The organism is Pseudomonas sp. ICMP 8385, from assembly GCF_002699915.1.
Lineage (GTDB): Bacteria > Pseudomonadota > Gammaproteobacteria > Pseudomonadales > Pseudomonadaceae > Aquipseudomonas > Aquipseudomonas gessardii.
Map to the genome: position 1 here is coordinate 1 of NZ_LKBY01000157.1, position 114,406 is coordinate 114,406.

Annotated in this window: 101 protein-coding genes, 1 tRNA gene, 1 other RNA gene and 2 pseudogenes (1 of these 105 cut by a window edge); 60 read left to right on the top strand and 45 right to left on the bottom strand. The window is 61.4% G+C overall.

Annotated features, from left to right (window positions below; genetic code table 11):
• From AO268_RS30015 to AO268_RS30075, 13 genes and pseudogenes are all read left to right on the top strand, one after another.
• Positions 1-131, top strand: a pseudogene (locus AO268_RS30015) (electron transfer flavoprotein subunit alpha/FixB family protein); the annotation flags it as partial.
• A gap of 82 nt (positions 132-213) precedes the next feature.
• On the top strand, positions 214-1,029 hold the full coding sequence (locus tag AO268_RS30020) for a substrate-binding periplasmic protein (RefSeq protein ID WP_076961151.1): 816 nt from the start codon (positions 214-216) through the stop codon (positions 1,027-1,029).
• 9 nt (positions 1,030-1,038) lie between these two features.
• Positions 1,039-1,395 carry a DUF4398 domain-containing protein gene (locus AO268_RS30025; protein WP_076961152.1) on the top strand — a complete coding sequence of 119 codons (357 nt, stop codon included), beginning with the start codon at positions 1,039-1,041 and terminating at the stop codon, positions 1,393-1,395.
• Positions 1,392-2,195 carry an OmpA family protein gene (locus AO268_RS30030; protein WP_076961153.1) on the top strand — a complete coding sequence of 268 codons (804 nt, stop codon included), beginning with the start codon at positions 1,392-1,394 and terminating at the stop codon, positions 2,193-2,195. The genes AO268_RS30025 and AO268_RS30030 overlap by 4 nt, the downstream gene beginning before the upstream one ends.
• A 238-nt stretch (positions 2,196-2,433) precedes the next feature.
• A complete protein-coding gene (locus AO268_RS30035; protein WP_076961154.1) occupies positions 2,434-3,873 on the top strand; it encodes an aminotransferase-like domain-containing protein in 1,440 nt (479 codons plus the stop codon).
• Positions 3,874-3,977: 104 nt separating this feature from the next.
• Positions 3,978-4,466, top strand: a complete 489-nt coding sequence (locus AO268_RS30040) for a translation initiation factor 2 (protein WP_076961155.1) — start codon at positions 3,978-3,980, stop codon at positions 4,464-4,466.
• Positions 4,467-4,627: 161 nt separating this feature from the next.
• On the top strand, positions 4,628-4,882 hold the full coding sequence (locus tag AO268_RS30045) for a YkgJ family cysteine cluster protein (protein ID WP_076961156.1): 255 nt from the start codon (positions 4,628-4,630) through the stop codon (positions 4,880-4,882).
• A gap of 41 nt (positions 4,883-4,923) precedes the next feature.
• Positions 4,924-5,529 carry an START domain-containing protein gene (locus AO268_RS30050; protein WP_099170724.1) on the top strand — a complete coding sequence of 202 codons (606 nt, stop codon included), beginning with the start codon at positions 4,924-4,926 and terminating at the stop codon, positions 5,527-5,529.
• 102 nt (positions 5,530-5,631) lie between these two features.
• Positions 5,632-5,868, top strand: a complete 237-nt coding sequence (locus tag AO268_RS30055; protein WP_232243836.1) for a hypothetical protein — start codon at positions 5,632-5,634, stop codon at positions 5,866-5,868.
• Between the two features lie 210 nt (positions 5,869-6,078).
• Positions 6,079-6,420, top strand: coding sequence for a ribonuclease E inhibitor RraB (locus tag AO268_RS30060; RefSeq protein ID WP_076961159.1), 342 nt, complete (start codon positions 6,079-6,081; stop codon positions 6,418-6,420).
• 463 nt (positions 6,421-6,883) lie between these two features.
• A complete protein-coding gene (locus AO268_RS30065) occupies positions 6,884-8,293 on the top strand; it encodes a circularly permuted type 2 ATP-grasp protein (RefSeq protein WP_076961160.1) in 1,410 nt (469 codons plus the stop codon).
• A 4-nt stretch (positions 8,294-8,297) separates the two neighbouring features.
• Positions 8,298-9,248: an alpha-E domain-containing protein gene (locus AO268_RS30070; RefSeq protein WP_076961161.1), complete on the top strand. Its 951-nt coding sequence runs from the start codon at positions 8,298-8,300 to the stop codon at positions 9,246-9,248.
• Entirely contained in the window at positions 9,245-10,048 is an 804-nt protein-coding gene (locus AO268_RS30075; RefSeq protein WP_076961162.1) for a transglutaminase family protein, read from the top strand. Before AO268_RS30070 ends, AO268_RS30075 begins: the two co-directional genes overlap by 4 nt.
• A 28-nt stretch (positions 10,049-10,076) precedes the next feature.
• Here the strand turns inward: AO268_RS30075 and AO268_RS30080 are convergent, their stop codons facing one another.
• Positions 10,077-10,901 carry a c-type cytochrome gene (locus tag AO268_RS30080; protein WP_373562161.1) on the bottom strand — a complete coding sequence of 275 codons (825 nt, stop codon included), beginning with the start codon at positions 10,899-10,901 and terminating at the stop codon, positions 10,077-10,079.
• A 674-nt stretch (positions 10,902-11,575) separates the two neighbouring features.
• Between AO268_RS30080 and AO268_RS30085 the strand changes: the two genes are divergently transcribed.
• From AO268_RS30085 to AO268_RS30095, 3 genes are all read left to right on the top strand, one after another.
• A complete protein-coding gene (locus AO268_RS30085; protein ID WP_076961163.1) occupies positions 11,576-12,781 on the top strand; it encodes an acetyl-CoA C-acetyltransferase in 1,206 nt (401 codons plus the stop codon).
• 16 nt (positions 12,782-12,797) lie between these two features.
• Entirely contained in the window at positions 12,798-14,942 is a 2,145-nt protein-coding gene (locus AO268_RS30090) for a 3-hydroxyacyl-CoA dehydrogenase NAD-binding domain-containing protein (protein WP_099170725.1), read from the top strand.
• 97 nt (positions 14,943-15,039) lie between these two features.
• The gene (locus tag AO268_RS30095; RefSeq protein ID WP_099170726.1) at positions 15,040-15,762 is read left to right on the top strand and encodes an amidotransferase; all 723 of its coding nucleotides are present in this window, start codon (positions 15,040-15,042) and stop codon (positions 15,760-15,762) included.
• 25 nt (positions 15,763-15,787) lie between these two features.
• Here AO268_RS30095 and AO268_RS30100 read toward each other — a convergent pair whose 3' ends face one another.
• The 3 genes from AO268_RS30100 to AO268_RS30110 form a co-directional block, all read right to left on the bottom strand.
• Complete coding sequence (locus AO268_RS30100; RefSeq protein ID WP_076961166.1) at positions 15,788-16,759, bottom strand: magnesium and cobalt transport protein CorA; 972 nt, start codon at positions 16,757-16,759, stop codon at positions 15,788-15,790.
• A 54-nt stretch (positions 16,760-16,813) separates the two neighbouring features.
• A complete protein-coding gene (locus tag AO268_RS30105; RefSeq protein WP_099170727.1) occupies positions 16,814-17,560 on the bottom strand; it encodes a lysophospholipid acyltransferase family protein in 747 nt (248 codons plus the stop codon).
• Positions 17,561-17,776: 216 nt separating this feature from the next.
• On the bottom strand, positions 17,777-18,466 hold the full coding sequence (locus tag AO268_RS30110) for a crotonase/enoyl-CoA hydratase family protein (protein WP_076961168.1): 690 nt from the start codon (positions 18,464-18,466) through the stop codon (positions 17,777-17,779).
• Between the two features lie 333 nt (positions 18,467-18,799).
• Between AO268_RS30110 and AO268_RS30115 the strand changes: the two genes are divergently transcribed.
• Positions 18,800-18,889: transfer RNA gene (locus AO268_RS30115), tRNA-Ser, on the top strand.
• A gap of 206 nt (positions 18,890-19,095) precedes the next feature.
• Positions 19,096-19,452 carry a chemotaxis protein CheY gene (locus tag AO268_RS30120; protein ID WP_099170728.1) on the top strand — a complete coding sequence of 119 codons (357 nt, stop codon included), beginning with the start codon at positions 19,096-19,098 and terminating at the stop codon, positions 19,450-19,452.
• 47 nt (positions 19,453-19,499) lie between these two features.
• On the opposite strand, the gene AO268_RS30125 is transcribed toward AO268_RS30120, so the two are convergent.
• Positions 19,500-19,856, bottom strand: a complete 357-nt coding sequence (locus tag AO268_RS30125; protein WP_099170729.1) for a DUF2784 domain-containing protein — start codon at positions 19,854-19,856, stop codon at positions 19,500-19,502.
• A gap of 144 nt (positions 19,857-20,000) precedes the next feature.
• Between AO268_RS30125 and AO268_RS30130 the strand changes: the two genes are divergently transcribed.
• Together AO268_RS30130 and AO268_RS30135 are read left to right on the top strand one after the other, a co-directional pair.
• Positions 20,001-20,690 carry an HAD-IA family hydrolase gene (locus AO268_RS30130; protein ID WP_099170730.1) on the top strand — a complete coding sequence of 230 codons (690 nt, stop codon included), beginning with the start codon at positions 20,001-20,003 and terminating at the stop codon, positions 20,688-20,690.
• A 113-nt stretch (positions 20,691-20,803) separates the two neighbouring features.
• A complete protein-coding gene (locus AO268_RS30135) occupies positions 20,804-21,259 on the top strand; it encodes an anti-virulence regulator CigR family protein (RefSeq protein WP_076961171.1) in 456 nt (151 codons plus the stop codon).
• Between the two features lie 14 nt (positions 21,260-21,273).
• On the opposite strand, the gene AO268_RS30140 is transcribed toward AO268_RS30135, so the two are convergent.
• The 3 genes from AO268_RS30140 to AO268_RS30150 all read right to left on the bottom strand — a co-directional run bounded on the left by AO268_RS30140 (position 21,274) and on the right by AO268_RS30150 (position 24,782).
• On the bottom strand, positions 21,274-22,002 hold the full coding sequence (locus tag AO268_RS30140; protein WP_099170731.1) for an aspartate/glutamate racemase family protein: 729 nt from the start codon (positions 22,000-22,002) through the stop codon (positions 21,274-21,276).
• 14 nt (positions 22,003-22,016) lie between these two features.
• Positions 22,017-23,546 (bottom strand): NCS1 family nucleobase:cation symporter-1, encoded by a 1,530-nt coding sequence (locus AO268_RS30145; RefSeq protein ID WP_099170732.1) that lies wholly within the window; start codon positions 23,544-23,546, stop codon positions 22,017-22,019.
• Positions 23,547-24,047: 501 nt separating this feature from the next.
• Positions 24,048-24,782, bottom strand: a complete 735-nt coding sequence (locus AO268_RS30150; RefSeq protein WP_099170733.1) for a phosphoadenylyl-sulfate reductase — start codon at positions 24,780-24,782, stop codon at positions 24,048-24,050.
• Between the two features lie 154 nt (positions 24,783-24,936).
• Between AO268_RS30150 and thrH the strand changes: the two genes are divergently transcribed.
• Complete coding sequence (thrH, locus tag AO268_RS30155) at positions 24,937-25,554, top strand: bifunctional phosphoserine phosphatase/homoserine phosphotransferase ThrH (protein ID WP_029298307.1); 618 nt, start codon at positions 24,937-24,939, stop codon at positions 25,552-25,554.
• A gap of 104 nt (positions 25,555-25,658) precedes the next feature.
• On the opposite strand, the gene AO268_RS30160 is transcribed toward thrH, so the two are convergent.
• The 6 genes from AO268_RS30160 to rloA form a co-directional block, all read right to left on the bottom strand.
• Positions 25,659-26,015 (bottom strand): helix-turn-helix domain-containing protein, encoded by a 357-nt coding sequence (locus AO268_RS30160; protein ID WP_076961174.1) that lies wholly within the window; start codon positions 26,013-26,015, stop codon positions 25,659-25,661.
• Positions 26,015-26,317 (bottom strand): type II toxin-antitoxin system HigB family toxin, encoded by a 303-nt coding sequence (locus tag AO268_RS30165; RefSeq protein WP_076961175.1) that lies wholly within the window; start codon positions 26,315-26,317, stop codon positions 26,015-26,017. Before AO268_RS30165 ends, AO268_RS30160 begins: the two co-directional genes overlap by 1 nt.
• Positions 26,318-26,568: 251 nt before the next feature.
• Positions 26,569-27,912, bottom strand: a complete 1,344-nt coding sequence (pabB, locus tag AO268_RS30170; RefSeq protein ID WP_099170734.1) for an aminodeoxychorismate synthase component I — start codon at positions 27,910-27,912, stop codon at positions 26,569-26,571.
• Positions 27,913-28,025: 113 nt separating this feature from the next.
• A complete protein-coding gene (locus AO268_RS30175) occupies positions 28,026-29,012 on the bottom strand; it encodes an alpha-L-glutamate ligase-like protein (RefSeq protein WP_076961177.1) in 987 nt (328 codons plus the stop codon).
• The gene (rloB, locus tag AO268_RS30180) at positions 29,012-30,544 is read right to left on the bottom strand and encodes an osmotic stress tolerance membrane protein RloB (RefSeq protein WP_076961178.1); all 1,533 of its coding nucleotides are present in this window, start codon (positions 30,542-30,544) and stop codon (positions 29,012-29,014) included. Before rloB ends, AO268_RS30175 begins: the two co-directional genes overlap by 1 nt.
• Positions 30,545-30,549: 5 nt before the next feature.
• A complete protein-coding gene (gene rloA / locus AO268_RS30185) occupies positions 30,550-31,086 on the bottom strand; it encodes a retropepsin-like aspartic peptidase RloA (RefSeq protein ID WP_076961179.1) in 537 nt (178 codons plus the stop codon).
• Between the two features lie 272 nt (positions 31,087-31,358).
• On the opposite strand from rloA, the gene AO268_RS30190 reads away from it, so the two are divergent.
• From AO268_RS30190 to AO268_RS30220, 7 genes are all read left to right on the top strand, one after another.
• Positions 31,359-32,069, top strand: a complete 711-nt coding sequence (locus AO268_RS30190) for a GntR family transcriptional regulator (protein ID WP_076961180.1) — start codon at positions 31,359-31,361, stop codon at positions 32,067-32,069.
• Positions 32,066-32,959: a methylisocitrate lyase gene (prpB, locus tag AO268_RS30195; RefSeq protein ID WP_029298299.1), complete on the top strand. Its 894-nt coding sequence runs from the start codon at positions 32,066-32,068 to the stop codon at positions 32,957-32,959. Before AO268_RS30190 ends, prpB begins: the two co-directional genes overlap by 4 nt.
• 41 nt (positions 32,960-33,000) lie before the next feature.
• The gene (prpC, locus tag AO268_RS30200; protein WP_076961181.1) at positions 33,001-34,128 is read left to right on the top strand and encodes a bifunctional 2-methylcitrate synthase/citrate synthase; all 1,128 of its coding nucleotides are present in this window, start codon (positions 33,001-33,003) and stop codon (positions 34,126-34,128) included.
• A gap of 187 nt (positions 34,129-34,315) precedes the next feature.
• Positions 34,316-36,910 (top strand): Fe/S-dependent 2-methylisocitrate dehydratase AcnD, encoded by a 2,595-nt coding sequence (acnD, locus tag AO268_RS30205; RefSeq protein WP_099170735.1) that lies wholly within the window; start codon positions 34,316-34,318, stop codon positions 36,908-36,910.
• Positions 36,911-36,921: 11 nt separating this feature from the next.
• On the top strand, positions 36,922-38,106 hold the full coding sequence (gene prpF / locus AO268_RS30210; protein WP_076961183.1) for a 2-methylaconitate cis-trans isomerase PrpF: 1,185 nt from the start codon (positions 36,922-36,924) through the stop codon (positions 38,104-38,106).
• Positions 38,107-38,295: 189 nt separating this feature from the next.
• Positions 38,296-39,780, top strand: a complete 1,485-nt coding sequence (gene prpD, locus AO268_RS30215; RefSeq protein ID WP_099170736.1) for a 2-methylcitrate dehydratase — start codon at positions 38,296-38,298, stop codon at positions 39,778-39,780.
• A 269-nt stretch (positions 39,781-40,049) separates the two neighbouring features.
• Positions 40,050-40,925 (top strand): hypothetical protein, encoded by an 876-nt coding sequence (locus AO268_RS30220; protein WP_130898190.1) that lies wholly within the window; start codon positions 40,050-40,052, stop codon positions 40,923-40,925.
• 36 nt (positions 40,926-40,961) lie between these two features.
• On the opposite strand, the gene AO268_RS30225 is transcribed toward AO268_RS30220, so the two are convergent.
• The 5 genes from AO268_RS30225 to AO268_RS30245 are packed head-to-tail and all read right to left on the bottom strand — an operon-like array spanning position 40,962 to position 46,433.
• Positions 40,962-41,690 carry an alanyl-tRNA editing protein gene (locus tag AO268_RS30225; RefSeq protein WP_076961186.1) on the bottom strand — a complete coding sequence of 243 codons (729 nt, stop codon included), beginning with the start codon at positions 41,688-41,690 and terminating at the stop codon, positions 40,962-40,964.
• Between the two features lie 2 nt (positions 41,691-41,692).
• Complete coding sequence (locus AO268_RS30230; RefSeq protein WP_076961187.1) at positions 41,693-42,685, bottom strand: serine O-acetyltransferase; 993 nt, start codon at positions 42,683-42,685, stop codon at positions 41,693-41,695.
• Between the two features lie 24 nt (positions 42,686-42,709).
• On the bottom strand, positions 42,710-43,624 hold the full coding sequence (locus AO268_RS30235) for a PLP-dependent cysteine synthase family protein (RefSeq protein ID WP_076961188.1): 915 nt from the start codon (positions 43,622-43,624) through the stop codon (positions 42,710-42,712).
• Positions 43,625-43,650: 26 nt separating this feature from the next.
• A complete protein-coding gene (gene moeB, locus AO268_RS30240) occupies positions 43,651-45,513 on the bottom strand; it encodes a molybdopterin-synthase adenylyltransferase MoeB (protein WP_076961189.1) in 1,863 nt (620 codons plus the stop codon).
• A gap of 26 nt (positions 45,514-45,539) precedes the next feature.
• A complete protein-coding gene (locus AO268_RS30245; RefSeq protein ID WP_162493915.1) occupies positions 45,540-46,433 on the bottom strand; it encodes a DMT family transporter in 894 nt (297 codons plus the stop codon).
• Between the two features lie 159 nt (positions 46,434-46,592).
• Between AO268_RS30245 and AO268_RS30250 the strand changes: the two genes are divergently transcribed.
• The gene (locus tag AO268_RS30250; protein WP_099170797.1) at positions 46,593-48,017 is read left to right on the top strand and encodes an aminotransferase-like domain-containing protein; all 1,425 of its coding nucleotides are present in this window, start codon (positions 46,593-46,595) and stop codon (positions 48,015-48,017) included.
• Between the two features lie 185 nt (positions 48,018-48,202).
• On the opposite strand, the gene ppsR is transcribed toward AO268_RS30250, so the two are convergent.
• Positions 48,203-49,021 carry a posphoenolpyruvate synthetase regulatory kinase/phosphorylase PpsR gene (gene ppsR, locus AO268_RS30255; RefSeq protein ID WP_076961191.1) on the bottom strand — a complete coding sequence of 273 codons (819 nt, stop codon included), beginning with the start codon at positions 49,019-49,021 and terminating at the stop codon, positions 48,203-48,205.
• 178 nt (positions 49,022-49,199) lie between these two features.
• Here ppsR and ppsA point away from each other — a divergent pair, with 178 nt between their 5' ends.
• From ppsA to AO268_RS30295, 8 genes are all read left to right on the top strand, one after another.
• Positions 49,200-51,575 carry a phosphoenolpyruvate synthase gene (ppsA, locus tag AO268_RS30260; protein WP_029298284.1) on the top strand — a complete coding sequence of 792 codons (2,376 nt, stop codon included), beginning with the start codon at positions 49,200-49,202 and terminating at the stop codon, positions 51,573-51,575.
• A 99-nt stretch (positions 51,576-51,674) separates the two neighbouring features.
• Positions 51,675-52,664, top strand: a complete 990-nt coding sequence (locus tag AO268_RS30265; protein ID WP_099170737.1) for an alpha/beta fold hydrolase — start codon at positions 51,675-51,677, stop codon at positions 52,662-52,664.
• Between the two features lie 229 nt (positions 52,665-52,893).
• Positions 52,894-53,385: a ribonuclease E activity regulator RraA gene (gene rraA / locus AO268_RS30270; protein ID WP_076961193.1), complete on the top strand. Its 492-nt coding sequence runs from the start codon at positions 52,894-52,896 to the stop codon at positions 53,383-53,385.
• Between the two features lie 24 nt (positions 53,386-53,409).
• On the top strand, positions 53,410-54,405 hold the full coding sequence (locus AO268_RS30275) for a zinc transporter ZntB (protein ID WP_076961194.1): 996 nt from the start codon (positions 53,410-53,412) through the stop codon (positions 54,403-54,405).
• A gap of 85 nt (positions 54,406-54,490) precedes the next feature.
• Positions 54,491-54,736 carry a hypothetical protein gene (locus tag AO268_RS30280; protein ID WP_038442312.1) on the top strand — a complete coding sequence of 82 codons (246 nt, stop codon included), beginning with the start codon at positions 54,491-54,493 and terminating at the stop codon, positions 54,734-54,736.
• Positions 54,737-54,738: 2 nt separating this feature from the next.
• Positions 54,739-55,563: a mechanosensitive ion channel family protein gene (locus AO268_RS30285; RefSeq protein ID WP_076961195.1), complete on the top strand. Its 825-nt coding sequence runs from the start codon at positions 54,739-54,741 to the stop codon at positions 55,561-55,563.
• Between the two features lie 87 nt (positions 55,564-55,650).
• Positions 55,651-56,241, top strand: a complete 591-nt coding sequence (gene sigX, locus AO268_RS30290) for an RNA polymerase sigma factor SigX (RefSeq protein WP_038442311.1) — start codon at positions 55,651-55,653, stop codon at positions 56,239-56,241.
• Positions 56,242-56,348: 107 nt separating this feature from the next.
• Complete coding sequence (locus AO268_RS30295) at positions 56,349-57,329, top strand: OmpA family protein (RefSeq protein WP_076961196.1); 981 nt, start codon at positions 56,349-56,351, stop codon at positions 57,327-57,329.
• Between the two features lie 60 nt (positions 57,330-57,389).
• On the opposite strand, the gene cobA is transcribed toward AO268_RS30295, so the two are convergent.
• The 9 genes from cobA to AO268_RS32555 all read right to left on the bottom strand — a co-directional run bounded on the left by cobA (position 57,390) and on the right by AO268_RS32555 (position 69,075).
• Positions 57,390-58,127: a uroporphyrinogen-III C-methyltransferase gene (cobA, locus tag AO268_RS30300; protein WP_099170738.1), complete on the bottom strand. Its 738-nt coding sequence runs from the start codon at positions 58,125-58,127 to the stop codon at positions 57,390-57,392.
• Complete coding sequence (locus AO268_RS30305) at positions 58,124-60,847, bottom strand: nitrate reductase (protein ID WP_099170739.1); 2,724 nt, start codon at positions 60,845-60,847, stop codon at positions 58,124-58,126. The genes cobA and AO268_RS30305 overlap by 4 nt, the downstream gene beginning before the upstream one ends.
• Positions 60,847-61,164, bottom strand: a complete 318-nt coding sequence (nirD, locus tag AO268_RS30310) for a nitrite reductase small subunit NirD (protein WP_076961199.1) — start codon at positions 61,162-61,164, stop codon at positions 60,847-60,849. The genes AO268_RS30305 and nirD overlap by 1 nt, the downstream gene beginning before the upstream one ends.
• The gene (gene nirB / locus AO268_RS30315; protein WP_099170740.1) at positions 61,161-63,614 is read right to left on the bottom strand and encodes a nitrite reductase large subunit NirB; all 2,454 of its coding nucleotides are present in this window, start codon (positions 63,612-63,614) and stop codon (positions 61,161-61,163) included. The genes nirD and nirB overlap by 4 nt, the downstream gene beginning before the upstream one ends.
• 269 nt (positions 63,615-63,883) lie before the next feature.
• Positions 63,884-65,551: a bifunctional protein-serine/threonine kinase/phosphatase gene (locus AO268_RS30320; protein ID WP_099170741.1), complete on the bottom strand. Its 1,668-nt coding sequence runs from the start codon at positions 65,549-65,551 to the stop codon at positions 63,884-63,886.
• Positions 65,551-66,762, bottom strand: coding sequence for a nitrate/nitrite transporter (locus AO268_RS30325; RefSeq protein ID WP_099170742.1), 1,212 nt, complete (start codon positions 66,760-66,762; stop codon positions 65,551-65,553). The genes AO268_RS30320 and AO268_RS30325 overlap by 1 nt, the downstream gene beginning before the upstream one ends.
• A gap of 289 nt (positions 66,763-67,051) precedes the next feature.
• Positions 67,052-67,627 carry an ANTAR domain-containing response regulator gene (locus tag AO268_RS30330; protein WP_076961203.1) on the bottom strand — a complete coding sequence of 192 codons (576 nt, stop codon included), beginning with the start codon at positions 67,625-67,627 and terminating at the stop codon, positions 67,052-67,054.
• Positions 67,628-67,640: 13 nt separating this feature from the next.
• Positions 67,641-68,867 carry a CmpA/NrtA family ABC transporter substrate-binding protein gene (locus AO268_RS30335; RefSeq protein WP_076961204.1) on the bottom strand — a complete coding sequence of 409 codons (1,227 nt, stop codon included), beginning with the start codon at positions 68,865-68,867 and terminating at the stop codon, positions 67,641-67,643.
• Positions 68,860-69,075 (bottom strand): hypothetical protein, encoded by a 216-nt coding sequence (locus tag AO268_RS32555; RefSeq protein WP_141562860.1) that lies wholly within the window; start codon positions 69,073-69,075, stop codon positions 68,860-68,862. Before AO268_RS32555 ends, AO268_RS30335 begins: the two co-directional genes overlap by 8 nt.
• Positions 69,076-69,099: 24 nt before the next feature.
• Between AO268_RS32555 and AO268_RS30340 the strand changes: the two genes are divergently transcribed.
• The 4 genes from AO268_RS30340 (at position 69,100) to AO268_RS30355 (ending at position 72,225) form a co-directional block, all read left to right on the top strand.
• Entirely contained in the window at positions 69,100-70,029 is a 930-nt protein-coding gene (locus AO268_RS30340) for a secretin N-terminal domain-containing protein (RefSeq protein ID WP_257154486.1), read from the top strand.
• Positions 70,030-70,224: 195 nt separating this feature from the next.
• Complete coding sequence (locus tag AO268_RS30345) at positions 70,225-70,647, top strand: winged helix-turn-helix domain-containing protein (RefSeq protein ID WP_257154487.1); 423 nt, start codon at positions 70,225-70,227, stop codon at positions 70,645-70,647.
• Positions 70,644-71,108, top strand: a complete 465-nt coding sequence (locus AO268_RS30350) for a transglycosylase SLT domain-containing protein (protein WP_076961208.1) — start codon at positions 70,644-70,646, stop codon at positions 71,106-71,108. Before AO268_RS30345 ends, AO268_RS30350 begins: the two co-directional genes overlap by 4 nt.
• A 91-nt stretch (positions 71,109-71,199) precedes the next feature.
• A complete protein-coding gene (locus AO268_RS30355; RefSeq protein ID WP_076961209.1) occupies positions 71,200-72,225 on the top strand; it encodes a quinone-dependent dihydroorotate dehydrogenase in 1,026 nt (341 codons plus the stop codon).
• Between the two features lie 118 nt (positions 72,226-72,343).
• Here AO268_RS30355 and rmf read toward each other — a convergent pair whose 3' ends face one another.
• Positions 72,344-72,559 carry a ribosome modulation factor gene (rmf, locus tag AO268_RS30360; RefSeq protein ID WP_002553055.1) on the bottom strand — a complete coding sequence of 72 codons (216 nt, stop codon included), beginning with the start codon at positions 72,557-72,559 and terminating at the stop codon, positions 72,344-72,346.
• 534 nt (positions 72,560-73,093) lie between these two features.
• Between rmf and rlmKL the strand changes: the two genes are divergently transcribed.
• Together rlmKL and AO268_RS30375 are read left to right on the top strand one after the other, a co-directional pair.
• Positions 73,094-75,364, top strand: a complete 2,271-nt coding sequence (gene rlmKL / locus AO268_RS30370) for a bifunctional 23S rRNA (guanine(2069)-N(7))-methyltransferase RlmK/23S rRNA (guanine(2445)-N(2))-methyltransferase RlmL (protein ID WP_076961210.1) — start codon at positions 73,094-73,096, stop codon at positions 75,362-75,364.
• 135 nt (positions 75,365-75,499) lie between these two features.
• Positions 75,500-77,899 (top strand): sensor domain-containing diguanylate cyclase, encoded by a 2,400-nt coding sequence (locus tag AO268_RS30375; RefSeq protein WP_099170743.1) that lies wholly within the window; start codon positions 75,500-75,502, stop codon positions 77,897-77,899.
• Positions 77,900-78,048: 149 nt separating this feature from the next.
• Here AO268_RS30375 and dacB read toward each other — a convergent pair whose 3' ends face one another.
• A complete protein-coding gene (gene dacB, locus AO268_RS30380) occupies positions 78,049-79,509 on the bottom strand; it encodes a D-alanyl-D-alanine carboxypeptidase/D-alanyl-D-alanine endopeptidase (protein ID WP_076961212.1) in 1,461 nt (486 codons plus the stop codon).
• 236 nt (positions 79,510-79,745) lie between these two features.
• Here dacB and AO268_RS30385 point away from each other — a divergent pair, with 236 nt between their 5' ends.
• Positions 79,746-80,090, top strand: coding sequence for a YggL family protein (locus AO268_RS30385; RefSeq protein ID WP_032863368.1), 345 nt, complete (start codon positions 79,746-79,748; stop codon positions 80,088-80,090).
• A 51-nt stretch (positions 80,091-80,141) separates the two neighbouring features.
• On the opposite strand, the gene AO268_RS30390 is transcribed toward AO268_RS30385, so the two are convergent.
• Entirely contained in the window at positions 80,142-81,332 is a 1,191-nt protein-coding gene (locus AO268_RS30390) for a benzoate/H(+) symporter BenE family transporter (protein ID WP_076961213.1), read from the bottom strand.
• Between the two features lie 220 nt (positions 81,333-81,552).
• On the opposite strand from AO268_RS30390, the gene AO268_RS30395 reads away from it, so the two are divergent.
• Positions 81,553-82,317, top strand: coding sequence for a GntR family transcriptional regulator (locus AO268_RS30395; protein WP_099170744.1), 765 nt, complete (start codon positions 81,553-81,555; stop codon positions 82,315-82,317).
• A gap of 64 nt (positions 82,318-82,381) precedes the next feature.
• On the opposite strand, the gene guaD is transcribed toward AO268_RS30395, so the two are convergent.
• The 4 genes from guaD to xdhA form a co-directional block, all read right to left on the bottom strand.
• Positions 82,382-83,686, bottom strand: coding sequence for a guanine deaminase (gene guaD / locus AO268_RS30400; RefSeq protein WP_099170745.1), 1,305 nt, complete (start codon positions 83,684-83,686; stop codon positions 82,382-82,384).
• A 7-nt stretch (positions 83,687-83,693) separates the two neighbouring features.
• Positions 83,694-84,536, bottom strand: a complete 843-nt coding sequence (xdhC, locus tag AO268_RS30405) for a xanthine dehydrogenase accessory protein XdhC (RefSeq protein WP_099170746.1) — start codon at positions 84,534-84,536, stop codon at positions 83,694-83,696.
• Between the two features lie 115 nt (positions 84,537-84,651).
• Positions 84,652-87,051 carry a xanthine dehydrogenase molybdopterin binding subunit gene (xdhB, locus tag AO268_RS30410; RefSeq protein WP_099170747.1) on the bottom strand — a complete coding sequence of 800 codons (2,400 nt, stop codon included), beginning with the start codon at positions 87,049-87,051 and terminating at the stop codon, positions 84,652-84,654.
• On the bottom strand, positions 87,044-88,492 hold the full coding sequence (gene xdhA / locus AO268_RS30415) for a xanthine dehydrogenase small subunit (RefSeq protein WP_076961217.1): 1,449 nt from the start codon (positions 88,490-88,492) through the stop codon (positions 87,044-87,046). Before xdhA ends, xdhB begins: the two co-directional genes overlap by 8 nt.
• Positions 88,493-88,759: 267 nt before the next feature.
• Here xdhA and AO268_RS30420 point away from each other — a divergent pair, with 267 nt between their 5' ends.
• The 6 genes from AO268_RS30420 to ffs all read left to right on the top strand — a co-directional run bounded on the left by AO268_RS30420 (position 88,760) and on the right by ffs (position 98,057).
• The gene (locus AO268_RS30420) at positions 88,760-89,419 is read left to right on the top strand and encodes a GntR family transcriptional regulator (protein ID WP_076961218.1); all 660 of its coding nucleotides are present in this window, start codon (positions 88,760-88,762) and stop codon (positions 89,417-89,419) included.
• A 2-nt stretch (positions 89,420-89,421) separates the two neighbouring features.
• Positions 89,422-92,910: a chromosome segregation protein SMC gene (smc, locus tag AO268_RS30425; protein WP_099170748.1), complete on the top strand. Its 3,489-nt coding sequence runs from the start codon at positions 89,422-89,424 to the stop codon at positions 92,908-92,910.
• A gap of 253 nt (positions 92,911-93,163) precedes the next feature.
• A complete protein-coding gene (zipA, locus tag AO268_RS30430) occupies positions 93,164-94,027 on the top strand; it encodes a cell division protein ZipA (protein WP_076961220.1) in 864 nt (287 codons plus the stop codon).
• 86 nt (positions 94,028-94,113) lie between these two features.
• Positions 94,114-96,471: an NAD-dependent DNA ligase LigA gene (gene ligA, locus AO268_RS30435; protein WP_099170749.1), complete on the top strand. Its 2,358-nt coding sequence runs from the start codon at positions 94,114-94,116 to the stop codon at positions 96,469-96,471.
• A 176-nt stretch (positions 96,472-96,647) separates the two neighbouring features.
• A complete protein-coding gene (locus tag AO268_RS30440; RefSeq protein WP_099170750.1) occupies positions 96,648-97,814 on the top strand; it encodes a zinc-binding metallopeptidase family protein in 1,167 nt (388 codons plus the stop codon).
• Positions 97,815-97,960: 146 nt separating this feature from the next.
• Positions 97,961-98,057, top strand: an RNA gene (gene ffs, locus AO268_RS30445) — signal recognition particle sRNA small type.
• A gap of 130 nt (positions 98,058-98,187) precedes the next feature.
• On the opposite strand, the gene AO268_RS30450 is transcribed toward ffs, so the two are convergent.
• Positions 98,188-99,090 (bottom strand): DUF2167 domain-containing protein, encoded by a 903-nt coding sequence (locus AO268_RS30450; protein ID WP_076961223.1) that lies wholly within the window; start codon positions 99,088-99,090, stop codon positions 98,188-98,190.
• Between the two features lie 182 nt (positions 99,091-99,272).
• Entirely contained in the window at positions 99,273-99,587 is a 315-nt protein-coding gene (locus tag AO268_RS30455; protein ID WP_029298195.1) for a helix-turn-helix domain-containing protein, read from the bottom strand.
• Between the two features lie 457 nt (positions 99,588-100,044).
• Here AO268_RS30455 and AO268_RS33930 point away from each other — a divergent pair.
• The 3 genes and pseudogenes from AO268_RS33930 to AO268_RS30465 form a co-directional block, all read left to right on the top strand.
• Positions 100,045-100,326, top strand: a pseudogene (locus AO268_RS33930) (PAS domain-containing protein); the annotation flags it as partial.
• Positions 100,327-100,542: 216 nt separating this feature from the next.
• Complete coding sequence (locus AO268_RS30460) at positions 100,543-101,610, top strand: methyl-accepting chemotaxis protein (RefSeq protein ID WP_373562162.1); 1,068 nt, start codon at positions 100,543-100,545, stop codon at positions 101,608-101,610.
• Positions 101,611-101,628: 18 nt separating this feature from the next.
• Positions 101,629-103,320 (top strand): putative bifunctional diguanylate cyclase/phosphodiesterase, encoded by a 1,692-nt coding sequence (locus AO268_RS30465; RefSeq protein WP_099170752.1) that lies wholly within the window; start codon positions 101,629-101,631, stop codon positions 103,318-103,320.
• On the opposite strand, the gene AO268_RS30470 is transcribed toward AO268_RS30465, so the two are convergent.
• Positions 103,299-104,066 (bottom strand): substrate-binding periplasmic protein, encoded by a 768-nt coding sequence (locus AO268_RS30470; RefSeq protein ID WP_099170753.1) that lies wholly within the window; start codon positions 104,064-104,066, stop codon positions 103,299-103,301. The two genes, AO268_RS30465 and AO268_RS30470, sit on opposite strands and share 22 nt — an antisense overlap.
• Positions 104,067-104,199: 133 nt before the next feature.
• Between AO268_RS30470 and dnaX the strand changes: the two genes are divergently transcribed.
• From dnaX to AO268_RS30500, 5 genes are all read left to right on the top strand, one after another.
• A complete protein-coding gene (gene dnaX / locus AO268_RS30475; protein ID WP_099170754.1) occupies positions 104,200-106,266 on the top strand; it encodes a DNA polymerase III subunit gamma/tau in 2,067 nt (688 codons plus the stop codon).
• 66 nt (positions 106,267-106,332) lie between these two features.
• Positions 106,333-106,671 (top strand): YbaB/EbfC family nucleoid-associated protein, encoded by a 339-nt coding sequence (locus AO268_RS30480; RefSeq protein ID WP_003193199.1) that lies wholly within the window; start codon positions 106,333-106,335, stop codon positions 106,669-106,671.
• A gap of 141 nt (positions 106,672-106,812) precedes the next feature.
• Positions 106,813-107,838, top strand: a complete 1,026-nt coding sequence (locus AO268_RS30485; RefSeq protein WP_099170755.1) for an NADP-dependent oxidoreductase — start codon at positions 106,813-106,815, stop codon at positions 107,836-107,838.
• A 58-nt stretch (positions 107,839-107,896) separates the two neighbouring features.
• On the top strand, positions 107,897-108,499 hold the full coding sequence (gene recR, locus AO268_RS30490) for a recombination mediator RecR (protein WP_076961229.1): 603 nt from the start codon (positions 107,897-107,899) through the stop codon (positions 108,497-108,499).
• Positions 108,500-108,700: 201 nt separating this feature from the next.
• The gene (locus AO268_RS30500; RefSeq protein ID WP_076961231.1) at positions 108,701-109,849 is read left to right on the top strand and encodes an acyl-CoA dehydrogenase family protein; all 1,149 of its coding nucleotides are present in this window, start codon (positions 108,701-108,703) and stop codon (positions 109,847-109,849) included.
• 118 nt (positions 109,850-109,967) lie between these two features.
• On the opposite strand, the gene AO268_RS30505 is transcribed toward AO268_RS30500, so the two are convergent.
• Both AO268_RS30505 and fnr read right to left on the bottom strand, forming a co-directional pair.
• Positions 109,968-110,516: an adenine phosphoribosyltransferase gene (locus AO268_RS30505; RefSeq protein ID WP_099170757.1), complete on the bottom strand. Its 549-nt coding sequence runs from the start codon at positions 110,514-110,516 to the stop codon at positions 109,968-109,970.
• A gap of 90 nt (positions 110,517-110,606) precedes the next feature.
• The gene (gene fnr, locus AO268_RS30510) at positions 110,607-111,341 is read right to left on the bottom strand and encodes a fumarate/nitrate reduction transcriptional regulator Fnr (RefSeq protein WP_076961233.1); all 735 of its coding nucleotides are present in this window, start codon (positions 111,339-111,341) and stop codon (positions 110,607-110,609) included.
• A gap of 154 nt (positions 111,342-111,495) precedes the next feature.
• Here fnr and AO268_RS30515 point away from each other — a divergent pair, with 154 nt between their 5' ends.
• Positions 111,496-111,966 (top strand): hypothetical protein, encoded by a 471-nt coding sequence (locus AO268_RS30515; RefSeq protein ID WP_076961234.1) that lies wholly within the window; start codon positions 111,496-111,498, stop codon positions 111,964-111,966.
• A 6-nt stretch (positions 111,967-111,972) separates the two neighbouring features.
• Here AO268_RS30515 and hemN read toward each other — a convergent pair whose 3' ends face one another.
• From hemN to AO268_RS30535, 4 genes are all read right to left on the bottom strand, one after another.
• Positions 111,973-113,355: an oxygen-independent coproporphyrinogen III oxidase gene (hemN, locus tag AO268_RS30520; protein WP_076961235.1), complete on the bottom strand. Its 1,383-nt coding sequence runs from the start codon at positions 113,353-113,355 to the stop codon at positions 111,973-111,975.
• A gap of 102 nt (positions 113,356-113,457) precedes the next feature.
• The gene (locus tag AO268_RS30525) at positions 113,458-114,141 is read right to left on the bottom strand and encodes a sulfite exporter TauE/SafE family protein (protein WP_099170758.1); all 684 of its coding nucleotides are present in this window, start codon (positions 114,139-114,141) and stop codon (positions 113,458-113,460) included.
• Positions 114,134-114,361 carry a cbb3-type cytochrome oxidase assembly protein CcoS gene (gene ccoS, locus AO268_RS30530; protein WP_057960320.1) on the bottom strand — a complete coding sequence of 76 codons (228 nt, stop codon included), beginning with the start codon at positions 114,359-114,361 and terminating at the stop codon, positions 114,134-114,136. The genes AO268_RS30525 and ccoS overlap by 8 nt, the downstream gene beginning before the upstream one ends.
• Positions 114,362-114,383: 22 nt before the next feature.
• Positions 114,384-114,406, bottom strand: the 3' end of a protein-coding gene (locus AO268_RS30535) for a heavy metal translocating P-type ATPase (RefSeq protein WP_099170759.1). The gene runs 2,428 nt beyond the window's last position; only the last 23 of its 2,451 coding nucleotides appear in the window; its start codon lies beyond the right edge, outside the window; it ends in the stop codon at positions 114,384-114,386.

The following is a 114,406-nucleotide window of genomic DNA, read 5'->3' on the forward strand; positions in this document are numbered from 1 at the left end:
CCGGTATGAAAGACTCCAAGGTGATCGTTGCGATCAACAAGGACGAAGAAGCGCCGATCTTCCAGGTGGCTGATTACGGCCTGGTGGCGGACTTGTTTGAAGCCGTACCGGAGCTTTCGAAGCTGGTCTAAACCAGCGGCTTCACTTATAAAGAGCCCGGTCTTATGACCGGGCTTTTTTTTGCACGCAACTATTTGATCGGGAAACCACGCCATGGAACTGCGCCGCTGGACTGTACTGCTGGGCCTGTCACTGCTGCCGACCATGTCTGTCGCGGCTGGCAAATGCGAGCGCCTGGTGGTGACCGGCAGCCCGGATGCGCCGCCCTACCTGTGGCGTGACCCCCAAGCCCCCACGCACCTGATCGGCGCCAATGCCGATGTGTTGCAACAAGTGGCCAAGGAGCTGGGGCTGAAAATCGACCTGCTGTACGGCGGCAAGCGTTCCCTGGCTCTGGAGGAAGTGCGCAGCGGGCGCATGGATATGTTGCTCGACGCGCCGTTGACTGTCAGCGAACTGGAGACCCTGGACTACATCCACCCGGCACTGATGCAGGCCGATTACCGAGTATGGACCCGCGTTGACTCGCCCCTGGTCTATGCCAGCGCAGCTGACCTGTATGGCCACAAGGGCGCGGTTTCGGAGCGGGCGCGCCTGTCCCCTGAATTTGCCGCCTTTGCCGCCGAACACCTGACCCTGGAACGTGTGCCAACCTTGACCCCGGCCTTGCAGAAACTGCTGCTGGGTGAAGTGGACTACGTGCTGGCCGGACATTACTCCGGCATGGCCATGGCCCAGACCCTGGGCATGAGCAAAGACCTGCAGGCCCGTGAACGGCCGATTGATCAGCCGGGGCTGTTCCTGGCTATTTCCCACAACTCGGCCTGCAATGATCCGTGGTTGCGCGGACAGCTTGCCAAAAAGATGACAGAATTGGCCGCGTCCGGTCTGACGGAAGCCGCGTTGCAGCGCAATATCGAACGCTGGAAGACGCAGTTACAGCAACCCGTCGGCACCCCAACAAAGTAGGGATTTTTAGTGACTATTCGACCTCTTTTCGCCGCCCTCGCCGTTGTAACGCTGGCGGGCTGTGCCGCAGATCCTGCGCCGAATGAACAGATGCGCCTGACCCAGCAAGCCCTGGAACAAGCCGCCGCCGTAGGGGCCGTCGCTGACGACGTGCCCGAGTTGAAGCTTGCCGAGACAAAGCTGGCCCAGGCCAAGGCCGATATGGCGGATGAGTCCTACAAGGATGCCCGCATGCAGGCTGAACAGGCCGAACTGGATGCCCGCCTGGCAGAGGCGCGGGTGCTGACGCAAAAAAGCCAGGAACAGTTGAATGTCCTCGACACCCGCATCACCCGCCTGCGCAAGCAACTGGGAGATGCCCAATGAACCGCCTGACCTGTGGGCTGCTGTTAAGCAGCCTGATGCTCGCCGGCTGTGCCAGTCATCCCAATAGCGATACCGCGTTGCAGCAGGCCGGCAGCGATTTCCAGAAGGTCAAGGAAGACTCCAATGTGTTGCGCATCGCGCCCAAGGACGTGATCCGCGCCGGTGAGTCCCTGGCCCGTGCCGACCGTCTGTCCACCTATTGGGGCAGCGGTGGCGATGTGGTGCATTACGCCTACCTGAGTCAGCGCTACAGCGCGATTGCCCGGGAACATACGCAACTGGTGCTTAACGAGGAGCGTGCGGCCAAGCTCGAACTGGAGCGCCAGCGCCTGCAACTGGCACTGCGCGAGGCCAAGTTGTTGAGCGTGCAGCAACAGGGCAAGTGGCTGGAAGAGCAGATCGCCAGCCTGACCACCACCCAGACCGACCGTGGCCTGGTGATGACCCTGGGCGACGTGCTGTTCGACACCGGCCAGGCCGAGCTGAAGAACTCCGCCAACCGGACAGTGCTGAAGATCGTGCAATTCCTGCAACTAAACCCCAAGCGGGTAGTGCGGATCGAGGGCTATACCGACAGTACCGGCGGCGAGCAGGAAAACCTCAAACTGTCCCGGGACCGGGCACAGGCCGTGGCGGATGTCCTGATCGACCTGGGCATTGATGACAAGCGCATCCAGGTGGAAGGCTATGGCGATCAGTACCCGGTGGAGGTGAATGCTTCCGAGCGGGGGCGTGCGCAGAACCGGCGTGTGGAAATCGTTTTCTCCGACGACAAGGGCCAGCTCGGCGCTGCGCGCTGAATTTCAGTTCTTGTGGGAGCTGGCAAGCCAGCTCCCCCAGGGAATATGCTGTGTGTCTCGCCCCGTAACCCGATCCTTGATCGGGTTTTTTATGTCCGCGATTGCGTTCAACCCATACAGTTTTTTCTATCACTGCCGCCGATCCTCGACTATTGTGGCAACTGTCCCCGTACACTTCTAAACTGTGCCGGTATGTTTCACACAAAAATAAAATACCCGTGAAATCGAGTGCTGCGTCATGACCAATCTCTTGCTTTACCAACGTATCGCCCAGCAATTGGCTGAGGATATTCGACGCGGCGTCTATCAACCGGGTGAGCGCGTACCTTCGGTGCGCAAGATGAGCTCCCAGCTCAATGTCAGTCATGCCACCGTGTTGCAGGCCTACGCCAATCTCGAAGACCAGGGGTTGATCCGTGCGCGGCCGCAATCCGGGTATTACGTGCACCAGACCCCGGCCCTGACCGCACCCACGCCGGATATCGCCCGGGTCGAGCGCCCGGGCCTGGTCACCCGCAGCAGCATTATCCAGCAGGTCCTGGTCGAATCCCGGCGCGAAGGGGTGTTCCCCCTGGGTGCCGCCGTGCCCAGTGTCGACTACCTGCCGGTACGGGCGCTGCACCAGCAACTGGCCAAGGTCACACGCTTCCAGAGCCCGCGGGCGTTCAGCTATATGTTCAGCCCGGGCTTTGAGCCGCTGCGCCGCCAGGTTGCGATTCGCATGCGCGATGCCGGGGTGGTGGTCGATCCGTCCGAAGTGGTGATCACCCACGGGTGTGTCGATGCATTGCAGATGTCCCTGCGGGTGCTGACCCGTCCCGGCGACCTGATCGCCGCCGAATCCCCCACCTATTACGGCCTGCTGCAACTGGCGGACCTGCTCGGCCTCAAGGTCATCGAAATCCCCAGCGACCCGGCCACCGGCATGAGCCTGGAAGCCCTGCAACTGGCAGCCAACCAATGGTCGATCAAGGCCCTGGTGCTGACCACGCGCCTGAGCAATCCCCTGGGTGGCACCATGCCAGAAGAGCGGCAGAAACAGCTGCTGCGCCTGGCCTCGGATTTCGATATCCAGATCGTCGAAGACGATATCTACGGCGAATTGATGTTTGAACTGGGCCGCACCAAGGCCCTGAAGGCCTATGACCGCCTGGACCGGGTGATCTACTGCTCCAGCTTCTCCAAGACCCTGTCGCCCGGGGTGCGCATCGGCTGGATGATCGCCGGCAAATACCAGCAAGAGCTCCAGCGTCTGCAGATGTTCAGCACGCACTCGGCGTGCAGCGTCACGCAGATGGGCGTGGCGGCGTACCTGGAGAACGGCGGTTACGACCGGCACTTGCGTTATATCCGCCAGGAGTACCGCAAGAATCTCAGTGCCTTTCAGTTGGCGGTGCAGCAGTACTTCCCGGAGGGCACGCAGATGAGCCGGCCGACCGGCGGCTTTATCCTGTGGGTCAGCCTGCCGGGCCGGGTCAACACCCAGGAACTGCACGTGCGCGCCTTGCAGCAGGGCATCAGCATTGCGCCGGGACTGATCTTCAGCAATACGGAACAGTTCAACCACTGTATTCGGCTCAATTGCGGCACCCCATGGAACCGTGAGGCCGAGCGCGCCCTGATGACCCTGGGCATGCTGGCCAACCAGTTGTGCCAGGAGGCCGCGAGCGGTTTTTGACGCGCCAAAACGGGGCATGAACGGTAGCCGGCTAATCACCGCGCTTGTCATACCGGCCTCAACAAGCGAGCATATGGCCTTCTGCCGTTAATGCTGTTGGCGATATGACCTCTATTTTCCCTGCTGCGCTGTTGATCTGCCTGGCGAGCCTGTGCAACGCCACTTCAGTACTGGCAGCGCCTGCCAGTGCGCCAGTCGTGCTGGCAGCTGCTGAACAAAAGCCGGCGCCGGCGAAAAAAACAGTCCAGGCGAAAAAAACCGCCCCGGTTAAAAAGGCTACTAAGGAAAAAAAGCGCGCGCCTATCGCCAGCAAGTCCAAATCGGCCCATGAAGTGGCCCGGACCAGGCTGCCACCGGCGAAACTGGACCTCAGCCTGCCCCAGGAAATGGTCCGGCACCTGCAGCCCCTCGGCACTATGCCCAAGCCCAAGAATGTGCCGTTGTTGCCGCCGATGTTTGGTGAGAAGCCGGTCGATAACAGTGCATTCCAGATCAACGGGCGCTTGCTGAGCAACGAAATGCAGCTGCAAATGCGCAATGAAGAGCGGCGTGACGTGGAAGGTGCGGCCCTGGATTTTGAGTTCAAGAATTAATGTTGCCCACCCAAGTGACCTGATCCACAGACCTTCTGTCGCAGACTGGTCGGTCACTTTTGTTTTCTGCGAAAAACCCCTGTTAGACCATTTTAAAACGCATGTTTTAGGGCGTACTCTAGCCCGGCCATCAACACTTTGTCGTCGAGGACCTGCTGGTCATGAAATGCCGTGAAGGCTGTGGCGCCTGCTGTATCGCGCCTTCCATCAGTTCGCCGTTGCCCGGTATGCCCAATGGCAAGCCTGCGGGCGAACGCTGCCTGCATCTGTCGGTCGAACAGCTGTGCCAATTGTTTGGCCAGCCTGAGCGGCCTGCGGTGTGCGGTGCCTTTGCGGCGGATCTTGAAGTCTGTGGTAGTAGCCAGGAAGAAGCGATCAGGTTGATCGGCTGGTGGGAGCAGATGACGGCGGCTTAGTGGGCTTTAATGTCAGAACTTCAACAATAAGGAATACAACAATGGGTTCGCTGAAACGAATGGCTGTGTTGTGCGGTTTTACGGTGTTGTTTGCAGCTACTGCGCAGGCAGACTGGAAAGTAGAAAAGGATGAAGACGGCATCAAGGTGTCGTTGAATGAGGTGGCTGGCTCGAAATACAAGGCTTACCAGGGCACCACCCTGATCAATGCGCCGCTGACCAAGGTGCGGGCTTTGCAGGAGGACGTGGCGGGTGCCTGTGCCTGGATCCACGAGTGCAAATCCCAGAAGCTGGTGGACCAAAAGGGTGACGAGAGTTGGACCTATACCCAATTCAACGCACCCTTCCCGGTAACGGATCGTGACTCCTACATCCATGTCACTACCACCGTGGGCGGCGATGGCAGTGTGACCCGCAAACTGCAAGGTGTGCCCACCTACAAGCCAGAAGAGAAAGGTTATGTGCGCGTAGCCAAGGTCGATGGCTTCTGGAAACTGGTGCCCAAAGGCCCTAACCAGACCGAAGTGACCTACCAGGTCCATACCGAGCCAGGTGGCAGCGTGCCCTCCGTCTTGGCCAACAAGTTTGTGGTCGATGCGCCCTTCAAGACTTTGAAGGCCCTCAAGGCACTTGCCGAGAAACCGTAAGCGCAACCGAGCTGTGCCTCCTGCCTTGAGTGGAACGATCACCGTGCCCTCAAGGTCCAGATATGTGTAAGCCCATCCATGGGCTTTATCGAGGAGGCACTGATGCAAAACTGGCAAGTTACCTTCGTTGACGATCACGGCGTGCAATCGGTAGAGCAGTTTGCCTGTGAGCAAAAGCCTAGCCTCGAAGATGCAGCGCAGATGATTCGCGCCAAATTGCTGCCCATTCCCGCCAAGCTGGACCTCAATGACCTGGACGGCCGGATCGCCGAACCGACGGTCAAAAGCCTCAAGGATCAGAACAGTATCCAGATCCTCGATATTTCTCCCGCCGCCTGAATATTCCCTGACGGTCGTTAAAGCGCTGCTGGTGGAGGTGATAGCTTCGCGCTACTCTGCAAGAGAGATCAGCGAATGAATCGCTAAGGTCTGGTCTTGTCAGCTACATGCTTGTTTTCCTGCGGCGATGTCATTGCCGTCTACCTGCGCCGTTCACGCGCAGGCCTGGGAAGCACGGAAAGTCTATCCATTGGTTGAGGAGGACGTTTCATGAGCACAGCCTATCAAGAAGACATCAGCACCCACGTGTTACGCCGCATGAAAGAGGGCGGCTTCGACTTCTCACGTTTCCACCCCATCGAGTTCTACGCCATTTTCCCGGATGAGGAGCATGCGCGTCGGGCGGCGGGTCGGTTTCGTGGGGAGTCGATCAATGCCCAGGTCAGTGCACGGGATGACGGTGCCTGGTTCCTGGAGTTGAGCAAGGTCATGTTCGCCACCTATGACGGTATCGGTGATTTCGAGCAGGACTTCGAGGCGGTAGTCGAGCCCTTGGGCGGGATTATCGAGGGATGGGGCGTAAAGCACGAGGTTCGTGGGTTACCCATGTAGACACATGATCAATAAAGCAGCGTATCGGCTGACCCTCGGGTCGGCCGATTTTGTTTGTGGCGGCGCAAAGTACTTGGAACTTATTGCGAAAAATCCTCCACCAAAAAAAAGCCACCCGAGCAGGGTGGCCAAAAGGGAAGACCGGAAAGAAGGGGGAACCGGTCGGTACTTGCACTTACAAATTACCGACCGGGATAGGTTGATGCTGTAGGACGAATCCTGTTCAGCGCATGGGAGTGATTATCCGCAGGGTTTATCGGGCAGTGAAATCAACTCTGACTATGCTGGTGATAGGCAACGCCTGCGTCTGTTTGAAGCGAGCATGGCGAAGCGGGGATGGTGGCTGCACCAGGACGGTGCGGCGCTGTCTTGGGTTATATCCAACTGATTGATACTTAAGTGTTTATGCCGCTGGCACGGGCCTTGCGACAGTCCGTTGCGTCCGGGTGACAAGGAGTTCGGCATGATCCGCACTTATTACGATGAAATGTACGATGAGGCCGGCCAGGTCCGGCCGCACTATCGCGAGTTTGCCCGCTGGCTGGAGCAAACCCCGCCGGAACTGCTGGCCCAGCGTCGGCGTGAAGCCGATTTGCTGTTTCACCGCGCCGGTATCACCTTCACCCTGTACGGCGACGAACAGGGCACCGAGCGCCTGATTCCCTTCGATACCATCCCGCGCAGCATTCCCGCCAGTGAATGGCGAGTGGTCGAACGTGGCTGCATCCAGCGGGTCAAGGCATTGAACCTGTTCCTCGCCGACCTGTACCACGACCAGCGGATTATCAAGGCCGGGATCATTCCTGCCGAGCAAGTGCTGGCCAACGAGCAATACCAGTTGGCGATGCAGGGTCTGGACCTGCACCGAGATATCTATTCCCACGTCTCGGGTGTCGACCTCGTACGGGATGGCGACGGCACGTACTACGTGCTGGAAGACAACCTGCGCACCCCCAGCGGTGTGAGCTACATGCTCGAAGACCGCAAGATGATGATGCGCCTGTTCCCCGAGCTGTTCGCCGCCCAGCGCATCGCGCCGATCGATCATTACCCCAACCTGTTGCTCGACACCCTGAAAAGCGCCAGCCCGCTGGACAACCCCAGCGTGGTGGTGCTGACGCCCGGGCGCTTCAACAGCGCGTTCTTTGAACATGCCTTCCTCGCCCGGGAAATGGGGGTAGAGCTGGTGGAAGGCGCCGACCTGTTCGTGCGTGACGACCGCGTATTCATGCGCACCACCGACGGGCCGAAGGCGGTGGATGTGATCTACCGCCGCCTCGACGATGCCTACCTCGACCCGCTGGCCTTCAACCCGGCGTCGATGCTCGGCGTGCCGGGCCTGCTGGCCGCCTACCGCTCGGGCAACGTGGTGCTGGCCAATGCCATTGGCACCGGGGTGGCGGATGACAAGTCGGTGTATCCCTTCGTTACCGACATGATCCGTTTTTACCTGGATGAAGAGCCGATCCTCAAGAATGTTCCGACGTTCCAGTGTCGCAAGCCTGACGAGCTGTCCCATGTGTTGGCGAACCTGCCCGAGCTGGTGGTCAAGGAAACCCAGGGTTCCGGTGGCTACGGCATGCTGGTTGGCCCGGCCGCCAGCGCTGCCGAGATCGAAGCCTTTCGGGCGCGGATCAAGGCCAAGCCCCATGCCTACATCGCCCAGCCGACCCTGTGCCTGTCGACGTGCCCGACCTTTGTCGAAAACGGCATCGCCCCCCGGCATATCGACCTGCGGCCGTTCGTCCTGTCCGGCAAGGAAACCCGTGTGGTGCCCGGCGGGCTGACCCGCGTGGCGCTGCGTGAAGGCTCGCTGGTGGTCAACTCGTCCCAAGGCGGCGGCACCAAAGACACCTGGGTGGTCGAGGAATGAAACCATGTTGAGCAGAACTGCCTCGGATTTATATTGGATGTCGCGCTATCTGGAGCGCGCGGAAAACCTCGCACGCATGCTGGATGTCAGCTATTCACTGTCGCTGATGCCCCAGGATGGACGCGGCGATGGCTTGCACGAACTGGCCATGCCCCTGCTGATCACCGGCACCCTGGATGACTACCATGAACGCCACGGCGAGCTGCATGCCGAGCGCCTGTTGCACTTCTTCGCCCTGGACGCGGCCAACCCGGCGAGCATCTACAGTTGCTTGGGCGCCGCCCGCGCCAGTGCCCATGCCGTACGTGGGCGGATTACCGCCGACATGTGGGAAAACATCAACGCCACCTGGTTGGATATTCGCGATATCGCCCAGGAGGGGCTGAGCCGCTATGGCATGAGCCGGTTCTGCGAGTGGGTCAAGGAACGTTCCCACCTGTTTCGCGGCGCCACCTACGGCACCATCATGCGCAATGACGCCTTTCGCTTTATTCGCCTGGGCACCTTTATCGAAAGGGCCGACAACACGTTGCGCCTGCTGGATGCGCGCTACGAGATGGCCGGCGACCAGGCCGCCGTGGTGATTGATGGCACCGCCCACGCCTATTACCAGTGGAGCGCGCTGCTGCGGGCCTTGTCGTCCTTCGAGGCCTACACCGAGGTCTATCGTGACGCTCCCGGTGCCCGCCAGGTGGCCGAGCTGTTGCTGCTGCGCGCCGATGTACCGCGCTCCTTGCGCGCGTGCAGCGAAGAGATTGACCAGATCCTCGCCAGCCTGCCCGGCATCAACGGCCGCCCGGCCCAGCGCCTGGCCGCCGAGATGGACGCGCGCCTGCGCTTTACCGCGATTGACGAAATCCTTGAGGAAGGCCTGCACGCCTGGCTGACCGACTTCATCCCCCTGGTGCGCCAGTTGGGCAACGCCATTCACCATTCCTACCTGGAGGCGGCATGAGACTTTCCATCAGCCACGAAACCACCTACCGCTATGAAGACCAGGTGCGTGCCAGCATCCAGTACCTGCGCCTGACCCCCCACGACAGCGAGCGCCAGCATGTGCTCAGTTGGCAACTGGATCTACCGCGTCCGGTGCGGGCCCAGTTGGACCCGTTCGGCAATATCCTGCATGTGCTGACCCTGGACGAACCCCATGAGTCGATCATCATCGGCGCTCGTGGCCAGGTGGACATCGACGAGTGGCGCGAGGCCGAGCACGACAGCCAATCGCCCTTTCCCTTCCAGCGCTGCACGCGCCTGACCGAGCCGGACGAGGCCCTGCGCGCCTTTGCCCAGCAGCACTGCGGCAAGCGTCGGGATCGCAATGCCCTGATCGACCTGATGCACGCCCTCAACCAGCACATCGCCTACGTGCCGGGTGCCACGCAAGTGGAGACCAGTGCGGCCGAGGCGTTCGCCGGGCGTGCCGGGGTTTGCCAGGACCATGCCCATGCCTTCCTGGCCTGCGCGCGCAGCCTGGGGATCGCCACGCGCTATGTGTCGGGGTATTTGTACAGCGAGGACAGCGAACACCTGGCCAGCCACGCCTGGGCCGAAGCCTGGCTGGATGACGCCTGGTACAGCTTCGATGTGACCAACCAACTGGCCCGCCCGGAGCGGCATCTGAAACTGGCGGTGGGCCTGGATTACCTCGACGCGTGCCCGGTGCGCGGCATGCGCCGTGGCGGCGGGCATGAGCAGATGCATGCCAGGGTGTTTGTGGCGCCGAGCCCGGTGATCCTGGTGCAGCAGCAATAATCCCCGCCGCATCCTGCTGAAGCCGGCTCTACAAGTGCGGGTCGGTTTTGCGCGTGGCCATATGCTTCAAATACCCCACCAATAACTCCAGGTCGGCCTCTGGCAACACGCTGGCGGCAAATGCCGGCATCTTCGCCTGGGGCCAATGCCTCAGGCTCTGGGGATCACGGATGTAACGCTTGAGGAAGTCGCTGCCAAAATACTCGGTCGGGCTGTAGGGCAGATTCAGATCTGGGCCTACTTGCGCGTCACCCGCGCCGTTTAGACGATGACAGGCCAGGCAGTTTTTCTGAAACAGGGCGAACCCCTGGTTGATCGGATCATCCACCGCCAGCGCAGGATCGGGCAGCAGCGCCGGGAAGCGTTCGGCCACGGTTTTCAACTGTTTGATCGTCGAGATCTGGAATGGCCATTGTTCCGGGCTGATCCGGCTCGCCTGGGGCTGGGTCCACACCAGATAGAACGGCCCGGCACTGGGTTTGCCAGTGGCCAGCGGGGGCCACGGCTGAGCCGGGTCCTCCACTGCCAACCAGGCCTGGGCGCCGCTTTGCTGCAGCAGTGGCGCGGCGGCCAGTTCGGCGGCGAAACCATCGAGCGCCACCGCCTGCACATGGTTCTGCGCTTGCAGGCCCGGTAAGAGGGCGGCCAATGGTACTGCGCGATAGGTCATATTGCGCTTGTAGGAAACGTCATCGACGATCTGCACCGTCTGTGCTGCCGGGTGCTTGAGCAGGTCGGCGGTGTGCCAGGTGGTGCGGCTGTGATCCAACTCGATGGTCAATTGGGCCGCGCTGGCGGGGTATGCCAGGATCAGCATCAGCAGGACGATAATCGGTTTCAAGGCGAAGCCCATATGGCAATGGCGATTCGCGCCCACGATACCGGAAATCAGCCGCTGAACCGCAGGCAAAAAGACAGCCCCGACCACAGGAGCGCTATAAGCGAGATCCCGGGCGGTGCTGTCAAGGGCTGCAATGTCTAGGTGTGAACGGCCCGTTCAACCAATGATCTTGGTCAGGTTGGGCAAAATCAGAATCAATGTAGTGGCGAAGAGAATGAGCCCCGCCTGGCGAACTTTCGATTGTTTGAACATGGCTGACTGCCTTTTGTTGTTATTCCTAAGCGTCAAATGCGCCGATGTATGCACCATCCATTGGCTACGTTAAGCCGGCTAGATGGCATTTTTCTTACAGCTGCTCCAGCAAGACCCGGCAGCAGCTTCATACACGTCTTACTGATTCAACCTTAGAGCCCCTGTCGGACGTGGCTTAGATCGCTTTCATATCAAGTTATATTGAAATCCTTTTAAAAAGGTATGAGGCAGATAGCCATCTTCGCCCCAGCCCCTTGGCTAGACAGCTAAAACGATTAACCCGAGGTTTCCGGTAGTCTCCTACCGTTCGTCTGAGCGTGGTCGTCAAGGTCAATGAGCGCATCGGTCATTGAATCTGCCCTCGTGGCGCTTAAGGTAAGGGCACGGTCGGCTCTCCCCTTGAGAGCTCCATTGCACAGTGGTTCGAGGACGTCATGACCCAAGCTTTGATCTTTGATGCAATACGTACGCCCCGGGGCAAAGGCAAGGCCGATGGTGCGCTGTACAGCGTCAAGCCGGTGAACCTGTTGGCCGGCTTGCTCACTGCCCTGCAACAGCGTAGCGACCTGGACACGCGCCAGGTGGATGACATTGTGCTGGGATGCGTCACACCGGTCGGTGACCAGGGGGCGGATATCGCCAAGACCGCCGCGCTGGTGGCCGACTGGGACGTCAGCGTCGCCGGTGTGCAGGTCAACCGCTTCTGTGCGTCGGGCCTGGAGGCGGTCAACCTCGGGGCGATGAAGGTGCGTTCCGGTTTCGAGGACCTGGTGGTGGTTGGCGGTGTCGAGTCCATGTCCCGCGTGCCCATGGGCAGCGACGGCGGTGCCTGGGTGCTGGACCCGCAGACCAATATGCACAGCCACTTCACGCCCCAGGGGATTGGCGCCGACCTGATTGCCACCCTGGAAGGCTTCACCCGCGAAGATGTCGATGCCTTCGCCTTGCACTCCCAGCAGAAAGCGGCACGGGCCAGATCAGACGGTTCCTTCAAGAAATCCCTGATCCCGGTGCAGGACCAGAATGGCATCGTACTGCTCGATCACGACGAATTTATCCGGGGCGACTCGACGCTTGAAGGCCTGGGCAAGCTCAAGCCCAGCTTTGAAATGATGGGCCAGATGGGCTTCGATGCCACGGCCTTGCGGGTCTACAGCCATGTCGAACGCATCCGGCATGTGCACACGCCGGGTAACAGCTCCGGGATTGTCGATGGCGCGGCCTTGATGCTGATCGGCTCCGAGGCTCGGGGTCGCGAACTGGGCCTGCAAGCGCGGGCGCGCATTGTCGCCACGGCGGTCACCAGCACCGACCCGACCATCATGCTCACCGGCCCCGCGCCCGCCACCCGCAAGGCCCTGGCCAAGGCCGGGCTGCGGGTCGAGGACATCGACCTGTTCGAGGTCAACGAAGCCTTTGCCTCGGTGGTGCTCAAGTTCATCAAGGACATGGGCATCGACGCCGCCCGGGTCAATGTCAATGGCGGCTCGATTGCCCTGGGCCACCCGCTGGGGGCCACGGGGTGCGCGATCCTCGGCACCCTGCTCGACGAACTGGAGGCGCGCCAGCAGCGCTACGGCCTGGCCACGCTCTGTGTGGGCGGCGGCATGGGTATTGCCACCATTATCGAACGCCTCTGAGCCTAAGGAATCTGTCATGAGCGACGCCATTCGTTACGAAAAAGGCCAGGACCAGATCGTGGTGCTGACCCTCGACATGCCCGGCCAGAGTGCCAACACCATGAACGCGGCCTACCGCGAGGCCATGGCCGCTACCGTTGCGCGCCTGGACGCGGAAAAGGATGGGTTGGCCGGGGTCATTATCACCTCAGCGAAAAAAACCTTTTTTGCCGGCGGTGACCTCAATGAACTGATCAAAGTCGACAAGCCCCACGCCAAGGCGTTCTACGACATGGTCCTGGGCCTCAAAGCGCAACTGCGCAGCCTGGAAACCCTGGGCAAGCCGGTAGTGGCCGCGATCAACGGCGCAGCCCTCGGCGGTGGCTGGGAGCTGTGCCTGGCGTGCCAGCATCGTGTGGCGCTGGATCATCCAGCCGTGCAGATCGGCTTGCCGGAAGTCACCCTGGGCCTGCTGCCGGGTGGCGGCGGGGTGGTGCGCATGGTGCGTATGCTGGGCCTGGAAAAGGCCTTGCCGTATCTGCTCGAAGGCAAGAAGATCAGCGCGCAAAAGGCCCAGCAGGCCGGGTTGATCGACGAGTTGGCGGCGGATCGCGATGAGCTGCTGGCCAAGTCCCGGGCCTGGATCCTGGCCAATCCGACGGCCAAACAGCCTTGGGATATCAAGGGCCATCAGATTCCTGGCGGCACACCGTCCAATCCGAAAGTCGCGCAAATGCTCGCCATTGCGCCGTCGATCCTGCGCAGTAAAACCCATGGCTGTTTCCCCGCCCCGGAGAAAATCCTCTGCGCGGCCGTGGAAGGTGCCCAGGTGGACTTCGACACCGCACACCTGATCGAGACCCGTTATTTCACCGAACTCACCACCGGCCAGGTGGCGAAGAACATGATCGGCACCTTCTGGTTCCAGCTCAACGAAATCAACGCCGGAGGCTCACGGCCTGCGGGGTTTGCGCCGTATGTCACCCGCAAGGTCGGCATCCTCGGCGCCGGCATGATGGGCGCGGGGATTGCCTACGCCAGCGCATCGGCGGGCGTGGAGGTGGTGCTCAAGGACGTCACGCTGGCGGCGGCAGAGAAGGGCAAGGCCCACTCGGCGGCGCTGCTGGACAAGAAGGTCAGCCGTGGGCAATTGACGCCTGAGCAGCGGGAAAGCACCCTGGCGCGGATCCATCCTACAGATAATGATGCCGATCTGGCTGGCTGCGACCTGATCATCGAAGCCGTATTTGAAGACCGCGACCTCAAGGCCAAGGTCTCGGCCGCCGCCCAGCGTGTGGTGGGCGCTGATGCGGTGATTGCGTCCAATACCTCCACCTTGCCCATCAGCGGCCTGGCGAGCGCGGTGCCGGATCAAAGCAAGTTTATCGGCCTGCACTTCTTCAGCCCGGTGGAAAAAATGCCCCTGGTGGAAATCATCAAGGGTGCCAACACCAGCGACGAAACCCTGGCTCGCGGTTTTGATTTCGTACTGCAAATCAAGAAAACCCCGATTGTGGTGAATGACAGCCGCGGCTTCTTCACCTCGCGGGTGTTTGGCACCTTCACCAACGAAGGCATCACCCTGCTAGGCGAAGGCGTGGCTGCGCCGATGATCGAGACCGAGGCGCGCAAGGCCGGGATGCCGATTGGCCCGCTGGCGATTTCTGACGAAGTTTCCCTCAGCCTGATGAGCCATATCCGCCAGCAGACAGCCAAGGATCTGCAGGCCGAAGGCAAGACACTGCCCGCGCATCCGGCCTTTGCGGTGATCGACCTGTTGCTTAATGAGTACAAGCGTCCGGGCAAGGCGGCGGGCGGTGGTTTCTACGAGTACCCCAGTGATGGCCAGAAATACCTGTGGCCAGAACTCAAGGTGCGCTTTGAACAGGCCAGCCAGCAGATTTCAGCCCAGGACGTGCGCGACCGCCTGCTGTTTATCCAGGCCATCGAAACGGTGCGGTGCGTGGAGGAGGGTGTGTTGATGTCCACCGCCGATGCCAATATTGGCTCGATCTTCGGCATCGGCTTTGCGGCCTGGAGCGGCGGGGCGCTGCAGTTTATCAACCAGTACGGGCTGAACGACTTTGTAGCGCGGGCGCGTTACCTGGCCGAGCAATACGGCGAGCGGTTTACTCCGCCAGCCTTGTTGTTGGAAAAAGCCGCCCAAGGCACGACGTTCTAGCCATCCGACAGGGCCGCGGTGGGGCTTGCCTTGAAAGGGTATTTCAGGGCAGGCTGACGGGTGTGCATTATTCCCACCACCGTGTCAGGTATTTTTTATGTCGCTACGCATCTGCATTCTGGAAACCGATATCCTGCGTCCAGAACTGGTCGATCAATATCAAGGTTACGGGCAGATGTTCCAGCGCCTGTTTTCGCAGCAGCCGATTGCCGCCGAGTTCATCGTCTACAACGTGATGCAAGGCCTCTACCCGGCAGACAGCGAAGTGTTCGACGCCTACCTGGTGACGGGCAGCAAGGCGGATTCCTTCGCCACCGACCCGTGGATCGAAACCCTCAAGGCCTACCTGTTGAACCGCTACAAGCGGGGCGACAAGCTGCTCGGCATCTGTTTTGGCCATCAACTGCTGGCGCTGTTGCTGGGCGGCAAGAGCGAGCGGGCGAGCCAGGGCTGGGGCGTGGGTATCCACAACTATCAACTGGCCGCCAAGGCCCCGTGGATGAGCCCGGTGGTGGAAGAACTGACCCTGTTGATCAGCCATCAGGACCAGGTCACCGCCTTGCCGGAAAACGCCACGGTGATCGCCTCCAGCGACTTCTGCCCGTTTGCCGCTTATTACATCAACGACCAGGTGCTGTGCTTCCAGGGGCACCCGGAGTTTATCCACGATTACTCCCGGGCACTGTTGGACATTCGCCAGCAGAACCTGGGCGAGCAGATCTACCAACGCGGCGTCGCCAGCCTGGCGCACGACCACCACGGCGTAACCGTGGCGGAATGGATGATGCGTTTTGTGGCACACAAGCCGCAGGTGGCCTGATCATTGAGTGAACGGGGTGGGCCGGTTATAGCCACCCCGAGCGCTTGAAGCTGGCCCACAGCCCCGTGCACCCCACCGCGATAAATCCCAGCACCGCAAAATAGCCATAGTGCCATTGCAGTTCCGGCATGTTCTGGAAGTTCATCCCGTAGATCCCGGCCACCGCCGTGGGGAACGCGAGGATCGCCGCCCAGGCTGCAAACTTGCGCTGCACCACGCTCTGGCGCGAGGCTTCCAGCAACACGCCGATCTCGATGGTCTGGCTGGCGATGTCGCGCAGGGTCGAAAGGTCTTCCATCTGCCGCGTGACATGGATTTGCACATCGCGAAAGTACGGGCGCATGTTCTTGTCGATAAACGGGAAGTTCAGCTTCTGCAATTCCTCGCTGATTTCCACCATCGGCGCCACATGCCGGCGCAGCCGCAGCACGTCGCGGCGCAGGCCATGCAGGTTCTGGATATCGCGCTCATTCAGGGCATTGCACAGCACGTTGCGCTCCAGCGCATCGATCTCGGCATGAATCGCCTCGCTCACCGGCTGGTAGTTTTCGGTGACAAAATCCAGCAGCGCATAGAGTACGAAATCTTCCCCGTGTTCCAGCAACAGCGGCCGCGCCTCACAGCGCTGGCGCACATAGCCGTAGGATGCCGAGTGGCCGTTGCGCGCGGTGATGATATAGCCGTTGCCGGCGAAGATATGAGTCTCGATAAACTCCAGCTTGCCCTCATGGCGCACCGGCGAGTAGGTCACGATAAACAGTGCGTCGCCAAAGGTTTCCAGCTTGGGCCGGCTGTGTTTTTCCAGGGCGTCTTCGATGGCCAGTTCATGCAGGTTGAACTGGCGTTGCAGGTTGGCCAACTCCTGGGCGTTGGGCTCTTCCAGGCCGATCCACACAAAATGACCGGGCTTGGCCGCCCAGGCGGCGCCTTCATCGAGGGTGATATCCGTGACTTTTTTCCCGGCGCTATAGACGGCCGCGGCAACAACTCTACCCATAATACTGATCGCTTCTTTACAAGTGGCAGTAACCGGCCAGCTTAGCCTGAAACGCTACAGTGCAGGAGCCGGCTTACCTTCAGGTTTTTGCAGTGCCTGATCCATGGCTGTAATGCACTCGACCATCTGCTCCCGGCACTTCTCCATCAGCCGGGGCATGTCATCCATCGTCAAGCCTGCTGTAGGAATCGGCGCCAATGACCGGATCAAGATATCGCCACTGTTCCAGCGAGTGAGCTTCATCTGCTTCACATAGGTGCTGACGCACACCGGCACAATCGGCACACCGGCGGCAATCGCCATCTGGAACGCGCCTTTCTTGAATGGCAGCAACGACTCACCCAGGTTGCGGGTGCCTTCGGGAAACACCCAGATCGAGGTTTCTTCGTGTTGCAGGGTATGGGTGGTGGTCAGCATCGAGCGCCGTGCTTTTTGTGGGTTGCCCCGGTCAATCAACACATTGCCCGCGAGCCAGAACAACTGCCCGAACAGCGGCACCCACTTCAGGCTTTTCTTGCCGATACACACGGTGCGGTAGGGCACCACGTTGCCAAACACAAACAGATCATAGTTGGACTGATGGTTGGCGATGATCACGCAGCTGCTGGGTTTGTTGCGCAGCGAGTCCACTTGCGTCGTGACCCTTAGCCGCAGCAACCACATGGCGGGCAGGGCATACAGGCGGGCACAGAGCCGGCTGTTATCCGGGTTGAACGGCCGGCAGATCCCCAGCAGCACGCCGAGCACGCCCGCGATCATAAAATGCAGGCTCATCAATAACATGCGTAAACAATAGAGCATCGACACGGCCCATCGGGACAAAAGGTGGCGCAGTGTACGGATGTGCACTGTATTCGGCAATTACCCCTGTAGAGGTAGAAGATGAGCGATGTTTAAGTACATGTTTCAGAAGATGGAGACAGATGCCATCTAGAGCGGTTGCAAGGCGATTAAGAATTGGCTGTAAGAAAAAGCCCGACATAAAGTCGGGCTTGGATTGATGCCGGCTTGGGTGGCTTAGACCAAATGCTCCTGGTCCTGGATGATCGCGTTATCCAGCAACTCCAGCAGGGCCTTACGCACCTTCAGCTTGGTGTGCCTGTGGGCGTTCATATTGATCTTCTTCAACTGCCGCGCCACTTCCAGGGCCGCCGCTTGCAGCGCCTCGGGGGCTACCACCTTGTCGAGGAAACCGGCGTTCAACGCGTCCTGCGGGGTGAACATCTCGGCATTGATCACCGAACGATGAAACGCCGACTTACGCAGGCGATCACGCGCCAACTCAATCCCGGCATGGTGCATGGTCATGCCGATCATCACTTCATTCAGGCCGATGCTAAAGGGCCCCTCGACACCAATCCGGTAATCGGCCGACAGCAACAGGAACGCCCCTTTGGCCACTGCATGCCCAGGGCACGCCACAACCACCGGGAACGGGTGCGACAACAGACGGCGCGCCAGGGTCGAGCCCGATGTCACCAGGCTGACCGCCTCTTTCGGGCCGGCCGTCATCACCTTCAAGTCATAACCCCCCGACAGAATCCCCGGCGTACCGGTGATAATCACCACCGCCCGATCCTTCTCGGCCTGGTCCAGCGCTTCATTAAACGCACTGACCACAGCCGGTGAAATGGCATTGACCTTACCGTTGCTCAAGGTCAGGGTCGCGATACCGTCTTCGAGGTGGTAGGCAATCAACTCACTCATGACGCGATTCCTTGTAATACGTTTAATAGAAGGGCAGGCCGCAGACGTTACCCAGCATGACCGCCCCGGTAAAGCGCCATGACTGACTGGCCAGTCAGCCTTTTCCCAACCCGCCGGCCTGGAGCAGCCTACAACAGTACTTGCCAGCCACTCTGCACGCCTACCGACAAGCCTTGAGAATGGCACAATCGCCACCCTTCACCCCCTACCAGAGGGATGTGGGCCGAGATAACCGTCTAAGCGCATGAAAATTCTGAAAAAAACCTTTGCCATCGGAAAAGCTTTCGACTACATTAGCGCGCCTCGACAGACTGAATCAGTTTGACGAGATACGGTGAAGTGTCCGAGTGGCTTAAGGAGCACGCCTGGAAAGTGTGTATACAGGAAACTGTATCGAGAGTTCGAATCTCTCCTTCACCGCCACATTTTGAAAACGCAAACCCCTGATTTTCCTAGAGAAAGTCGGGGGTTTGTGGTTTTTGGTGTCTGAAAAATGGCCATGTGGGACAGATCGGGGGGCTCGTCTGCCGAAATGCCCCCTCCGCGCTCGCCGCTTTGCCTGAACTCGGTCAAGGGTGGGCGTTTTACAGAAAATAAATCTGTCCCCTTTCCCGCCGAGTATCGAAAAGATGCTCAACCAGCAGGGCTATCATCGAATCGCGCCGGTGGCCTGCTTCAATGAGTTGTTGGCCATGGTCGAAAGCGCTGTAGAGCCGTTTGATCTATTGGTCATCAACCGTGCCCTGGCCGCGGGTACGACGCTCAACCTGGATGATTTTTTCCGCCATTGCCCGGTTATCCGCCACACCCTGGTCTATGAAACCCCACCGATTGATGAGCAGGTGTTGATCGTTACACCAGGCTCGAAGGTGATCAAAAACCTGTCGCGGCCGCCTGACCGCCAGGCGATCAAAACCCTGATGCAGATGATTGATCCACAAAAGGGCAAGCCCGCTCGCCGTCCTTTACTGCTTGGAATGCGCTGAAAGGCTGAGCGTTATGTCTAGCAGCGAAGAGGCCTCCGCGATCCAGGCTACGAGCGCCTGACCAGGCGCGTATACACCGCACTATTGATCAGCAGGACCAGGGCGCCCAGGCCCAGTTGGATCTGTGGCGTCAGCCCCGCCGGATAGATCAGGGCAAGGATGTAGTGCTCGATAAAACCCGCGCCATAACCTTCTTGCCCGGCGAGGTGGCGCAGCAGGTTTTCCCAGCGGGTCAGGGGGCAGGGCAGGTGGAACACTTCAACGGCAACGCCCCAGGCCGCAGCGGGCAGGTGCAGCCACATGACCGGCCGCCACTTGAGGGCAAGCAGGCCCCCGAACAACACGAACAGGATAAAGCCTAGGTGGAACAACACCAGGGTGTCGGCGGCAAGTCGAAAGAGCATAGGAGCGATCGCGTCGGGTGAGGCTGTCAAGTGTGCTGGATGAGGCCGTCTGAAACCAGAGGTGGGCGGGTTGCGGTTGCTTGTAGGGCCGGGCCACCGTTATTGTGCTGAATCCTTTTAGTCATCTGCCACGGATCTGTTGTGATGAATGCACCGCGTACTGCTGTTGGCCCGATCAAGGCCGTGATTTTCGATATGGACGGGTTGTTGCTGGATACCGAAGGTATCTACACCGAAGTCACGCAGATCATCGCCGAACGTTATGGCCGCACGTATGACTGGGGTATCAAGCAGCACATCATTGGTCGTGGCGCCCAGGACCTGGCCGAGTATCTGGTCAAGGCGCTGGACTTGCCGATCACCCCCCAGGAGTTCCTGCGGATCCGCGAGCCGTTGATGAGCGAGCGTTTTCCCAAGGCCCTGGGCATGCCGGGCGCCGAGGCGTTGGTGCGGCATTTAAGTGCCCACGGTATCCCGATAGCCGTGGGCACCAGTTCGTCGCGCCATTCGTTTGGCCACAAGACCACGCTGCACCGTGAATGGTTTGGCCTGTTCGGTACCATTGTCACTGCCGACGACCCGGAGGTGGGCGCGGCCAAGCCTGCGCCGGACATCTTCCTCACCGCTGCCCGTCGCCTGGGCGTTGCACCCGAGGACTGCCTGGTGTTTGAAGACTCACCGTTTGGCGTGACTGCTGCCAAGGCCGCGAACATGACCGCCATTGCAGTGCCCGATGAAGCCATGGCCGACAGCAAGTACGCCCACGCCGACCAGATCATCCGCACACTCGCGGACTTCGACCTGGCTGCGTACGGTCTGCCGCCGATGCGCTAAATACACTGCGCACGTTGATAGCCAGGGGCAGGTCAAATTAAGGCTGAACTTGTTGCCTGCGGCTGTTCTAAGCTGATACGAGCCAACGGGGCTTGCCACTGTCGAGACGGATCATGTCTAAATCACGCGCTTTACTTGTATTTACCAGCTTGGCGTTGATCATCGGTTCTCCGGCGCTGCTGGCCGACCCCGGTAACGGCAATGGCAAGGACAAAGGCAGTGCCCATGGCAATAAGGGCGGCCAGGGTAACCAGGGGCAGGGGGGCGGCAAGAAAGGCGCAGGGGCCTCTTACAATAGCCCGCAAATTGATGTCGGCGGCGTGCGGGTGATCCTTGGCGACAACCGCGACTACTGGCGCGGCGGTTCGTCCCTGCCGCCGGGTATCCAGAAAAACCTGGCCCGTGGCAAACCCCTGCCACCGGGGATTGCCAAGAAACTCGATGGGCGCCTGTTGGGGCGCCTGCCCCATTACGATGGCTACGAATGGCAGCAGGCGGGCACGGACCTGATTCTGGTGACGATTGCCACCGGGATCATTTATGAAGTGCTCAATGACGTATTGAACTGATCGAGATCGGCGATTCAGCGTGCGAACCTGCCCGGCCAACCGATGATGGTCTTTGGCCGGGGGGCCGCATAGGTGCGTACCTTCGAGGTCGACAACCCCAGCCTCACCAATGATTCGGCCAGGGTCACGGCGGTGGTTACGCCATCCACCACCGGCACGCCGGTGCGTTGGCGGATCTGTTCATCCAGCCCGGCCATGCCGCCACAACCCAGGCAGATCACCTCGGCCTTGTCTTCGCGGATGGCCAGTTCGGCCTGGTGCACAATGGCTTCCATGGCTCGCAGCGGGTGCTCTTCGAGCTCCAGTACCGCCATGCCACTGGCCCGCACCGAGGCGCAGCGCTCATACAGCCCGGAGAGCTTGAGCCGGTCTTCGATCAGCGGCACCGTGCGATCCAGGGTAGTGACCACTGAGTACGCGTGGCCAAGGAACATCGCCGTGCTGGCGGCGGCGTCGGTAATGTCCACCACCGGCACGTTCAAGAGTTCCTGCAGGCCTTCGCGGCCATGTTCGCCATAACCGGCCTGGATCACTGCGTCGAACGGCTGGTCATAGGCCATTACCCGATCCATCACCGCAATGGCCGCCAGGTAGCTTTCAAAATTGCCCTCCACCGATTCGGCGCCGAAAAACGGGGTCAGCCCGACAATTTCAGTGCCCGCTGCTGCAACGCTGCGGGCCTGCTGGGCGATGGCCTCGGTGATGGATTCGGTGGTGTTGACGTTGACGATAAGAATGCGCATGAAGTGCTCCCGGCTCAATGACTGACGTTGTCGACGGCAATGGCTTCGCCACTTACGTCGGCATAGAACGGCTGGCGCCTGGCGAGCAACCGATACAACACCCCGGCAATGGCGGCGCCAAACAGCCAGGAGAACGGCGAGACGCTGGCAAACCCCGGCAACAGCGCGAGCAAAATGGCAATCACCGCCGCCGGGACAAACGCCGCCACCGCCCGCAGGTTGACCCCGCGGCTGTAGTAATAAGCGCCGTTGGGGTCTTCGCTATACAGCTGCGGCACGTCGATCCGGCCCTTACGGATCAGCCAGTAATCCACCATGATCACGCCATACAGCGGGCCCAGCAGTGCGCCCAGGCCGGAGAGGAAGTACACAATCACCAGCGGGCTGTTGTAGAGGTTCCAGGGCAGGATCAGCACTGCGAGGAACGCGCTGATCAGCCCAGCGCGCCGGAAGTTCAGGAGCCTGGGCGCCAGGTTGCTCAGTACAAAGGCCGGGGCAACGAAGTTGGCCATGATATTCACCGCCACGGTGACAATCAGGAACGCCAGGCAGCCCAGCACCAGGAAGAAGGTATTGGGGATGGCCGCAATGATTTGCGTGGGGCTTTCGATCACCTGGCCATTGAGTTGGAACTGCCCGCCGCACAACAGCACGGTGATGATCGCGAACAGCAGGATATTCACCGGCAGGCCCCAGAAGTTGCCGACCTTGATAGTCTTGCGGCACGGCGACGAACGGGCGAAGTCGCAGAAGTTGAGGATCAGGGTGCCGTAGATCGCCAGCCACAAGGCGCCGCCGGCAAAGATATTGCGCCACATCTCGCCACCGCTCAGGGGCTCGCGGATCGACCAGGCAATAGTGCCGCTGGCCTGGTAATACATCCAGCCGGCCAGCGCCGCAACAGTCAGCAGAATCACCGGGCCAGCAAAGCCTTCGTAGCGGCGGACCATTTCCATGCCGTAGGCCAGGATCACCAGTTGCACAAACCAGATGATCACAAAACATGCCCAGCCCAAGGTGGAGAGGCCGAGGATCGCGTTGTTGTCGTAGTCGGCAAACCCAGGGTGAATCGCCACCAACAGCACGCGGAAGACCACGGATGCGAGGTAGGTTTGAATCCCGAACCAGGCGATTGCGATCACAGCCCTGATCAGCGCGGGAATTTGCGCGCCATATATGCCGAAACTTATCCGGCTGATCACCGGAAACGGCACGCCGGTTTTCTGGCCCATATAGCCCGACAAGTTCATAAAGAAATACACCAGCGCCGCGCCGATCCCCAGGGATAACAGGATCTGCCAGGCACCCAGACCCAGGGCGTACAAGCCGATGGCGAAAGAGTAGTTGGCGATGTTGTGCACATCGTTGGTCCACAGGGCAAAGATGCTGTAGCCACCCCAGCGCCGGCCTTCGACCTTGGTGGGGGCCAGGTCCTTGTTATGCAGGCGGGGGCTGAGCACCAGCGGGCCAGGGAGGGGGGCCGTAGGTATGGAGGTGGAGGAGGGCAAATCCAGTGCGATGTTGTTGGAGAGACTTGTACGCATTCCGGCAGGCTCCTGGCATCTGCAGCGGGCGCGTGGTTCAAGGGCGCCTGGCATGCGGATACAAAGTGTATGAAGGTTGTTGTTGAAGTTGTATACAAAGACTTCAACTCCCTTAGCCACTTGTGTGCCAGGTTTTTATCTATCAAAAATTTGGCTAATTTCGTTTTTGCAGGCTTGATTAATAATTGACTGAATTTAAACAACTATAAATTGACCGTTTGAACAGGTATTTATTTTTTTGCGGGAATATAGGAATGGAAGATGTAGGAAGTTAGCAGAGGAGGGGTGTAACTTTTCGGTGCGAAATTTTTAAAGTGCACACAAAAATGGCACTGTTGGTTACGTTTGTGTGTACAAAATCATGATGCGCCGCAAACAAATGTGGGCGCGGGCTTGTGTGGGAGCGGGCTTGCCCGCGATGGCGGTGGATCAGTTAAATACATCTAATCTGACACCACAATCGCGAGCAAGCCCGCCCCCACACAAGCCCGTGTCGCCAGGTCAGGCCTTGCTGATGATATTGCCCGCATGCAGCCCGCATTCTTTCTGCGTTGCCTCTTCCCACCACCAGCGGCCTTCGCGCTCATGCTGGTTCGGCAGCACCGGACGGGTGCAAGGCTCGCAGCCGATGCTGATAAAACCGCGCTCGTGCAGGCTGTTGTACGGCAGCTCAAGCATGCGGATATAACCCCAGATCTCTTCGCTGGTCATTTGCGCCAGGGGGTTGAACTTGTAGAGGGTGCGCTCGGGCGTAGAGAAGGCACTATCGACTTCCAGGACCGCCACCTGGCTGCGGGTGCCGGGGCTCTGGTCGCGGCGCTGGCCGGTGGCCCAGGCGCGTACACCGGAGAGTTTGCGGCGCAGCGGTTCGATCTTGCGCACACCGCAGCATTCGCCATGGCCGTCCTTGTAGAAGCTGAACAGGCCCTTTTCCTTGACGAACGGTTCCAGCTTGCTCTGGTCTGGCGAGATCAGCTCGATATCGATCTTGTAGAAGTCGCGCACCTGCTCGATAAACCGGTAGGTCTCCGGGTGCAGGCGGCCCGTGTCGAGGCTGAAGACCTTGACGTTCTTGTTGAGCTTCCAGGCCATATCTACCAGCACCACGTCCTCGGCACCGCTGAAGGAAATCCACAGGTCATCGCCGAACTGGCTGAATGCCAGCTTGAGAATGTCCTGGGCGGACTTGTTGGCATAGGTCGCGGCGAGTTCAGCGACATCGAAGGCTTGGTTCATCAGGACGGTTCCTACAGGTCAGTGGCGCTGAGCGCTCTATAGGAGGGCGATGTTAACAAAATCTACTCTGCGTTGCGGCGGTCAGCGTGAATCGCTAGAGTTCGGCAGTCCTTTTGCTCGCTCAACTGAAAAAAAATCCAAATGGGAGTGTCTTGTGGAAATTGCCTGTCTCGACCTGGAAGGGGTGCTGGTTCCAGAAATCTGGATCGCCTTCGCTGAAAAAACCGGTATTGAATCCTTGCGGGCCACCACCCGGGACATTCCCGACTACGACGTACTGATGAAGCAGCGCCTGCGGATTCTCGACGAGCACGGCTTGAAACTGTCGGATATCCAGGAAGTGATTGCCACGCTCAAGCCGCTGGAGGGCGCCATCGAGTTCGTCGACTGGCTGCGCGAGCGCTTCCAGGTGGTGATCCTGTCCGACACTTTCTATGAGTTCTCCCAGCCGTTGATGCGCCAGCTGGGCTTTCCGACCCTGCTTTGCCACCGCCTGATTACCGATGAAAATGACCGGGTGGTGAGCTATCAACTGCGCCAGAAAGACCCCAAGCGCCAGTCGGTGCTGGCCTTCAAGACCTTGTACTACCGGGTAATCGCTGCAGGCGATTCCTACAACGACACCACCATGCTGGGGGAGGCGGATCGTGGGATTCTGTTCCATGCGCCGGAAAACGTGATTCGCGAGTTCCCGCAATTCCCGGCGGTGCATACCTTTGAGGATTTGAAGCGGGAGTTCATCAAGGCTTCAAATCGTTCCTTGAGCCTGTAAGTGATTTAGCGAGGCTGATTGCCTTATCGCGAGCAAGCTCGCTCCCACATTTTTGTTCTGCAAACACAGTCAAAAATGTGGGAGCGGGCCCCGCGATGAGGCCTTCAAGCCCCCTCAAACAACCGCTCATAAGGAATGCGCAAACCCTCGTGCAGGCGCTTGATCATGGCCAGGCTCAGCTTGCGCTTGTGGTTCAGCACTTCGGATACACGTCCGCTGGAACCGATAAAGGGTTCCAGGTCACGGGCCGTCAGGCCCAGTTGGTCCATGCGAAACTTGATTGCTTCCACCGGATCGGAAGGCGGCATGGGAAAGTGTTCGTCTTCGTATTTTTCGATCAGCAGCGCGAGGATTTCCAGCTCATCGCCTTGCGGCGAGCCGACTTCTGCCCCCCACAGTTGAGCCACGCGCGCCAGTGCGGCGGCCAGGTCTTCGGGGGTACGAATAGGTTTGATGTTCATTACACAGTCTCCGCGTTGATCTGGTCGTACTGGGCATGGGTGCCAACAAACCGTATGAAACCCAGTTGCCGCGGGTAGTCGATCGCCATGATCACTCGATATTTATTGCCACCGATATTGAACACTACCCTTCCACCTTTGAGGATGCTCGCGGTGCGAAGCTCCGCCTTCAGGTCTTGGGGGGTGTAAAAGGTGGACTTCTCCATATGGCGATACCATTCAACCAGTGGTGTTTTGGAGTCGGTGTAAGCCGGACGACTTTCCCAGAACTCCCTTAAGGCGGCTCTTGCGATCAGTCGCATCAATCAGGCCTCCCAATTTGGGAGATATTAGGTGTCGCTTCCTGGGTTTGCAACCCCTGACAGGGAGTGCGATGTGTAGGAAATGGACTTTGTTTCAACGGCGCAAGCGATAAAACGATAAAGGCAACAAGCAGTCGATCCATGTGATCCCTCACAGACGGCCTAGTGGAATACTGGAGCCAGACGCTATCCCTGCGCCCCAATACTGTCCATGGCCGTTCTGATTCAGGTTCTTTCCCTGGGAGGTCCGTTTACAGTCTTTCCAGTGTCTCCAGCAACACCCGCACCTTGGTCATCGACTCCTGATACTCCGCCTGCCACTCGGAGTCCGCGACAATCCCGCCGCCACCCCAGCAACAGACCTGGCCGTCCTTGACCAGCAGGCTGCGAATGGCGATGGAGCTGTCCATCTCGCCGCGCACGTCAAGGTATAGCAGCGAGCCGCAGTACAGCCCGCGCCGGGTCGGTTCCAGTTCGTCGATGATCTGCATGGCGCGGATCTTCGGTGCGCCGGTGATCGAGCCGCCGGGGAAGCTGCCGGCGATCAGGTCCAGGGCGTCTTTGTCGTCGGCCAGTTCGCCGGTGACGCTGCTGACCAGGTGATGCACGTTGGGGTAGCTTTCCAGGCTGAACAGCTCCGGCACCTTGACCGAGCCGGTGCGGCAGGTGCGGCCCAGGTCATTGCGCAGCAGATCGACGATCATCAGGTTCTCCGCGCGATCCTTGGGGCTGGCCAGGAGTTCGGCGGCGTTGGCTGCATCTTCTTCAGGTGTCAGCCCGCGAGGGCGGGTGCCCTTGATCGGGCGGGTTTCCACCTGGCGCTGGCTGATCCGCACGAAACGTTCTGGCGACAGGCTGACGACTGCGCCGTCATCCGGCAGGCTCTGAAAGCCCGAGAACGGCGTCGGGCAGGCGGCGCGCAGGGCGCAATAGGCGACCCAGGGATCGCCGTTGCAGGCCGCGCGAAAGCGTTGGGCGAAGTTGACCTGGTAGCAGTCACCGGCCTGGATGTAGTCCTGGATCCGGGCCAGGGCTTGTTCATAGGCGGCGGCGCTCAGGTCCGGGGTCATCCGGCTGTGCAGCTTGAAGCTGGCCGTGGGGTGAGCGGCAGGTTGGCTGAACAGGGCCAGCAGTCGCTGGCGTTCGCTTTCCGGCAGTTTGGGGTGGAACACCAATTGGCTGGTGTGTGCCTGGTGATCGCTGATCAGTGCCCAGGCGTACAGGCCAAAGCGTGCATCGGGCAGGCCGATGTCGTCGATGGCCTGATGGGGCAGTCGTTCCAGGTGACGGCCAAAATCGTAGCTCAGGTAGCCGATCAAGCCGCCGGCAAATGGCAGTTCATAAGGCGCGGGCAGGTTGGCCTCGCCCAGCAGCGTCAGGTTTTCCCGCAGTCGTTGCAAAAAGTCGCTACCGCTTTCGTCCGGCCACACCGCCAGCGTTGCTTCCGGCCAGGCGCTGAGCAGGTCATAACGGCCACGCTTGGCTGTCGGTCGGCCACTGTCCAGCAGCACGGCGCCAGGGGCATGGCGAATCGCCGCAAAATACTCGGCGGGGTTGGCATGGTAGGGCAGCGGGTGTACGGAGCAGGTCGACATGCGAGGGTGGATCAGCCATGGGCGCGGGGGAGGGGATTGTAGTCCCCTCAAGGATTTGCTCCTAGAGGGGATGTCGGGGATTGCTGGATGGAGGACGGGACCGGGTGTGGGGTTCAGCCTGCCACCGGCGGAATATGCCCAAACATTTCCTGGGCAAATTTCACCCGTTCTTCGGCCGTTTCCGTCACGCCCGCCGCCTTCAGTGCTTCAAGACGCGCCTCCACCGCATGGGTGCGCAAGGTCAGGCCGCAGTCGTTGGCGATCTGGATGTTCAGCCCGGGCCGGGCATTGAGCTCCAGGATCAGCGGGCCCTTTTCCTGGTCCAGCACCATGTCCACGCCGATATACCCCAGCCCGCACAGCTCATAGCAGCCGGCGGCGAGTTTCATGAAGCCGTCCCAGTTGGGCAGTTGCACGCCGTCCACCGCGTTGGTGGTGTCGGGGTGCTTGGTGATGATGTTGTTCAGCCAGGTGCCGCGCAGGGTCAGGCCGGTGGCCAGGTCCACGCCCACGCCAATCGCGCCCTGGTGCAGGTTGGCCTTGCCGCCGGACTGGCGGGTCGGCAAGCGCAGCATGGCCATCACCGGGTAGCCCATCAGCACGATGATGCGGATATCCGGCACGCCTTCGTAGCTGATGCTCTTGAAGATCTGGTCGGGCACCACCCGGTACTCGATCAGTGCGCGGTCACGGTGGCCGCCCAGGGAATACAGGCCGGTGAGGATGCTGGAGATCTGGTGCTCGATTTCCTCATGGCTGATGATTTTGCCGGACACCGTGCGATAGCGCCCTTCAAAGCGGTCGGCGATCACCAGGATGCCGTCGCCGCCGGCGCCCTGGGCCGGCTTGATCACGAAGTCGCTGCGGCCACCGATGATTTCGTCGAGCTTGTCGATTTCTTTCTCGGTGGAAATGATCCCGTACATCTCCGGCACATGGATCCCGGCCGCAATTGCCCGCTCCTTGGTGATGATTTTGTCATCGACAATCGGATACAGGCTGCGCTTGTTGTACTTGAGCACGTAGTCGGCATTACGCCGGTTGATGCCCATGATGCCCCGCGCTTGGAGGGCTTTCCAGGTCTTCCAGAACCCGAACATTACGAATCAGCCTTGAGGAAGGCCTTGAAACGCACCAGCTCGGTCAGGCGGTAGCCACGATAGCGCCCCATGGCCAGCATAAAGCCCACCAGGATCAACAGGATCGCCGGGAAGGTGAACACGAAGTAGATCAGCTCCGGCACGCTCATGATGATGTGGGCCAGGGACGCGGCGAACAAGGTGCCGATCGCGACTTTCATCGCATGGCCGCCACCGCGTTCTTCCCAGGTAATGGACAGGCGTTCGATGGTCATGGTCAGGATCACCATCGGGAACAGCGCCACCGACAGGCCGCGTTCCAGGCCCAGCTTGTGGCTGAACAGGCTGATGGCGGCGATCAGCACCACGACGAAGGTCAGCACCACCGACAACCGCGGCAGCATCTGCAGCTTCAAGTGCTCCAGGTAGGACCTAAGGGACAGCCCGAGCGCCGTAATCACCGTGAACAGCACAATGCCAAAGCCCAGTTGGGTCTCGCGAAATGCCAGGGCGATCAACACCGGGGTGAACGTGCCCAGGGTCTGCAGGCCGATCAGGTTGCGCAGGATCAGGATCACCAGCACGCCAATCGGGATCATCACCATGATCATGAAGGTCTGCTGGGTTTGCAGCGGCAGGCCGTAGAGCGAGTATTCGAGGAAGTTGGCGTCGGTGTTCTCGTCCGTCAGCTTGGCCAGGCGGATCGCGTTCATCTCGCTGTTGTTCAGGCTGAAGGTCACGGCGGCTTTCTTGCCGCCATCGACGGTGATCAGGTTTTCATCGCCGGTCCACCACAGCAGGCGGTCGGAGGGTAGGCCCTGTTCGCCGGTTTCCGGGTTGAAGTACAGCCAGTCGTTGCCATTGAAGCTACGCAGCCACAGCTCCGGGGTTTGCGGCTGGTCGGCCACCAGGCGCAGGGTGTGGACTTTTTCTACCGGCACATGGGCAATGGACAGCAGCAGTTCGACGATCTTGGCCTTGTGCGGCGTGGACGGGTCGCCCGCCAGCAGCAGCTTGACGTTGTCGTCGTTGAGGTTGTTGGTGCGCTTGATGGCTTCGCTGATAAAGGTCTCGACGTCGGCCGAGTGCTGGCGGATCGGCGCCAGCAGGGCCTCGGCGGCGACTTTTTCCGGGCCTTCCACGGCGATGCTGTCGCGGAAGGTCGGGCCCTTGACCTTGAGCTTTTCGCCGCTGTAGCGCTTGGTCAGCACCAGGCGGTAGTAGAGGGTCTGGTTGCCCTTGGCGCGGCGGGCCGACCAGGTGACCTTGCGGTTGCCGTCGATGCGGTTGACGCTCACCCCGTAGTTATTGGAGATAAAGCTCTCATTGAGGCTGACAAAGTCGCGGCTCAGGGGCGGCACGAACATCTGGACTTTCACCGGGTCCTTGGCGTTGGCCACGAACTCGACCTTGGCGTCGATGTTCCACAGGTCGTCAGTGGCGTCTTCGGTCACCGGGATGCCGAGGACGAGGATCTGATAGGCCGTGACCGAAATGCCCAGTACCACCAGGACGGCGATCAAAATCTTCAGGTGCATAGTAAGAGAGCGCATTGGAATTACTCGGCGGTATGAGCGTCGGTGGCGCAGGCAGGTTTGCCCGCTGCGTATTTAAGACTGGGGTCGACCAGCGCATCAAAGCGTTTCAAGGCTTCGGAGCCGATCAGCAGCGGGTATTGGAAGGCGCTGCGGTCAGTCAAGTTCACTTCGATGCTGCGTAAAGCGGTGCCCATGCAGATCTCCAGGGCGATCACCGGACGGGCGGTGTAGTTCTTGTCCTCATCGGGGTCGTAGTCACCGGCGCGGCGCTTGATCTTGCTGACGCGGGCCAGGGGGCGCTCGATGGGGTGCGAATGGGCGGTATCGATGGCCAGGTAGAAACGCACCCAGGATTCACCATTGCGCTTGAAGCGCTTGATATCCCGGGCGCTCAGGGACGCGGTCTTGGCGCCGGTGTCGAGCTTGGCGGCGACTTCCAGGTCAATGCCCGCCAGCTTGGCGTATTCATTGAGGCCATACACGGTCTTCTCGGCAGCGAGGCCAAGGCCCGGAAGCAACAGTAGGCAGAACAATAGGGGGAAGGGCTTGAGTCTCATAAATCCTGAGGCGGTGCAGTGCGATGTTTGATTCAAGGCGACTGGCATTACTGCGCAAGCTCCCTCGTGCGCCTTTTCATCAAGAGATGTCAGGCAAATGCGGCGGGCATTCTAACATGAAGGTTATCTGGCGCCAGCGCTGGCAGCCGGCCATGCCCTAATAGGCATAAGCTGGGTTATTAGACGATTGTCGACAATGTGCATTTATTCTTTGACTATCCTGGGCGTATTGGCTAGTTTTTGCGGCATTGCTTTTAAAGGTGTCGACAATCATGCTGGATCAGCTGGAAATTCCGGTAGCAGGGCAGGACGATTCCCAAACGATGTCCGAGAACGTTTTCCGTCGTATCCAGGCCGCCATCGTCAAGGGCGAGATTGCCCCCGGCAGCAAGATTTCGGAGCCGGAGCTGGCGCGCACCTACGGCATCAGCCGTGGCCCGTTGCGCGAGGCGATCCACCGCCTGGAAGGCCAGCGCCTGCTGGTGCGCGTGCCCCATGTCGGCGCGCGGGTGGTGTCCCTGAGCGAAGCTGAGCTGGTGGAACTCTACGAAATCCGCGAGTCCCTCGAAGGCATGGCCTGCCGCCTGGCCGCCGAGCGCATGACTGACGAAGAAATCGAGGAACTACGCCAGGTCCTGCACACCCATGAGCGCGATGCCGCGTTCCAGGCCGGTGTTGGCTACTACCAGCAGGAAGGCGACTTCGACTTTCATTACCGGATCATCCAGGGCGCGCGTAACCGCACCTTGACCCAGATGTTGTGTGGCGAGCTGTATCAACTGGTGCGCATGTACCGCATCCAGTTCTCCGCCACCCCCAATCGTCCACGCCAGGCATTTGCCGAGCATCACCGCATTCTGGACGCGATTGCCGATCGCGACGGTGAACTGGCCGAGCTGTTGATGCGCCGCCATATCGGCGCGTCCAAACGCAATATCGCCCGTCACTTCCCCGACGGCGCCCCCTCGAGAGGTGAGTCATGAGTTCCTATAAAAACAGCACCCCAGGCCAGCGTTTCCGTGATGCGGTCGCCAGCGAACACCCCCTGCAAGTGGTCGGCGCGATCAACGCCAACCACGCGCTGCTGGCCAAGCGCGCCGGTTTCAAGGCGATTTACCTGTCTGGTGGCGGGGTCGCCGCGGGCTCCCTGGGCGTGCCGGACCTGGGCATCACCGGCCTGGATGATGTGCTGACCGATGTGCGCCGTATCACCGATGTGTGCGACCTGCCGCTGCTGGTGGACGTGGACACCGGTTTCGGCTCCTCGGCGTTCAACGTGGCGCGCACCGTCAAGTCGATGATCAAGTTCGGCGCCGCCGCGATCCATATCGAGGACCAGGTGGGCGCCAAGCGCTGCGGCCATCGTCCGAACAAAGAGATTGTGTCCCAGCAGGAAATGGTCGACCGCATCAAGGCCGCCGTGGATGCCCGCACCGATGACAGCTTCGTGATCATGGCGCGCACCGACGCCCTGGCCGTGGAAGGCCTGGAGTCGGCCCTGGAACGTGCCGCCGCGTGCATCGAGGCGGGCGCCGACATGGTGTTCCCGGAAGCCATCACCGAGCTTGAGATGTACAAGCTGTTCGCTTCACGAGTCAAAGCCCCGATCTTGGCCAATATCACGGAATTCGGCGCGACCCCGCTGTACACCACCGAACAGTTGAAATCTGCCGATGTTTCCATCGTGCTGTACCCGCTGTCGGCGTTCCGCGCCATGAACAAGGCCGCCGAGAATGTCTACACCGCGATCCGTCGCGACGGCACCCAACAGAACGTGATCGACACCATGCAAACCCGCATGGAGCTTTACGATCGCATCGACTACCACACCTTCGAGCAGAAGCTCGACGCGCTGTTCGCCGCCAAGAAATAAGCGCAGCGCCTCCCAGATAACTACAAAATTGGAGAAGAACCATGGCTGAAGCAAAAGTACTGAGTGGCGCCGGCCTGCGTGGCCAGGTGGCCGGGCAGACAGAATTGTCCACCGTGGGCCAGGCCGGTGCCGGCCTGACCTATCGCGGCTACGACGTGCGTGAACTGGCTGCCGATGCGCAGTTTGAAGAAGTCGCCTACCTGCTGTTGTACGGCGAATTGCCGAGCAAGGCCGAGCTGGCGGCCTATAGCGCCAAGCTGAGCAAGCTGCGTGACCTGCCCCAGGCGCTCAAGGAAGTGCTGGAGCGCATCCCCGCCGACGCCCACCCGATGGACGTGATGCGCACCGGTTGCTCGTTCCTGGGCAATATCGAGCCGGAACAAGACTTCAGCGTGCAACGCGATGTCACCGACCGCCTGCTGGCCGCCTTCCCGGCGATCATGTGCTACTGGTATCGCTTCAGCCATGACGGCCAGCGCATCGACTGCGTGACCGACGAGCCGAGCATCGGTGGGCATTTCCTGCACCTGCTGCATGGCAAGAAGCCGAGCCAGCTGCATGAAAAAGTCATGAACGTGTCGCTGATCCTCTACGCCGAGCACGAATTCAACGCCTCGACCTTCACCGCTCGTGTGTGTGCCTCGACCCTGTCCGACCTGTATTCCTGCGTCACCGCCGCCATCGGTTCGCTGCGCGGCCCGCTGCATGGCGGCGCCAACGAAGCGGCGATGGAAATGATCGAGCGTTTCTCCTCGGCCGAAGAGGCCGTAAAAGGCACCCTTGGCATGCTGGCGCGCAAGGACAAGATCATGGGCTTTGGCCACGCGATCTATAAAGACAACGACCCGCGCAATGAAGTGATCAAGGGCTGGTCGAAAAAACTCGCTGATGAAGTGGGCGACAAGGTGCTGTTCCCGGTCTCCGAAGCCATCGACAAGACCATGTGGGAACAGAAGAAACTGTTCCCCAACGCTGACTTCTACCATGCCTCGGCGTACCACTTCATGGGCATCCCGACCAAACTGTTCACCCCGATCTTCGTCTGCTCGCGCCTCACCGGCTGGGCGGCGCATGTGTTTGAGCAGCGTGCCAACAACCGCATCATCCGTCCAAGCGCCGAGTACATCGGCGTCGAACAGCGCAAGTTCGTGCCAATCGAACGTCGCTGAGTGGGATGAGCCGAGCACACTGGCGATTGTGCTTCTCTGTGGGAGCGGGCTTGCCCGCGATGACTGACTGTCAGCCAGCATCCCTGTCGGCTGACATACCGCTATCGCGGGCAAGCCCGCTCCCACAAAAAAGCCAGGCCAGTGTCGACAGTTCGCCCTGTGAACCTACCGTGACCGAGTCCTGACGATGAACACTGAATTTCGCAAACCGCTCCCCGGCAGCCGCCTGGATTACTTCGACGCCCGTGCGGCGGTCGAGGCCATCACCCCCGGTGCCTACGCCACGCTGCCTTACACCTCCCGCGTGCTCGCCGAGAACCTGGTGCGTCGCTGCGATCCGGCGACCCTCAACGCTTCCCTGAGCCAGTTGATCGAACGCAAGCGCGACCTCGATTTCCCGTGGTTCCCGGCCCGTGTGGTGTGCCATGACATCCTTGGCCAGACCGCCCTGGTAGACCTCGCCGGCCTGCGTGACGCCATCGCCCTGCAAGGCGGCGACCCGGCCCAGGTCAACCCGGTGGTGCCGACCCAACTGATCGTCGACCACTCCCTGGCCGTCGAGGCCGGTGGTTTCGACCCACAGGCCTTCGAGAAAAACCGCGCCATCGAAGACCGCCGCAACGAAGACCGTTTCCACTTTATCGAGTGGACCAAAAAGGCTTTCAAAAACGTCGATGTGATCCCGCCGGGCAACGGCATCATGCACCAGATCAACCTGGAGAAAATGTCCCCGGTGATCCAGGTGCGTGACGGCGTGGCCTTCCCGGATACCTGCGTCGGCACCGACAGCCACACCCCCCACGTCGACGCCCTGGGCGTGATCGCCATCGGCGTCGGCGGCCTGGAAGCCGAGAGCGTGATGCTTGGCCGCGCGTCGTGGATGCGCCTGCCGGAAAGCGTGGGTGTCGAGCTGACGGGCAAGCTGCAGCCGGGCATCACCGCCACCGATATGGTGCTGGCCCTGACCGAGTTCCTGCGCCAGCAGAAAGTCGTCGGTGCCTGGCTGGAGTTCTTCGGCGAGGGCGCCTCGGCCCTGACCCTGGGCGACCGCGCCACCATCTCCAACATGGCCCCGGAATATGGCGCCACGGCGGCGATGTTCTATATCGACGCACAGACCATTGCCTACCTCAAGCTCACCGGGCGCGAAGACGCACAAGTTGCCCTGGTCGAGCAGTACGCCCGGCACACCGGCCTGTGGGCCGATGACCTCAAGGGTGCGCAATACGAGCGTGGCTTGAGCTTCAACCTGTCCAGCGTCGTGCGCAATATGGCCGGCCCCAGCAACCCGCACGCCCGTGTGGCCACCAGCGACCTAGCGGCCAAGGGCATTTCCGGGCAATGGGACAACGTACCGGGGCAAATGCCTGATGGCGCGGTGATCATCGCCGCCATTACCAGCTGCACCAACACCAGCAACCCGCGCAACGTGATCGCTGCCGGCCTGCTGGCGCGCAATGCCAACCAGCTCGGGCTGGCCCGCAAGCCGTGGGTCAAGTCGTCCCTGGCCCCGGGCTCGAAAACCGTGGCCATGTACCTCGACGAAGCCGGGCTGACCAGCGAACTGGAGCAGTTGGGCTTTGGCGTTGTCGCCTTTGCCTGCACCACCTGCAACGGCATGTCCGGTGCACTCGACCCGGTGATCCAGCAGGAAATCATCGACCGCGACCTGTACGCCACCGCCGTGCTCTCGGGTAACCGTAACTTCGACGGGCGCATCCACCCGTACGCCAAGCAAGCGTTCCTGGCCTCGCCACCGCTGGTGGTGGCCTACGCGATTGCCGGCACTATCCGTTTCGATATCGAAAAGGATGTGCTGGGCCTGGACGCGACCGGCAAGGAAATCCGCTTGAAGGACATCTGGCCGAGCGACGAGGAAATCGACGCGGTGGTCAAGGCGTCGGTCAAGCCTGAGCAGTTCCGCCAGGTCTATATCCCAATGTTCGCCATCCATGAAGACACCGGTCCGAAAGTCGCGCCGCTGTACGACTGGCGCCCGCAGAGCACCTACATCCGCCGCCCGCCGTACTGGGAAGGCGCCCTGGCCGGCGCGCGTCCGCTCAAGGGCATGCGCCCGCTGGCGGTGCTGCCGGACAACATCACCACCGACCACCTGTCGCCGTCCAACGCCATCATGCTCGATAGCGCCGCCGGCGAATACCTGGCGAAAATGGGCTTGCCGGAAGTCGACTTCAACTCCTATGCAACCCACCGCGGCGACCACTTGACCGCCCAGCGTGCGACCTTTGCCAACCCCAAGCTGTTCAATGAAATGGTCCAGGAAAACGGCAAGGTCAAGCAGGGCTCCCTGGCGCGCATCGAGCCGGAAGGCCAGGTCACGCGGATGTGGGAAGCCATCGAAACCTACATGGAGCGCAAGCAGCCGCTGATCATCATTGCCGGCGCCGACTATGGCCAGGGTTCGTCCCGCGACTGGGCGGCCAAGGGCGTACGCCTGGCCGGTGTGGAAGCGATTGCCGCCGAAGGCTTCGAGCGCATCCATCGCACCAACCTGGTCGGCATGGGCGTGTTGCCCCTGGAGTTTTTGCCGGGCACCGACCGCAAGACCCTGCAGATCGATGGCAGCGAAACCTATGACGTGCTCGGCGAGCGTACCCCGCGTGCGCAGTTGACCCTGGTGATCAACCGCAAGACTGGCGAACGTGTCGAAGTGCCGGTGACCTGCCGCCTGGACACCGCCGAAGAAGTGTCGATCTACGAGGCGGGCGGCGTATTGCAACGTTTTGCCCAGGACTTCCTGGAATCGGCGACGACCGCCTGAAGAGGTAAACCATGGCACATGCAGCGCAAATCAAAATCCCTGCCACGTACATGCGTGGCGGCACCAGCAAGGGCGTGTTTTTCAGCCTCAAGGACCTGCCCGAAGCGGCGCAGGTGCCGGGTGCTGCCCGCGATGCCTTGCTGTTGCGGGTGATCGGCAGCCCCGACCCCTATGACAAACAGATCGATGGCATGGGCGGCGCCACGTCCAGCACCAGCAAGACCGTGATCCTCGCCAAGAGCACCCGCGCGGATCACGATGTGGACTACCTGTTTGGCCAGGTGTCCATCGACAAGCCCTTTGTCGACTGGAGTGGCAACTGCGGCAACCTGTCGGCGGCGGTCGGCGCGTTCGCCATCAGCGCCGGCCTGGTGGATCCCGGCCGCATCCCCCAGAACGGCGTGGCCGTAGTGCGGGTGTGGCAGGCGAATATCGGCAAGACCATCATCGCCCATGTGCCGATCACCGACGGCGCGGTGCAGGAAACCGGCGACTTCGAGCTGGATGGCGTGACCTTCCCGGCGGCCGAAGTGCAACTGGAGTTCCTCGACCCGGCAGCCGAAGAAGAGGGCGGCGGTGGTTCGATGTTCCCCACCGGCAACCTGATCGACGACCTGCAAGTGCCGGGTGTCGGCACCTTCAAGGCAACGCTGATCAACGCGGGGATCCCGACGATTTTTATCAACGCGCAAGACCTCGGCTACACCGGCACCGAGCTGCAAGGCGCGATCAATGGCGATCCCAAAGCCCTGGCGATGTTCGAGACCGTGCGCGCCCATGGCGCATTGCGCATGGGCCTGATCAAACACCTGGACGAAGCGGCCCAGCGCCAGCACACACCGAAGCTGGCGTTCGTGGCCAAGCCTGCGGATTACCTGGCTTCCAGCGGCAAGGCGATCAAGGCCGGTGATGTTGACCTGCTGGTGCGGGCGCTGTCCATGGGCAAGCTGCACCACGCGATGATGGGCACGGCGGCGGTGGCGATTGGCACGGCGGCGGCGATTTCCGGGACTTTGGTCAACCTCGCGGCGGGCGGCGTGCAACGCAATGCCGTGCGGTTCGGGCATCCGTCCGGCACCTTGCGTGTGGGCGCTGAAGCCAGCCAGGTCAACGGCGAATGGGTAGTGAAAAAGGCCATCATGAGCCGCAGTGCGCGGGTCTTGATGGAAGGCTACGTGCGCGTCCCCGGCGACTGATCGTTCCCACGCTCCGCGTGGTAACGCATCCGGTGACGCTCTGCGTCACCATTGGACGCAGAGCGTCCCAAGCGGCATTCCCACGCAGAGCGTGGGAACGATCAAGTTAGAGCAGGCGTAAGACCTGCCACAAACGACCAACCCTGAGCCTGAGGAAGGAACCCACCCCACCTATTTTGGAGTACTGCCATGAGCGCCAACGTCGACCAGAATAACCGCCCCGACTACGACCAGGTGTTGCAGGACATCGCCGATTACGTCCTCAACTACCGCATCGATTCCCCGGATGCCCTGGACACCGCCCGCAACTGCCTGATGGACACCCTCGGTTGTGGCCTGCTGGCCCTGCGTTTCCCTGAGTGCACCAAGCACCTGGGGCCGATTGTCGAAGGCACGGTAGTGCCGTTCGGGGCGCGGGTGCCGGGTACGGCCTATCGCCTGGACCCGGTCAAGGCCGCGTGGGACATCGGCTGTATCGTGCGTTGGCTCGATTACAACGACACCTGGCTCGCCGCCGAATGGGGCCATCCTTCGGATAACCTCGGCGGCATCCTTGCCGTCGCCGATCACCTTGCGCAAAAGCGTGTGGCCAATGGCGATGCACCGTTGACGATGCGGGCCGTGCTGGAAGCGATGATCATGGCCCACGAAATCCAGGGCGTGATTGCCCTGGAAAACGCCTTCAACCGTGTCGGCCTCGACCATGTGTTGCTGGTCAAAGTCGCCTCCACGGCGGTCTGCGCCAAGTTGATGGGGGCCAACCGCGAGCAACTGCTGGCGGCATTGTCCCAGGCGTTTGTCGATGGGCAGGCGCTGCGCACCTACCGCCATGCGCCGAATGCCGGGTCGCGCAAGTCCTGGGCGGCGGGGGATGCGTCGAGCCGTGGCGTACGCCTGGCGGACATGGCCATGCGTGGTGAGATGGGCATCCCCGGCGTGCTAAGTGCGCCGCAGTGGGGGTTCTACGACGTGCTGTTCAGCCATACCAACCAGGACCTGGCCCTCAAACCTGAGGCCAAGCGCACGTTCAGCCTGCCCCAGCCCTATGGCACCTATGTGATGGAAAACGTGCTGTTCAAGATCAGCTTTCCCGCCGAATTCCACGCCCAGACCGCCTGTGAAGCTGCCGTGACCTTGCACCCGCAGGTCAGGCACCGCTTGCACGAGATCGAGCGGATCGTGATCACCACCCACGAGTCGGCCATTCGCATCATTTCCAAGGTCGGCCCATTGGCCAATGCCGCCGACCGCGATCATTGCCTGCAATACATGACCGCCGTGCCCCTGGCGTTTGGCAACCTGGTGGCCGAACAGTACGAAGATGAGTTCCATGCCGCGCACCCGATCATCGATGAACTGCGCGGCAAAATGCAGATCGTCGAAGACCCACGCTACAGCCGCGAGTACCTGGAAGCTGACAAGCGCTCCATTGCCAACGCGGTGCAGGTGTTCTTCACCGATGGATCGAGCACCGAGCAGGTTGCGGTGCAATACCCGATTGGCCATCGTCGGCGCCGGGCAGATGGCATTCCCTTGCTGGAAGACAAGTTCAAGGCCAACCTGGCCACGCGGTTTACCGCCCAGCGCAGTGCCGAGATCTTTGCGTTGTGCAAGGACCAGGCACGGCTTGAGGCGACGTCGGTGAGCCGATTTGTGGCGCTTTGGGTGATCTGAAGGCCCGGCGGAGAAGGATGACGTTGAAATTGACATATCTTGCTATGCGTACGGCCTACCTCTCTTAGGAACCGTATTCCGATAAATGCCAATCAGATAGCCAGATGACCTGTAATACAGAGTCGTCTGGCCAGCAAGACCTGTGAGCCAAACACCGGAATCTGAGAGGTTCTTCATGACTAGCGTAAATTATCAGCCGTACGCGGCCCGCCATCCCTATGAAATGCCCCCCAAGCCAGCGCCCGCTCAGCACGAGCGCTGAAGCGCCTATGTCCTCGCAGGCCCAGGCAGATTCAGCCTCACCTCGTCAGCCAATGACTGCCCAGCAGCGCGGGCAGTTCGCGGCACATAAAGCCCTGGTCAACTCACCGTCATCCCCGGTCAATACTGACCCGGCGCGGCTTGCACAATTGTCCAAGGAAAACAATCAACTGAGCGAAAAACTTAGCCAGTTGGTTGCTCAGTTCTCGCCCGTAATCAGGCAGCTTCAGAAGCAAGTGGCTGATCTGACTCAACAATTCAATACTATGAAGGCCTCGGAAAAATCGGGTTCCCCATCGAATCAAAGTGTCAGTGACAGTCCAGAGGCGCAACAGAGCCGTGTGTCATCTGAAGCGCCTGCCCGTTCAGAAGGCAGTACACCGGTGTCCGGGCAAGATACGCCTCGTAATCTGGAGCAATTGACTGCCGAAAACGATCAATTGCGCGAGACGGTTGGGCGGCTGCAAACCCAGTTCACTGCGGTGGTTGGCAAGCTGCAAGAGCAGATTCAGGGGTTGACTCAGAAAATGGGAGGGGCGGATACCTCTGCAAGTCAGACGCCTGCCGATACCCCGGCGTCGAAGACTGATAGCGATACCCCGGCTTCGAGGGCTGATAGCGCTACCTCGGCTTCAAAGACGGGTAGCGATGCCCCGTCGGACACTGGGTCAACTGAGCAAGCATCCAGCACCCGGGATTCCACGCCATCGGCTCAGCCCACTGAGCCAACGGCGGCGACCCGCAGCGTTGACGATCTTCTGCGCGAGAACGAGCAGCTGCGTACTCGCATTGATCAAATGATGAGTGAATTCACTCAGGTGATTACCCAACTGCAACAGCAAATCGCGCAATTGAGTAAGCAGATCAGTGCGATGGCGAAGTGATGGACACCATAAGCGGTCTATCGACTGCTGGTGGCATCATTCAAACCGCAAGATCACCCGCCGGTTATGCTTGCTCTTTTTCTCGATTTTCTCGCAGAACACCCGGCCGATTTCCTCGGTATTGACCACATGGGTGCCGCCACACGGCTGGATATCGATGCCGGCAATTTCAATCACCCGTACCGCGCCCTGGATCACTGGGGGCGCGACCGCTTGGGTGCGGGTGATCTGTAGCAGGGTGGAATATTCGGACGCTGGCATCGACAGCGACTTGACCTCATGGGCCTGCTCGATCAAGGCATTGAGGTCGCGGGTGATGCTTTCTTTGTCGAGGGTCATTTCCGGCAGGTCGAAATCCAGGCGGCCCTTGTCGGCGCTGATGCTGCAGCCGGTCACCGGTGCATCGATGATCGAGCACAGCAGGTGCAGGCAGGTGTGCATCTTCATGTGCTGGTAGCGCCGTTCCCAGTCCAGGCCGGCGTCTACCTGTATGCCAGCGCGCAATGATTCGGGGCAGTGTTCCACTTGATGCCAGATGATCGAGCGCAGCACCGGATCGCGCACGGTCCCGGTCACGCTGACCCGGCTGCCGTCCGGCAGGGTGAAGTAGCCAGTGTCGCCCGGTTGGCCACCGCCTGTGGGGTAGAACAGGGTGTGTTCCAGGGCCACGCCCTGTTCGCTGACGGCGATCACCCGGGCGCTGAAGGCGTTCTGGTAAGGCGCGCTGTCGAACAGCGCCAGGGTTTCCATGGTGTGTACGGACATGTTCATCCTCCAACGATCAGTGGGCTGGTTTGCAGCAGGCGTCGCACCATTGCGCTCAACCCGGGCGGGGAAAGCAGGGTGACCTCGAACTTCGGCCCGCACACTTTCAGGTTCAGGGGCAGGCGCGGGGGATAGCTGGGGGCCTGCAGGGTGCGCAGGCGGAATTGCAGGTGATGACGCTCCTTGACCGTGGGCTCCAGCACCAGGCTGGACAACGGATGGAAGTCCGCATCCAGCACCGTGACCCGGTGGCTGGTGTTGACTTCGCCGACCACATGCAGGCGTTCGTCGAGGGCAAACGCCCCAAGGTAATGGCTGGCGTCTGCCTCGTCGTTTTTCTGCAACTGGATCTGGTTGACCACCTTGACCTTGGTTCCTGCGGGCACATCCTGGGTAATGACACAGGAGGGGCTGATAAACACGTTGTCGCCAATCAGCACATAGCCCAGCACCCTGGCGCCCGCGCCGACCTCCACGTTGTTGCCCAGCCGTGGGTGGCGCTTGCCGTCCGGGTTGTTGGCGATGCCCCGGGCGCCGAGGGTCACACCACACAGGATGTAGCAGTCATTGCCGATCTCGCAGGTTTCGCCGATCACCGTGCCGAAGCCATGATCCAGGACAAAGCGCCGGCCAATGCGGGCGGCCGGGTGAATTTCGGCGCCGGACAGGATCTTGCCCTGGTTGCTCAAGGTCAGCGCGATGGCGCAGAACTGGCCGTGGAGCGGGTCGGAAAAATGCCATACCCGATGCGCCAGCCGGTAATACAGCACGGCCTTGAATGAGGCATAGGACTCCAGGATCAGCTCGCCCCGGCCCCTGGACGCCGGATCGCGCCAGGCATAGGCGATCAGGTCCTCGGCCACTTCCTGCGCCGCCGGCTGGATCAGCGCCGCCAGGTGTGGCTGCAACTGTGCCATCTGCGCCGGCGAGAGGGTCTTGATGAGGTGGGTCAGCAACTCATCGTGCAGTTGTTGCATGTCGATAAAGCCTCCCATGGAAGGCACCCCCGTAAATTGTCGTTATTCGAAACAGGGCAGATAACTGTCGGCGCTGTCGTACACCATGGTCAGGACGACGGTGTCGGTGGGCAGTTCCGGGGCGAGCCTGGCGATGGCTACCATATTGGCGGCCGACGACAGCCCCAGGCTGATGGCATCGGTACGCATGATGCGTTTCATCATTTCCAGGCAGTCGAGGCGCGAAACCTTGAGCATGCCGTCGAGCACGTCCAGGTTGAGAATGCTCGGGATCAGGCCGATGGACAGGCCCTGGATATGGTGGGGCGCATGGCGGTCGCTGAGCAGGTCGCATTCCTCGGGCTCCACCCCCATCACGCGGATCCGTGGCCAGGCGGCCTTGAGGGTTTCACCGATCCCGGTGATATGGCCCCCGGTACCGATACCGCTGACAAAGTAGTCGACCTGGCGCTCGCCAAAGGCGCGGAGGATTTCCGGGGCGGTAGTGTCGCGGTGGGTCTGGGGATTGGCGCCGTTGCGCTGCTGGTTGAGCATGACGAAGCTGGGGTTCTCCAGCTGCAACTCCATGCACTTTTCGCCATGGGAGTTGTTGCCCAGGCGGCTGTCCGACAGCACCACCTTGGCGCCATACAGGCGCAGCAGCTTTTGCTTGTCGGGGCTGTAGTTGTCGGGAATCACCAGCACCACTTTGTAGCCCAGCACGTTGCCGGCCATGACCAGGCCGATGCCGGTGTTGCCACCGCTGGGCTCGATGATGGTTTGCCCCGAATCACGAATCAGGATGCCCCGGCGCTCGGCGTCGAGGATCATGCCCAGGGCGATCCGCGCCTTGTGGCTACCGCCCGGGTTCAGGGATTCAAGCTTGGCGAAGACTTCGATGCCGAGGTCTTCGGAGAATTGGGCCAGGCGCACGATGGGTGTCTGGCCAATGGCGTCGAGTATGGAGTTATGCAGCATTGGATAAGTCCCCCCAAGGCCTGTGATCAGTACAAAGGCATGTCGGGTTCGACGTCGCGCACCCAGTGTTTCATGCCGCCTTCAAGCACCCGGGTGTTGGCAAAGCCCGCGGCCAGCAGGGTACTGGCGGCTTGCTCGGCGCGGATGCCGGCGTAGCAGATCAGGTAATGGGTGTGGTCGCGGCTGAGGGTGTCGAGTTGTTCGTCGAGCTGGGCCAGAGGGATATGGACCACGCCGGGCAGTTGGCATACCTCCAGCTCGCTGGCGTCGCGCACATCCAGCAGGATATCGGCGCTGCTGCGCTGCTCCAGCAACTGCTTGAGCACCTGGGGCTTGATGTAGTGCTCTGCGGCCAGGCTGGGGGCGCTGCGGATGGCATCGGCACACACGGTGGCCGCCGGCGGGTGTTCTTCACGCAGCTCGGAGCAGCACGGGCAGTCGGCGCGACGCTTGAAGCGGATTTCACTGAACTTCATGGCCAGGGCATCAAAGCGCATCAACCGGCCGGACAAGGATTCGCCCAGGCCGATCAGCAGCTTGATCGCCTCGGTGGCCTGGATCATCCCGATCACGCCGGGCAGTACGCCGATCACCCCGCCGGCACTGCAATTGGGTGCCAGTTCCGCCGGTGGCGCGTGGGGGTACAGGCAGCGATAGCAGGGCCCGCCCTGATAATTGAACACGCTGATCTGGCCGTCGAAGCGGTAGATCGCGCCGTACACCAGCGGCTTGCCCAACTGCACGCAGGCATCATTGACGAGGTAGCGGGTCTCGAAGTTGTCGGTGCCGTCGATCACCAGATCGTAGGCGCCGACCAGCTCCAGGGCGTTGTCGGCATTCAGCGCGGTGTCGTAGGTGTTGATCTGGATATGCGCGTTGAGGTCCTGCAGCCGGCGCTTGGCGGATTCGACCTTGGGCAGGCCCAGGGTGCTGTTGCCATGCACGACCTGGCGTTGCAGGTTGCTGCTTTCCACCACATCGAAGTCCACCAGCCCCAGGGTGCCGATGCCGGCAGCGGCCAGGTACAGGCTGATGGGCGAACCCAGGCCGCCGGTGCCAATGATCAGCACCCTGGCTTTCTTCAGGTTCAGTTGCCCTTCGCGGCCCACGCCGGGCAGGGTGATATGGCGCACATAGCGCTGTACTTCCTCATTGCTCAGGGGCTCGATGTCCATGCCGCCGGAGGTGGCGAGCAGCACTTCGATTTTTGCTTTTTCGGGCAGCGGCTCGTCGGGGCCGATCAGCGCTTCCCCGGCCGTGAACAGGAAGTGTTCCTTGAGCTGGCCGTTGTTGTCGTGGAACAGGTGCGCCCGCAGTTGTGGGTAGCGGGTGCAGGTGTCTTCAATGACTTCGCGCAATGTCGATCCGGCACCCTCGAGGGTCGATTCTGGCAACTTGGCCACGCGGGCCAGGATGTCGGGGAAAGAGACAGCGTTCATGTACAACTCCGTTTGCAGGTCGTTGAAGGGGTTGAGGGCGAAGTGCGTGCCATCCCAGGCAAACAGCTTCGACCCAAGGGCCTTGCCCTGGCGGACATCCACCACCAGGTAGCTGACGGGGTAGATCGGTTCCCCCATGTAGAGGGCCTTGTCCTGATCCTCGTCGCTGAAATAGGCACCGACATCCGGGTGGGAGTGGTAGATCACCACCACCGGGTTGTCCGTGCGAAAGGCCTTGTTCATCAGCAGCGTGTCGGTCACCGAGAAGGTGTAGCCGTTGGCCGCGCTGCGTGGGTAGGCCTCGGGGTTCTTGCGGTGCAACTCGTTCTGGATATTGCTGCCCAGGTACACGCTGCCATCGGCGAAGACAAAGCCGCAGCACTCTTCGGGGTAGGTGCGGCTGGCGTGGGCGTAGATCTGTTCCAGGGCGGTTTGGCGGAGGACGTCCATGTTTCTCTCGCGTGGTGGGGGAAAGGTCAATTGGGCTTGGCCAGTAGCTTTTCGATGGGCAACTTGGTGATGGCAAAGCCGGCCAGCAGGATCGCCGAGTACAGCATCAGGTCCCGGGACAGTTCCAGGCCTTCGTACCAGGCGCCGATGATCACGGCGAATACCGGGAAAATAATGAAGACGAACGACAGGATGATCGGGCTCAGGCGCTTGAGCAGCATGAAGTACACGATAAAACCACCGACCGAGGCCACCAGCCCCAGGTAGAACAGGGCGCTCCAGGAGCGCAGGGTGATGGCCTCGAAGGTCGGCGATTCAAACCACAGCCCGGCGACGAACAGCATCAGCCCGGCAATCCCGATGGGCAGGGTGTTGTAGGTGATCACGCTGATGGCGCTGCCTTTTTGCTTGGTGATGACATAGCACAAGGCATGCATGATCGCGGCGCTCAGAATCGCCAGGACGCCAAAGAACTCGGCATGGTCAAGGTGCAGGCCCTGGCTCTTGATGATCATGTACAGGCTGGCGAAGCCGATGCCGATCCCCACCACTTGGGAGAAGTAGATGCGTTCGCGCAGGAACAGCGCCGAGAAGATCAGGATAAACACCGGCATGCAGCTGAACAGCAGGGCGGTGAGGCCGGACGAGACGTGCATCTCGCCGTAGTTGAGCAGGTAGTAAGGGATGCTGAAGTAGGAAAGGGTCACGAAGACGAAGAACCAGCGGCTTTCCCGGGGGAACAGGATAGGTTCGCGACGCACCAGGGCAAAACACAGGAACAGCGGAAAGGCGATCAAAAAGCGCAAGCCCGCCGAGGTCAATGGCGGCACGCTTTCCACCGCGATCTTGATCCCCAGCCAGGTAGTGCCCCAGCTCAGGCAGACAATCAGGAACATCACGCTGGTGATCAGGCCTGCCAGCCATTGCTTGTGTGATTTGTTTTTTTCGGCATTTTCGAGAACGGCGGACATTGGCATCGTTTATTGCTTCCCTGAGCCGGAATTGAACTCTATATTGAACTTGTAATTAGAGGTTTCATCCGGTGATTGAACCCGTAAAGCACACTATTAGGGCGAATGATGGCTGTCAAAACAAATATTGACATGGTGTCAATTATGCGAGAGGGCCTGTCCAATGGGCAGGGCGTGAAGTACAAACGCCTGTCCGACGTCATGGAGCGGGGCATCCTCGAGGGCTTGATCGAACCGGGGCGCAAACTGCCGCCTCACCGGGTGCTTTCCGATAACTTGGGGGTGACCATCGGCACCATCAGCCGCGCCTACGGTGAACTGGAACGCCTGGGCCTGGTGGTGGCGCGGGTGGGTGACGGCACGTTCGTACGCAAGCGTGGGATGGAGCGCCAGCGCGATGAAGGCTTTCGCAATTTCAGCGAGGAGCCGCGCCAGTACTTCGATATGAGTCGCAATATGCATATCCCGGGGCAGGAGACCGCGTTCCTGGCCCAGGGCTTTGAAACCCTGGCCACCAATGCCAAGTTCCTGCAGGACATCAGTGCCTACACCCCGGACGCCGGTTTGCCCCGCTACCGCTCGGCGGGCGCGCAATGGTTGGTGCAGCGCGACTTTCATCCGATTCCCGAGCAGGTCATCTGTGTCAATGGCGGCCAGCATGGGTTGCTGTGCGCCTTGATGGCGTTGGTGCGCGCTGGCGATACGGTGGTGACCGAGCAGTTGACCTACCCTGGGCTGATTACTGCCGCACGGATGCTTGGCATCCGCCTGATCGGCCTGGAAATGGATGAGGAGGGCGTGTTGCCGGCGGCCCTGGAGGAAGTCTGCCGCAATCACCGGGTCTCGGCCCTGTATTGCACGCCAACCATCCAGAACCCGACGACGGCGGTCTTGTCGGTTGCCCGTCGCGAGGTGCTGGTCAGGGTCTGCCGTGAGCACAACCTGCTGATTTTGGAAGACGAGGCCCATGGTGTCCTGGTGGAAGACCGTCCGCCGCCCCTGAGTCATTTTGCCCCGGAGCGTACGATTCTGATCAGTAGCCTGAGCAAGGCAGTGTCGGCAGGCCTGCGGGTGGGGTATGTGCATGAGCCACCGGCGCTGGTCAGCCGTATTTCTGCGGCTTTGCGCTCAACCTGCTGGATGGCCACGCCGGTGACCCTGGAGTTGGCCACGCAATGGATTGAAAACGGTACGGCAGAGTATCTGTTGCATCAGCAGATCAGCGAAATCAGCCGCCGCAAGGCGTTGGTCGAAGACCTGCTGAGCGGCCTGGAATACCGTACGCACCCCAACAGCCCGCACTTCTGGATTGAAGTCCCGGAGCCTTGGCGGGCGTCGGAAATCGAGGCGGAACTCAAGCAGAACAATTACCTGATCGCCACCGCAGAAGCCTTTGCCGTGGGGCAGACGGCGGTGCCGCAGTTTATCCGGGCGAGTATCTGCAATACGTCGGGGGATGATCAGTTGCTGAGGGCGGGGTTTGATGCGCTGGCCACGGCGCTGGGGCAGGGAGGGGGCCGGTTTCATCTATAAACTGAGCAGGCTTGTTGCGGCAAACCCCAATGCCGTTCAGTCAAGCGAACGCAATGCTCAAGGCAGTGAACATCCCCTGTGGGAGCGGGCTTGTCGGATCGCCGCATCGCCGCGAAGACGTCGGCCCAGCAAACATTGATGTTTGACTGACCCACTGCTTTCGCGAGCAAGCCCGCTCCCACAGGTTATTTGAAACGCCGCTCAACCCCCTTTTCCACGAGGATCTTCGCCGAAATCTCTTCCACCGAAAAATGGGTGGAGTTGATGTGCGCAATATTTTCCCGGCGGAACAGGTTTTCCACTTCCCGCACCTCGAACTCGCACTGGGCATAGCTCGAATAGCGGCTGTTGGGCTTGCGTTCGTTACGGATCGCCGTCAGCCGGTCCGGGTCAATGGTCAGGCCGAACAGCTTGTGCTGATGGGTACGCAGCACCGCTGGCAGTTGCAGGCGCTCCATGTCGTCCTCGGTCAGCGGGTAGTTGGCCGCACGGATGCCGAATTGCATGGCCATATACAGGCAGGTCGGGGTCTTGCCGCAGCGCGACACACCGACCAGGATCAGGTCGGCCTTGTCGTAGTAGTGGGTGCGGGCGCCGTCGTCGTTGTCCAGGGCGAAGTTGACCGCCTCGATCCGCTCCATGTAGTTGGAGTTATGGCCAATGGAATGGGACTTGCCCACGGAGTATGAGGAATGTTCACTCAGCTCTTGTTCCAGGGGCGCGAGGAAGGTCGAGAAGATGTCGATCATGAAACCATTGGAGGTCGCGAGGATCTCACGGATGTCCTGATTGACGATGGTGTCGAAAATGATCGGGCGCACACCGTCTTTTTCGGCGGCCAGATTGATTTGTTGTACCATGGCCCGCGCTTTATCCACGTTATCGATATAAGGCCGGGTGAATTTGGCGAAGGTAATGCTTTCAAACTGTGCCAGCAGGCTCTGACCCAGGGTTTCGGCGGTAATGCCGGTGCCATCGGAGATAAAGAAAGCAGATCGTTTCATTTGAGCCTTGGGCCTTAAGCTGATGACGAATCTTGGATATGATAGGCGCGATTTTGCCGTCCCACAGTGGGCCGCATTCTCACTTATTTTCCAGGTCCAGGCCACAAACGCCGGTAAATGCTCCTATTGAGCCGCCGGCGCCCTGAGCTTTTCCAACACAGTTAGTGGAGAGATCACCTTGGTAGAGTACGTAGTTTCCCTCGATAAGCTCGGCGTCCATGATGTAGAGCATGTGGGGGGCAAGAACGCATCCCTCGGCGAGATGATCAGTAATCTTGCGGGCGCTGGTGTCTCGGTGCCCGGTGGTTTCGCCACCACGGCCCAGGCATACCGCGACTTCCTCGAACTGAGCGGCCTCAACGACCAGATCCACGCTGCCCTGGACGCCCTGGACGTGGATGATGTCAACGCCCTGGCCAAGACCGGCGCGCAGATCCGTCAGTGGATCATGGAAGCCGAGTTCCCCGAGAAGCTCAACGCCGAAATCCGCACCGCCTTCGCCACCCTGTCGGCCGGCAACCCGGACATGGCCGTCGCCGTGCGTTCCTCGGCCACCGCCGAAGACTTGCCCGACGCCTCTTTCGCCGGCCAGCAGGAAACCTTCCTGAACATCCGTGGCGTGGAAAACGTCATCCGCGCGGCCAAGGAAGTCTTTGCCTCGCTGTTCAACGACCGCGCCATTTCCTACCGTGTACACCAGGGTTTCGATCACAAGCTGGTGGCCCTGTCTGCCGGCGTGCAGCGCATGGTGCGTTCGGAAACCGGTACTGCCGGCGTGATGTTCACCCTGGACACTGAATCGGGCTTTCGTGACGTGGTGTTTATCACCGGCGCCTACGGCCTGGGTGAAACCGTCGTACAAGGCGCGGTCAACCCAGACGAGTTCTACGTGCACAAGCACACCCTTGAAGCCGGTCGCCCGGCGATCCTGCGCCGCAACCTGGGCAGCAAGGCCATCAAGATGATCTACGGCGACGAGGCCAAGGCCGGTCGCTCGGTGAAAACCGTTGATGTCGACAAGGCCGAGCGCGCGCGCTTCTGCCTCAGCGACGCCGAAGTCAGCGAATTGGCCAAACAGGCGATGATCATCGAGAAGCACTACAAGTGCCCGATGGACATCGAATGGGCCAAGGACGGCGACGATGGCAAGCTGTACATCGTCCAGGCCCGCCCGGAAACCGTGAAGAGCCGCACCTCGGCCAATGTCATGGAGCGCTACCTGCTGAAAGAAACCGGTACCGTACTGGTCGAAGGCCGTGCCATCGGCCAGCGCATCGGCGCCGGCAAGGTGCGGATCATCAAGGACGTGTCCGAGATGGACAAGGTCCAGCCGGGTGACGTGCTGGTCTCCGACATGACCGACCCGGATTGGGAACCGGTGATGAAGCGCGCCAGCGCCATCGTCACCAACCGTGGCGGGCGTACCTGTCACGCGGCGATCATCGCCCGTGAGCTGGGGATCCCGGCAGTGGTCGGTTGCGGCAACGCCACCCAACTGCTCAAGGATGGCCAGGGCGTGACCGTGTCCTGCGCCGAAGGCGATACCGGCTTCATTTTTGAAGGTGAGCTGGGCTTCGATATCAAGCAGAACTCCATCGATGCCATGCCGGACCTGCCGTTCAAGATCATGATGAACGTCGGCAACCCCGACCGTGCCTTCGACTTCGCGCAATTGCCGAACGCCGGCGTAGGCCTGGCCCGCCTGGAATTCATCATCAACCGCATGATCGGCGTGCACCCCAAGGCCCTGTTGAACTACGACGGCCTGCCGGTAGAGATCAAGGACAGCGTCGACAAGCGCATCGCCGGCTATAACGACCCGGTGGGCTTCTACGTCGAGAAGCTGGTGGAAGGCATCAGCACTCTGGCGGCGGCCTTCTGGCCGAAGAAAGTCATCGTGCGCCTCTCGGACTTCAAGTCCAACGAATACGCGAACCTGATCGGCGGCAAGCTCTACGAGCCGGAAGAAGAGAACCCGATGCTGGGCTTCCGTGGCGCCTCGCGTTATATCAGCGAAGCGTTCCGTGACTGCTTCGAGCTCGAATGCCGTGCCCTCAAGCGTGTGCGCAACGAGATGGGCCTGACCAACGTCGAGATCATGGTGCCGTTTGTGCGCACCCTGGGCGAAGCGAGCCAGGTCGTGGACCTGCTGGCCGAGAACGGCCTGACCCGTGGCGAAAACGGCCTGCGCGTGATCATGATGTGCGAGCTGCCGTCAAACGCCATCCTCGCCGAAGAGTTCCTGGAGTTCTTCGATGGATTCTCCATCGGTTCCAACGACCTGACCCAGTTGACCCTGGGCCTGGACCGTGACTCCGGGATCATCGCGCACCTGTTTGACGAGCGTAACCCTGCGGTCAAGAAGCTGCTGGCCAACGCCATCCAGGCCTGTAACAAGGCCGGCAAGTACATCGGTATCTGCGGCCAGGGCCCTTCCGATCACCCGGACCTGGCCAAATGGCTGATGGAACAGGGTATCGAAAGCGTCTCGCTGAACCCCGATTCTGTGCTGGAAACCTGGTTCTTCCTGGCTGAAGGCCAAGCCTCGGCGTAATTGCCATCTGCCGGCCAGCCAGTGTGGCGGGCCGGCATTTCTCATTCTGTACAGGGCGGAACTCCCTCCGGACGCCGCCCTTTTTTGTGCAAGAAGATTATGCAAAGCAGCAGCAACCTGTTTCCCGTCGCCTTGATCAGCGCTGAGCGTCGTGGCGACCTGAGTGAAGATGTCTATCGCCTCAAGCCTGGCAACAGCCCCGACGGCACCGTAGAACTGGCGGTGACGCGCCTGGGCCTGGCCGATGTCGCGCAAAGCCGTGGCATACCGGTGGTGCTGGTGCATGGCAGCTTTTCCAATCGGCGCTTCTGGTATTCGCCCAAGGGCATTGGCCTGGGGGCGTACCTGGCGCGCCAGGGCTTTGATGTATGGATCCCGGAGATGCGCGGCCATGGGCTTTCCCGACGCAACCAGGACTATGCCAAAAATCGTGTCGCCGACTATGCTCGTTACGACTTGCCCGCCATTGCCGCCTTTGTGCGTGAGCAAAGCGCGCAGATCCCGCACTGGATCGGCCACTCGCTGGGCGGCACGACCCTGGCGGCAGCCTTGGGTGGCCAGTATCTGGGCGCGCCGGCAGTGGCGTCGGTGGCGCTGTTTGGCTGCCAGGTCAGTCGCACTTACTGGCCGTTGAAAATTCCGCCGGTGGAGTGGGGCGGGCGCTTGATCCTCAAGCGCTTTGCCCTGCTCTCCGGTTCGCGGCTCAAGCGTGGCCCGGAAGACGAGCCCATCGGCCTGGCCCTGGAAAGCATGCGCTGGCACGGTTTGTTCGGGCGTTTTGGCGATGCCGAGCGCGACTGGTGGAAAGGCCTGGCCGAGGTCGATGTGCCGCTTTTGGCTGTGAGTGCCGCTGGTGATCATCAAGACCCGGACTGGGCCTGCCGCAAGCTGTTTGACCAAGTGGGCAGCGCGCACCGTCAATACCTGTGCCTGGGACGCAAGCAAGGGTTCAGCGGTGATTTCGGGCATGTGGAGATGCTGGTCAGTAAAGCGGCGCAGGCCGAAGTGTGGCCACTGGTGCAACGTTGGCTGAAAGATCCGCTGACACCTTTGGCGGGGGCGCAGGCGCAAGAGCTCGCGAGCGTCTGAGCAAGGGCTCTAACAAGGGCGTTTCACTCGAGATGGCTTGCGGCTAAGATATGACGCTCCGGGATGTTTTGGTCATATTCAGTCGCGCAGTGGCTATTGCGTTACAGCCGGGTGGGTCTGATCATGGCGGCCCGTGAGGCGGCAGGTCTTAAAGAATGCCCCTTGCGATGCGTTTTCCTGATGTAGCTGTGGATGTTCGACACCTTCTTTCACCGACAGGAGTTTTTCGATGAACCATTACGTTACCCCCGACCTGTGTGACGCCTACCCAGACCTGGTACAGGTGCTGGAGCCGATGTTCGCCAACTTTGGTGGCCGGGACTCCTTCGGTGGCCAGATCGTGACCGTCAAGTGTTTTGAAGACAACTCCCGGGTCAAGGAACAGGCCGAGCTGGAGGGCACTGGCAAAGTGCTGGTGGTTGACGGTGGTGGTTCGCTGCGCTGCGCCTTGCTGGGCGACATGATCGCCGAAAGAGCCGCGAAAAATGGCTGGGAAGGCTTGGTGATCTACGGTTGTGTGCGCGATGTCGATGTTCTCGCCCAGACCGACCTGGGCGTGCAGGCCCTGGCCAGCCACCCGAAGAAGAGTCATCGCCAGGGCGTGGGCGACCTGGGTGGGGCCGTGACCTTTGCCGGCGTGACATTCCGTCCCGGTGAATATGTCTACGCCGATAACAATGGCGTGATTGTTTCGCCCAGTCCGCTGAAAATGCCTGAATAATTGCAGTAGCCGACAGGGGTGAGGATGTTCGAGGAAGAAAACGCGCAGTGGGGGCTGGTGCATGCCCTGGTGCTGGACGGTAAAGGCGGTGCGCGTTCGATTGCCCGGACTGAGCTTGACGACCTGCAACTGCAGCCCCAGGAAAGCCTGTGGCTGCACTGGGATCGCAGTCACCCCCAGACCCAGACCTGGTTGCGCCAAGCCAGTGGCCTGAGCGAGTTTGCCTGTGATCTGCTGCTGGAGGAGAACACCCGCCCACGGCTATTGCCGTTGCCGGACGACGAGTTGTTGCTGTTTTTGCGCGGGATCAACCTCAACCCTGGGGCTGAGCCGGAAGACATGGTGTCGGTGCGTATCTTTGCCTCGGCTGACCGGGTGATCTCCCTGCGCCTGCGGCCCTTGCGCGCCACCGACGAGTTGCTGGTGCAGTTGGCGGATGGAAAAGGCCCCAGGAGCGCTTCCGAGCTGATCCTGTACATGGCGCAGTACCTGACCCATAAAGTGCAGGATCTGGTCAGCGACCTGTCTGAAATTGTCGATATCGAAGAAGAAAAACTGGATGCCGACGAACGGTATACCCCGGAACATGGCAGTGTCCTGCAGATCCGTCGGCGTGCCGCCGCGCTCAAGCGTTTCCTGGCACCGCAGCGCGATATCTTCGCGCAACTGACACGCATAAAACTGCCATGGTTCGTCGATGACGATGCCGACTACTGGAATGAATTGAATAACAGCCTGACCCGTTACCTGGAAGAGCTGGAACTGAGCCGGGAGCGCGTGGGGCTGGTGCTGGAGGCCGAGGATCGGCGTTTAAGCGTGCGCATGAACCGCACCATGTACCGCTTCGGGATCATCACCGGGATCTTTTTGCCAATGAGTTTTCTGACAGGGTTGCTGGGGATCAACGTGGGTGGCATTCCGTTCTCCGAGAGCCCCTATGGCTTCGCGGTGGCCTGCCTGTTGATGATCTCGGTGGCCCTTGGGCAGTGGTGGTTATTCCGACGTTTACGCTGGGTTTGACCTGAACGTGACCTGAATGGTGGGAGAGGTCATGTGACCCGACGAATTTTGCCCTCGTCTTTTAAATCACTTGCGAGAGGTCCCTATGCACGATCCGTTTGAACAGTCTCTGCGTGACATGCTTAATGCTTCGCCGTCCAACCGGGACGACGATGCCTGCCTGGGCCGCGTACTGAAAACTGCCAACCGCCAGGTAGGCGCGGGCGACCTGTTTGGTCTGCTCGGCCGCTGGGTGCCGGCACTGATGATGGCGCTGAACAATGGTTCGGCCCATGTATCACCTGTTTCTCGTCGTAAACCTATTGCTCGCACTGCTGATAAGGCTGATTGAATATGGAACTTGATCTCTGGACGCAGAGTCTGGTCACTGCAATGACGGCGTTGTGGACCAAGGTGGCGAATTTCATTCCCAACCTGTTTGGTGCGCTGGTGCTGGTGTTGCTGGGTTTTGTCGTGGCCAAGCTGCTCGACACCCTGCTCTCCAAATTACTCGCCAAGCTGGGCCTCGATCGCTTGATGGCGGGCACCGGATTGACCAAGCTGCTGGGGCGCGTCGGGCTGCAAGTACCGATCTCGACCCTGATCGGCAAGATCGTCTATTGGTTTGTTTTGCTGATTTTCCTGGTTTCTGCGGCTCAATCCCTTGGACTTGAGCGAGTTTCAGCTACGCTCGACATGCTGGCGCTGTATTTGCCGAAAGTATTCGGCGGCGCGCTGGTGTTGCTGGTGGGGGTTTTGCTGGCGCAACTGGCCAATGGGCTGGTGCGCGGCGCTGCCGAAGGGGTGGGCCTGGATTATGCCAGCGGCCTGGGGCGAATCGCCCAGGGGCTGGTGATCATCATCAGTATTTCGGTGGCGATCAGCCAGTTGGAGGTCAAGACTGACCTGCTCAACCATGTGATTGTGATCGTTTTGATTACCGTTGGTCTGGCCGTTGCGTTGGCGATGGGGCTGGGAAGTCGGGGAATTGCGGGGCAGATTCTTGCGGGAATCTATGTGCGTGAGTTGTATCAGGTTGGGCAATACGTGCGTGTTGGCGAGGTCGAAGGGCAGATTGAAGAGATCGGCACGGTGAAAACTACGGTGCTGACCGATGATGGCGAACTAGTGTCGCTGTCCAATCGGGTTCTGCTGGAACAGCAGGTCAATAGCCGCTAACCCGGTAAATCCTGCTAATGTACGCCGCCGCAAACCTGGGTACCCAGGCAGTGGCGGACATTGACCTGACTGTCGGCACGACTTGTTTTGAATAAAGCCCAAACGCTGTCCACGCGCTATGACCCCCGTGAGCTCTCTGATGAGGAGTTGGTCGCGCGCTCGCACACGGAGCTGTTTCACGTAACACGCGCGTACGAAGAATTGATGCGCAGGTATCAACGCACTCTGTTCAACGTTTGTTCAAGGTATTTAGGGAACGATCGTGATGCGGATGATGTCTGTCAGGAAGTGATGCTCAAGGTGTTGTATGGCCTGAAGAACTTCGAGGGCAAATCGAAGTTCAAAACCTGGCTGTACAGCATCACGTACAACGAGTGCATCACGCAGTATCGTAAGGAACGGCGAAAGCGTCGCTTGATGGACGCCTTGAGCCTCGACCCCCTTGAGGAGGCGTCTGAAGAAAAGACGCCGGCACCCGAGGAGAAGGGCGGGCTTGATCGCTGGTTGGTGCATGTGAATCCAATTGACCGGGAAATTTTGGTGCTACGATTTGTCGCAGAACTGGAATTTCAGGAAATTGCTGACATTATGCATATGGGTTTGAGTGCTACAAAAATGCGTTACAAGCGTGCTCTTGATAAATTACGTGAGAAATTTGCGGACAGTACTGAAACTTAGTTCGGTGCAAATATCTCTTACGTGTAGGCAAGTTCTGTTAGACTTGTCGCCGAGTTGTCCCCCGGTATGTGGGACTGCTTTACAATCACCAGATGGGGATTTAACGGATGAAACTGAAAAACACCTTGGGCTTGGCCATTGGTTCTCTTATTGCCGCTACTTCTTTCGGCGTTCTGGCACAAGGCCAAGGCGCAGTTGAAGGCGAGCTGTTCTACAAGAAGCAGTACAACGATAGCGTCAAGCACATCGAAGACGGCTTCAATCCTGGCGCTCGCATCGGTTACTTCCTGACCGACGACCTGTCCTTGAACCTGTCCTACGACAAGACCAACCACACCCGTTCGAACGACGGTACTGGCAACCAGAAGATCAAAGGTGATACCGGCAGCCTGACTGCTCAGTACCACTTCGGTCAGGCTGGCGTTGACAGCCTGCGTCCATACGTAGAAGGCGGTTTCGGTCACCAGAGCCGTACCAACGTACTGGCTGACGGTCACAGCGGTCGCGATCAGACCACTCAAGCCATCATCGGCACCGGTGTTAAGTACTACTTCACCAACAACCTGTACGCTCGTGCCGGTGTTGAAGCTGACTACGGTCTGGACAACGGCAAGTGGGATTACTCCGCACTGGTCGGCCTGGGCGTAAACTTCGGCGGTAACGCTGGCGCAGCAGCTCCAGCTCCTACCCCAGCACCAGCTCCAGAGCCAGTTCCAGAGCCAGAAGCTCCGGTTGCTCAGGTTGTTCGTGTTGAGCTGGACGTGAAGTTCGACTTCGACAAGGCCACTGTTAAGCCTAACAGCTACGGCGACGTGAAAAACCTGGCCGACTTCATGGCTCAGTACCCAGCTACCAACGTAGAAGTTGCTGGTCACACTGACTCCGTCGGTCCAGACGCCTACAACCAGAAGCTGTCCCAGCGTCGTGCTGACGCTGTTAAGCAAGTCCTGGTTAAAGATGGCGTAGCTCCTAGCCGTATCACTTCGGTTGGTTACGGCGAATCCCGCCCAGTTGCTGACAACGCAACTGAAGCTGGTCGTGCTGTTAACCGTCGTGTAGAAGCGTCGGTTGAAGCTCAAGCTCAGTAATTACTGAGTGCTAGAAAAAAGCCCGGCTTAGGCCGGGCTTTTTTTCGCCTGCCATTTGCCTCAGGCGCTGGCCAGCAAGGCTGCCTCCACGGCCGTGGCCGCTACCGCGCCGATCACCAGGATGGCAGGGCTCTTCAAGGCAAACGCCTTGGCGTCCTCCTGCATGCGCGTCAGGGAGCTGCGGCATTCGCGCTGCTGGGGCAGCGAGGCGTTCTCGATCATGGCCACTGGCATATCTGCGGCCATCCCACCTTCCAGTAACTGCTGGGCAATCTCTGAAAGCTTCGCCACACCCATGTAGACCACCAGTGTCGTGCCACCCTCGGCCAGTGCTCGCCAATTCAGGCTACTGTCGTCCTGGGTATGGGCGGTGACAAGCGTTACGCCACGACTGACTCCACGCAACGTCAGCGGTATGTCGCAGTGGGTTGCACCCGCGAGGCCAGCCGTGATGCCATTGACCAATTCCACGCTCACCCCACGAGCCCGCAGCCAGTTGGCCTCTTCGCCACCTCGCCCAAAAATGCATGGATCGCCGCCCTTCAGGCGCACCACGCATTTACCCTGGCGTGCATAACGCAGCATCAAGCGATGAATGAAATCCTGAGGCGTGGAACGGCACCCCCCGCGCTTGCCGACGGTAATCACCCGTGTCCCGGGGCAATGCTCAAGTACCGCCGGGTTGACCAAATCATCAATCAGCACCACATCGGCCTCGTGCAGGGCGCGTACCGCCTTGAGGGTCAACAACTCCGGGTCACCTGGGCCTGCGCCCACCAGCCAGACTTTTGCGTTCATCGGTATTGCCCTCGCACACTGATGGCGATTGGTTGTGAAGTGCTCGCCAATAGCCGTTTGATTTCGGGCACACAGGAACCACATTGCGTGCCGCAGCCCAATGCTTGTTTCAGCCCGTCCAGGTCCAAGCCACGGTCAATGCCGGCGCCTATCGCGCTTTCACTGACGTTTTTGCAGTTGCAGAGAATTCTGTTACGGGTCGCTCCACCACCGGGCGGCGCGCTTAGCGGTGCCAGCAGCCAACGGCGTAATTGCTCGTCGGCCCGGCCTTCCAGCCACAGGCTTTGCAGCCAGTGGCGGGCGAGGGTTTCGCCGGCCAGGCGGATTGCGGTAATCCGGCCTTTTTCGATCTTTACCCGTTTACCGATGGAGCGCCGTGGGTCGTCATAGGCCATGACCGGGCCGTCATTGAGCCCCAGCAATTGGTCGATGTTCTGGAGCCGTTGCAGATCCGGCGCTTCGCTATGTGCCGCCCGCACCAGCAGGGCAGGCCGCTCGCGCCCCGCCAGGCTAAGGCTGACATAGGCAAAACCCTCGCACAGGGGGCGCAACGCTTCAAAGTGTTGTTGCACATCGCCCTCGATCAGCGCGAACAAGTGCCAGGGCAATTGCACGGCTTCCAGGCGCACACCGCTGTGCTTGAGCTCCGGTTGTTTCGACAAGGGGTCGAACGCCGGCTGGGTCAGTGTGTTGACGCCACCCTTGAGAAAGCGATCGCCCCAATGCATGGGCAGGAATGCCTGGCCGGGTCGTACGCTGTCATCGCGGGTCACTGCCACAATCACCTGGCCGCGACGGCTCTTGAGGTTGATCAGATCGCCCTCCTTGAAACGGTGCCGGCGCAACTCGTCCGGGTGCAGGCTGAGCAAGGCTTCGCTGGCATGGCCGAAGAGCTGCGCCGCCGTGCCGGTACGGCTCATGCCGTGCCATTGGTCACGCAGGCGGCCGGTGATCAGGGTCAGGGGAAAGCGCGCATCACGTTGCTCCTTGGCGGCGCGATATGGCTCGGCGACAAACTGCGCACGGCCACTGGCAGTCGGGAAGCGGCCGTCGATGTACAGCCGTGGCGTGCCAGCCTGCGCCTCTGTGGGAAACGGCCATTGCTGCGGGCCGATTCGGTCGAGCAGGGCGTGGCTGATGCCCGACAGGTCCAGGTCCCGACCACGAGTCAACATCTTGAACTCGTCAAAAACCTGCGCAGGTTGCTCAAAGGCAAACAGGCTGGGCAGGCCAGGTCGCAAGCGCCGCTCCAGGCGTTGGGCGAAATCCACGGTAATCGCCCAGTCCGGCCGCGCTTCACCCGGTGGGGCAATGGCCTGGCGCACGTGGGAAATACGCCGTTCGGAGTTGGTCACCGTGCCGTCTTTTTCGCCCCAACTGGCCGCCGGCAACAACAGATCGGCAAAGGCGGCGGTTTCTGTGGTGCGGAAGGCTTCCTGCAACACCACGAACGGGCACGCGGCCAGGGCCTGGCGCACGTTGTTCTGGTCTGGCAGTGATTGCGCCGGGTTGGTGCAGGCGATCCACAGTGCCTTGATCTTGCCGGCGTTTACCTGCTCGAACAGTTCGATAGCGGTCAAACCGACGCTGGACGGCAGTTGTTCAACCCCCCAGTAGGTGGCTACTTGGGCACGGTGCTCGGCGTTGCTGGCCTCGCGATGGCCCGGCAGCAGGTTTGACAGGCTACCGGTTTCCCGGCCACCCATGGCGTTGGGTTGGCCGGTCAGGGAAAAGGGCCCGCAACCCGGGCGGCCAAGGGTGCCGGTGGCCAGGTGCAGGTTGATCAGCGCACTGTTTTTCGCGCTGCCGGCGGTGGACTGGTTCAGCCCCATGCACCACAACGACAGAAAACTCGGCGAAGTCCCGAGCCACTCTGCACACTGGCGCAGTTGCTCAACGCTGATCCCGCACACTTGCGTGACCATCTGCGGCGTGTAGTCGTGGACCATCCGCTTCAACTCGACCAAACCCTCGGTGTGGGCCTGGATAAAGTCGCGGTCGATCCAGCCTTCCCACAGCAACAGATGCAAAATCCCATGGAACAACGCCACATCAGTCCCCGGCAGGATCGCCAGGTGCAGATCCGCCAAGTCACAGGTGTCGGTGCGCCGGGGGTCGATGACCAGCACTTTCATGGCCGGTCGGCGCGCCTTGGCTTCTTCCAGCCGGCGAAACAGTACCGGGTGGGCGTAGGCCATGTTACTGCCGACGATCATCACGCAATCGCTGACCTCCAGGTCCTCATAGCTGCACGGCGGCGCATCGGCACCCAGGCTGCGCTTGTAGCCGACCACCGCCGAGGACATGCACAGCCGGGAATTGCTGTCGATATTGTTGGTGCCCACCAGGGCCCGCGCGAGTTTGTTGAAGCTGTAGTAGTCCTCGGTCAACAGTTGCCCGGAGATATAGAACGCCACGCTGTCCGGGCCATGTTCGGCGAGGGTGTCGGCGAATACATTGGCCGCGTGTTCCAGGGCGGTGTCCCAGTCGGTGCGGCTGCGGGCCAGGTCTTTGCCCAGGCGCAACTGCGGGTACAGCGCCCGTGCCGTCAGATCGCCGGTCAGGTGCAGGCTGGCCCCTTTGCTGCACAGTTTGCCGAAGTTGGCCGGGTGCGTCGGATCGCCGCTGACCCCGAGTATCTGCGTGCCATCATGCTCGATCAACACGCCGCAGCCGACCCCGCAGTAGCAGCAGGTCGATGCCGTGACCTGGCGGCTCATCAACCGGCGTCCCGCAGGGCCAGCATCACCCGGCCGTTTTCCACCCGGGCGTGGTGGTGATGGGCGCAGCCGATATCCGGGGCCTGGGCTTCACCGGATACCAGGTCGATCTGCCAGTTATGCAGCGGGCAGGCCACGCGTTTGCCATAGATCAGCCCCTGGGACAGCGGCCCGCCCTTGTGCGGGCAGCGGTCGTCGAGGGCGAAGACTTCATTGTCACTGGTACGAAAAATCGCGATTTGCCCTTTCGGGCCGCTGACGATGCGCGAACCCAGGGCATTGATTTCTTCGAGGGCGCAGATATCCAGCCAGTTCATAGCACTACCTCCAGCTGTTTGACGGCGATGGTGTCGAATTCCTTTTTCAGCAATGGTTGCTCCAGGCGCTCTTTCCACGGATCTTGTTCAAACGACAGGGAAAATTGCAGGCGCTCGTTGAGGGCCTGGCGCCGCGCCGGGTCTTCCAGCACGGCCTTCTTGATATGGTCCATGCCCACCCGTTGCAGGTAGTGCACCGTGCGTTCCAGGTAGAAGGCTTCTTCGCGGTACAGCTGTAGGAAAGCGCCGTTGTACTCACGTACTTCCTCGGCGGTCTTGAGCTTGACGAAAAACTCCGCGACCTCGGTCTTGATCCCTCCGTTGCCGCCGATATACATCTCCCACCCCGAGTCGACGCCGATTATTCCCACATCCTTGATCCCGGCTTCCGAGCAGTTGCGCGGGCACCCGGAGACCGCCAGCTTGACCTTGTGGGGCGACCACATATTGAACAGGTCATGCTCCAGCTCAATGCCCAGTTGCGTGGAGTTCTGCGTGCCGAAGCGACAGAACTCGCTGCCGACACAGGTCTTCACGGTACGGATGGATTTGCCGTAGGCATGCCCGGATGGCATGTCGAGGTCTTTCCACACCCCGGGCAGGTCCTGTTTCTTGATGCCCAGCAAGTCGATGCGCTGGCCGCCGGTGACCTTGACCATCGGTACGTTGTACTTGTCGGCCACATCGGCAATCCGCCGCAGTTCGGAAGGGTTGGTCACACCGCCCCACATCCGCGGGACCACCGAATAGGTGCCGTCTTTCTGGATATTGGCGTGGGCCCGTTCGTTGATCAGGCGCGACTGCGGGTCGTCCCGGGCTTCGCCTGGCCAGGTGGAGATCAGGTAATAGTTCAAGGCCGGGCGGCAGGTGGCGCAGCCATTGGGCGTGCGCCAGTTCAGGTAGCTCATGGTGCCGGCGATGGTCAGCAGGTGCTGGTCGCGGATGGCCTGGCGGATTTGCCCGTGGTTGAGGTCGCTGCAGCCACAAATGGCTTTTTCGCTTTTGGGCTTGACGTCGGCGGCGCCGCCCACGGTATTGATCAGGATCTGCTCCACCAAGCCGGCGCAGGAGCCACAGGAGCTGGCAGCCTTGGTGTGCTTTTTTACTTCATCGACGCTGAACAGGCCCTGTTCCTGGATCGCCTTGACGATAGTGCCCTTGCACACCCCGTTGCAGCCGCAGACTTCGGCGTTGTCGGCCATGCTCATGGCTTTGTCCTGGCCCTGGTGGCCCACATCACCCAGGGCGTTTTCGCCGAACATCAGGTGATCGCGGATCTCGCCAATGCCATGGTTCTCACGGATCTGCCGGAAATACCAACCGCCATCGGCGGTGTCGCCGTACAGACAGGCGCCGACCAGAATGTCGTCCTTGATCACCAGCTTTTTATAGATGCCACCGATGGGGTCGGACAAGGTGATGGTCTCGGTGCCTTCGCCGCCCATGAAGTCGCCGGCAGAAAACAGGTCGATGCCGGTGACTTTGAGCTTGGTCGAGGTCACCGAGCCTTTATAAGTGGCGAACCCCAGCTGCGCCAGATGGTTGGCGCAGACCTTGGCCTGCTCGAACAGCGGTGCCACCAGGCCATAGGCAATCCCGCGATGGCTGGCGCATTCGCCGATGGCATAGATGCGTGGGTCGTAGGTTTGCATGGTGTCGTTGACCAGAATCCCACGGTTGCACGGGATGCCGGACTGTTCCGCCAGCTCGGTGTTGGGGCGGATACCGGCGGCCATCACCACCAGGTCGGCCGGGATCACCTCGCCATTTTTAAACTGCACCGAGCCTACGCGGCCGTTGCCGGCGTCATGCAGGGCCTGGGTCTGTTCGCACAGGCGGAACACCAGGCCACGGCTTTCCAGCTCGGTTTGCAGCAACTGGCCGCTGGTCTTGTCCAGTTGCCGTTCCAGCAGCCATTCGCCGATATGCACCACGGTCACGTGCATGCCGCGCAGCATCAGGCCATTGGCGGCTTCCAGGCCGAGCAGGCCGCCACCGATGACCACGGCGTGCTTGTGGGTCTTGGCGGTGTCGATCATGGCCTGGGTGTCGGCAATGTCGCGGTAGCCGATCACGCCCTGCAAGGTGTTACCGGGGATCGGCAGGATAAACGGGGTCGAGCCGGTGGCGATCAGCAGGCGATCGTACTCGGCCTCGCTGCCATCTTCGGCGATGACTTTGCGCTTGACCCGGTCGATCTGCACCACTTTGCGGTTGAGCAGCAGTTTGATGTTGTGTTGCAGGTACCAGTCCAGGTCGTTGAGCACGATCTCTTCAAACGTCTGCTCGCCGGCCAGCACCGGCGAGAGCAGGATGCGGTTGTAGTTGGTGTGGGGCTCGGCGCCAAAGACCGTGATGTCGTACAGCTCGCTGCTCAGTTTCAGCAGCTCTTCAAGGGTGCGAACCCCGGCCATGCCGTTGCCGATCATCACCAGTTTGAGTTTTTTCATGTCGTTCTCCGCAGTGGTTCGACCAATCACGCGCAAACAAAAAAGGCGTCCCGCTAGTTACCTAGCGAGGACGCCTTTGTCCTGGTCCCGTTCTCTCGGGAAAGCCCCACCTTCGTCGTTGAAGGGTGGGCTGTATGTGGGGGTATTGGGGTAGCTAATGCAGCGCTTGTGCCAAGTCGTGAAAAGCCGGGGTTATTGGGGTTTGGGTCGGTGCGGCAAGGCTTTTGCGCACCATTTGAAGGCGCGCTGCCCAGAATTGGGCCATCGGGTTACAAGGACAGCAGATACAGCAACACCAGGTTGATCAGCACCGACACCAATGCCAGGGTTTGCCAGACCTTCAGCGGCTCGCGTTGCAGCAGCGGCCGCGGGCGCAGGCTCAGTTCGCGGCGCTCGGCCTGCTCCAGGACCAGCAGCCACTCCTCGGCGGTTTCGTAACGTTGATCGGCTTGCGCGGCCACCGAGCGCTCCAGGCTCTGCTGCAACCAGTCGGGCAGGTCCGGGCGATAACGACTGGCGCTGACGGGCGTGTTGAACCGGGGCCGCTGGAAAGCTTCGATTTCACCGTAGGGATAGTGCCCGGTCAGCAGGTAATACAGGCTCACGCCGACGCTGTACAAATCCTGCTGCGGAGTCGGACGTTCGCCGCCGAAGGCTTCGGGAGCGATAAAGCTGGGGGTGCCCGGCAGCAGGTGGGCACGGTCTTCGGATAACCCGGGGCAATAGGCCAGGCCAAAATCCAATACCCGCAGTTCGCCGTCATCGCCCAGCAGCAGGTTTTCCGGCTTGATGTCGCGGTGCAGGATTTGCCGGCGATGCAGCATGCCCACCGCGCGCAGCAAACGCTCGGCGATGGACTGCCATTGCGCCAGCGGCAACGGGCCTTGCTGCTGGAACAGTTGGGCCAGGGTCTGCCCGCTGTATTCACGCATCACGTAGTACAAATGCTGACGCCCGCCGGCCGGGTGGACTTCAGGAAAGGCCCGCCCGGCCACCCGGCGCAGAAACCATTCTTCTGCGAGCAAGGCCTGGCCGGCGTCATGATCATCATCGTGGCCAGGGGGTAGGGTTTTCAGCAGCCAGGGTTGCTGCAGGGCATCGCGCACCCGGTACAGCAACGACTGGCGACTGTGCGCCAGCACGCGTTCTACCTGCCAGCCTTCAAAGGCTTGCCCGGCCTTCAGCGGTGGCGGCAACGGCCATTGCTGCAACTGCGCCAGTGCATCGCCCAGGGTCGCGGCGCCGAGCTGGTCGATGCGCACCAGCAGGGCGCTGGCGTTGTCCTGGCTGCCTGCCAGGTGCGCGGCGTTGACCAGCGTAGTGACGGCCAGGTCCAGGTCGGCCTGTTCGCGCAGGATCGCGCGGATGCTGTGATCGGCCAGGGTCGACCACACACCGTCGCTGAGCAGCAGGAAGCATTCGCCCTGGCGCAGTTCACCGTCGAGAAAGTCCACCACCAGATGCTGGTCCAGGCCCAGGGCACGCTTGAGCACATGCTGCATGCCCGGTTGCTCCCAGACATGCTCTTGAGTGATGCGCAGCAGTTCGCCATCGAACCAGCGATACACCCGGCAGTCACCGACATGCGCCAGGGTAAAGCGCTGCCCGCGAAACACCAGGGCGCTGAGGGTGGTCAGCAACGGCTGGCCGCCGCCATTGGCCTGTAACCAGCGATTCTGTGCCAGCAACAAGCGGTCCAGGGCCTGGGCCACGCCCCAGGTCTGCGGCGTGGCATAGTAGTCCAGGGCCAGGGCCTGCAAGGTCGAACGCGCGGCCAGGCCGCCGTCGGCACATTGGCTGACACCATCGGCGATGGCACACAGATAGCCCTTGCTCGCGGCCAGTTCCGGGGCCGGGGTGACCAGGCGCAGGGCGTCCTGGTTTTCCGCCCGTGGCCCGATGGCGCTGGCCTGAGCCACGCTCAGTTGCAGGCTCATCAGACTCGCGCTGCGGTGACGGCTGCCGAACCCCAGGTGGTCCTCCAGCGCCGCTTCACGCCGTACAGGCCGAACCACGCCAGCACGCCCAAGCTGGCGAACAGCCACAGCGCCAACTGGTAGCTGCCGGTGCTTTGCTTGATTGCGCCCATGCCTGCCGCCAGGGCGAAACCGCCGATGCCGCCGGCCATGCCGATCAGCCCGGTCATCACGCCAATCTCCCGGCGAAAGCGCTGGGGCACCAGTTGGAACACCGCGCCGTTACCGGCACCCAGGCCGAGCATGGTGCACACGAACAGGGCCAGTGCGGCGTAGGAGCTGGGCAGGTTGAAACCCACGGCAGCGATGCACACGGCCGCCACGCCGTACATGCCCAGCAAGGTGCGGATCCCGCCGAAACGGTCGGCCAGGGCACCGCCCAGGGGCCGCATCAGGCTGCCGCCGAACACGCAGGCGGCGGTGTAGTAGCCGGCAGTGACCGGGCTCAAGCCATATTGGTCGTTGAAGTAGCCGGGCAGGGCGCTGGCCAGGCCGATAAAACCACCGAAGGTCACGCTGTAGAAGAACATGAACCACCAACTGTCGCGGTCGCCCAGGGCCTTGAAATAGTCGGCCATGGATTTGGCTTTCGGTCGCTCTGGCGCATTGCGCGCCAGCCAGGCGAAGACCAGCAGGGTCAGGATCAGCGGGATCAGGGCAAAGCCAAACACGTTGCTCCAGCCAAAGGCGGCGGCGATCAACGGCGCCAGCAGGGCGGCGAACACGGTGCCGGAGTTGCCGGCGCCGGCGATGCCCATGGCCTTGCCCTGGTGTTCGGCGGGGTACCACTGGGACGCCAGTGGCAGGGCCACGGCAAACGAGGCCCCGGCCATGCCGAGGAACAGCCCCAGCAGCAGCGCCTGTTCATAGCTGTGGATCCCCAGCTTCCAGGCACAGAACAGCGCCACAATCACGATCACCTGGCCAATCAGGCCGGCGGTCTTGGGCGACAGCTTGTCCGCCAGCATGCCCATCAAGAAGCGCAGGATCGCCCCCGCCAGGATCGGTGTGGCAACCATCAGCCCGCGTTGCTGGGTGGTCAGTTGCAGGTCGGCGGCGATCTGTACCGCCAGCGGGCCCAATAGATACCAGACCATGAAACTCAGGTCGAAATACAGGAACGCGGCAAACAAGGTCGGGGTGTGCCCGGATTTCCAGAAGCTTGATTTCATCACGCACCTCAGATGGGGGATCTTGTAGAAGGCCTGGTGATGGAACGGCCGGCCAGGGCCGCCCCACCGAAACGAAAAAACGCCGCCACCGGGTTCGCCTGGGCCAACCGGATGTGCGACGTCTTTGTCGTGGAGGGGCAACCGCCGTTGGTTACCTGTGATGTTTACATAGCAAGTCTTGCGCCAACCGTGACGCCGCCATCGCGGGCAAGCCCGCTCCCACATTTAAAATGCATTCCAATGTGGGAGCGGGCTTGCCCGCGATGGCGGTTTTGTAGATGCCGCTGTCTCAACCCAACAACTCACTCATGGCAATAATCTGCTCCGCCACCTGGATCAGCTTCTGCTGGCGGCTCATGGCCTGGCGGCGCATCAGGGTGTAGGCCTGTTCCTCGTTGCAGTCCTTCATTTTCATCAGCAAGCCCTTGGCCAGCTCGATGCGCTTGCGTTCCGCCAGTTGCTGGTCGCGGGCCTGCAGTTGTGCACGCAGGGCCTGGTCGCTCTCGAAGCGCGCCATGGCCACGTCGAGGATCGGTTGCAGGCGCTGGGCCTGGATCCCTTCGACGATGTAGGCGCTGACCCCGGATTTGATCGCCTGACGCATCACCCCGGGGTCATGTTCGTCGGTAAACATCACGATGGGCCGCGGTTGGTCGCGGCTCACCAGCACCACTTGCTCCATCACATCGCGCCCGGGTGACTCGGTATCGATCAGAATCACATCCGGGCGCACCGTTTCGACGCGCGCCGGCAGGTCGATGGTCAGGCCGGATTCGTCGATCACCTCAAAGCCGGCCTCGGTCAGCGCGCTCCTGAGGCGCCCGACTTTGCGCGGGGTGTCATTGATCAGCAGGATTCGCAGCATGGGTGGCCTCCCTTCAGCGCAGGGCGTGGCGGACAACATCGTCGGCCAGGGCATGCAGGCGGAAACTGCGGGCGTAGCCGGCCGGGTCCGAGCCGTCCCAGACCTTGCCATCGATCAATTGGCTGCTGCGCATGTCCTCGCCCCTGGCCGCTACACCCACCGCGCTTGCGGCCTGGCGATAGAGCGCCAGTTGCTGCACCTGCCGGGCAACCGCGAGGTAATCGGGGTCTTCACGCAAAAGCCCCCAGCGGCGGAACTGGGTCATGAACCACATGCCGTCGGACAGGTAAGGCAGGTTGACCTCGCCACCGCCATGGAAGCGCAGCGCGTGCCCGTCTTGCCAGTGGTTGCCCAGGCCATCGTCATAAGCCCCCAGCAGGCGCGGCTCGATGCAGTCGAGGGGCGCGTCCAGGTAATCCCTGGCACTGAGCAGTTGCGCGGTGGAGCGCCGGTTCTCCAGGCTGTCGTCGATAAAGCGGCTGGCCTCCAGGATCGCCATCACTAGCACGCGGGCGGTGTTGGGGTATTGCTCGACAAACGCCTGGGTGCAGCCCAGGACTTTTTCCGGGTGATCCGGCCAGATCGCCTGGCTGGTGGCGAGGGTAAAGCCCTGGTTCTGCTGCACCGCACTGGCGCACCAGGGTTCGCCGACGCACAGGCCGTCGATTCGCCCGGCTTGCAGGTGCGCGACCATCTGCGGCGGCGGCACCACCACACTGTCGACATCGCGCAGTGGATGAATGCCCTGGCTGGCCAGCCAGTAATACAGCCACATGGCGTGGGTGCCGGTGGGAAACGTCTGGGCGAAGGTGAGTTTTGTGCGGCTTTGGTGCACCTTGCGCGCCAGCGCCTCAGGGCGGGTCACGCCCTGCTGCTGTAGGCCCTGGGACAGGTTGATGCCTTGGCCGTTCTGGTTCAGGCCCATGAGCACTGCCATGTCGGTCGGCGCAACGCCGCCGATGCCCAGGTGCACGGCATAGATCAGGCCGTACAGGCTATGGGCGGCGTCCAGTTCGCCACTGACCAGCTTGTCGCGCAGGCCGGCCCAGGATGACTGGCGCTTGAGGTTCAAGGTCAGGCCATAGGGCTGGGCAAACCCCTGGGTCGCCGCGACCACCAGCGAGGCGCAATCGCTCAAGGCCATGAAGCCCAGGTCGAGGCTGCTCTTTTCCGGGGCATCGCTGCCGTTGACCCAGGCCAGGGGGTTATTGGCCTGGCTGTTGCCGACCTGATCAATCATCAACACCTACCTTCTGTGTGAAAAAAAGGCGCCGCTCCAGCCCCCGGCCGGTCACGACACCTTTGTCCTTGAGCCCGTTGCGTCGTTGGCGCGGGCCGCGATATGCAACCAAAGCAAGGCACATGCCACGGCGTGTGGGGGAGCGGTGGCCGATCAGGTTTTCATCAAGATTGCCGCGCAGTGGCCTTTCACTATGGCGCTCCTTCATGCAACGCCACCCAGGAAACCCAGCGTGCTCCTTGATCGACTGACCGCAGCCACCTGCCGTGCCTTTCTGCAGCGCGGGCTGCTGGGCGGGTTGTTGATATTCAATGCCCTGCCTGCCGTGGGCGAGACCTCCCTGGTGTGGGACGAAAGCCTGCAAGGCTTTTTCAGTCGGCTCGCGTTGCCCTTGGGCCAGCCCATCGTGGTCAGCAGGCAGGCGGCGGGCAAGCGCATTACCGGGCAGTTTGATTTTGCCAATGCGCAAGCGGTATTGGAGGCGGTGGCGTTGCAGCACGAACTGATCTGGTACAGCGACGGCCAGGTGCTGCATCTGTATGACGCGAGCGAGGCCAAGAGTTCCGGGGTGATCCTGCGGCATCTGACGGTCGACAGGTTGCGCCAGGTCATGGCGCGCTCGGGGCTGGATGAGACGCGCTACCCCCTGCGCAAGGCCGGTCCGCGATTGTTTTATGTGTCAGGCCCCGCCAATTACGTCGATCACGTTTTGCGCCTGGCCCAGCTTATGGACCGCCCGCGTCCGGCACGGCACCAGGGCTTGCCGCGAGTGGGGGTCGTCCAGGTGTTCAATGTCGACGTCGCGGACCATCAGTCCGGCACGGGGGCGCAACACGTTACCGTGCCCGGCATGGCGACGCTGCTCGAACGACGGCTTGCCGATCTGGGGCTGAAGGCAGGCCTTGGCGCAACGATTATCGCCTACCCGCAGACCAACAGCCTGTTGATCAAGGGAAGCGAGCAGCAATTATGGCTTATCAAGAAACTGGTGGCCGAGCTGGATATACCCACGCTCGCGGTGGAGGTGGCTTCGGATGGGCCTGCGTCGCAGAAGACCCTGGCGGGGGTTAATGGCGTTTCGGCTCCCCCCGTTTCGACCCCCCTGAGCGTCGATCAATACGAGCGTGTGCGGCGTGCATTTGCGCGCATCGCCGAGCAATGAACCCCAGCATGGCCAGCCCCGAACGGGGGGCGATGGTCTTGAAAGTTCCTACGAAACACTCCCGGAAAACTTTGATGCAGCGGGCTTTTTCCTAGCGTGAAATTGGCGGCGGGTTTCTATAGTCGTGATATCTCCCAGGCGTTGCGATCTCCAAAGTCAAGGCGCCGTGAATGTCAGACAGGAACAGAGGTTTGAATGGTTGCTGCAATTGATGGCCTGGCCATGGTCTCCCTGGCCTTTGGTAGTTGGAAGTTGCAGGGTGATGGCAGGTTGACCGCCGACGGTCGCGACATTCAGTTACCGCCCAAGGAGTTTCATGTCTTGCGCCTGTTGCTGGCCACGCCCGGCGTACTGGTCACCAAAGACTATCTGTTGGAGCAGGTCTGGCCCCATGCCGATATTGCCGAGGAATCCCTGACCCGTTGCATCTACGCGTTGCGCAAGCAAATGCAGGGCGACAGGCGATTGATTGCGACGGTGTATGGCCGCGGCTATCGCTTCAATGGCCGGGTGCGGGTGATCGAACGGCCTGACCAGGCGGCGCCGACGGTAAGTGCCCCACCCCGTATTTGCCCGGCCTGTGGATGGTGCGCCGAACTGGGTGTCGAGCGGGTATGAGGCGAGCCGCCAGGCTGGGGTTGCTGCTGTTTATCCTGGGTGGGGCGAGTGAGGCCAGGGCTTATTGTTGGGCCGAGGTCGCCCGCCAGTACGATATCGAGCCGGAGTTGCTGCAGGCCATTGCCGCCGTGGAGTCTGGCTATCGCGCCGAAGCCATGAACTACAGCAATAACAACGGCACCCGCGACATTGGCCTGATGCAAATCAACAGCATCCATCTGCCGCGCCTGCTCAAGCTGGGGATTACCGAGCAGCGACTGCTGGATGAGCCGTGCCTGTCGGTGGAGGTGGGAGCCTCGATCCTGGCCGACTTCATCAAGCAGTTTGGCTACAACTGGACCGCCGTGGGGGCCTACAACGTCGGGCCAGGCGCTGGGCCCGAGCGTGACGCGCTGCGTCTGCGTTATGCGCAGAAGATCTGGGCGCGCTACGAAGAATTGATGGCCCACCGCAAAGGATGAACGAGCGTCGGGTGTGCCATGCCTCGCACGTACCCGCCACCCCGGCTATAATCGCCGCCACCTTTCGCCGCCATCCGAGTCAAGCCCGCCCATGTATACCCTGGCCCGCCAGCTGTTGTTCAAACTCTCCCCGGAAACTTCCCACGATCTGTCCCTGGACCTGATCGGCGCGGGTGGCCGCCTGGGGCTCAATGGCCTGGTGTGCAAGGCGCCGGCGAAGATGCCGGTGTCGGTGATGGGGCTCGACTTCCCCAACCCGGTTGGCCTGGCGGCTGGCCTGGACAAGAACGGCGCGGCCATCGACGGCTTTGCGCAGTTGGGGTTTGGCTTTGTCGAGATCGGCACGGTTACGCCGCGCCCACAGCCAGGCAATCCCAAACCGCGCATTTTCCGCCTGCCGGAGGCCGAGGCGATCATCAATCGCATGGGCTTCAACAACCTGGGGGTCGATCACTTGCTGTCGCGGGTGCAGGCCGCCAAATACAAGGGCATCCTGGGGATCAATATCGGCAAGAACTTCGATACCCCCGTGGAACGTGCGGTGGATGACTACCTGATCTGCCTGGACAAGGTCTACGCCCACGCCAGCTATGTGACGGTCAACGTCAGCTCGCCCAACACCCCGGGCCTGCGCAGCCTGCAGTTTGGCGATTCCCTCAAGCAACTGCTTGAAGCCCTGCGCCAGCGCCAGGAAGACCTGGCGGTACGCCATGGCAAGCGCGTGCCGTTGGCGATCAAGATCGCCCCGGACATGAGCGACGAAGAAACCGTGCTGGTGGCCCAGGCCCTGGTGGATTCGGGGATGGACGCGGTGATTGCGACCAACACCACCCTCAGCCGTGCCGGCGTCGAAGGCCTGGCCTACGGTGACGAGGCCGGTGGGCTGTCCGGTGCGCCGGTGCGTGACCAGAGCACCCATATCGTCAAGGTGCTGGCGGCCGAGTTGGCCGGGCGTTTACCGATCATTGCCGTGGGCGGGATCACCGAAGGCAAACACGCGGCCGAGAAAATCGCCGCCGGTGCCAGCCTGGTGCAGTTGTATTCTGGGTTTATCTACAAGGGGCCGGCGTTGATTCGCCAGGCGGTGGACGCCATCGCGGCGTTACCCAAAGCCTGAACCCATAAAAAAGGGCTCCTCGAAGGAGCCCCTGGGCCGAAGCCCGCCGCCCGGATGGGGCGTGCGTGGTTAAGTTGTTACATTCTTCAAGGTGTTTGTCGGAATTTAAGTGCCCTGATTAGCCGACGGCGTGAAGTTCGTTGAGTCTGTGGATCCCCGCAGTGCCGGTCATACCGTCCCAGTTGTCGCCGCGTCCTTCGCGCCAGCCGTTGATCCAGGCTTGGCGTACTGACGGTAGAGTAAATGGGCAAAGCTCACGGGATTTGCCATGAACGCCATACTGATATCCGCGTAAAAATGCTCTTTCCAACGGATCACGCTTAAGTCTTCTCATAGGGTGTTTCCCTCACTTGTTGACTGTCTTGATATCCTTCGACCTCGTCCGAGGTCGGGCAGAGTTTTTCTGCCGTTGGTGTGGCTCGCTGCCGGCGTGGCGAGCCGATGTGTCAGCGTCGTTGCGGCGCTAACCTGTGTTGAGTTCTAACCAATAGGTCACATGGTTTCAATGATCGTTTTGTCATAAGCACGTAACGATAATGATGCTATAGCCATAAGCTGGTGGGGCTTTTCGCCCCATTTATTGGGCAAAGCCAGCTATGATGTGCCCTGTATAGGAGGATGGGTTTAATCCTTCAGTGAGAATACCCGCTGCTTGCAGTCGGTTATTATTCGACGAAGGGTCGGAATATTTCCTTTTGTTGCAAACATTCTCGATCTGCCCCGGCAATCAAGGCCTACAGGCCTGGACACCGGGGTGGAACGGCACACATTCGTGCCACGCGAGCGCTCTTCAAGAAAAGCGCTTGATTGAAAACCGAACGCGCGATGCGTCGCCCGTTCACTTATTGCTGAAAAGCCTGGAATCCCCATGTCGGACCGTTACGAACTCTTCCTCACTTGCCCCAAGGGCCTCGAAGGCCTGCTGATCGAGGAAGCCGTCGGGCTTGGCCTTGAAGACGCGCGCGAGCACACCTCGGCCGTGCGCGGCATGGCCGACATGGAAACCGCCTATCGCCTGTGCCTCTGGTCGCGCCTGGCCAACCGTGTGTTGCTGGTGCTCAAGCGCTTCCCGATGAAGGATGCCGAAGACCTGTACCACGGCGTACTGGATATCGAATGGCAAGACCATATGGTCCCGGATGGCACCCTGGCGGTGGAGTTCAGCGGCCACGGTTCGGGCATCGACAACACCCACTTCGGCGCGCTGAAGGTCAAGGATGCGATTGTCGACAAGCTGCGCACCCCGACCGGCGAACGTCCGTCCATCGACAAGATCAACCCCGACCTGCGCATTCACCTGCGCCTGGACCGTGGCGAAGCGATCCTCTCCCTCGACCTGTCCGGCCACAGCCTGCACCAGCGCGGTTACCGCCTGCAGCAGGGCGCGGCACCGTTGAAGGAAAACCTCGCGGCGGCGATTCTGATCCGTGCCGGTTGGCCGCGCATTGCCGCGGAAAATGGCGCGCTGACCGACCCGATGTGCGGCGTCGGCACCTTCCTGGTCGAAGGCGCGATGATCGCCGCCGACATGGCCCCCAACCTCAATCGCGAACAGTGGGGCTTCACCGCCTGGCTTGGCCATGTGCCGGCCCTGTGGAAAAAACTCCATACCGAGGCCAGCGAGCGTGCGGCTATCGGCATGAACAAGCCGCCCCTGTGGATCCGTGGTTACGAAGCCGACCCGCGCCTGATCCAGCCCGCGCGCAACAACATCGAGCGTGCTGGCCTGAGCCACTGGATCAAGATCTACCAGGGCGAAGTCGGCACCTTCGAGCCGCGCCCGGACCAGAACCAGAAAGGCCTGGTGATCTGCAACCCGCCCTACGGCGAACGCCTGGGTGATGAAGCCAGCCTGTTGTACCTCTACCAGAACCTTGGCGAGCGTCTGCGCCAGGCGTGCATGGGCTGGGAAGCGGCGGTGTTTACCGGCGCCCCGGACCTGGGCAAGCGCATGGGCATTCGTAGCCACAAACAGTACTCGTTCTGGAACGGCGCCTTGCCGTGCAAGCTGCTGCTGATCAAGGTCAACCCGGACCAGTTCGTCACCGGCGAGCGCCGCACCCCGGAACAGCGCCAGGCCGAACGTGAGCAGGCCGCCTACGACCAGGCCCCGACCGAGCCGCAAGAGCGCCAGTACAACAAGAACGGCAACCCGATCAAGCCCGCGCCGGTCCCGGCTCCGGTGGTTGAGCAGGCGCGCTTGAGCGAAGGCGGGCAGATGTTTGCCAACCGCCTGCAAAAGAACCTCAAACTGCTGGGCAAGTGGGCCAAGCGCGAGGGGGTCGATTGCTACCGCGTGTACGATGCCGATATGCCGGAATACTCCATGGCCATCGACCTGTACCACGACTGGGTGCACGTCCAGGAATACGTGGCGCCCAAATCCATCGACCCGGAGAAAGCCTCGGCGCGCATGTTCGATGCCCTGGCCGCGATTCCCCAGGCGTTGAACATCGACAAGAGCCGGGTGGTGGTCAAGCGCCGCGAGCGTCAGAGCGGCACCAAGCAGTACGAGCGCCAGAGCGCCCAGGGCAAGTTCACCGAGGTCAGCGAAGGCGGGGTGAAGCTGCTGGTCAACCTGACCGACTACCTGGACACCGGCCTGTTCCTCGACCACCGCCCGATGCGCATGCGCATCCAGAAAGAAGCCGCCGGCAAGCGCTTCCTCAACCTGTATTGCTACACCGCTACCGCCAGTGTGCACGCGGCCAAGGGCGGTGCGCGCAGCACCACCAGCGTCGATCTGTCGAAAACCTACCTGGACTGGGCACGGCGCAACCTGTCACTCAATGGCTTCTCCGACAAGAACCGCCTGGAGCAGGGGGATGTGATGGCATGGCTGGAAGCCAGCCGTGATGAGTTCGACCTGATCTTCATCGACCCGCCGACCTTCTCCAACTCCAAGCGCATGGAAGGTGTGTTCGACGTCCAGCGTGACCATGTGCAATTGCTCGACCTGGCCATGGCCCGCCTGGCACCGGGCGGGGTGCTGTACTTCTCCAACAACTTCCGCAAGTTCCAGTTGGAAGACAACCTGGGCGAGCGTTATGCCGTCGAGGACATCAGCGATAAAACCATCGACCCGGATTTTGCCCGTAACGCGAAAATCCACCGCGCCTGGAAAATCACCGCGCGTTGATCGGCCTTGAAGCCGCAGGCCTGGATTTTTCCGGGTTCGCGGCTTTTTTGCGCTGGTCAAAAGTGGACTCGATGGCTATAACTAACCTCTTAGCCAAAGTGGCGCCCCTGCACGCTGGTGTTGCGAGTTTTACCTATGCCGTTGCAAGCCGTCCGCCCGAAAATACTGGGATTTATCAGCGAACAGGCGTCGGCTTGGCTGGTGGCGTTGGTGGTTGTGCTGGTGGGTGTGGCGCTCACCGTCGTGCTGGCACTGGCCACGGCCGATCTGCATCGCCAGCAGGTCCGCCAGCGTTTTCAGCTATTGGTCAACGAACGCTATAGCCGCCTGGAAGAGCGTTTTGAAGACCAGGAACAGCGCCTGGGCAGCCTGCGTCGCTTTTTCGTCAACTCCCATGATGTGTCCCGCGAAGAGTTCGATGGGTTCGCCCAGCCGTTGCTGTTGCGCGCGCGCGCCTATGCCTGGGCGCCACGTATATTTCGCGATCAGCGCCAGGCGTTTGAACAACAGGTGTCACGTCAGCGCGGTACGTCTTTCGCCATTCGCGAGCTGAACGAGGCCGGGGCGCTGGTGCCGGCGGGGGAGCGTGACGAATATGTGCCGGTGATGTACAGCCAGACCCAAAGCCTGCTCGGCTCGCCCCTGGGGTTCGACCTGCTGGCCCAGCCACTGCGCCGCTCGACGATCGAGCGGGCGTACCGTTCCGGGACCATCGCCGTGTCCCAGCCCATGTCGCTGGTGGGGGTGGAGCCGGCGTATGCCATGGGGGTGTTGCTGGTAGCGCCCGTTATTCGACCGTTCACCGCGCAAATGCCCTACAACGAACCCTACGGTTTCGTCATGGCGGTGATCAGCATGCGCCAATTGATGGCCGATGGTTTGCCCAAGCCCGCGCGCGATAACCTGGTGATGCAGATTGTCGATACTTCCGATACCCAGCAGCGGGTGCTCTATGAGTCGGATAATGCCGTGGGCGATAGCAGCCTGGAGGCGATCCGCCGGCTGACCCTGGGCGATCATGTCTACGCCCTGAGCCTGCGCCCCAGCCAGGTCTTCACCCAGGCCAATCATTCCGCGTTCACCAGTATCCTGGTCATGGGCTGTTTGCTCAGCCTGTTGCTCAGCGCCTTGCTCTACGTACTGGTCAGCCAGCGTCAGCGGGCAGTGAGGCTGGTACAGCAGCGCACCAGGCAATTGCACCAGCGCGAGTATGAGTTGCGCGGTGCCCATGGTCAGTTGCGCAGTGTGCTGAATGCCGCGACCCAGGTGGCGATCATTGCCACGGACTTGCGTGGCGTGATCAGCACCTTCAATGCGGGGGCCGAGCAGATGCTGGGTTATCAGGCTGACCAGGTACTCGGTCACATGACCCTCGAAAGCCTGCACCTGGCGCCCGAACTGGAAGCCCGTGCGGTGCAGTTGAGCCTGGCGCTGGGCAAACGGATCATGCCCGGCCAGGCGATGCTGGTGGAGGGCATCGACCGCCTGCATGAGGCGCGGGAGTGGACGTTGGTACGCAAGGACGGTAGCCAGTTGACCGTGAATATGCTGGCCACGGCCTTGCTTGACGATCATGGTTTGTGGGTCGGCCACCTGGCGATCTGCCTGGATGTCACCGAACAGAAACGCGCTTATGAGGCCCTGGCGGCGCGGGATCGCTTACTGAAAAAACTCAGTGCCCATGTGCCGGGCGGGATCTTCCAGTTCACCCTTGAACCCAATGACAACTGGCGGTTTATCTACGCCAGCGACGGTATCCGCGATATCTACGAAATCGACCCGGGGTTGCTGCAACAGGATGCCAAGCAAGTCTTTGAGCGTATCCATCCCCAGGATGCTGAACGCATCCGCGCGTCCATCCGCCTGTCAGCGTTGCAATTGAGCCACTGGCGCGAAGAGTACCGGGTGCAACTGCCGGGGCGGGGCTTGCGTTGGATCCGTGGCGAGGCGACGCCGGAAGAGTTACCTGGCGGCGGTACGCTATGGCATGGCTATGTGTCGGATATCTCCGATCTCAAACGGGTGGAGGAAGAGCTGCGAGCACTGTCCATCACCGACTCGCTGACGGGGATCCATAATCGTCGCTACTTCCAGGACCGCTTGAAGGCCGAAATGAGCCGGGTCCGACGCACATCGGGGGCACTGGCGCTGATCATGCTGGATATCGATCACTTCAAGCGCATCAATGACCAGCATGGGCATGCGGTGGGGGATGGCGTGCTGCAGGAACTGTGTCGGCGTATCCGCCTGCGCGTGCGCCGCAGTGATGTGTTCTGTCGCCTGGGGGGCGAGGAGTTCATGGTGCTGTGTCCGAACACCGATGGCGTCCAGGCCTACAGCCTGGCGGTTGACTTGTGGGAAGTGCTGCGCAGTACGCCGATGGACGGCGTTGGGACGGTAACGGCCAGTTTCGGCGTGGCCAGTTGGCGGGTCGATGAGGGCGTGGATAGCTTGTTGCTGCGCGCGGACTCGGCGGTGTATGCGGCCAAGCAGGCGGGTCGGGATCGGGTCGAGGCGCAGCGGTTGCCTGCCTGAGTACCGTATGCCGAATGTGGGGGCGGGCTTGTGTGGGAGCGGGCTTGCCCGCGATAGCTGTGGGTCAGTCAGCACATTTGGCACCTGATACACCGCCATCGCGGGCAAGCCCGCTCCCACACAAGCCCGCTCCCACATTGAGTCCGCATCTATAGGCCCGGTGCGGCCGCCGCCAGCTTCGGCTGGCGATACAGGTCCAGCAGCACCTGGTCCAGCACCGACGAGGCGCCCCATGGCTTCGGATCGTTGAGGATCGCCACCACCGCCCAGGTATTGCCATTGTTGTCACGGCTGAAGCCGGCAATCGCGCGCACGGTGTTCAGGGTGCCGGTCTTGACGTGGGCTTCACCGCGCAGGGCCGTGGTTTTCAGGCGCTTGCGCATGGTGCCATCACTGCCGGCAATCGGCATCGAGCTGATGAACTCGGCCGCATACGGGCTTCTCCAGGCGGCCTGCAGCATGGTCGCCATTTCCCGGGCGCTTACCCGTTCGGCACGGGACAGGCCGGAACCGTTCTCCATCACCAGGTGCGGCGCGGTGATGCCCTTTTTCGCCAGCCACTGGCGTACCACGCGTTGCGCGGCCTTGGCATCGTCGCCGTCGGCATCGGTGCGGTATTGCGCGCCGAGGCTGAGGAACAGTTGCTGGGCCATGGTGTTGTTACTGTATTTGTTGATGTCGCGGATGATCTCGGCCAGGTCCGGGGAGAATGTCCGGGCCAGGACCTTGGCGGTTTTCGGCACCGGGGCCAGCACGTCGCGGCCCTGGATCGTGCCGCCCAACTCTTTCCAGATCGCGCGCACGGCGCCTGCGGTGTAGGTGGCATGGTCGAGCAGCGACAGATACGTCTGCGAGCTGCAGCCATCGCCCAACTGGCCGCTGACGGTCACAGTGACACTGCCGTCGGCGGCGGTAACCGGGTTGTAGCGCACGTCCCCGGTGCACTGCTTGGCGTTGGTGGCCTTGACCTGATTGTCGATCTGAATGCTGGCAATCGGCGGTTCGACCGAGACCAACACCTTTCCTGAATCATTGCGGGTCACGAAGCGCAGGGCCTTGAGGTTGACCAGCAGGGCGTCCGGCTTGACCAGGAACGGCTTGTTGGCATCGTTGCCGTCGTCGTTGAATTCCGGTAATTGCGGCTGGATAAAGAAGCCACGGTCCAGCACCAGGTCGCCGGTGACTTGCTGTACGCCATTGGCGCGCAGGTCGCGCATCAGCAGCCAGAGTTTCTCCATGTTCAGCTTGGGATCGCCGCCGCCCTTGAGGTACAGGTTGCCCCGCAGGACGCCGCCACTGAGGGTGCCATCGGTATAGAACTCGGTTTTCCACTGATGGTTGGGGCCGAGCATTTCCAGGGCCGCGTAGGTGGTGACCAGCTTCATGGTCGACGCCGGGTTGACCGAGACGTCTGCATTGAACACCGTGGCGGTGCCGGGGCCATTGAGTGGGATCATCACCAGGGACAGCGCATTGTTTTGCAGTTTGGCTTTCTGCAGGGCTTCCTGGACTTTGGGGGGCAGGGTGGTATTGATCGGGGCGGCGGTGACAGAGAGGGCCAGGGGCAAAAGGAAACTGGCGAGTAATAATGGACGCAAGGATTTGATCATAAGAAGTAAGACCCTACTGCAGAGGAGGGTGAATGTGGCGGGGGCTATGTAAGAAAATCCCCCAGTGGTCATGAAAGTGTCGGCATTATGCCCAAGGTAGGGCGACTTGTGCTTCAACGATAGCTGCAAATGACGGATTTTTTTCGCGCTATGGTGCCACCCGTCTTGGATTGCCGGGCAATGATCGCCTTAAACTGGTAGAGTGCCGGCCGTTAATACTTAAGAGGATTGTTCCAATGGCGACTAACCGTTCCCGGCGTCTGCGCAAAAAACTGTGCGTTGATGAATTTCAAGAGCTGGGTTTCGAACTGAACCTGGATTTCAAAGAAGGTTTGGACGACGAAGCGGTTGACGCTTTCCTCGACGCCTTCCTGACCGAAGCAATGGATGGCAACGGCCTGGACTACGTGGGCGGCGACGACTTCGGTCTGGTCTGCAAAGCCACTCGTGGTTCGGTGACCGCTGAGCAGCGTGCAGCCGTTGAAGCGTGGCTCAAGGCTCGCCCAGAGCTGACCCGCGTTGAAGTCAGCGAATTGCTGGACGCCTGGCACCCAGAAAAGCCGATCAACCCGGCTGTCTGATGTCATGAAGAAGCGACCCGCCCGGGTCGCTTTTTCGTTTCAGGGTAATAATCAGGCCTTGCGCCAGTTCAGAATCGCCAGCGTCAACACCCCCGCGACAATCCCCCAGAATGCCGAGCCGATGGAAAACAGCGTCAACCCCGACGCCGTGACCATAAAGGTGATCAGCGCTGCTTCCCGTTCCCTGGGCTCATTCATGGCAATGCTCAGGCCATTGATGATCGAGCCAAACAAGGCCAATGCGGCAATCGACAGCACCAGTTCCTTGGGCAGTGCAGCGAACAACGCCGCCAAGGTCGCGCCAAATACCCCGGCAACCCCGTAGAAAATCCCACACCACATCGCTGCGGTGTAACGCTTGTTACGGTCTTCATGGGCATGGGGCCCGGTGCAGATGGCCGCGCTGATCGCTGCCAGGTTGATGCCGTGGGAGCCGAACGGCGCCAGCACCAGCGAAGCCAGGCCGGTGGCGGTGATCAGCGGCGAGGCGGGCACGTCGTAGCCGTCGGCGCGCAAGACCGCAACCCCCGGCATGTTTTGCGAGGTCATTGCCACCACAAACAGCGGAATACCGATGCTGATGGTCGCGGCCAGGGAGAAGTGCGGCGTGGTCCACACCGGCGTCGCCACTTCCAGGCTAAACCCGCTGAAGTCCAGGAGCCCCATCAGCCCGGACAAGGCCGTGCCGATCAGCAGCGCGGCCAGCACAGCATACCGGGGCGACAGGCGCTTGATGATCAGGTAGGTAAAGAACATGCCCAGTACCAGGGCCGTGCGGTGCTGTGCGGCGACGAAGATCTCGCTGCCGATCTTGAACAGGATCCCGGCCAGCAGCGCGGCGGCCAGCGAGGCGGGGATCTTCTTGACCAGTTTTTCAAAGCTGCCGGTGAGGCCGCAGAGGGTGACCAGTACGGCGCAGGTGATGTAGGCGCCGATGGCCTCGCCGTAGCTGACCCCACCCAGGCTGGTAATCAACAACGCCGCGCCGGGGGTCGACCAGGCGATGGTGATGGGCGTGCGGTAGCGCAGGGACAGGCCGATGCTGCACACTGCCATGCCGATGGAGATCGCCCAGATCCACGAGGAAATTTGCCCGGTGGTCAGGCCCGCAGACTGGCCGGCCTGGTACATCAGCACCAGGGAGCTGGTGTATCCGGTCATCATGGCGATAAAGCCGGCGACGATGGCCGAAGGCGAAGTGTCGGCCAGTGGACGCAGTGGCGTCAGGGGCGCGTCGGTCATGGTGCGGTATTCCTTGTACCTGGGAAATCGGGGAGGCAAGCCTAAACTCAAACGTAACTGACTGTTGCAATACAGCCGGCCGCGCAAACAGCCGTACAGTGTGTTGGCGCAATGGGTTGTGTACAATGTGCACTGTTTTTACGCGATACTTGCCAGCGACCCGCTGTACGCTTATTACAGTCAACGTCAATTCGCCGCCGTTCTCCCGACCCGAGTGCCCATGAACGAACAGTTGCAGCCCCTCAAGAAACAGCCGCGAGCCGGTAAGGCCGGTCGCAGTGGAACCCAGGACGATATCGTCTACGCGCATATCTTCGAGGCCATCCTCGAACAACGCCTGGCGCCCGGCACCAAATTGAGTGAAGAAGCACTGGGCGAGATCTTTGGCGTCAGCCGTACCATCATCCGTCGCGCCTTGTCGCGCCTGGCCCATGAAGGCGTGGTGTTGTTGCGCCCCAATCGGGGTGCGGTGGTGGCCAGCCCCAGTGTCGAGGAAGCCCGCCAGGTCTTCCTGGCCCGGCGCCTGGTCGAGCGGGCGATCACCGAGTTGGCAGTGCAGCATGCCTCGGCCGAAGAACTGGCCCAATTACGCCAGATGGTCAACGACGAGCGCGACAGTTTCTCCCGTGGCGATCGCGGCGCGGGTATCCGGCTGTCCGGCGAGTTCCACCTCAAACTGGCCGAGGCGGCAAAAAATGCCCCGCTGATCAGCTTCCAGCGCAGCCTGGTATCCCAGACTTCGCTGATCATCGCCCAGTATGAAAGCGGCAACCGCTCACACTGTTCCTACGACGAGCACACCCAGTTGATCGACGCTATCGAAGCCCGGGATGCGGCATTGGCGGTGAACCTGATGATGCATCACATGGATCACATCGACAGCAAGCTTAACCTCGATGAGGAAAGCGCATCGGATGATTTGCATGCGGTGTTCTCGCATTTGTTGCAGACCAAGAAGCCGGGCCGCCCCTCTATAAAACTGTAAACCCGACCAAAAATGTGGGAGCAGGCAAGCCAGCTCCTACATTGGTTTGGGGTGCCCTTCAAAGTCAGCGCTGATGCACCAGTTGGCCCGCTGCATACGTCTGCATCACCGCTCGATCATCCCCCAGCGTCATCAATACAAACAACGTCTCGGCAATGTGCTTGGCCTGCTTCAGGCGATAGCTGAGCAGCGGCGTGGCGTTGTAGTCCAGGACCAGGAAGTCGGCGTCGGTGCCCGGCTGCAGGGTGCCGATCTTGTCTTCCAGGCGCAGCGCCCTGGCACCGCCCAGGGTCGCCAGGTACAGGGACTTGAACGGGCTCAGGCGTGCGCCCTGCAATTGCATGACCTTGTAGGCTTCGTTCAGCGTTTGCAGCAGCGAGAAACTGGTGCCACCGCCCACGTCCGTGCCCAGGCCCACATTGAGCTGGTGCTTCTCGGCCATCGGCAGGTTGAACAGGCCGCTGCCGAGGAAGAAGTTCGACGTTGGGCAGAACGCCACGGCCGAACCGGCTTCGGCCAGCCGCGCGCACTCGTCGTCGCACAGGTGCACGCCATGGGCGAATACCGAACGTTCACCCAGCAGTTTGTAATGGTCGTACACATCCAGGTAGCCGCTGCGCTCCGGGAACAGTTCCTTGACCCATTGCACTTCCTGCAGGTTTTCGCTGATGTGCGTCTGCATGTACAGGTCCGGGTATTCCCCCAGCAATTGCCCGGCGAGGGTCAACTGTTCCGGGGTGCTGGTGGGGGCGAAGCGCGGCGTGACGGCGTAGTGCAAACGGCCCTTGCCGTGCCAGCGCTCGATCAGCGCCTTGCTTTCCTGGTAGCCGGACTCGGCGGTGTCGGTCAGGTAGTCCGGCGCATTGCGGTCCATCATCACCTTGCCGGCGATCATGCGCAGGTCGAGCTTCTCGGCGGCTTCAAAGAATGAGTTGACCGATTGCGGGTGCACGCTGCCGAACACCAGGGCGGTGGTGGTGCCGTTGCGCAGCAGTTCCTTGATAAAGATATCCGCCACTTCTTCGGCGTGGGCCTGGTCGGCGAATTGGCTTTCGCAAGGGAAGGTGTAGGTGTTGAGCCAATCCAGCAACTGTTCGCCGTAGGCACCGACCATGCCGGTTTGCGGCAGGTGGATATGGGTGTCGATCAGGCCGGGGGTGATCAGCGCATCCTGGTAATGGGTGACTTGGATGTCGGCCGCCAGCGTCGGCAGCAAGTCGCTGGCATGCCCCAGGGCGCTGATCTGGCCGTTATCGATGACCAACAGGCCGTCTTCAAAATACTCGTAGGAGGCTTCGATCCCAACGATGGCGGGGTCGGCGAGGCTGTGCAGGATGGCGGCACGGTAGGCTTTGCGAGTCAAAGGCATGGTCGTCTCAATGGGTAGCTTGGCTGCGGCGCGAGGCCGGCAGCAGTTTGGCAATGGGTTCGGCGCTCGCGGTGTGCTGGCCGAAGTTGGCGTTATAGGTGGCGATGATCTCGCCGGCGATGGAAATGGCGATTTCCACCGGCAGCTTGCCCTTCACCTCGGTGAGGCCCATGGGGCAGCGCATGCGTTGCAGCTGCACCGGGTCAAAGCCGCGCTCACGCAGGCGGTGTTCAAATTTGACGCGCTTGGTCTGCGAGCCGATCAGGCCGAAGTAGGCAAAGTCATTGCGCTTGAGTAGGGCGGCGGTGAGTTCCAGGTCCAGCGCGTGATTGTGGGTCATGACGATGCAGTAACTGCCCACCGGCAGGTCGGCAATTTCATCGACCGGCTCTTCGCTGACGATTTTACGCACGCCCTGGGGGATATGCTCCGGGAATTCCTGTTCCCGCGAATCGATCCAGCGCACCCGACACGGCAGGCTGGCCAGCAGTGGCACCAGCGCGCGGCCGACATGGCCGGCGCCGAACACGGCAATCTGCGCCTGTACCTGGCCCATGGGCTCGAACAGCAGCACGGTCACGCCGCCGCAGCACTGGCCGAGGCTGGCGCCGAGGCTGAAGCGCTCCAGATGGGTGTTGTGCTGACCGCTGGCGAGCATATCGCGGGCGATCTGCATGGCCTTGTATTCCAGGTGGCCGCCGCCGATGGTGTCGAAGGTCCGGGCGGCGCTGATCACCATCTTGGAACCGGCGTTGCGCGGCGTGGAGCCGAGCTCTTCGATGATGGTCACCAACACGCAGGGTTCACCCTGGTGTTGCAGGTCGGCGAGGGCGCTGATCCAGTTGTTCATGTCTACCTCAACATTTCTGTTGTCAGTTCGGCCGTCATCGCGGGCAAGCCCGCTCCCACATATGGAATGCATTCCCCTGTGGGAGCGGGCTTGCCCGCGATAGCAGCGCCTCGGTCTAGAGCGAAGCCAACTCGGTTTCGGTTTTAACAGCCTTCGCAGCGGTCAACTGGCGCATCTGCTCACAGCCCCACAACACCCGCTCCGGGGTCGCCGGTGCGTCGATCTTCGGTTGATGGCGATAGTCACCCAGGCTCGCCACCGCATCCTTGATCGCGCACCACGAGGCAATCCCGAGCATAAATGGCGGCTCGCCCACAGCCTTGGAGTGGAACACCGTGTCTTCCTGGTTCTTGCGGTTTTCCACCAGCTTGACCCGCAAATCCAGGGGCATGTCCGCCACCGCCGGGATCTTGTAGCTGGCCGGGCCATTGGTCATCAGCTTGCCCTTGTTGTTCCACACCAGCTCTTCCATGGTCAGCCAGCCCATGCCCTGGATAAAGCCGCCTTCCACCTGGCCAATATCGATGGCCGGGTTCAGCGAGGCGCCCACATCGTGGAGGATATCGGTGCGCAGCATCTTGTACTCGCCAGTCAGGGTGTCGACGATCACTTCGCAACAGGCCGCGCCGAAGGCGAAGTAGTAGAACGGTCGGCCCCGCGCCTGGCTGCGGTCGTAGAAGATTTTCGGGGTCTTGTAGAAGCCGGTACTCGACAACGACACCTGGGCGAAATACGCCTGCTGGATCAGTTCCTCGAACGTCAGGATCTGCTCGCGCACCCGCACATGGCCGTTGTGGAACTCAACATCGGCCTCACTGACGTCGTATTTGCGCGCGGCAAACTCCACCAGGCGCTGCTTGATGGTCTCGGCGGCATTCTGCGCGGCCTTGCCGTTGAGGTCGGCACCGCTGGAGGCAGCGGTTGGCGAGGTGTTGGGCACCTTGTCGGTGTTGGTTGCGGTGATCTGCACCCGGTCGATGTCCACCTGGAAGATCTCGGCCACCACTTGCGCGACTTTGATGTTCAGGCCCTGGCCCATCTCGGTGCCGCCGTGGTTCAAGTGGATGCTGCCGTCGGTGTAGATATGGATCAGGGCGCCGGCCTGGTTGAGGAAGCTGGCGGTAAACGAAATACCGAACTTGACCGGGGTCAGCGCCAGGCCCTTTTTCAGGATCGGGCTGTGGGCGTTGTACAGGCGGATCGCTGCGCGGCGCTCGGCATATTGGCTGCTGGCCTCAAGCTCGGCAGTCATCTCTTCGAGCATGTTGTGCTCGACGGTCTGGTAGTAGTGGGTGACGTTGCGCTCGGTCTTGCCATAGTAATTGGCCTTGCGCACCGCCAGCGGGTCCAGCGCCAGGTGGCGGGCGATGGCGTCCATCACTTCCTCGATGGCGACCATGCCTTGCGGGCCGCCGAAGCCACGGTAGGCGGTGTTGGAGGCGGTGTTGGTCTTGCAGCGATGGCCATTGACGGTGGCGTCGCCCAGGTAATACGCGTTGTCGGAGTGGAACATCGCGCGGTCGACAATCGAGTTCGACAAGTCCGGCGAGCAGCCGCAGTTACCCGCCAGCTCCAGATTGATCCCGTGCAGGCGGCCGTTGTCGTCGAAGCCCACGTCGTATTCGATATAGAACGGGTGGCGCTTGCCGGTCATCAGCATGTCTTCGACCCGTGGCAGGCGCATCTTGGTCGGCTGGCCGGTCAGGCGCGCCACCACCGCGCACAGGCAGGCCGGGCTGGCGGCCTGGGTTTCCTTGCCACCAAAACCGCCGCCCATGCGCCGCATATCGACCACGATCTTGTTCATTGACACGTCGAGCACTTCGGCCACCAGCTTTTGCACTTCGGTGGGGTTCTGGGTGGAGCAGTAGACGATCATGCCGCCGTCTTCGGTGGGCATCACCGAGGAGATCTGGGTCTCCAGGTAGAAGTGTTCCTGGCCGCCGATATGCAGGGTGCCCTGGATGCGGTGTTTCGCGCTCGCCAGGGCGAGCGCCGAATCACCGCGCTGGTGGGTGTGGCTGTCCAGCACAAAATGCTTGTTGCGAAAGGCCTCGACCACATCCAGCACCGGCTCCAGGTCTTCGTATTCGATCACCGCCGCCATGGCGGCCTTGCGTGCGGTCTCCAGGTCGCGGGCGGCGACGGCCAGTACCACCTGGCCGACGAACTGCACGGTGTCGATGGCCAGCAACGGGTCGCCGGGCATCAGCGGGCCGATATCTTTCAGGCCCGGCACATCTTCGTGGGTAATGACGATGCGCACGCCGTCGAAGGCGTAGCAGGGCGCCGTGTCGATGCTGAGGATCCGGGCATGGGCGCGGTCGGACAGGCGCGCATACAGGTGCAACTGGTTGGGGAATTCCAGGCGGTCATCGATGTACTGCGCCTCGCCCGACACATGTTTGGCGGCGCTGTCATGCTTGACGCTACGCCCGACCCCGGACGTCAGGTCCTGGGCAAACAGCGCGGCCATTTCGGCTTGGGTTTTTACCACGGCGTGATGGTTAGACATAAGCGGTCACCCGAGTCTCGATGTGCGGCGTTTGCAGTTCGATAAAGTATTTGCGCAGCAGGTTCTGTGCGCTGAGCAGGCGGTATTCCTTGCTCGCCCGGAAGTCCGACAGCGGGGTGAAGTCCTCGGCCAGGGCCGCGCAGGCTTTCTCCACGGTGGCACTGTTCCAGGTGGCGCCGATCAGCACCGCCTCGCAATGTTGCGCGCGCTTGGGCGTGGCGGCCATGCCACCGAAGGCGACGCGGGCATCGCTGATCACCCCGTTGTCGATCTTCAGGTTGAACGCCGCGCAGACCGCCGAGATGTCATCGTCCAGGCGCTTGGACACCTTATAGGCGCGAAACAGCGTGTGGCCCTTGGGTACGATGATTTTCTCGATGAACTCGCTGTCCTGGCGGGCGGTGACGCGGTAGTCGATAAAGTAGTCTTCCAGGGCCAGGGTGCGGCGCACGCTGCCTTTGCACAGCACAATCTGCGCGCCGAGGGCGATCAGCAGCGGCGGCGAATCACCGATCGGCGAGGCGTTGCCGATATTGCCGCCAAGGGTGCCCTGGTTGCGGATTTGCAGGGAGGCAAAGCGGTGCAGCAGGTCGCCGAAGTCCGGGTATTCGTGGTGCAGTGCGCTGTAGCAGTCGGAGAGGGCGGTGGCGGCGCCGATTTCCAGGCGGTCGGCAAAGGTCTCGATGCGCTTCATGGCTTCAATGTTGCCGACATAGATCATCACGGGTAGCACGCGGTGGAACTGGGTGACCTCCAGCGCCAGGTCGGTGCCGCCGGCCAGCAACCGGGCCTGGGGGTAGGCGTCGTAAAGGTCGGCCAGGTCGGCGACGGTCAGGGGCACCAGGCAGCGTTTGTCGCCGCTGTTCAGTTCACCGGTTTGCGTCGGGGCGATGGCCTTGAGGCGGGCGATGGTTTGCGCCTCACGGCTGTCGAACTGGTCCTGGGGCTTGTTGCAGCAGGCTTGTTCGGCAGCGGCGAGGATCGGCCGGTAGCCGGTGCAACGGCACAGGTTGCCGGCCAGGGCTTCGTGGGCCTTGGCGCTGTCCGGGGCGTCGCTGTTCTTTTGCAGGGCGAACAGTGACATCACAAAACCGGGGGTGCAGAAACCGCACTGCGAGCCATGGCACTCGACCATGGCCTGTTGCACGCTGTGCAGTTGGCCCTGGTGCTTGAGGTCTTCGACGCTGATCAGCTGTTTGCCGTGCAGGGACGAGACAAACGTCAGGCACGAATTGAGGCTGCGATAGCGAATCTGCTCGGCGCCTTGCTCGTCGGTCTGCAACTCGCCGACCACCACGGTGCAGGCACCACAGTCGCCGCTGGCGCAGCCTTCCTTGGTTCCGGATTTGCCCAGGTGCTCACGCAGGTAGTTGAGCACTGTCAGGTTCGGGTCCAGGGCATGCTCGCTACGGAGCTCCTGGTTGAGTAAAAACTGGATCACGGAAGGCCTCGCAGACTCATTATTGTTGTTAACCGCTTTGCGCCGAATCTAGTCATGTCTGACTTTTCGGTCAACGATTTTCTGACCGAAAGGTCAAGAAAGTGCGGTTGCAACCCCTTTGATTATGGTTCAGATCCCTGTAACCGCCGTTTTCAGGGGCGCTTGGGCTTTATCGTCTGCGTATTTCATGCCAAATTCGGCGTTGTCGGCCCAGCGATTGCGCTACACTGCCGCCCTTGTACCGATAGCAGATTTTGAAGGGAAAACATGACGTTCAAGGCGCCGGACAGTCTCGCCGAGCAAATCGCTCACCACCTCGCCGAACGCATCATTCGCGGCGATCTCAAGCCTGGGGAACGGATCCAGGAACAGAAAGTCACGCTGGCACTCAATGTCAGCCGTGGCTCCGTGCGCGAAGCCTTGCTGATCCTTGAGCGCCGGCACCTGATCGCCATCCTGCCGCGCCGTGGCGCCCACGTTACCGAACTCACCGCGCACAAGGTGCAGAGCCTGTGTACGCTGATGAGCGAGTTGTACATTCTGCTGGGGGATGCGGTGGCCAAGGGTTGGCAGACCCAGGCCGACATGGCGCCGTTCGTGCAGATCCAGCAACGGCTGGTGAGCAATTTTGAACGCCAGGACATCCGCGCCTTTGTCGAAGAATGCTTCAATGTCATGCGCGCCGCGTACCCCTTTGCCAATAACCCGTACCTGCAGGAAACCGTCGAGAACCTGCAACCGGCGATGAACCGCGCCTATTACCTGGCCCTGGATCAGCGCAAGGCCTCCATGAGCGAGTACCTGGCGCTGTTCGAGCAACTGCTCGCCGCCGTCCTCGCCCGAGACCTGCCGCAGATCCGCCAGGTGCTCTCGGCTTACTGCCAGCGCAGTGCCTCATTGGTCATCGCAGCCCTGGCGGACGCCTAAGCGTGCGGCTCAAGTGCATCAAACTGGCGGGGTTCAAATCCTTCGTCGACCCGACCACGGTCAACTTCCCCAGTAATATGGCGGCAGTGGTCGGGCCCAATGGCTGCGGCAAGTCGAACATCATCGACGCCGTACGCTGGGTGATGGGCGAGAGCTCGGCGAAAAACCTGCGTGGCGAGTCGATGACCGACGTCATCTTCAACGGCTCCACCAGCCGCAAGCCGGTCAGCCAGGCCAGCATCGAACTGGTGTTCGACAACTCCGACGGCACCCTGGTGGGGGAGTACGCCGCCTACGCGGAAATCTCCATCCGCCGCAAAGTGACCCGCGACAGCCAGAACAGTTACTTCCTCAACGGCACCAAGTGCCGGCGCCGGGACATTACCGATATCTTCCTCGGCACCGGCCTGGGCCCGCGCAGCTACTCGATCATCGAGCAGGGCATGATCTCCAAGCTGATCGAAGCCAAGCCCGAGGACCTGCGCAACTTTATCGAGGAAGCGGCCGGCATCTCCAAGTACAAGGAGCGCCGCCGCGAGACTGAAAACCGCATCCGCCGCACCCACGAAAACCTCGCGCGCCTGACCGACCTGCGTGAAGAGCTGGAGCGCCAGTTGGAGCGCCTGCACCGCCAGGCCCAGGCGGCCGAGAAGTACCAGGAATACAAAGGCGAAGAACGCCAGCTCAAGGCGCAACTCTCGGCGCTGCGCTGGCAGGCCTTGAATGACCAGGTGGGCCAGCGCGAAGCGATCATCGGCACCCAGGAAGTCAGCTTCGAGGCCCTGGTGGCCGAGCAGCGCAATGCCGACGCCAGCATCGAGAGCCTGCGTGACGGTCACCATGACCTGTCCGAGCGCTTCAATCTGGTGCAGGGCCGCTTCTATTCGGTGGGCGGCGATATTGCGCGGGTCGAACAGAGCATCCAGCACGGCCAGCAGCGTTTGCGCCAGTTGCAGGATGACCTCAAGGAAGCGGAGCGGGCGCGGCTGGAAACCGAGTCGCACCTGGGTCACGACCGCACCTTGCTGCTGACCCTTGGGGAGGAGCTGGACATGCTCACCCCCGAGCAGGCAATCACCAGCGCCGCCGCCGAAGAAGCCGCCGCGGCCCTGGAAGAATCGGAAACCTCCATGCACGGCTGGCAGGAGCAGTGGGATGCGTTCAACCTGCGTTCCGCCGAACCGCGGCGCCAGGCTGAGGTGCAGCAGTCGCGCATCCAGCAACTGGAAACCAGCATGGAACGCCTGGCCGAGCGCCAGCGCCGGGTCCTGGAAGAGCGCGCCTTGCTGGCTGCTGCCCCGGAAGACGCGGCGATCATGGCGTTGAGCGAGCAACTGGCTGAAAGCGAAATGACCCTGGAAGAGCTGGAGGCCAGCGAAGAACAACAAGTGGAGCGCCTGGAGCAATTGCGCCAGGAACTGCAGCAGGCGACCCAGGCGCAGCAGCAGGCCCAAGGCGATTTGCAGCGCCTCAACGGGCGCCTGGCCTCCCTTGAGGCCTTGCAGCAAGCCGCACTGGACCCCGGCACCGGCACCGCCGAATGGCTGCGCGACCAGCACCTGGCCGAGCGTCCGCGCCTGGCCGAAGGCTTGAAGGTTGAAGCTGGTTGGGAATTGGCTGTGGAAACCGTGCTCGGTGCAGACCTGCAAGCGGTGCTGGTGGACGATGTTGGCGGCCTTGACCTGGCGGGCTTTACCCAGGGCGACTTGCGCCTGCTCAGCCCGGCAGCCGATGGCACCCGCGTGCCGGGCAGCCTGCTGGATAAAGTCGAGGCGCCGATTGACCTGGCGCCCTGGCTGGGCCAGGTCAAGCCGGTGGACTCGCTGGAACAGGCCCTGGCGCTGCGTGGCCAATTGGCCTCTGGCGAAAGCCTGATCAGCCGCGATGGCTATTGGGTGGGCCGGCACTTTTTGCGGGTGCGCCGCGCCAGTGAAGCCGAAAGTGGCGTATTGGCCCGTGGCCAGGAAATCGTCAACCTGAGCGCCGAGCGTGAAGAGCGCGAGGCGACCCTGGAGTCCCTGGAAACCCAACTGCAAACCCTGCGCGCCACCCAGCGCCAGCAAGAGACCGGTCGCGAACATTTGCGCCGCCTGTTGCAGGACGAAGCGCGCCAGCAGGGCGAACTGAAAGCCCAGCTCTCGGCCAGCAAGGCCAAGGCCGAGCAGTTGACCCTGCGCCGTACCCGTCTCGATGAAGAAGTGGCCGAGATGGGCGAGCAGCGCGCCCTCGAACACGAACAAGTCGGCGAAGCGCGCCTGCAGTTGCAGGATGCCCTCGACAGCATGGCTCTGGACACCGAACAGCGCGAACTGCTGCTGGCCCAGCGTGACAGCCTGCGCGAACGCCTCGACCGGGTGCGCCAGGAAGCGCGCCAGCACAAGGATCACGCCCACCAGTTGGCGGTGCGCCTGGGCTCGTTGCGCGCCCAGCACGATTCCACGCGCCAGGCCTTGGAGCGCCTGGAGATGCAGTCCGAGCGCCTGACGGAAAAGCGCGAGCAACTGAGCCTCAACCTGGAGGAGGGCGAGGCGCCCCTGGAAGAGCTGCGCTTGAAGCTCGAAGAGTTGCTCGATAAACGCATGAGCGTCGACGTAGAACTCAAGACCGCGCAAATCGCCCTGGAAGACGCCGACCGCGAACTGCGCGACGCAGAAAAGCGCCGGACCCAGGCCGAGCAGCAATCCCAATTGATCCGCAGCCAGCTTGAACAGCAACGCATGGAATGGCAGGCCCTCACGGTGCGCCGCAAAACCCTGCAGGACCAGTTGCTCGAAGATGGCTACGACCTGCACGGCGTACTCAACACCCTGACCGCCCAGGCCAACGAGAAAGACGCCGAGGAAGAACTTGAGCGCATTGCTGCGCGTATTCAACGACTTGGCGCGATCAACCTTGCGGCCATCGACGAATACCAGCAGCAGTCCGAGCGCAAACGTTACCTGGATGCCCAGGACGCCGATCTGGTGGAAGCCCTGGACACCTTGGAAAATGTCATTCGCAAGATCGACAAGGAAACCCGTAACCGCTTCAAAGATACCTTTGATCAGATTAATGGCGGTTTACAGGCCTTATTTCCAAAAGTTTTCGGTGGTGGCAGCGCTTACTTGGAACTGACGGGCGAAGATCTACTCGATACAGGGGTAACGATCATGGCGCGGCCCCCGGGCAAGAAGAACAGCACCATCCATTTGTTGTCCGGTGGCGAGAAGGCCCTGACCGCATTGGCCCTGGTATTTGCCATCTTCAAGTTGAACCCGGCGCCGTTCTGCATGCTCGATGAAGTTGACGCGCCGTTGGATGACGCTAACGTTGGACGCTATGCCCGCCTGGTTAAAGAGATGTCCCAGACGGTGCAGTTCATCTATATCACCCACAACAAGATCGCCATGGAAATGGCCGATCAATTGATGGGGGTGACCATGCATGAACCGGGCTGTTCGCGACTGGTGGCGGTGGATGTGGAAGAGGCGATGGCGATGGTGGAAAGTTAGCGGCAAGTTGCTAGCTTCAAGCGGCAAGAGTGTCGGCTTGAAGCGTATGGCTTGTAGCTTAATTCCTGCGTCAGCCGACACATTTTGCGCCAACTGTGTAAAGTTATCTTTGGTCGTGCTAGTTTAATGTCAATTTTTCGTATGCGTGGGCAAAACGTCAGTCAGAACATAGAGTTGGCGCCACGTTTTAAAGCGGTTTGCACGGTGCTAAACCCCTTATTTTTCAGCATTTTTTATAGAGGCAAGGGATTACATGGAAATCGGTCTGCGCGAGTGGCTGATCGTCATCGGCATTATTGTAATAGCCGGTATTCTTTTTGATGGCTGGCGCCGGATGCGCGGCGGCAAGGGCAAGCTGAAATTCCGTCTGGACCGCAACCTGTCCAATTTGCCCGACGACGACGGCGCCGCCGAGCTGCTGGGGCCGCCCCGTGTCCTGGACACCCATAAAGAACCGCAACTGGACGAGCACGACCTGCCGTCGATGAGCGCGCCGGTGCGTGAAGCCCGCGAGCCGTCGTCCAAGCGCGGCAAGCGTGGCAGCGCTGCCGTGGCCGAGCCGCATCAGGGTGACCTGAACCTTGACGTGGATGAAGGCCCGAGCTTCAGCAGCCGTGACGGCGACTTCCCCGATGAGCGCCCGGCCAAGAGCGCATCGCGTGAGGCCGCCAAGGATCAACCCGCGGCTGAAGAAGTGCTGGTGATCAGCGTGATCTGCCGCGACGCGGCCGGCTTCAAGGGCCCGGCGCTGTTGCAGAACATCCTGGAAAGCGGCCTGCGTTTTGGCGAGATGGATATTTTCCACCGTCACGAAAGCATGGCCGGCAATGGTGAAGTGCTGTTCTCCATGGCCAATGCGGTCAAGCCGGGCACCTTCGACCTGGACGATATCGACCTGTTCAGCACCCCGGCGGTGAGCTTCTTCCTCGGCCTGCCAGGCCCGCGTCACCCGAAACAGGCGTTCGACGTCATGGTGGCCGCAGCCCGCAAGCTGTCCCAGGAACTCAACGGCGAGCTCAAGGACGACCAGCGCAGCGTGCTGACCGCCCAGACCATCGAGCATTACCGTCAGCGCATCGTCGAGTTCGAGCGTCGCGCCCTGACACAGAAGCGCTAAGGTTTAATCCTAAGCGTTGCCTGTAGAATCCGTGCACTACATATTGAGCAGCTTCGGCTGCTCTTTTGCTTTATGAGAGAACACCCATGACCGCCGCCCACACCCGCATCCTCGAGCTGCGCGCTGAACTGGATCAGCACAACTACCGTTACCATGTACTCGACGAGCCGAGCATCCCGGACGCCGAGTACGATCGGTTGTTCCACGAACTCAAGGCGCTGGAAGCCGAGCACCCGGACCTGGTGACCCGCGACTCACCCACGCAGCGGGTCGGCAGCGCGGCGTTGTCGGCGTTTACCCAGGTGCGTCACGAGATCCCCATGCTCAGCCTGGGCAACGCCTTTGATGAAGCCACCCTGCTGGAATTTGATCGCCGGGTCACCGAGGGCCTCGACCTGCCGGTGGGCGATCTGTTTGGCGCTGGCGTGGCGGTGGAATACAGCTGCGAGCCCAAGCTCGATGGCCTGGCGGTCAGCCTGCTGTACCAGGATGGCGAGTTGGTACGCGGCGCGACCCGTGGCGACGGCACCACGGGCGAAGACATCAGCGTCAATGTGCGCACCGTGCGCAATATCCCCTTGAAGCTTCACGGCACGGGCTGGCCGGCGACCCTGGAGGTGCGCGGCGAAGTCTTTATGTCCAAGGCCGGTTTCGAGCGCTTGAACGCCACGCAACTGGAAGTCGGCGGCAAGACCTTCGCCAACCCGCGCAACGCCGCCGCCGGCAGCCTGCGCCAGCTCGACTCGAAGATCACCGCCAGCCGCCCCCTGGAGTTCTGCTGCTACGGCGTGACCACCGATATCAGCGACACCCATATCGGCAACCTGCAGCAGCTGCAGCAGTGGGGCATGCCCATCAGTCACGAGCTGAAGCTGGCCAGGGGTATTGAGGATTGCCTGGCGTACTACCGCGATATCGGAGAGCGGCGTAACAGCCTGGCCTATGAAATCGACGGTGTGGTGTTCAAGGTCAACAGTATCGCGTACCAGCGCGAACTGGGCTTTCGCGCCCGCGAGCCGCGCTGGGCCATCGCCCATAAGTTTCCGGCGATGGAAGAGTTGACCGAATTGCTCGACGTTGAATTCCAGGTCGGCCGCACCGGCGCCGTGACGCCGGTGGCGCGCCTGAAGCCGGTCAAGGTGGCGGGCGTTACCGTGTCCAATGCGACGTTGCACAACATGGACGAAGTGGCGCGCCTGGGCCTGATGATCGGCGACACGGTGATCATCCGCCGTGCCGGTGATGTGATCCCACAGGTTGTGTCGGTGGTTACCGAGCGCCGCCCGGAACATGCCCGCGCCGTACAGATCCCGGAAAACTGCCCGGTGTGCGGTTCCCATGTGGAGCGCACGCAACTGGTCAAGCGCAGCAAGGGCCGGGAAACCGTCAGCGAAGGCGCGGTGTATCGCTGTGTCGGGCGCCTGGCCTGTGGCGCGCAGCTCAAGCAGGCGATTATCCATTTTGTCTCGCGCCGGGCCATGGATATCGACGGCCTGGGCGACAAGACCATTGAGCAGTTGGTCGACGAAAAGCTCATCGGCTCGCCGGCTGACCTGTACAAGCTCAAGTACGAGCAGATCATTGACCTGGAAGGTTTCGCCGATGTTTCCAGCAAAAAACTGATCGCCGCCATCGAAAACAGCAAGACCCCGACCCTGGCCCGCTTTATCTACGCTCTGGGCATTCCCGATGTGGGCGAGGAAACCGCCAAGGTGCTGGCGCGCTCGCTGGCCTCCCTTGAGCGTGTGCAGCAGGCGTTGCCGGAAGTGTTGACGTACTTGCCGGATGTGGGCCTGGAAGTGGCTCACGAGATCCATAGCTTCTTTGAGGACAGCCACAACCAGCAAGTGATTGGCGCGCTGTTGTCGCCGGACGAATGCGCACTGGTCTTGCAGGATCAGGGCGAGCTGAGTGCCGAGTTCGCCGCCAGCACCACCTTGGGCGGTTTGCTCGACAAGTTGCACGTGCCTTCCGTGGGCCCGGGGGCTGCGCAAAAGCTGGCGGACAAGTTTGGCTCCCTGGAGGGGGTTATCCAGGCCGACTGGCTGGACATGCGCCAGGCGCTGCCGGAGAAGCAGGCCAAGTCCGTGCGCGAGTTCTTTGATGATCAGGACAATGCCCGTCGTGCCCTGGCCATCGAACAGCAGCTCAAGGACTTCGGCATGCACTGGCAGAGCGAGAAGAAAGTGGTCGAGGGCTTGCCCGAAGCAGGGCATACCTGGGTGCTGACCGGCTCGCTGGAGCTGATGAGCCGCGACGTGGCCAAGGCAAAGCTCGAAAGCCTGGGCGCCAAGGTGGCGGGGTCGGTATCGGCGAAAACCCATTGCGTGGTCGCAGGGCCGGGCGCCGGGTCCAAGTTGGCCAAGGCCAGCGAGCTGGGGTTGAAGGTGCTGGACGAAGAGGCATTCGTCGCCTTCCTGGCCAGCCATAACATCCCCCTCTGATGATCGTTCCCACGCTCCGCTGATCGTTCCCACGCTCTGCGTGGGAACGCCGCCATGGACGCTCTGCGTCCGCTGTTGGGGTGCGGAGCGTCCTGGGGTGCATTCCCACGCAGAGCGTGGGAACGATCTTGCGTGGTAAATGATCTAGTCTTGGGCACGCCCCTGGAGAGATCGCCATGTACCGCTTCTTCGAGCAGCTCAGTTCGCGCATCGCCGCACCGTTCATGGCCGGGGCTGCGCGCAACAGCAAGGTGTGGCAGTGCCGTTGCGGGCAATCCCTGTTCTTTCGCAACAGCCAGTGCCTGGCCTGTTCGGCGTTGCTGGGCTACCTGCCTCAGCAAAGCCGGCTGTCATCCCTGCAACCGGGGCCTGTCGTCGATACCTGGCTGCAGGACGATAACCTCGACGCCGGCGCCTTTCGCCGTTGCGCCAACCTCGACACTCCCGCCGCCTGCAACTGGCTGATCCCGGCCTACAGCACTGCGCCGTTGTGCGTGGCGTGCAGCCTTAATCGCACCATCCCCGACCTGTCGATCGCGGAAAACCCCGAACGCTGGCGCAAAGTCGAAACCGCCAAGCGCCGGCTGGTGGCGCAATTGATCAGCCTGGGTTTGCAGGTGATTCCCAAAACAGTCGACGAGACCAACGGCCTGGCTTTTGACTTCGTGGGTATCGACCTGGAAGGCAAGGCCCCCACCACGGGCCACGCCAACGGCTTGATCACCCTCGATATCAAGGAAGCCGACGACGAGCATCGCGAGAAAATCCGCGTGCAGATGCGCGAGCCGTACCGCACCTTGCTTGGCCATTTCCGCCATGAGGTCGGCCACTACTATTGGGATCGCCTGATCGCCGGCAGTCATTGGCTGCAGCCGTTTCGCAACCTGTTCGGCGATGAGCGCGCCAGTTATGCCGACGCCCTCGACCAGCACTACCAGAACGGCCCGCGCCCGGATTGGCAGCAAACCAGCGTCAGCGCCTATGCCACCATGCACCCCTGGGAAGACTGGGCGGAAACCTGGGCCCATTACCTGCACATGATGGACGCGGTCGACACCGCCCTGGGGTTTGGCATGAGCGCGCGGGAGATGGACCTGGACTACCCGTCATTTCCCCTCACCACCCTCTATGACCCGCAGCACCCTGGCGGCACGGCGTTCCTGTCCTTCGTCAATGCCTGGATCGAGCTGGCCGGCATGCTCAACGAACTGTCCCGCAGCATGGGGCAGCCGGATTTCTATCCTTTTGTGCTGCCCCCGGCGGTGATTGCCAAGTTGCACTTCATCCACCTGGTGATCCAGGAGGAGGGTGGCCGGGAGGATGAGGCATTGAACGCCCAATAATCGAAATGTGGGGGCGGGTGTTCCTGAGGGCTATGGCAAGTACTTGAACCTCTTGGCTTTTTAATCCTGCGTCAACGGTTGTAACTTCCGATGAGATCGGTACAATGGCGCGGCTTGCCGAGAGGCCAGCGTCGTTATGGTGACCCCATCGGTCCCCCCGCAACGATTACCCGTGAACCTGGTCAGAGCCGGAAGGCAGCAGCCACAGCGGGAACATTGTGTGCCGGGGTGTGGCTGGTGGGGTTGCCTCCATAACGCTCTCCTTGCAACAACTCTGCAACTCATCCGTATTTTTACTTTGCCATGCACTCCTGTGCAGCGGGCGAAGCTATCCATGCGCCGCGGTTTCCCGCGGCGTTTGCGTGTCTGGCAATCAGCCTTTGTGACGGTTGAAGAATTTGCGCGCGCCGGCCAGCAGGGCAATCACACCAATCACCAGAAACTTCTTCGCCGCCAGCAGGAAGATGCCGATCTTGGCGAACAGCCCGGCCTTGCCGGCGATCCCGCCTGCGACCAGTGCGGCCAGGCCGTAGGACGCCAGCTTGTCGGTGCCCGGGTTGTAGTCAGTGTAGAGGTTGCCATCGGTGAAGTTGGTGAAGGCCAGGACCTTGGGCAGTTCCTGCTTGATGGTGGGCAGGTCGGCCATGGCGGCGACGGCATTGAGTTCCAGCACGCCCTCGCGGCCCAGCACGCGGATGCTGTAGTTGAGGGTGTTCTGCTCGGCGTCGTCGGCTTTCAGTTCACGGGCCCAGTACATCTTGTGGGACTGCTGGTCGTAGTGCGGTGGTTCGGCCCAGCCCAGCAGGTGCAGGCCGGCGTAGCCCTGTTTCTGGCGTTCCTGGTTGTCCTCGGCATCGTCTTCCTGCATCTGCTTGAGCAGTTCGGCGTAGTCGATTTTGGCCGCGTCTTCGTCGGAAATATGCCCGTCGTCCTTGTAGCTGACAATCACGCCCCAGCCGCGTGCCGACAGTGGGCTGACGGCCTTGGGCACGATCATGCCCAGGGTGCTGAAGCCCGGCGGGTTGCCCCAGCCGTCGGTGAGCAGGCGTTCGCTGTCCTTGGGGTCAAGGTAGTAGAACTCGTCGTTGAGCTTGAGCGTGGCGATACCGCCGGGCAGGGTGATGGTGCCGGTTTGCTGTTTGAGGGAGGCGAGGAAGTGTTCGGCGGTTTCGGCGGGGGCGCTGGTTTCGACCGGCGCCGGGGCGGTGCTGGCATGGACCGGCGCGACAGGCAGGCTCAAGACGGCAGCCGCCACCAGTAGGCGGAGGTAGTTCATGGTAGTCCTTTACATTTTGAAATAATTGCGCAAAAGGATACCGAATCCACCTGGGCCGCGCGACCATGTTGACAAAAGGCGTGGCCCAGCGCCTGCCAAAAGAGGGGCTGTCCGGTTGGATCATGTCTGGAGGCAAAGGGCAGGCAACATCAGCGGCCTGCTCTTTTTATGTCGTGCGAGCTCTAAGGCTTGGACAAGGCCTGGTCTACCGCCGCTATCAGCTTTCCCAGATCCTTCGGGGTGGCTTTATGAATGACACCGAACAGATAAGCGCGCTGTTCTTCCTCATCGCCCAGATCGGCAAAAAAGACTTTCAGCTTCACTCCCAGGGCCTCTGCAAACAAGAAGAGAGCGTCAACGCTGGGTGTATAGGTGCCGGTTTCGAAGCGGCTGATGGTTTTAGGGTCAAAACCGGTTTTCTCACCTAGTTCAGCCTGAGTAAGCCCCGCTACCTTTCGGTAGCGTCTGATGGCTGGACCCAAACTTGAAATTTGCATCGCTCAATTCCCATTTAGAATCAAGAACTTAACGATAAATATTGGCATTAGGCAACGGCACGCACCATCACCTTTTCTTGCAAAGTGTGATGTAATTCGTAGAATCGGCGTTTAGGACAAGTATTTGACGGGCTTGTTTCACAGGGCAGCTTTATGAAACAGGAAATCATCGCTTTCTCCTCACTTTCATAAAGGTGACCGCTGAAAGTTGCTTGGCCGCAGCGCCAGGGGCGCTCTAGCACGGCCCTGCAGCACCCGTCTTTCGTACCAGACGCTCGAATTAAAGCCTAGTTGATCTTCGTCGAACCGAAGGTCAGGTGCTGGGTAAAACCTGGTTTGCCCGCTGAATGGGGCCAGCCAGCCGATTGACGGTTTACCCGTCTGGAAATACCCCTCTACCTGCCGGATCTACCCGATCCCGGGCCGGTAGATCGAATGCTGTCCATGGAGCTTTAAAGTGCGCGTCAATTTGCCGGTCACCACAGTTGAACAGACTTTCGGGGAGCAGCAACGGCTCATTTCCGCGACGGACATCAATAGCCATATTACCTACTGCAACGCCGAGTTTGCGGCCATGAGTGGCTTCACCCAGGCCGAACTGATCGGCAGTACCCACAACCTGGTACGCCACCCGGACATGCCGCCTGCGGTGTTTGAACTGATGTGGCGCTACCTCAAGGCCGGCCACAGCTGGATGGGCGTGGTCAAGAATCGCTGCAAGAATGGCAACTTCTATTGGGTCAGCGCCTATGTCACGCCGATCCTCGAAAAGGGCCGCTTGGTGGGCTACGAGTCGGTGCGGGTCAAGCCGACGCGCGAGCAGGTGCGGCGTGCCGAAGCGCTCTACGCACGCTTGCGTGCCGGGCGCTCGGCGGTGTCGCTGCCACAGCGCCTGGGCCAGCTCGGCAATGCCCTGGCCGTGCCCGCCCTGGCGGCGCTGGTCGCTGGTGGCGCGGTGCAATGGCTGCCCACCGGCTGGGCGCAGGCATCGGCCGCGCTGCTGTTTCTCGGCCTGGGGGCCTGGGCACACCGGCGTCTGGGGCAGCAGCTCAAGCAGATTGTCGAGCACACGCCCAACACCTTTTCCGACCCCATCAGCGCCATGACCTACAGCGATGCACTGGGCCCGGCGGCGCAGCTGGAAATGATCCTGATCAGCGAGGAGGCGCGCTTGAAAACCGCCCTCACGCGGCTCAGCGACCTGGCCACGCAGATGGCCGAGGCGGCGACCGATTCCAGTGTGTTGTCGGGCAAGACCGAGTCGGCGCTGCTGGAGCAGCGCGCCGAGACCGATATGACCGCCGCCGCCATGACCGAAATGGCCGCGTCCATCGCCGAAGTGGCGACGCATGTGCAGCAGACCGCCAGCGAAGCCCGCACCGCCAATGACCTGGCCGGGCACGGCAGCCAGGTGGTCGGCAGCACCCGCGAGGCGATCCAGTTGCTGGCGAGCACCGTCACCCAGATCAACCAGGCGGTGGGCCATCTGGCCGGCCAGACCCAGGAAATCCGCGTGGCCGCGAGCATGATCCAGGCCATCGCCGACCAGACCAACCTGCTGGCCCTCAACGCCGCTATCGAAGCGGCGCGGGCCGGCGAGCAGGGTCGCGGTTTTGCCGTGGTGGCCGATGAAGTGCGGGCGCTGGCGGGCAAGACCCGCGAGTCCACCGAGCAGATCCAGGGCATTATCCAGAGTCTGCGCGCAGGCGCCGACGAAGCGGTGGCAATTGCCAGCACCGGCATTCACGAAGCCGAGCAGGGCGTGCAACAGGTATTGCAGGCGCAACAGGCACTGCTGGGCATTCGCCAGGCGGTGGAGCGCATTACCGGCATGAGCCAGCAAATGGCTGCTGCCTCACAGGAACAATCCCACGTCGCAGAGGACGTTTCACAACAGATCAATAACGTCGCGGCCACGGTACAAAAGACAGCGGGCAATGCCAACGCTGCAGTCACCCGGGGCCGGGAACTTGAAAGCATCTCTTCCGGGTTGCGTGCCCTGGTCGAGCGGTTCAACCGCTAGCCACCTAGAGCCTCATTCATGGATGAGAAATACCGCAGGGCCGTGGATGCCGCCGCCATTTTCTCCGAGACCGACCTCACCGGCCGCATCACCTATGTAAACGACCAATTCTGCGGCATGTCCGGCTACAGCCGCGACGAGTTGCTGGGGCGCAACCACCGGATCCTCAGCTCCGGGTTGCACCCTGTCGGGTTTTTCCAGGGCATGTGGCGCACCATCACCGAGGGCAAGGTCTGGCGCGGGGAAATCTGCAACCGCGCCAAGGATGGGTCGCTGTATTGGGTCGACAGCACCATGGTGCCGCTGGTCGATGAGCGTACCGGCCAGGTGCAGAAGTACGTGTCGATTCGGTTTGATGTCAGCGAAAAGCGCCAGTTGCTGCAAACCCTGCAATGGCGGGTCGGCCACGATGTACTGACCGGGCTGCCCAACCGCGCCTATCTTTCGGAATTGCTTGTGCAATCCCTGGAGTTTTCCCGCAGCGAGCACATCCCCCTGGCGGTGTGCATGCTCGACCTGGATGGCTTCAAGGCGGTCAATGACGGCTACGGCCATGCCTCCGGCGACTTGTTGCTGGTGGAGGTCGCCAGCCGCCTGCGGGACATCATCCGCGGCGAAGACGTGGTCGCCAGGCTGGCCGGTGACGAGTTTGTGCTGATCCTGCGCTACGTACGCGATGCCGAGGAGTTGAACCGCGCTTTGCGGCGCATCCTCACGGCCATTTCCGAGCCGTACTCGATCCTGGGGGCGCAGATCAACGTGTTTGCCAGCATTGGCGTCACGCTGTTCCCGTTGGATGACGAGGATGCCGACACCTTGCTGCGCCATGCCGACCAGGCGATGTATGTGGCCAAGCAAAGTGGCCGTAACCGCTACCAGCTGTTTGACGTGTCCCTGGAGCAGGAGGTCAAGGCTACCCACCAGACCGTGCAGCAGATTCGCCAGGCCCTGGCGGCGGGGGAGTTGTGCCTGCACTTCCACCCCAAGATCAACCTGCGCCACGGCCAGGTCGTGGGGTTTGAGGCGTTGCTGCGCTGGCAGCACCCGATACGCGGGTTGGTGTCGCCCAAGGATTTCCTATCGCTGATCGAGCAGACCGACCTGATCGTCGACGTCGGCGAATGGGTGATGGACCAGGTGCTGGCGCAGATACGCCAGTGGCAAGAGGCCGGGCATTGCTGGCCGGTCAGCGTGAACATCGCGGCGCGGCATTTCCAGCGCGCGGATTTTGTCGAGCGCCTGCAACAGCTGCTGGCCCAGCATCCCGATGTTGCGCCGCACATGCTTGACCTGGAGATCGCCGAATCGGTGGCCATCGATCATATCCAGCGCGTTACCGAGCACCTGGCGGCATGCCAGGCGCTGGGGGTGCGGTTCTCCCTGGATGATTTCGGCACCGGCTATTCGTCCCTCAGCTACCTCAAGCGCCTGCCGACCCAGACCATCAAGATCGACAAGTCGTTTGTGCGCGACATCCTGCATGACAAGGACGACCTGGCGCTGACCCAGGCGGTGATCGGCCTGGCCCGGGCCTTTGGCCGCGAAGTGATCGCCGAGGGCCTGGAAACCCTGGAACATGGCCAGTTGCTGCTGCGCATGGGGTGTGAAGTGGCCCAGGGTTATTATTTTGCCCAGCCCATGCCCGCCGCCGAGGTGCCGGCCTGGGCGGCGGGGTTCGATCTGCTCAACTATGGCGTTGATGAAGATTGAGGCTGGCGCCCACCGTTGCCGGTGTAGAGCTGGACGATGCCGTCGATTTCCCCTGACATCTTCATCCGCAGCAAGGTGCGCAAAATCCGCTGGACGGGCAGGGCCGGGTCGTTGCGCACATAGCAGCCCAGGCTTTGCTCTTCGACCACGGCCACCACGTGCAGGCGGCGGCCCAGCGGCAGTTGCTGGTTGAAGCGCTCCAGGGCCCACTCGTTGGTGACTGCGTACTTGAAACGCCCGGCCACCAGCTTTTGCAGCACTTGCGCTTCGCTGCGGGCATCGTCGCGCTTGAGTTGGCCCTTGGCGAAGAAGGGTTCAAGGGTCGGGTAGCTGTAGTTGAGCACGGTGCCGATATTCTGTGTCGACAGCTTGTCCACAATGACCGACAGCGGCGGCACGTGGGCGCTGACCAGCACATTGCGCTGTACCAGCAACGGGATGCTCCACACATAATCGCCGGACAGGTCATTGAGCCACGCCTGTGCGACGTAGCAGCGCACGTCGACTTCGCCATTTTTCATGGCCGGGGCGATGCGGGCCCGGGCCAATACCTGGAACCGGGCCGGATGGCCGACCTGGGTCGCCAGGCTCAACATCAGGTCATACAAAATGCCCTGGGTCGGTTGGTCCCGCTCGATCTGCACCAGAGGCATGGCCCAGCTGTCGGAAATGGCGAAGCGCAACGGCGCAGGCGCCGCCAGGCTCAGTGTGCTGATCATCCATAAAGCGCCCAGGACTACGCGCATAAACTCTCCGGGATCCGCCCTGGTACGGGCGTGCTAAGACAGCTTAGTCAGATTAGGCGAGCGTGCCGGATGCAATTTCCCCCCTGCTCCGCTAGCATTACCGGCTTCCGCTTCCCAGTTGCGACGGTTTTCGATGAGTTATCAGGTTCTTGCACGTAAATGGCGCCCGCGCTCGTTCCGCGAAATGGTCGGCCAGACCCATGTGCTCAAGGCTCTGATCAATGCCTTGGACAGCCAACGGCTGCACCACGCCTACCTGTTCACCGGCACGCGCGGGGTGGGCAAGACCACCATTGCGCGGATCATTGCCAAGTGCCTGAACTGCGAGACCGGCATCACCTCCACGCCCTGCGGCACCTGCTCGGTGTGCCGGGAGATCGACGAGGGGCGCTTTGTCGACCTGATCGAGATCGACGCCGCGAGCCGCACCAAGGTCGAGGACACCCGCGAACTGCTGGACAACGTGCAGTACGCCCCCAGCCGTGGCCGCTTCAAGGTCTACCTGATCGACGAAGTGCACATGCTCTCCAGCCACTCCTTCAACGCGCTGTTGAAGACCTTGGAGGAGCCGCCGCCCTACGTCAAATTCATCCTGGCCACCACCGACCCGCAGAAACTTCCTGCAACGATTTTGTCGCGATGCCTGCAGTTCTCCCTCAAGAACATGACCCCCGAGCGGGTGGTCGAGCACTTGACCCATGTGTTGGGTGTGGAGAACGTGCCGTTTGAAGATGACGCGCTGTGGTTGCTCGGCCGCGCCGCTGATGGCTCGATGCGTGACGCCATGAGCCTGACCGACCAGGCGATAGCCTTCGGCGAAGGCAAGGTGATGGCCGCCGACGTGCGCGCCATGCTCGGCACCCTCGATCACGGCCAAGTGTTTGACGTGCTGCATGCGCTGATCGAAGGCGACGCCAAGGCGCTGCTCGAAGCCGTACGCCATTTGTCGGAGCAGGGCCCGGACTGGAATGGCGTGCTTTCGGAAATTCTCAACGTGCTGCACCGCGTCGCCATCGCCCAGGCACTGCCTGAAGGGGTCGATAACGGTCACGGCGACCGCGATCGCGTGTTGGCCCTGGCCCAGGCGCTGCCGGCCGAAGATGTGCAGTTCTACTACCAGATGGGCCTGATCGGGCGCCGCGACCTGCCGTTGGCGCCAGACCCGCGCGGCGGTTTTGAAATGGTCATGCTGCGCATGCTGGCATTCCGCCCCGCAGACACCGCCGATGCGCCGAGACAGCCGCTAAAGCCAGTGGGGATCAGCCAGGCCACAGTTGATTCCGCCAAACCAGTGGCTGGCGCGGCCGTCGTCGCGCCAGTGATCGCGCCGCAACCTGTGGCCGTCGCTCCAGCCCCGGTTGCGGTTGAGCCTGTGGCGCCTGTGGCGGCGCCGGAGCCGGTTGTCGAGCCTGCGCCCGCGCCCGTGGTCGATCTGCCCTGGAACGAGCCGGTAGAGGTCGTGGTCGAGCAGGCACCTGCCGTCGAGCCCGTACTGGAAACCACCGGCGAGCAGCCTGAGCTCACGCCGATGCCGACGCCGACTCCCGACAGCGTGGTGCCGGACGCGCCGGAATGGGTCTCGGCTCCCGTGCCTGAACCGACCATCGCCGAGGTGGACGCCGCCACGCCGGGCATCGACCTGGACGATGATGAGCCGCCGCTGGATGAAGACTACATTGAGCCGGACATGGATTCGGCCTACAGCTACCTGGACGACCTGGCCAGCGAGCACGCCGCTGAGCCGGCGCCCGAGCCGGCGCCCGAGCCGGAGGCGGAACCTGCCGCCATGCCGGCCACCGGCCTGGCCCTGCAATGGCTGGAGCTGTTCCCGAAACTGCCGATCTCCGGCATGACCGGCAGCATCGCCGCCAACTGCACGCTGATTGCGGTCGAGGGCGATCACTGGCTGTTGCACCTGGACCCGGCCCACAGTGCCCTGTTCAACGCGACCCAGCAGCGCCGGCTTAACGACGCCCTGAACCAGTTCCACGAGCGCACCTTGACGGTGACCATCGAGCTGATCAAGCCCGAACAGGAAACCCCGGCCCAGGCTGCCACCCGTCGCCGGCTCAACCGCCAGCGCGAGGCCGAGGAGTCGATCCAGGCCGATCCGCTGATCCAGCAGATGATGGAGCAGTTTGGCGCGGTGGTGCGACACGATACTATTGAACCTGTCGAAGCCCAGGTTGCAGCAGGCTGATAATTGCAGGCGCCGTGCCCCAAGGCACGGCGCCGTATTGATCCACGTACTTTTGAGGTGATTCCCATGATGAAAGGTGGCATGGCCGGCCTGATGAAGCAGGCGCAGCAGATGCAGGAAAAGATGGCCAAGATGCAGGAAGAGCTGGCCAACGCCGAAGTCACCGGTAAAGCCGGTGGCGATATGGTCAGCGTGGTGATGACCGGTCGTCACGACATCAAGCGTGTGAGCATCGACCCAAGCGTATTGCCGGGCGTTGGCGAAGACGACCTGGAAATGCTCGAAGCCCTGTTCGCCGCGGCCGTCAACGACGCCGTGCGCAAGATCGAAGCCAACAGCCAGGACAAAATGTCCGGCGTGACCGCGGGCATGCAACTGCCGCCGGGCATGAAGCTGCCGTTCTGATCGGCTAGCGCGACACTGACAATGCCAGGCCTAGCGCCTGGCATTTTTGTGTGTGTCGGGCACAATCGAACGTTAGCCTTGCAACAGCTGTCTGCACCCTATACCGCTGAATTCAATCACCGATATAAAGGAGCCTTGCTGATGACCCAAGCCATGACCCTTAACCAGCGCATCGTCCTGGTCTCCCGCCCGCAAGGCGCGCCCGTGCCGGAGAACTTTCGCCTGGAGCGCGTGGCGCTGCCAGACCTGGAGGACGGCCAGGTCCTGCTCAAGACCCTGTTCCTGTCCCTGGACCCCTACATGCGTGGGCGCATGAGTGATGCGCCGTCCTACGCCGCGCCGGTAGCAATCGGCGAGGTAATGACCGGCGGCGCTGTCAGCCGTATCGAACAGTCGCGCAACCCCAAATTCGAGGTGGGCGACCTGGTGGTTGGCGCCACCGGTTGGCAAAGCCATAGCATCAGCGATGGGCGCAACCTGATGCCGGTGCCCAAGGGCCTGCCGAGCCCGTCCATGGCCCTTGGCGTGCTGGGCATGCCCGGCATGACGGCCTACATGGGCCTGATGGATATCGGCCAACCCAAGGCCGGGGAAACCCTGGTGGTCGCGGCAGCCTCGGGCGCGGTGGGCTCGGTGGTCGGTCAGGTGGCCAAGCTCAAGGGCTTGCGCGTGGTCGGCATCGCGGGCGGTGCAGACAAGTGCCGCTATGTGGTGGAGGAGCTGGGTTTTGATGCGTGCATCGACCATAAAAGCGCGGACTTTGCCGATGAACTGGCCCAGGCCTGTTCCAGCGGGGTGGACATCTATTATGAAAACGTCGGCGGCAAGGTCTTCGACGCCGTACTGCCTCTGCTCAATCCCAAGGCGCGGATCCCCCTGTGTGGCCTGATTGCTGGCTACAACGCCCATGAGGCCCCCAGCGGCCCCGATCGGCTGCCGGCGCTGCAACGCACCTTGTTGACCAAGCGCGTGCGCATCCAGGGCTTTATCGTGTTCGACGACTATGGCGACCGCCACCCGGAATTTATCAGCGCCATGGCGCCCTGGGTGCGTGACGGCAAGGTCAAGTTCCGCGAAGACGTGGTCGACGGCCTGGAGCAGGCACCCGAGGCTTTTATCGGGCTGTTGGAAGGGCGCAACTTCGGCAAGTTGGTCGTGCGTATTTGACGCTTATCCGAGGCGCGGGTATAAACCGCGTCTCGTTGTTTTGTCGGACCTTTGCCCCATGAGCTTCAGCCCTCTGATTCGTCAACTGATCGATGCCCTGCGGACCCTGCCGGGCGTGGGCCAGAAAACCGCCCAGCGCATGGCGCTGCAACTGCTGGAGCGTGACCGCAGCGGTGGCTCGCGGCTGGCCCAGGCCTTGAGCCAGGCCATGGACGGTGTGGGCCATTGCCGCCAGTGCCGCACCCTGACCGAAGAAGAACTGTGCCCGCAATGCGCCGATCCCCGTCGCGACGACACACTGCTGTGTGTCGTCGAAGGACCGATGGACGTGTACGCGGTGGAGCAGACCGGCTATCGCGGGCGCTACTTCGTGCTCAAGGGCCACCTGTCGCCGCTCGACGGCCTGGGGCCGGAAGCCATTGGTATCCCGCAACTGGTGGCGCGCATTGAAGAGCAGGGCACTTTTGCCGAAGTGATCCTGGCCACCAACCCGACGGTGGAGGGGGAAGCCACGGCGCATTACATCGCGCAACTGCTGACCAACAAAGGCTTGATCACCTCGCGCATCGCCCATGGCGTGCCGTTGGGGGGCGAACTGGAGCTGGTGGACGGCGGCACCCTGGCGCACTCGTTTGCCGGGCGTAAACCTATCGCCCTCTAAGCCTAATATCCTGTAGCACGCTGGCTTGTGTGGGAGCTGGCTTGCCTGCGATGGCATCGCCTCGGTCCCCCTGATACACCGCAGTGCCTGCATCGCAGGCAAGCCAGCTCCCACATAAGCGACACACATTGCTTTTGCGTACTGCTTGATAACCAAGCAAGCGCTTGGTAAGTTCGCTCCATCTCTGCATGGAGCTTGCCGATGTCTGCCTATCAGGAATACTTCGACCCCAGTCACCAATTGGTCCGCGACAGTGTGCGCCGTTTTGTCGAGCGCGAGATGCTGCCGGGCATCGAGCAATGGGAGGAGGCCGAACACTTCCCCCGTGAGCTGTACCTCAAGGCCGGCGCGGCAGGGATTCTCGGCATTGGCTACCCCGAAGCCCTGGGCGGCAGTCATGAAGGCGACCTGTTTGCCAAGGTTGCCGCCAGCGAAGAGCTGATGCGCTGTGGTTCTGGTGGCGTAGTAGCGGGCCTGGGTTCGCTGGATATCGGCTTGCCGCCCGTCGTCAAATGGGCGCGCCCCGAAGTGCGCGAGCGCGTGGCCCCGCAAGTCTTGTCCGGCGAGAAAATCATGGCCCTGGCCGTCACCGAGCCCGGTGGCGGCTCCGATGTGGCCAGCCTGCAAACCCGTGCGGTGCGTGATGGCGACTGTTATCGGGTCAGTGGCAGCAAGACCTTTATCACCAGCGGCGTGCGCGCCGACTACTACACCGTCGCCGTGCGTACCGGCGGGCCGGGTTTTGCCGGCATCAGCCTGCTGTTGATCGAAAAGGACACGCCAGGCTTCACCGTCGGCCAGCCGCTGAAGAAAATGGGCTGGTGGGCATCGGACACCGCCGAGCTGTTCTTCGACGATTGCCAGGTGCCGGTAGGCAACCTGATCGGCGCCGAAAACATGGGCTTTGCCTGCATCATGGGCAATTTCCAGAGCGAACGCCTGGCCCTGGCCTTGATGGCCAACATGACGGCGCAGATGGCCCTGGAAGAGAGCCTGAAGTGGGCCGCGCAGCGCGAGGCCTTTGGCAAGCCGATTGGCAAGTTCCAGGTGCTCAAGCACCGCCTGGCGGAGATGGCCACGGCGGTCGAGGTTTCCCGGGAGTTCACTTACCGCCAGGCGGCGAAGATGGCGGCGGGCAAGAGTGTGATCAAGGAGATTTCCATGGCCAAGAACCTCGCCACCGACACGGCTGACCGGGTGACCTATGACGCGGTGCAGATCCTCGGTGGCCTGGGTTATATGCGCGGCAGCCTGGTGGAGCGGCTGTACCGGGACAACCGGATTTTGTCGATTGGCGGCGGGACTCGCGAGGTGATGAACGAGATCATCAGTAAGCAGATGGGGTTGTGATTGAGGGTGTTATCACTGGCCTCATCGCGGGCAAGCCCGCTCCCACATTTTGATTTGTGAACCCATTCAAAGGTGGGAGCGGGCTTGCCCGCGATGAGGCCCGCAAGACCAGCGCAAATTACCGCTCAGCCAAGCCAAACTGCGTCAAACAGAAGGTCGCGATCCCCATATCCTCCAAACGCTGCAAACCCCCCAGCTCCGGCAGATCAATAATCGCCGCCGCCTCGAAAATCCGCGCGCCCATGCGCCGCGCCAGGTTGGCCGCAGCAATCAGGGTGCCACCGGTGGCGATCAGATCATCGAACATCAATACCGAATCCCCTTCGCACAGGCTGTCGGCGTGTACTTCGAGGAAGGCTTCGCCGTATTCGGTCTGATAGCCCTCGGACAGTACGTCCGCCGGCAGCTTGCCCTGTTTGCGGAACAGGATCAGCGGCTTGTTCAACTGATAGGCAATGATCGAGCCGATCAAAAAACCGCGGGCATCCATGGCGCCGATATGGCTGAACTCGGCTTCGACGTAGCGATGGATAAAGGTGTCGGCCACCAGGCGCATGGCCTTGGGCGACTGGAACAGCGGCGTGATATCACGAAAGATCACCCCAGGCTTGGGGAAGTCGATGACGGGGCGAATCAGGGATTTGATGTCGAAGGCGTCGAAAGTCATCGTCGGGAGTCCTGGGCGCAAAGACTCGGCAGTATACCTGCGGCCTCGCCGGTTGGCTTGGCCGCAAGTGTCGCGCCCCTTGTCTGGCGATCAGCCGTCGAGGGAGCCGCCGGCCAGCGCGCAGAGCTGGATCGGATCGAGGATGTGCACTTCCTTGCCCTCGGCGGCGATCAGTTCGTTCTGCTGGAAGCGCGTGAATACCCGGGACACGGTTTCCACCGCCAGGCCCAGGTAGTTGCCGATTTCGTTGCGCGACATGCTCAGGCGGAACTGGTTGGCCGAGAAGCCACGGGCGCGGAAGCGTGCCGACAGGTTGACCAGGAAGGTGGCAATCCGTTCGTCGGCGGTTTTCTTCGACAACAACAGCATCATTTGCTGGTCGTCACGGATTTCCCGGCTCATGACCCGCATCAGTTGGCGGCGCAACTGGGGCAATTGCAGGGCCAGTTCGTCCAGGCGCTCGAACGGGATCTCGCACACCGATGTGGTTTCCAGGGCCTGGGCCGATACCGGGTGGATCTCGTTGTCCATGCCCGACAAGCCAACCAGCTCGCTGGGCAGGTGGAAGCCGGTGATCTGCTCTTCGCCGCCATCACTGAGGCTGAATGTCTTCAAGGCGCCCGAGCGCACCGCATAGACGGAATCGAACTTGTCACCCTGGCGAAACAGAAACTCGCCTTTCTTCAGGGGGCGGCCACGTTTAACGATTTCGTCCAGCGCATCCATGTCTTCCAGATTCAGCGAAAGTGGCAAGCAGAGGGGTGCCAGGCTGCAATCCTTGCAGTGAGCCTGGCTATGAGCGCGCAGTTTAACTGGCTCGGACATTTCTTAAATCCTTGTGGGAAAACACACATAAGCCGTAAGGGTACCGCACTGAGGGACTATCCGGCCAGCCTGTACAAAAAACCGGCAGGGGTATAAAGAATTTTGCACGGCGGTCGATGGACTGCTAACGACCAAGAGCTTGGAGGCTCACGATATGCTTTCCATCGACGGCAATCTTCCGTCCCGCACCACAGTGCCGACGCTGCTTGAACCGAAAAAAACCAGCGCCGTGGGCGCGGGGGCCGAGACAACGGCGCTCGGTGAAACCAAGCCTGCCGAAGGCGTGAGTGTGACCTTTTCCGGTGCGTCGCTGAGGGCCGCGAACGCCGAGAAAACGGCCAACAACGATATTGAAGAAAGCGGGCTGGACGAGAACGTGCAGAAACTGCTGAAAATGATTCGCCAGTTGAAGCAGCAGATCGCGGAAAAGATGGCAGAGATGTCGGCGGTCATGGCCGACAAGCGCCTGAGCCCGGAGCAGGCCCTGGCGAAACTGAGCGGCGTGCAGTCGGCGTTGGGCGGCTTGCAAGCCGCGCTGACCGCCGCCTATGCGTCGTTGAACGAAGCAATGAAGAACCTGAGTGCTGGGGACGCGGTGAAGACCGCCTCGTTGATGGCCAAGTAGCCCGGCTCAGATCACCCGTGAAAATCGTTGCCTATTGTGTTGCTCCAGATAGGCATCGAACACCATGCACACCGAGCGTACCAGCAGGCGCCCGGCCGGCAGCACCCGGATCCCCTCGGCGTCGAGTTCGATCAGGCCGTCACTGGCCATCACTTCCAGTTGTGGCCAGATCTGGGCGAAATAGCCGCGAAAATCCACGGTGAAGGCCTGCTCGATGCTGTCGAAGTCCAGGCTGAAGTGACAGATCAGCTGTTGAATCACCGCCCGCCGCAAACGATCGTCTGCGCTGCAGAGCAGGCCGCGGCTGGTGGCCAGTTGCGCCCCGGCCAAGGCGTTCTGGTAATGATTCAGGTCGCTGCTGTTCTGGCAGTACAAGTCACCAATCTGACTGATGGCCGAGACCCCGAGCCCGATCAAATCGCAATGGCCGTGGGTGGTGTAGCCCTGGAAATTGCGTTGCAGGGTGGATTCTTCCTGGGCAATGGCCAACTCGTCATCGGGTAGGGCGAAGTGGTCCATGCCGATGTAGTTGTAGCCGGCCGCCGTCAGCTGCTCAATGGTTTGCTCAAGCATCTGCAACTTGACGGCAGGGGCCGGCAGGTCTTCGCTGTTGATCCGCCGCTGGGACAGGAAACGTTCTGGCAGGTGGGCATAGTTGAACACCGACAGGCGGTCCGGTTGCAGGCTGATGACCTCGGCCACCGTCTGGGCGAAATGCTCGGGTGTCTGCTTGGGCAGGCCGTAGATCAGGTCGATATTGATCGAGCGAAACTGCAGGGTGCGCGCGGCATCGATCACCGCGCGGGTCTCTTCCAGGCTTTGCAGGCGATTGACCGCCCGTTGCACTTCGGGGTCCAGGTCCTGCACGCCGATGCTCACCCGGTTGAAACCCAGTTCACGCAGCAGGCCCATGGTGGCCCAGTCGGCTTCCCGTGGATCGATCTCGATGCCGTAGTCGCCAGAGTCGTCATCCAGCAGGTTGAAGTGTTGGCGCAGTTGCGCCATCAGCTGGCGCAATTCGTCGTGGCTGAGAAAGGTCGGGGTGCCGCCGCCAAAATGCAGTTGCTGCACCTGTTGGTTGGGGTCCAGGTGGCAGGCGACCAGTTGAATCTCTTGCTCCAGGCGTTGCAGGTAGGCCTGGGCGCGGCCCCGGTCCTTGGTGATGACTTTGTTGCAGGCGCAGTAGTAGCAGATATTGGCGCAGAACGGCACGTGCACATACAGCGACAGCGGGCGCACGGCCTTGCGGCTGTCGCGCAGGGCGTGTAGCAGGTCGAAGGTGCCGACCTGGCTGGTGAATTGCACGGCGGTGGGGTAGGAGGTGTAGCGCGGCCCCGCCAAATCGTAGCGATGAATCAGATCAGTGTCCCAACGAATGGCGTCGAGCATGCGGGCGTTCCCCGGATTGGCTAGTGGGCCGAGTCTAGGGGCATGGCTGGCGGGGCATCTTGATTTGTATCAACGGGGAGCGGCGCTATGCCACATGGCCTTTTAATGGCCCATCAGCCAGTGCTGATGGGGGCCGGGCAGCGTCCACAGGCCAAACAGGATCACCAGCAGGCCGCCGGCCATGCGCACGCTACGTTTGCGCAACAGCGCGGTGACACGCTCTGCCGCCAGCCCGGTGGCGAGCAATACCGGCCAGGTGCCGAGGCCGAAGGCGAGCATCAAAAGCCCGCTGTCCAGTGCATTGCCCTGGCTGGCGGCCCATAACAGTGTGCTGTAGACCAGGCCGCAGGGCAGCCAGCCCCACAGTGCGCCCAGCAGCAAGGCGCGGGGCAGGCTGGACACCGGCAGCAAACGGTTGGCAAACGGCTGGATATGGCGCCACAGGCCGCGCCCGAGGCTTTCAATACGGGTCAGGCCGCTCCACCAGCCGGCCAGGTACAGGCCCATGCTGATCAACAGCAGGCCGGCGAGGATACGCATGAACATCGCCGCCGGGCTGTTGGCCACGGCCCAGCCGGCCAGGCCGATCAAGACGCCAGCGGTGGCATAGCTGAGGATGCGTCCCAGGTTGTACGCCAGCAGCAGGCGAAAACGCCGGCTGCGCTGTTCCGGGGGGATGGCCAGGGTCAGTGCACCCATCAGGCCGCCACACATGCCCAGGCAATGGCCGCCACCCAGCAGGCCGAGGATCAGCGCGGAAACCAGCAGCGGCGCGAGGTCAAGCATGGGGCGGCGCCGGTTCGTCTGGCTTGGCCGGTGGCTGCGGGTGGCTGCTGGCCTCGTCGACAGCGGCCAGGTGCTTGGGGTCCTGGTCATCGAACAGCACGCTGTGGGCCGGCCCGTCGAGGTCGTCATACTGGCCGCTGTCCACCGCCCAGAAGAAGATGTAGATGGCGATGGCGACGATCAGCAGCGCCGCAGGAATCATTACGTAAAGAGCTGGCATCGCTACTCCAGGCCCGCGCGGCTCAAGCCGGAAGCGGGCGGGGCT

What these genes read in the sequence shown, in the direction of transcription:
- AO268_RS30020 (WP_076961151.1), top strand. Translation starts at nt 214, where the DNA reads ATGGAACTGCGCCGCTGGACTGTACTGCTGGGCCTGTCACTGCTGCCG.
- AO268_RS30030 (WP_076961153.1), top strand. Translation starts at nt 1,392, where the DNA reads ATGAACCGCCTGACCTGTGGGCTGCTGTTAAGCAGCCTGATGCTCGCC.
- AO268_RS30035 (WP_076961154.1), top strand. Translation starts at nt 2,434, where the DNA reads ATGACCAATCTCTTGCTTTACCAACGTATCGCCCAGCAATTGGCTGAG.
- AO268_RS30040 (WP_076961155.1), top strand. Translation starts at nt 3,978, where the DNA reads ATGACCTCTATTTTCCCTGCTGCGCTGTTGATCTGCCTGGCGAGCCTG.
- AO268_RS30045 (WP_076961156.1), top strand. Translation starts at nt 4,628, where the DNA reads ATGAAATGCCGTGAAGGCTGTGGCGCCTGCTGTATCGCGCCTTCCATC.
- AO268_RS30050 (WP_099170724.1), top strand. Translation starts at nt 4,924, where the DNA reads ATGGGTTCGCTGAAACGAATGGCTGTGTTGTGCGGTTTTACGGTGTTG.
- AO268_RS30055 (WP_232243836.1), top strand. Translation starts at nt 5,632, where the DNA reads ATGCAAAACTGGCAAGTTACCTTCGTTGACGATCACGGCGTGCAATCG.
- AO268_RS30060 (WP_076961159.1), top strand. Translation starts at nt 6,079, where the DNA reads ATGAGCACAGCCTATCAAGAAGACATCAGCACCCACGTGTTACGCCGC.
- AO268_RS30065 (WP_076961160.1), top strand. Translation starts at nt 6,884, where the DNA reads ATGATCCGCACTTATTACGATGAAATGTACGATGAGGCCGGCCAGGTC.
- AO268_RS30070 (WP_076961161.1), top strand. Translation starts at nt 8,298, where the DNA reads ATGTTGAGCAGAACTGCCTCGGATTTATATTGGATGTCGCGCTATCTG.
- AO268_RS30075 (WP_076961162.1), top strand. Translation starts at nt 9,245, where the DNA reads ATGAGACTTTCCATCAGCCACGAAACCACCTACCGCTATGAAGACCAG.
- AO268_RS30080 (WP_373562161.1), bottom strand. Translation starts at nt 10,901, where the DNA reads ATGGGCTTCGCCTTGAAACCGATTATCGTCCTGCTGATGCTGATCCTG.
- AO268_RS30085 (WP_076961163.1), top strand. Translation starts at nt 11,576, where the DNA reads ATGACCCAAGCTTTGATCTTTGATGCAATACGTACGCCCCGGGGCAAA.
- AO268_RS30090 (WP_099170725.1), top strand. Translation starts at nt 12,798, where the DNA reads ATGAGCGACGCCATTCGTTACGAAAAAGGCCAGGACCAGATCGTGGTG.
- AO268_RS30095 (WP_099170726.1), top strand. Translation starts at nt 15,040, where the DNA reads ATGTCGCTACGCATCTGCATTCTGGAAACCGATATCCTGCGTCCAGAA.
- AO268_RS30100 (WP_076961166.1), bottom strand. Translation starts at nt 16,759, where the DNA reads ATGGGTAGAGTTGTTGCCGCGGCCGTCTATAGCGCCGGGAAAAAAGTC.
- AO268_RS30105 (WP_099170727.1), bottom strand. Translation starts at nt 17,560, where the DNA reads ATGCTCTATTGTTTACGCATGTTATTGATGAGCCTGCATTTTATGATC.
- AO268_RS30110 (WP_076961168.1), bottom strand. Translation starts at nt 18,466, where the DNA reads ATGAGTGAGTTGATTGCCTACCACCTCGAAGACGGTATCGCGACCCTG.
- AO268_RS30120 (WP_099170728.1), top strand. Translation starts at nt 19,096, where the DNA reads ATGCTCAACCAGCAGGGCTATCATCGAATCGCGCCGGTGGCCTGCTTC.
- AO268_RS30125 (WP_099170729.1), bottom strand. Translation starts at nt 19,856, where the DNA reads ATGCTCTTTCGACTTGCCGCCGACACCCTGGTGTTGTTCCACCTAGGC.
- AO268_RS30130 (WP_099170730.1), top strand. Translation starts at nt 20,001, where the DNA reads ATGAATGCACCGCGTACTGCTGTTGGCCCGATCAAGGCCGTGATTTTC.
- AO268_RS30135 (WP_076961171.1), top strand. Translation starts at nt 20,804, where the DNA reads ATGTCTAAATCACGCGCTTTACTTGTATTTACCAGCTTGGCGTTGATC.
- AO268_RS30140 (WP_099170731.1), bottom strand. Translation starts at nt 22,002, where the DNA reads ATGCGCATTCTTATCGTCAACGTCAACACCACCGAATCCATCACCGAG.
- AO268_RS30145 (WP_099170732.1), bottom strand. Translation starts at nt 23,546, where the DNA reads ATGCGTACAAGTCTCTCCAACAACATCGCACTGGATTTGCCCTCCTCC.
- AO268_RS30150 (WP_099170733.1), bottom strand. Translation starts at nt 24,782, where the DNA reads ATGAACCAAGCCTTCGATGTCGCTGAACTCGCCGCGACCTATGCCAAC.
- AO268_RS30160 (WP_076961174.1), bottom strand. Translation starts at nt 26,015, where the DNA reads ATGAACATCAAACCTATTCGTACCCCCGAAGACCTGGCCGCCGCACTG.
- AO268_RS30165 (WP_076961175.1), bottom strand. Translation starts at nt 26,317, where the DNA reads ATGCGACTGATCGCAAGAGCCGCCTTAAGGGAGTTCTGGGAAAGTCGT.
- pabB (WP_099170734.1), bottom strand. Translation starts at nt 27,912, where the DNA reads ATGTCGACCTGCTCCGTACACCCGCTGCCCTACCATGCCAACCCCGCC.
- AO268_RS30175 (WP_076961177.1), bottom strand. Translation starts at nt 29,012, where the DNA reads ATGTTCGGGTTCTGGAAGACCTGGAAAGCCCTCCAAGCGCGGGGCATC.
- rloB (WP_076961178.1), bottom strand. Translation starts at nt 30,544, where the DNA reads ATGCGCTCTCTTACTATGCACCTGAAGATTTTGATCGCCGTCCTGGTG.
- rloA (WP_076961179.1), bottom strand. Translation starts at nt 31,086, where the DNA reads ATGAGACTCAAGCCCTTCCCCCTATTGTTCTGCCTACTGTTGCTTCCG.
- AO268_RS30190 (WP_076961180.1), top strand. Translation starts at nt 31,359, where the DNA reads ATGCTGGATCAGCTGGAAATTCCGGTAGCAGGGCAGGACGATTCCCAA.
- prpB (WP_029298299.1), top strand. Translation starts at nt 32,066, where the DNA reads ATGAGTTCCTATAAAAACAGCACCCCAGGCCAGCGTTTCCGTGATGCG.
- prpC (WP_076961181.1), top strand. Translation starts at nt 33,001, where the DNA reads ATGGCTGAAGCAAAAGTACTGAGTGGCGCCGGCCTGCGTGGCCAGGTG.
- acnD (WP_099170735.1), top strand. Translation starts at nt 34,316, where the DNA reads ATGAACACTGAATTTCGCAAACCGCTCCCCGGCAGCCGCCTGGATTAC.
- prpF (WP_076961183.1), top strand. Translation starts at nt 36,922, where the DNA reads ATGGCACATGCAGCGCAAATCAAAATCCCTGCCACGTACATGCGTGGC.
- prpD (WP_099170736.1), top strand. Translation starts at nt 38,296, where the DNA reads ATGAGCGCCAACGTCGACCAGAATAACCGCCCCGACTACGACCAGGTG.
- AO268_RS30220 (WP_130898190.1), top strand. Translation starts at nt 40,050, where the DNA reads ATGTCCTCGCAGGCCCAGGCAGATTCAGCCTCACCTCGTCAGCCAATG.
- AO268_RS30225 (WP_076961186.1), bottom strand. Translation starts at nt 41,690, where the DNA reads ATGTCCGTACACACCATGGAAACCCTGGCGCTGTTCGACAGCGCGCCT.
- AO268_RS30230 (WP_076961187.1), bottom strand. Translation starts at nt 42,685, where the DNA reads ATGGGAGGCTTTATCGACATGCAACAACTGCACGATGAGTTGCTGACC.
- AO268_RS30235 (WP_076961188.1), bottom strand. Translation starts at nt 43,624, where the DNA reads ATGCTGCATAACTCCATACTCGACGCCATTGGCCAGACACCCATCGTG.
- moeB (WP_076961189.1), bottom strand. Translation starts at nt 45,513, where the DNA reads ATGGACGTCCTCCGCCAAACCGCCCTGGAACAGATCTACGCCCACGCC.
- AO268_RS30250 (WP_099170797.1), top strand. Translation starts at nt 46,593, where the DNA reads ATGGCTGTCAAAACAAATATTGACATGGTGTCAATTATGCGAGAGGGC.
- ppsR (WP_076961191.1), bottom strand. Translation starts at nt 49,021, where the DNA reads ATGAAACGATCTGCTTTCTTTATCTCCGATGGCACCGGCATTACCGCC.
- AO268_RS30265 (WP_099170737.1), top strand. Translation starts at nt 51,675, where the DNA reads ATGCAAAGCAGCAGCAACCTGTTTCCCGTCGCCTTGATCAGCGCTGAG.
- rraA (WP_076961193.1), top strand. Translation starts at nt 52,894, where the DNA reads ATGAACCATTACGTTACCCCCGACCTGTGTGACGCCTACCCAGACCTG.
- AO268_RS30275 (WP_076961194.1), top strand. Translation starts at nt 53,410, where the DNA reads ATGTTCGAGGAAGAAAACGCGCAGTGGGGGCTGGTGCATGCCCTGGTG.
- AO268_RS30280 (WP_038442312.1), top strand. Translation starts at nt 54,491, where the DNA reads ATGCACGATCCGTTTGAACAGTCTCTGCGTGACATGCTTAATGCTTCG.
- AO268_RS30285 (WP_076961195.1), top strand. Translation starts at nt 54,739, where the DNA reads ATGGAACTTGATCTCTGGACGCAGAGTCTGGTCACTGCAATGACGGCG.
- AO268_RS30295 (WP_076961196.1), top strand. Translation starts at nt 56,349, where the DNA reads ATGAAACTGAAAAACACCTTGGGCTTGGCCATTGGTTCTCTTATTGCC.
- cobA (WP_099170738.1), bottom strand. Translation starts at nt 58,127, where the DNA reads ATGAACGCAAAAGTCTGGCTGGTGGGCGCAGGCCCAGGTGACCCGGAG.
- AO268_RS30305 (WP_099170739.1), bottom strand. Translation starts at nt 60,847, where the DNA reads ATGAGCCGCCAGGTCACGGCATCGACCTGCTGCTACTGCGGGGTCGGC.
- nirD (WP_076961199.1), bottom strand. Translation starts at nt 61,164, where the DNA reads ATGAACTGGCTGGATATCTGCGCCCTCGAAGAAATCAATGCCCTGGGT.
- nirB (WP_099170740.1), bottom strand. Translation starts at nt 63,614, where the DNA reads ATGAAAAAACTCAAACTGGTGATGATCGGCAACGGCATGGCCGGGGTT.
- AO268_RS30320 (WP_099170741.1), bottom strand. Translation starts at nt 65,551, where the DNA reads ATGAGCCTGCAACTGAGCGTGGCTCAGGCCAGCGCCATCGGGCCACGG.
- AO268_RS30325 (WP_099170742.1), bottom strand. Translation starts at nt 66,762, where the DNA reads ATGAAATCAAGCTTCTGGAAATCCGGGCACACCCCGACCTTGTTTGCC.
- AO268_RS30330 (WP_076961203.1), bottom strand. Translation starts at nt 67,627, where the DNA reads ATGCTGCGAATCCTGCTGATCAATGACACCCCGCGCAAAGTCGGGCGC.
- AO268_RS30335 (WP_076961204.1), bottom strand. Translation starts at nt 68,867, where the DNA reads ATGATTGATCAGGTCGGCAACAGCCAGGCCAATAACCCCCTGGCCTGG.
- AO268_RS32555 (WP_141562860.1), bottom strand. Translation starts at nt 69,075, where the DNA reads ATGAAGGAGCGCCATAGTGAAAGGCCACTGCGCGGCAATCTTGATGAA.
- AO268_RS30345 (WP_257154487.1), top strand. Translation starts at nt 70,225, where the DNA reads ATGGTTGCTGCAATTGATGGCCTGGCCATGGTCTCCCTGGCCTTTGGT.
- AO268_RS30350 (WP_076961208.1), top strand. Translation starts at nt 70,644, where the DNA reads ATGAGGCGAGCCGCCAGGCTGGGGTTGCTGCTGTTTATCCTGGGTGGG.
- AO268_RS30355 (WP_076961209.1), top strand. Translation starts at nt 71,200, where the DNA reads ATGTATACCCTGGCCCGCCAGCTGTTGTTCAAACTCTCCCCGGAAACT.
- rmf (WP_002553055.1), bottom strand. Translation starts at nt 72,559, where the DNA reads ATGAGAAGACTTAAGCGTGATCCGTTGGAAAGAGCATTTTTACGCGGA.
- rlmKL (WP_076961210.1), top strand. Translation starts at nt 73,094, where the DNA reads ATGTCGGACCGTTACGAACTCTTCCTCACTTGCCCCAAGGGCCTCGAA.
- AO268_RS30375 (WP_099170743.1), top strand. Translation starts at nt 75,500, where the DNA reads ATGCCGTTGCAAGCCGTCCGCCCGAAAATACTGGGATTTATCAGCGAA.
- dacB (WP_076961212.1), bottom strand. Translation starts at nt 79,509, where the DNA reads ATGATCAAATCCTTGCGTCCATTATTACTCGCCAGTTTCCTTTTGCCC.
- AO268_RS30385 (WP_032863368.1), top strand. Translation starts at nt 79,746, where the DNA reads ATGGCGACTAACCGTTCCCGGCGTCTGCGCAAAAAACTGTGCGTTGAT.
- AO268_RS30390 (WP_076961213.1), bottom strand. Translation starts at nt 81,332, where the DNA reads ATGACCGACGCGCCCCTGACGCCACTGCGTCCACTGGCCGACACTTCG.
- AO268_RS30395 (WP_099170744.1), top strand. Translation starts at nt 81,553, where the DNA reads ATGAACGAACAGTTGCAGCCCCTCAAGAAACAGCCGCGAGCCGGTAAG.
- guaD (WP_099170745.1), bottom strand. Translation starts at nt 83,686, where the DNA reads ATGCCTTTGACTCGCAAAGCCTACCGTGCCGCCATCCTGCACAGCCTC.
- xdhC (WP_099170746.1), bottom strand. Translation starts at nt 84,536, where the DNA reads ATGAACAACTGGATCAGCGCCCTCGCCGACCTGCAACACCAGGGTGAA.
- xdhB (WP_099170747.1), bottom strand. Translation starts at nt 87,051, where the DNA reads ATGTCTAACCATCACGCCGTGGTAAAAACCCAAGCCGAAATGGCCGCG.
- AO268_RS30420 (WP_076961218.1), top strand. Translation starts at nt 88,760, where the DNA reads ATGACGTTCAAGGCGCCGGACAGTCTCGCCGAGCAAATCGCTCACCAC.
- zipA (WP_076961220.1), top strand. Translation starts at nt 93,164, where the DNA reads ATGGAAATCGGTCTGCGCGAGTGGCTGATCGTCATCGGCATTATTGTA.
- ligA (WP_099170749.1), top strand. Translation starts at nt 94,114, where the DNA reads ATGACCGCCGCCCACACCCGCATCCTCGAGCTGCGCGCTGAACTGGAT.
- AO268_RS30440 (WP_099170750.1), top strand. Translation starts at nt 96,648, where the DNA reads ATGTACCGCTTCTTCGAGCAGCTCAGTTCGCGCATCGCCGCACCGTTC.
- AO268_RS30450 (WP_076961223.1), bottom strand. Translation starts at nt 99,090, where the DNA reads ATGAACTACCTCCGCCTACTGGTGGCGGCTGCCGTCTTGAGCCTGCCT.
- AO268_RS30455 (WP_029298195.1), bottom strand. Translation starts at nt 99,587, where the DNA reads ATGCAAATTTCAAGTTTGGGTCCAGCCATCAGACGCTACCGAAAGGTA.
- AO268_RS30465 (WP_099170752.1), top strand. Translation starts at nt 101,629, where the DNA reads ATGGATGAGAAATACCGCAGGGCCGTGGATGCCGCCGCCATTTTCTCC.
- AO268_RS30470 (WP_099170753.1), bottom strand. Translation starts at nt 104,066, where the DNA reads ATGCGCGTAGTCCTGGGCGCTTTATGGATGATCAGCACACTGAGCCTG.
- dnaX (WP_099170754.1), top strand. Translation starts at nt 104,200, where the DNA reads ATGAGTTATCAGGTTCTTGCACGTAAATGGCGCCCGCGCTCGTTCCGC.
- AO268_RS30480 (WP_003193199.1), top strand. Translation starts at nt 106,333, where the DNA reads ATGATGAAAGGTGGCATGGCCGGCCTGATGAAGCAGGCGCAGCAGATG.
- AO268_RS30485 (WP_099170755.1), top strand. Translation starts at nt 106,813, where the DNA reads ATGACCCAAGCCATGACCCTTAACCAGCGCATCGTCCTGGTCTCCCGC.
- recR (WP_076961229.1), top strand. Translation starts at nt 107,897, where the DNA reads ATGAGCTTCAGCCCTCTGATTCGTCAACTGATCGATGCCCTGCGGACC.
- AO268_RS30500 (WP_076961231.1), top strand. Translation starts at nt 108,701, where the DNA reads ATGTCTGCCTATCAGGAATACTTCGACCCCAGTCACCAATTGGTCCGC.
- AO268_RS30505 (WP_099170757.1), bottom strand. Translation starts at nt 110,516, where the DNA reads ATGACTTTCGACGCCTTCGACATCAAATCCCTGATTCGCCCCGTCATC.
- fnr (WP_076961233.1), bottom strand. Translation starts at nt 111,341, where the DNA reads ATGTCCGAGCCAGTTAAACTGCGCGCTCATAGCCAGGCTCACTGCAAG.
- AO268_RS30515 (WP_076961234.1), top strand. Translation starts at nt 111,496, where the DNA reads ATGCTTTCCATCGACGGCAATCTTCCGTCCCGCACCACAGTGCCGACG.
- hemN (WP_076961235.1), bottom strand. Translation starts at nt 113,355, where the DNA reads ATGCTCGACGCCATTCGTTGGGACACTGATCTGATTCATCGCTACGAT.
- AO268_RS30525 (WP_099170758.1), bottom strand. Translation starts at nt 114,141, where the DNA reads ATGCTTGACCTCGCGCCGCTGCTGGTTTCCGCGCTGATCCTCGGCCTG.
- ccoS (WP_057960320.1), bottom strand. Translation starts at nt 114,361, where the DNA reads ATGCCAGCTCTTTACGTAATGATTCCTGCGGCGCTGCTGATCGTCGCC.